This is a genomic window from Sphingobacterium sp. (assembly GCF_032065005.1).
Classification (GTDB): Bacteria; Bacteroidota; Bacteroidia; order Sphingobacteriales; family Sphingobacteriaceae; genus Sphingobacterium.
In genome coordinates this window covers 115,343-230,685 of record NZ_DAMBMM010000002.1, presented here as the reverse complement: position 1 = coordinate 230,685, position 115,343 = coordinate 115,343, and the positions used below count along the sequence as shown (strand labels likewise).

The window sequence follows — 115,343 nt, the reverse complement described above, 5'->3', positions numbered from 1 at the left end:
ACAGGTTGTTCTTTTGTGCCTATATTGGTTACCATCCTTGCATCCGGATCAGGAATGGTTTTCAAACGCTCATCCATCATGCTTCCAGGTTGGAAGGCATTGAAATAAAGGTGAAAATAGACCTTGCTCAATTCTTGTCCAGAATTATTGCTGTATTTCAGGTTCATCTTACCATCGTATTGGAATGTCTTTTCGTTGACATCAATGTCCATGGTATAATCGACTTTCTGATCCCAATACGTTTTGCGCTGTGCAAAAGATGTTAGGGAACAAAGAGCCAAGACTAGTAAGCCAAGAGTGTTTTTTAGATTCATAATGCCAAATATATAAAATTTAACATTTGAAAATGACAGGCTTATCCGATGACGATTTCTATTCCGAGTTCTTTGATTGTTTGGATCAATTGATCGAATTGATCATTGCTGGCAAAAATCTTGTTTCTCCAGATCCGTACCGTGCTCATTTTTCCCTTTTTATGAAAGGCTAATAGGTTTCCTCCGGAACGGATATGGTTCTTGAGGTAGGTGATTTCTGCAATGGGGATCTGGGTTTCCTTGCCAAACTTGGTAATGGTAATGTTACTGTTGTCAATTACCCAAGTGGAGTTCTGTTTGCTGAAACGGACCGCAGCCCACATGATGGCAGGGATACAGAACAATAGGATCAAGATCTTATAGATTTCCTGTAGGGTGCTAAGTGATAAAAAATACCCAACCACAAATAGGGAGCCTAGCAATATCCAGATAAATCTCCCTCGATGTAGGGTGTTGATTTGGTATGTCATCTATTAATTATTTTTTGTCATCAACCTGAAGGTTGATGGTTTGTTCTTGATCTTCGCCATTTTTCAAGACTGTGGCTACCCCATCAGAAACAGTGATGTAGCTATATTCAAATGGAAGGATAATTTCTCCTTTTGAATTCAACAAACCAAAGGTTTCAGCATCCTTGGATGCCACAAATATACCATCAATTTCAGTTATGAACAGGAATTTATATCCATCTAAAACCAATTTTTCCCCTTGGATTTCATAAATCTCCGATTGGACATCATTATCAACCACAAAGTATCGGTTATTATTTATGTAAAGGTTTTTATAGGTTATTGGTACGACAATCTTTCCCTTTTTATCAACTAAGCCTGATTTATCTTTTAGCGTTACGATTGTATAATCTGAAGAGAAAGGATTAACAGTATCAAATTCTGAGGTCCAGGTTGTATTGCCTTTATCATCCATTACGCTCATTTTTCCTTCTTTAGAATATATATAGGCATTTAGTTCTGAATCATAGGCTATCATATCGTAGATATATTCTGTAATATTCTTTCCTTTATTATCGATCAAAGCCGAAGTGCCGCTTTCATCGACCGCGACAGCGGTGCCATTGTTGAAGGCAGAGATGCTCAAGAAATTGGGTTTGCTGATGATGTTTCCATCTGTGGACTTTAAGCCATATAGAAAACTGGTTGAATCATAATATGCAATCAAATCTTCGCCTAGTTCTATATCTTCGAACTTATCATCCAATATGTGGTCAAAGTCCTCTACTAGACTGTAATTTTTTGGAACTTTAAAATATTGGTCAGGGACCTGAACAGTTGAGATGTCCTGTGCAATAAAAGCCACACCCAGCGTTGAAATCTTTAAAGCAGCCCCAGGGACCTGGGAAAGATACTGATATTCACCCCAGAATATTTGAGGGATCTTTTCCGTATACCATATCTCCACCTGGCCATTTTCTTCCGGACCGATTTCTATGACAGCTAATTTACATGGGTAACCGGCAATCGTGGTTGTTTCCTTGGAATCCAGATTAACAGGGTATTCGGGTGCATTTTGGGGGATATAGGGGATCCTAGAAAAGCGCAGTGTATTGGTGTCAATTCGGAAAAGTGTCTTTTCCTCCGTATTGCGTAAGTAAACCCATTGTTGGAATAAATTGGATTTTATTTTATTTTCCGTCTTTCCAACCCATGCCTCTAAGACTGTTTCACCTTCCATTGCTTCCAAGACAGCCCTAAACAAATCAGTAGTTTCAGGGTCATCAGGTTGTATTTCTTCAATATTCCCCTTAAATGCAGGATCAACAGCGATGCTGTAATCAATTTTATAAACTTCTTGTTGGGCAAGAGCAAACTGGAAAAGAAGAGTTGATACAATGAAGGAAAAAAGCTTTTTCATGTAATGAAATTATTACGCAAAAGTCCTCATTTTTCTTGATTCTGCAAATTACTGAAAGCAATATTTTACAGTATTTCTGGAATTATTTATATCAACAATATTTAACCTTGAATTTGTATATTTAATGTATGATTAGATTATCTACCTACCTACTGTTTTTCGTTTTCGGAATAAATGTGCTTTTGGCTCAAAAAGCTCCAAATATTGTGATCATCATATCCGATGACCATTCTTTCCAGACCATTTCTTCCTACGGCTCCAAGATTGGCAGTACGCCCAATATCGACCGTATTGCTCAGGAGGGATTACTTTTCAATCGTGCCTATGTGAACAATTCCCTATGTGGGCCCAGCCGTGCAAGTTTGTTGACGGGGAAATACAGTCATAAAAATGGTTATCGGGAAAATGAAAAGTCACATTTTGAGCATAGCCAGAATTCCTTTGTCAAAGAACTCAGAAAAGCTGGGTATACAACTTCATGGATCGGGAAACAGCATTTAGGGGATACCTTGGAAGGCTTTGATTATTTTGACGTACTGCTGAATCAAGGGCATTATTTCAATCCTGACTTCAAGAACCAAAAAGGTGAATTGACTAGGGAGAAGGGGTATGTGTCAGATATTGTAACCGAAAAGGCATTGAACTGGATGAGTTCCTTAGATGGAGAAAAGCCATTCTGTTTGATACTAGGTCATAAAGCAACCCATAGGGAGTGGGATCCAGACCCACAGGATTTTGGGAAAAATGACCATAAGAAATTCCCTTTACCAGATAATTTCTATGATGATTACAAAGGAAGAGAGGCAGCCAAGATCCAGGAAATGCAGATAAGCAAGGATATAAAGTTGGATTACGACCTAAAGCTATTTAAAACCGAAGAGGATTGGATGAAGGAATCCAATTTCAGGAGAATGGATGAGTCCGATCGTGAGAAATACAGACAATATTATGCAAAGGTAAAAGCAGACTATGCGAGTCAGGATTTTTCGGATCCAAAGAAATTGGCAGAATGGAAATTTCAACGGTATATGACCGATTACCTGAATACTGCTGAATCAATGGACAGAAATATTGGAAAGGTATTGGATTATTTGGATGAACATCAACTGACCGAGAATACGATTGTGATCTATATGTCCGATCAAGGTTTTTACATGGGCGAACACGGTTGGTTTGACAAGCGCTTTATGTATGAGGAGTCGTTCCGTACACCGATGATGATGCGTTTCCCTAAGGAAATCAAAAAGTCCAGGAAGGTAGACGATCTTTTGATGACCGTGGATATTGCACCTACAATGTTGGATTTGGCAGGGGTGCCGATTCCAGAAGATATTCAAGGGGAATCCTTTAGTTCGATCGTGCATGGTAAAAAGGGAGACCGAAAACAATTATACTACCATTATTATGAGGATGGAATCCATAATGTTTCTCCGCATTTTGGAGTGAGTGACGGACAATATAAACTAATCCGTTTCTATAATAAAGTCAATTCTTGGGAGCTCTATGATTTGGGCAAGGATCCAAAAGAAATGGAGAATCTCTTCAATAATCCTAAGTATGCTGAGCAACAAGCAGAAATGATGAAAAAGTTAAAAGATGAAATCCAGAAACAGGATGATTCGGAAGCAATGCTTATATTTGAAGCTTCCTAAACTTTTAGAATACATGCGCATACTAACTTTTATCTGTTTTTGCCTATTCAGCTTGGCAACTTTCGCTCAGCGTAAGCCCAATATTGTAGTTATTATTTCTGATGACCATTCCTACCAGACTATTGGAGCCTATGGTTCCAAGATTGGCCATACGCCAAATTTGGACCGGATTGCAAATGAGGGGGCTGTTTTTACGCGTGGGTATGTCACTAATTCCATCTGTGGGCCGAGCCGCGCCAGCTTATTGACCGGAAAATATAGCAACAAAAACGGATTTAAGGATAATGAGACCTCTAATTTCAACCATGGTCAGAACTCCTTCGTTAAAGAACTTCATAACAATGGTTACCAAACAGCTTGGATCGGTAAGATCCATCTTGGCAGAAAACTGGAAGGCTTCGACTATTATAGTATCCTAACCGGACAGGGACATTATTTCAATCCCGATTTTATCAGCAGTAAAGAAGGGGAAAAGGAAGTCGTAGCAAGAGAGGATGGCTATGTTGCGGATTTGGTAACTGATAAAGCTTTGGATTGGTTAAAAGAACAGGATAAGCAAGAGCCTTTTTGCTTGATCATAGGCCATAAAAATACACATAGGACCTGGATGCCGGCCATTGAAGACTTCGGTAAAAATGATCATAAGGAAATCCCATTGCCTGAAACCTTCTATGATGATTATGCAGGCAGGAAGGCCGCTGCGCAGCAAGAGATGAGTATCGATAAGGATATGCAGATGGGCTATGACCTGAAGATGTTTGAAAATATCGAGAAAATGCGCGCTGATGGAAATTTCAGCCGGATGAGTGATGAACAATTCCAAGCCTATGTAGATTATTATAAACCGATATACGAAGAATTAAAAAAATCAAACCTCAGTGGAAAAGCCTTGGCAGAGTGGAAATATCATCGTTATATGGTTGATTATTTAAATACAGCCGAGTCGATGGACCGCAATATTGGCCGCGTTCTGGATTACTTAAAGGAGCAGAACCTAGAAGACAATACCTTGGTGCTTTATCTTTCGGATCAAGGGTTTTATATGGGAGAGCATGGCTGGTTTGACAAAAGATTTATGTATGAGGAATCCTTCCGTACCCCGATGTTGATGAAGTTGCCCGGCATGATCAAGCCAAACTCCAAAATAACGGGAATGGTCTCCAATGTTGATATTGGTCCGACCTTCTTGGAATTGAGTGGAACGGCCGTGCCTGCGGATATGCAAGGTAGGTCATTCTTGAGCTTATTGAACGGTAAGAGGAAAGATATTCAGGATCAGATCTATTATCATTATTATGAAAATGGGGAACATGCGGTTTCACCACATTTTGGTGTAAGCGATGGACGATATAAATTGATCCGTTTCTATAAAAGAGTGGATGCTTGGGAATTATATGACATGAAATCAGATCCGCGTGAGATGAAGAATGTCTATGGGCAGACAAAATTCAGGAAAGTACAGACTCGATTAGAGAAATTATTGAAGCAAGAGATTGATAGGTTAGAGGATGAGGAAGCGAAGATGATATTATCTAAAAATTAGATTAATGTAAAATTTTAATTTAATCGGACGCTTTTTTTAGACTTTAAGTAAATAATTTTCACTTTTTTGTATATTTATTACGAATCACGTATTATATACTAAAAAGTATTGGAAATATTATTAGTCGAAGATGAGAGTTCAGTAATATCCCTAATTCAACGAGGCTTGAAATATGAGGGTTTCCAGATTTCTGTAGCAAATGATGGCATAAGTGGCTTGAAGTTAGCGAGCTCGAAGAAATTTGATCTGATAATTTTAGATGTCATGTTACCGCAAATGAATGGGTTAGATGTCTGCAGACAGATCCGAAGCTTTGACAAGGATGTTCCTATTTTAATCCTGACAGCCTTAGACCAAACTGAAGACGTTGTTGAGGCCTTCAATAGGGATGCAGATGACTATATGACCAAGCCATTCCAGCTTGAAGAACTCAAAGCTAGAATCCATAGGCAATTACGGAAATCGAACAGTAACAATTCCAGCAATCAGCTTATACAGATTGATGACCTGATATTAGATCGGTCCAGCAAATATGTTTCACGTGACGGGAAGGCCATTACCCTGACTGCTACAGAATTCCGCTTATTGGAATATCTGATGGTCAATAAAAACAAGGTGATTTCAAGGATGGATATCCTGGAGGAAGTTTGGGAGATGGATATCAATATGAGTACCAATGTGGTTGATGTCTATGTCAACTATCTACGCAAAAAGGTCGATAAACAATACGAGAACAAGTTAATCCATACCGTGATTGGAATGGGATACGTGATGCGGAATGAAAATTAAGGTCAAGATCATACTGTCCTTTTCCTTAATTGCAATTAGTTTGATCGTACTATTTGCCTACTATGTCTCGTATTTTACCAGAGACAGCTTACAAACCAAATTTTTCCATCGTTTAGAAGAAAATGCCCGGATTGTGGGAGAGCATATCATCCAAAATGATGAGTATAACAATCAAATCTATTATGAGGTAAAGCGGAAGTACCTGAAGCAGCTTTCGGAAGGCAATGATTATTACCTCAGGATTGTAAAAGGAAGCAACCAATTGCGGATCAGGCCTGATCTGCCAATGCCATCTGAGTTTTATAAAACAGCGATCGAAGAGGGGAAAGCCACCTTTCTTCATAATAATGTTTCTTATCTAGCCCTGTTTTTTGAGGATAAGCAGCATGCCGAAAACTTATTGGTGATTTCTGAGGGGATTGATGACTATGGACATGGAGAGCAAAAAGACCTTGATCAGACTTTGCTAACGGGGGGCTTGATTTCCTTCGTATTTATCATTGGCCTGGCCTTTTATTTTGCCAATAGGATCCTGAATCCATTGAAAGTCCTGAATGATGAACTGGAAAAGGTCAACATTGCCACCCTAGATCATCGACTCAGCAATAAATTCAGTAGTGAAGGCGATGAAATTGACCAATTATATACCAACTATAATTCCATGCTCGACCGCTTGGATATTGCGGTCCAATTGCAAAAAAGCTTTATTGGGAATGCATCCCATTCCCTACGAACTCCATTGACCATTATCGGCGGGGAAGCAGAACTTGCACAGCAACAGATTGATCGATCGCATGAAGCCTATCAGTCGATAGATACGATCATACATCATACCAATCGGATGAAGTTTATGATCAAGGACCTTTTGGTGATGTCCAGTTTGGGTAGCCAAAGGAAAATTAGAGATGTGCTTCCCGTGCGAATCGATGAATTATTATTTGAAGCGATAAAAACAGAAACGGAATTAAATGCACGTAGCAAAATACATTTTGACCTCAGTAATATCCCAGAGGATAGTGATGATCTATTGGTGAAGGCAAATCCTGATCTTTTTTATATTGCTTTTAGCAATATTTTGTCCAATGCCATAAAATATGGAGCCGACAAACCTGTAAAAGTTCTCTTGGAATTTGATCAGGAGTTTATCATTATTAAAATTATTGATCAAGGGATCGGTATCCCAGAAAAAGATCTTTCCAATATCTATTACTCCTTTTTTAGAGCTTCCAATGTCGGCGAGATCTATGGAAATGGGCTTGGATTAGTGTTAGCTCGCAATATTTTCATTCTACATGATGTTCAATTAGAGCTAGAAACTGTGGAGAACAAAGGGACTACCGTACGTGTTAAAATTCCTAAACCTTCTTTCTAATCCCGTTCTAATTTCAGGCTAATTTCATTTTTATATGTTGAAACTATATTTGGTGAGTACCGAATAATTCGACATGAAAAAACATCTACTGATTCTCATTTTTCCCATTCTATTTTTACAGCTTTCCCAGGCTGAAGAATTGACCGATTCTTTATTGAACGAACAATCCGAACAAGACAGCATTAGCCAAAAAGAACCCAAGGCTTCCAAGCTGATCAATTTAGACGTACTGCTGCGGGCCGGATTAAATGCCAATAACTTGGGGAATGATGACAGTAAAGTAAATGCCAATCTTGATGAAGCGCGTATTTTGTTAGGAGGGGATTACAATGATCAACTTTCTTATAAGGTTAGGTTTAGGCTTAACCGATCCTTCGCACCTACTAGTCAAGACAATGGATCCGCTGCATTAGATTTTGCTTTTTTGAAATATAAATTCGGCAAAGACAATAAATGGTCGGTTACCTTAGGTAAGCAAAGTGCAATTGTGGGTAGTTATGAATTCGAGAATAACCCCATTTATGAGTATAAATTTACGGACTATGTGGACCGTATCTTAAACCTATTTGTTGTCGGAGGAATGCTGAGTTATGAGGTGGATTCCAATCACTCTTTAAATCTTCAGGTCTATAATACCAGCAACTACAGTTTTGAAAGACTATTGGCAGACAATAACCTTTCAGCGACTGGATTGGAAGCATCAAAAGCACCATTAGGGGCATACTTTACCTGGATAGGAGCATTTGCTGAGAAAAAATTCAATACAAAATGGTCTTATAATATATCTCAATTTGCAAAAGGCAATACCAACCATGCCGTTTCTTTGGCAAATAAGTATAAGACCGATCGCCAAATGATCTATCTAGACCTTCAATATTCATATTATGCGGTTGATCATGCCTTAATCGGTTCCAATGTTATCAATGATTTCTATGCGAGGACAGGGGCAGAAAGAACCCTTTCGAAGGATATCGTTTATAAATCTGCCATTTTGCGATTTGACCAGTTCTTGGCAGACAAATGGGAGATTGCCTTAAAAGGAGGGGTGGAGACCGCCGGGTCAAATGCTGATGATGAGCTAGGAAATGATTTCAGGACAAACTATACCTATTTCGCTGCCTTACAACATAAGCCTTTCTTAACGAAAGACCTCCGGTTCTATTTGGGTTACATGGGGAATACGGTGTCATACAAAGATGTAGTAAACATGGATAGGCAACAATTTAACAGGTTGTCCCTGGGGGCTTACTTTACCATTCCAGTTTTGTAAAAGAGGATAAGAAAAAAATATATACAAAAAAACATATGCGATTAACACCGAGAGAGACTGAAAAGTTGATGTTGTATCTAGCCGGAGAGCTAGCTGCAAAAAGACTCCAGAAGGGGGTCAAGTTAAATTACCCAGAAAGCATAGCGTATATCAGTTCACAGATTGTGGAAGAGGCCCGAGTGGGAAAGAAATCTGTTGCAGATTTAATGGAGTTCGGCACTAAGTTGTTGACAAAAGGCCAAGTGATGGAAGGTGTCCCAGAAATGATCTATGATATTCAGGTGGAGGTAACATTTCCCGATGGGACAAAGTTAGTTACCGTCAATAATCCAATTCGTTAACCTTTAAAAAAACATAAGATGGTTCCAGGAGAATACATATTGAAAAAGGAGGAGATTATAGCCAATGACGGTCATAAGACCGTTGATATCTCAGTAAAGAATGAAGGTGATCGACCTATACAGATCGGGTCGCATTATCATTTTTTTGAAGTCAACAAGTTTTTGTCTTTCGATAGGGAGAAGGCCTTTGGCATGCGTTTGAACATTCCAGCAAGTACCGCTATCCGATTTGAACCGGGAGAGGAGAAGAAGGTCATTTTAGTGGAGATTGGAGGCAATAAAGAAGTTTATGGTTTCAATGGATTGACCAATGGCAAGGTGACAGATGCCAAAGTGAAATCTGCTGCCATGGCAAAGGTTAAAGAACTAAAATATAGGAATTCCAAATAACATAAAACACAGTAAAAATGGGAACATGGAATAGAAGAGAGTGGATCAAAGTTGTTGGATTGACAACAGCTGGAACTGCAGCAATGCGTTTGGATGCCCTCGGATTAGAAAAATTAGGAATCGATAAATCATCGGTTAAATACATAGATGGCGTTTTACATATCCCTAGGGATAAGTATGCATCCCTTTTTGGCCCGACCACCGGGGATAAGGTAAGATTGGCCGATACAGAGCTGTTCATTGAAATCGAAAAAGATTTCAATGTATATGGTGAGGAAAACAAGTTCGGTGGTGGAAAGACCATTCGTGATGGAATGGGGCAGTCTGCTCGTGCCTTACGAGATGAAGGGGTATTGGATTTTGTAATCACCAATGCCATTATCATTGACCATTGGGGCATTGTAAAAGGTGATGTGGGTATTAAGGACGGAAAAATCGTTGCTGTTGGAAAGGCTGGAAATCCTGATATACAAGCCGGTGTCACAGAAGGAATGGTAATTGGTGCATCCACAGAGGTACATAGTGGTGCTGGCATGATCCTGACTGCCGGGGGAATCGATACGCATATTCACTTTATCAGTCCCCAACAGGTTGAAACGGCACTATATAGTGGTGTTACCACTTTTATTGGTGGAGGTACAGGACCTGCAGATGGATCAAATGCAACTACGGTAACTCCGGGTAAATGGTATATAGAAAAAATGTTTGAGGCATTTGAAAACATCCCTGTCAATGTAGGATTTTTTGGAAAAGGAAATGTTTCCACCATGAAGCCCATTGAGGAGCAGATTGAAGCCGGTGCCTTGGGCGTAAAGATCCATGAGGATTGGGGTGCTACACCAACAACCATTGACGCTTCGCTGAAAGTGGCCGATAAATATGATGTTCAAGTTGCCATCCATACCGATACCTTAAATGAAGCGGGTTTCCTAGAGGATTCTGTTGCTGCCATTAATGGTCGTGTGATCCATACCTTCCATACCGAAGGTGCCGGTGGAGGGCATGCTCCAGATATTATCAAGATCGCCATGTATCCTAATATCCTTCCTGCATCGACGAATCCGACCAAACCATTTACCGTAAATACGGTAGATGAGCATTTGGACATGTTAATGGCGGTGCATCACTTGGACAAAAAGATTAAGGAAGACGTAGCGTTTGCCGATTCCAGGATCCGTCCACAGACGATGGCCGCTGAGGATATCTTCCAAGATATGGGCGTATTCTCGATTATGAGTTCGGATAGTCAGGCAATGGGTCGAGTTGGAGAGGTTATTTCAAGGACTTTCCAGACGGCACACAAAATGAAAGTTCAACGTGGTCCATTAGCTGAGGATAAAGGGAAGGACAATGATAACTTCCGTGTAAAACGCTATATCGCTAAATACACTATTAACCCGGCTAAAGCCCATGGTATTGATGAATACATAGGATCCATCGAAAAGGGCAAATATGCGGACTTGGTATTGTGGAAAACCAGCATGTTTGGTGTTAAACCCGAGTTGATCATTAAAGGAGGCATGATCCTGAGTTCAAAAATGGGAGATGCCAACGGTTCCATCCCAACACCACAACCAGTGATGTATAAGCCAATGTTTGGTAGTTACGGTCGTGCGCTGCCATCAGTCTGTTATAATTTCGTTTCCAAAGTTTCCATTGATAATGGGAATATGGAAAAGTTGAAGTTGAGCAGAAAGAACCTTCCCGTGAAAAACTGCAGGACAGTTATGAAAAAAGATATGGTTCATAACAGTGCCACACCAAATATTGTGGTTAATCCATATACGTATGAAGTTACTGTGGACGGTGTTTTAGCGACCTGTGAACCGGTTAGCGAAATTCCTATGGCACAAAGATATTTCTTGTTTTAAGTAATCATGCTGGTATCAAGAGCAATAAAAGGCAACATCCACCATTCAGGCTCTGGAGTTTTCATAAATCCCATAGAATATTTAGAACTGGAATGGTTTGATACAACGAAAAGAATAATCCGGGCATATAGTACAGGCGGGAAGGAGTTAGGCTTCAGGAACCTAGACTCTGTGGCACTTGAGGATGGAGATGTGCTATATGATGCGGATGGAATTTGCATTGTTGTACGGGTATTGCCTTGCTCTTGTATTGTTTTTGAGCCACAATCGATCAAGGAAATGGCGATTGCCTGTTTTGAGATTGGGAATAAGCATATCCCAATATTTATCAATGACCAAAATGAGGTCATTACAGCATTCGAAAAACCTTTGTTTGATCAGTTACAAAGAGCAGGATTCCAGCCCATGATCGAAGAACGAGTTATTGAAAGGACTGATGTGCTAAAGATGCATCAGGTAACAAATTTTAAGAATAAAATAATATTAGTAAAGGAAGATTAAGATGAATCCACTGTTGACCCTTATGCAAATTAACGATTCGGTATTTCCGATCGGAGGATTTACGCATTCTTATGGATTGGAAACCTACATATTTAAGGGGATTGTCAAAGATAGCAAGACCGCCCGTGAATATGCAAGTTCCATGCTGGAGTATAGTTTTTACTATAATGATGCCGCATTTTTCCATAAAACCTGGGAGATCTGTGAATCTAGGGCAACCAAGAAGCGGATTGCGGAATTAGACTCCTTAATAACGGCTTATAAGGCCCCCTTTGAGATCAGGGATGCGAGCAAGAAACTTGGGATTAGGTTCCTGAAATTAACGGAGAAATTACATCCGGTAGCTCGGTGCAGCAGTTATCTGAAAGGCATTCAAGCCAATGAGTACCATGGGCATTATGCCATGGCATTTGCGATGTATGCACATGCGCAAAAGATTGATTATAAGGATGCCTTGAGTGCATTCTATTACAACTCTTTAAATGGCATTGTTACCAACTGTGCCAAACTGGTGCCTATTAGTCAAATGGATGCGCAACAGATTTTATTTAAACTTCAGCCACTCATTAATGAATTGGTCGAGAAACAAGCCGATTTGAAGGAAGACCTAGTCGGCAATTGTTGTGTAGCTCAGGATATACGTTGCATGCAACATGAAAAACTATATACACGGATCTACATATCATAAAACATAAAAATATGCCAGCAAGAAATTACGTAAAAATAGGTGTTGCAGGGCCTGTGGGTTCTGGGAAAACAGCATTGATTGAAAGATTGACAAGGTCTATGTCTGAGGATTACAGCATTTGTGTTGTTACCAACGATATCTATACCAAGGAGGACGCTATGTATCTTCAACAAAATTCAGCATTACCTGCCGAACGCATCATGGGAGTGGAAACGGGGGGATGTCCTCATACAGCAATTCGCGAGGATGCTTCAATGAATATTGAAGCTGTGGAGGATCTTGCCTCCCGATTTCCTGATGCTGAGATCATATTTGTGGAAAGTGGTGGGGACAACCTAACAGCAACCTTCAGTCCTGACTTGGCCGATGTAACCATCTTTGTATTAGATGTAGCAGAAGGTGAGAAGATGCCAAGAAAAGGTGGTCCTGGGATCACACGATCGGATCTTTTGTTAATCAATAAAATAGATTTGGCTCCTTATGTAAATGCTGATCTTGAGGTCATGAGAAAGGATACCCTAAAGATGAGAGGGGATAGGCCATTTATCTTTACCAATATGATGACTTTGGATGGATTGGAAGATGTAAAAAAATGGATTAAGAAGTATGCTCTTTTAGAGAATTAAAGACAGTTTATGGATAGTGCGATTAAGATAAATGCGGAGAAAGAAAACCTAAAAACTGTTTTAAAGGAGAGTTATCACAGTGCTCCTTATAAACTGACTTATTACGGTTCACCTACCTTCCATGAACATCTGGAAATGATCATCATAAGTGCATCTCCAGGTGTAATGGATGAAGATAAATTGACCATAGATGTCCATGTGAAAGAGTCTGCTGAACTTAAGTTGTTCACTCAATCTTTTAACAAGGTTCATCCCATGAAAATAGGAGCGGTACAGGAAACCCAGATCCAATTGGATAGAAATGCAATATTTCACTATATCCCACATCCTATCACGCCCTTTAGGGATTCCATTTTTCTGGCCAAAAATGAAATCCATATGGACAAGGATTCTGTGTTGATTTGGGGTGATATTATCTGTTCAGGCCGGGTGCATATGAAAGAATCTTTCGTGTTTAGCCAGCTTCACTCCTTGACAAAAATCTATAAGGATAATAAACTCATTTTTATTGATAATCAGTTTTTAAGTCCAGCTAAGCAACCGATTCAGAAGATGTTGTTTTTTGAGGGCTATACCCATCAGGCAACCTTACTGTTTTCAAGCTCCTTTGCCAAGGACCTGAAGGTTGAACTGGATGAGATTCTGCAGCAAGATTATGAGGATATAACATATGGATTCACGCAAGCAGCTAATGATGTGGTCATCTTTAGGGCATTGGGGAATAATGGAGAACTGTTGTATGATTTTCTATTGATGTTGGGGCAGTTATGTTGGGAGTTTTCACAGTATAAAATTGAGGAACTTAATCCTAAGCTGGAGGCCATTGAAGAGGAGACAGTTGATGGGGTTCCATTAGAAGTTCCGGTAAAAAAGAAGGCTGCAAAAAAAGCCTTCAAAAAAGCAGAAACTATCAAGAAATTAGAAGTAATAGCCGAATAACATGCATGAATTATCGATTGTCAAAGATATTTTCCAAACCCTAGAAGATGCATATCCAAAAAACTTTAAGGATATAGTTGGGGTAGAGATACAAGCTGGCTTATTGAGTAATATTCAGCCGGTATTGATACATAATGCCTTTGAAGCCTATAAGGAGGAGTTTTCGGAATATGCTGACGTTGAGTTGGATGTAGAGATTTTACCCATTATAGCCTATTGCAAAGATTGCAGGGAGGAATTTGAGGTGAAGTACCATCGTTTTGTTTGTGCATGTGGAAAAGGTTCGGACAAAATAGTGCAGGGTGAAGAATTGAAAATTAGTAAAGTGACATTTAAAAAGAAAGACCATGAGTAATCGTACCGCAAAAAGTAATCAGATGCCTGTAGGCTCTGTGCAATGTGATAATACATCTTTGAATCTATTGAAGGCGAATGATTTTGTTGCCAAAGCCATTCGCGACAGGATTCCAAATATCTGCGTGATCAATATCTGTTCCTCTCCGGGAAGTGGAAAGACGACCTTGATGCAAGAAACAGGAAAGCGATTAGGCAAGGAATTAAATATTGCCGTATTGGTTGGTGATCCAGAAACGGAGCGTGATGCGGTCCGTATGCGAGAAGTTGGCATCAATGCCCTTCAGATCGTGACCGGAGGGATGTGCCATATTGAAGCGCAGATGATATTGCAGGCATTAGACCATATCGATCTAACAGATGTAGACCTTTTGTTCATTGAGAACGTCGGGAATTTGGTTTGTCCGGCAGCCTTCGATCTAGGTGAAGATTATAGGGTAACGGTATTGGCAGCTACTGAAGGTGATGACAAGCCCAAGAAATATCCAAGGATGTTTTTGACCAGTGAATTGATGTTAGTTTCAAAGGCAGATTTGTTGCCATATGTTCCATTTTCAGTGGAAGCAGCAGCTAAGGATGCCAGGGAAGTCAATCCTAATCTAGAAGTTATTTCCATCAGCAGTTTGAAGGGTGAGGGTTTGGATGAATGGTGTGATTGGTTAAAGAATAAAGTTGCTGAGAAGAAAGCAATCTCCCAAGTAGTCTAATGATCATCATTGAAAAATTGGTCAGTAAGTCAATCCCTACGCATGATAAGGATGATTTCCTGGAATTAGAATGGTATGAAGTCAATAGGACATATCTGAACAGGATTACGGTATCAGGGATACCCGTTAAGATTCAGCTGGCTGAAAAGGTGACCTTTCAAGATGGGCAGTTAATCTATCAAGATGCGGAAATTTCCATTCGAATCCGGATCAGAGCCTGTCTTTGTATTCTATTGACTTCAACCTCCATCCATACCATTGGGAAGTTCTGTTATGACGTTGGAAATCGACATCTGCCGATATTTCAAGTAGCTGACGATAGGATTGCAGTTTCTTATGATGGACGCTTATTTCAGGCGTTGAAGGAGAAATATGCTGGCCAAGTGGTCTTAGAGGAAATGACCTTGTTACCGAGTGCAGCCTTGAAAGCTTTCGGAAACTTTATTTAAGGAGGGTTAAGGCTTTTGAAAACAAAAAATGGAATGATTAAGCGATTGAAAATCATCTTACTTTTTTTGGTTCCAATATTTCTGGTTCTTTTTTCATTGGCATGGGGAAGTACGGGAGTATTAGGAATTGATGAGCTATACGACCATATTGTCGCAGCTCTTCATCCAACTGGCGACAGTGGCTCTGTAAATGAGAATATGGCCACAATTTTATGGCAAGTAAGATTACCGAGGATTTTGTTGACCTTTTTGGTAGGGGCAGCACTTGCGGTTTCAGGAGCGGTATTGCAAGCGATTTTTAGGAACCCTATCGTGGATCCTTTTTCATTGGGGATTTCCTCAGGAGCAGCATTTGGAGCTGCACTTTCCATGTTGGTTTCCTTCTTTTCCATTACTTTTTCTGCTTTTTTATTTGGAGTCTTGGCCGTGGGGATCACTTATTTGGTATCCTATTCAAAGACCAGGACGACTTTGATCACCATGGTCTTATCGGGAATGATAATTTCCGGGGTATTTACCGCTTTTTTAACGGTCTTGCAATATATGAGCGACCCCTATAAATTACAGGCTATTGTGCAATGGACCATGGGGAATCTACATACAGCTTCATGGGCAAAATTGAACAGTTCAGTGCTACCTATCGTTGGGGGGATATTGATGATTATCATCTTCCGGTGGAGATTAAATTTACTGGCATTAGGGGATGAAGAGTCCATGGCAGTGGGCGTAAATCCCAAGGGGATGAAACTATTGATGATTGGTTTGGCAACCATGATAACTGCTGCTTCGGTTTCTGCTGTGGGCATGATCAGTCTGTTTGGATTGATCGTTCCTCATCTTACCCGAATTATTTTTGGACCCAATAATCAAATCGGTGTCTTTGCAAATATTAGTATCGGAGGGTCATTTTTATTGTTGATCGACGATCTATCTAGGACCTTAATGCCATTTGAAATACCGATCGGTGTATTTACGATGTTGCTAGGGGCACCATTATTTATTTACCTGATGCGAAAGAACGCTGTAAACTGGAACTAATGGAAGAGTTGATTAGCATAAAAGGTTTGAATTTTGGGTTTTCGGGCAATCAGGTCCTGAAGGAGTTGAATGCTGAGTTCCGTTCAGCAGAGTTTAGTGTGATATTGGGAAGGAATGGCAGTGGGAAATCTACTCTTTTTAATATTCTTTCAGGGATGGAAAGGGAGTATAGAGGCGAGGTTGTTTTTGCCGGTATGGAGAGGAGGAAAATCAAGCCCCATCAAAATGCCAAGGTTAGGATTGGATTTATGCCACAGTTCCATCATAGTACCTTTCCCTTCAAGGTATTGGATGTCCTGTTGACAGGTAGGGCTGCATTCTCCAAATTTTCGCCAACCGTTCAAGACAAAGCTTTGGTAGATTCTGCTCTGGAGTCATTCGGTCTGTTGCACCTTAGGGACAAACCTTATACTTCGCTTTCAGGGGGAGAGCGGCAACTGATATTATTGTGCAGGGTACTTTTGCAGGAACCCTCGGTATTATTATTAGATGAACCAACCAATCACTTGGACTTACATTATCAAGTGGCAGTTTTAGACCATTTAAAGCGACTAGTGAGTAATGGTACTACCGTGATCTGTATTATGCATGATCCGAATTTGGCCTTGCTCTATGGAGACCGGCATTTTTTGATGAACGAAGGGCGGTTGAATGAATTGTCAAGCGATAATCCAAAAGATAGGATTTCAGCACTAGAGGCCACCTATCAAGTTAAGTTGGATGGGGTGGATTATTTGGGTGGACAACTTATCGTTCCAAGGATTGTGTGATAATAAATCAATTAAATCCAATAAAGCTATTATTTTTGAGGTGAATTCTTTTGCTAATTAGTATGCCTCGATTTCTTTTATTGTTATTAAGTATATTTTTCCTATCTGCTGCTGTCCATTCCCAAGAGAATGATTCTGTCCTATATATAGAATTCCTAAAAGATAAAGCGAAGTTTCAAGCCTTTGAATCTAAACACAGGAAATCTGTTCAAACTAAAAATCACCGGATTTCATATTTGAAATGGGGTGAAAATAAAGGCAAAGTCTTTGTTTGGTTACCGGGCAGTCTGCTGTCGGCTTATGATTTTTATCCATTTGCTGAAGATTTGGTAAACCAAGGTTACTGTGTCCTGTCAATAGATCATTATGGGCATGGGTTGACTGAAATTCCTAAGGAGGATCTTGATTTCTGGGATTTTGCTGACGATCTTGCTCAATTGTTAAAGCATGAAAAAGTCAATCAAACGGTAATTGCTGGATTTTCAAGAGGAGCCTATTTTGCTACGGCATTTTATCAGAAATATCCAGAAATGGTTCGTGCCATCATCTTAGAAGAAGGTGGTTCAGTCTCTTTCAAGGGTATGTTTGATGAAATGGAGCAAGATAGATTGGAAGAATTCCTAATGACGGTTGAATTCCCAGATGATTTGAAGGAGTTGTTATTTGCTGCGTATGGTTCAGACTTTGAGATATACAAGAATATAAAGTCTTTTGAAGATTCGGATTCACTTTGGCAATCCTTTGGTTTTATGAAGCAGGAAGAAAACAAATGGATACTTTATAAAGGATTAAATGAGTATATGCATATGCAGGACAGCCTTCATTATTTACAGGTTTTAAACTCGCCAGGATCTATAAGTAAATATGCGGCATCCATGGTGAAAATTGATCCCTTGAGAATTTATGCTGAACTGGATGTTCCCCTCTTAATCATTGAAGCCAAGGGGCCGGATGATTTGTTTGATACCAGCAAAGGGAATATTGACCTGAAAAACCTACATCGCGATCTAATCCAGCTAAAGGTTTATGATTGCGATAGCCATAATTTACACTATGCTTGTCCGGATCAATTTAAGGAGACCTTGAAAATCTTTTTGGAAGAATAATAAAGGGCATAAAAAAGGGCTTTCTTGGTTAAAAGAAAGCCCTTTTTTATGTTTTATGATCTTTTAGTTGAAGATCAGTGTTTTTTCAGGATTGATTTTTCTTCCGAAACTCAATAGTTCATAATGAAGATGAGGTCCAGTTGACCTTCCGGTGCTGCCAAGTCTTCCAATTTGTTGACCGGCCTCTACCTTTTGACCTTTCCTTACTTTGGTGCTTGAAAGATGTGCATATCTTGTTTCCCAACCATTGGTATGTTCAACGATTACCACTTTTCCATATTGCCCTTTATAGCCTGCATAAACTACTTTACCAGCAGCTGTAGCCGTAATTGGCTCACCTGTTCTTCCGCTGATGTCAATACCAGAATGCATTTCAAGACCACGGTTTGTAAAAGGGTTTCTACGGTATCCGAATCTAGAGGTAATCCTTCCATTGTGGGGAGTTCCCAAAGGAACGCCTTCCAATTTTTTGTCCAGTTTCTTAACCGTTGCTTCGTAGTACTTGATAAGTTCAGGTAGATTAACTTCTTCTTCTACGGGTCCACCAGCGTTTTTAAGCTTCGGTGCAAACTCTTTTAAACCTCTTCTGCGCATTTTGGCATTAATTTGGTTTACTGCACTATCAATAGCATCGAAGGATTTTTGGATTTGAACTGTGCTAAGCTGGTTGGTTGCTTCTTCCAGAGCCAAGGATTGCTTTGCTTTTTCGAGCGCTTCAATCTTCTTAGTCAATTGTTCTTCGTAATGGTCACTTGTTGATTTTGTGGCAACATATACAATCGTTGCACATATCAAGCAGATACAGAAGATTCCTCCAGCTAGGATATATTTCCAATTTTTTAAAACAATAGTTGGAATCTGAATCTTCAAATTCGAATCGCCGTTTGAGTCTAGAATTTCAACGGCAGTCTTCTTTTTTGTCATAGTATTTTACTCTCCCACTTTATGTTAGCCGGGCGTAAAAATAGAGGATGTTAAAATAATTGCAAGAAATTTTAACATTTTATAACTTTTTAAGGAATAGGGAGGGTTAAAATTATCATCTTTGTATTATGTCATTTTCGGAACGAATCTTAACCTGGTATGCTCAGCATAAAAGAGCTCTACCATGGCGTGAGACCAAGAATCCCTATATCATTTGGTTATCAGAAATCATCCTTCAACAGACAAGGGTTGAGCAAGGGATGCCGTATTTTTTCAAATTTTTAGAGAACTATCCTAATGTAACAAAGTTTGCGGAAGCTGAGGAGTCTGAGATTTTGAGATTATGGCAGGGCTTGGGCTATTATTCTAGGGCGAGGAACATGCATAAGGCGAGTAAGCAGGTTTTGGATAGGCATAATGGTGAGTTTCCAACTGATTATCAGATGCTTTTGGCGTTGCCCGGTGTTGGGGATTATACAGCCGCAGCCATTTCCTCTTTTTCCAGCAACCAAGCGCATGCTGTTTTGGATGGAAATGTCTTTAGGGTTTTAGCTCGATATTTTGGAATAGATGAGGCGATCAACAGCAGTTCCGGGAAAAAGCTTTTTTCCAAATTGGCGGAGGAGATGTTAGATCGGGAGCATCCAGCAGAATACAATCAGGCAATAATGGACTTTGGTGCCCTGCAATGCAAACCTAAGAATCCAAATTGTGAAGATTGCATCTTGAGGCTAGATTGTAGAGCCTATGAGGAGGGTTTGGTTGATAGATTGCCGGTTAAACTAAAAGGTAAAAAAAGTAGAGATAGGTATTTTCATTACTTTATAATTGAAAAAGAAGGGTCGGTTTTGATGTCACAGCGATCCGAAGGAGATGTTTGGGCCAATTTGTATGAGTTTCCGATGATAGAGAGTGAAGGGGATTTGAATGTAGCAGAATTGGTACAATTAGAAGAGTACAGGAATAATTTTGGGGAAACTGTCCCTAAAATGATAAAAGGGCAAGTGAAGCATATTTTAAGCCATCAGAATATTTTTGCCCGATTTTATAGCCTTGATATGGATAATCGGGAATTGGTCAAAAAAAGCTTTTGGAATTATTTTTTATTAGAAAAATTAGATACATTAGCTAAACATAAACTGATTAGTTCCTTTGTGGAACATTATTTTTAGTGCTCACTAAATCCTAAATTATTGTATGTCGGGAGTAAATAAAGTTATTTTAGTTGGTCATCTTGGAAAAGACCCAGAAATCCGCTATTTAGAAGGAAATGTAAGTGTTGCTAGTTTTCCTTTGGCAACTTCGGAGACTTTCAACAAAGATGGCCGTCGTGTAGAGCAGACTGAATGGCACAATATCGTATTGTGGCGCGGTCTGGCAGATGTTGCGGTAAAGTACCTGAGTAAAGGGAAATTGGTCTACATAGAAGGGAAATTGAGGACGCGTTCTTATGAAGATAAAGAAGGTATCCGTCGCTATACGACAGAGATCGTAGCAGAGAGTTTTAATTTATTGGGTAGACGTTCTGATTTTGAGCCTCAAAGCCCACAACAGAGTGCCACGAGTGGAGCCTCCACTAGCAGTGAACCAAAGGAACAAGCCGTCGACTTTACAGAGAATGACGACGATAGTGATGGTCTACCATTTTAATCTACCTAATTAAATATTGTACCATTTCATTTATTTTTTAAAATTGCTGTATCTTTGACACATGTTGCAAGATAAGATAACGCAGTATACTGAAGAGATAAAGGCATTTGCGCCAAGTTCAGCCCAAGATGTTGAAGCATTTAGATTAAAGTTTTTGGTGTCCAAAGGCATCGTAAAAAACCTGTTTGAAGAGTTCAAGACTGTATCCTCAGATGAAAAGAGGGTTTTAGGAAAAGTATTGAATGAATTCAAGCAATTAGCTGAAAACACATTTAAAGAGGCATCGGAACAATTTGCTGATCAATCTGAAGGTCAATCGGCAAATCCTGAAGGAGATTTGACTTTACCAGGTCCAGGCTTCACCTTGGGATCTAGACACCCACTTTCCTTAGTAAGAAAAGAGATTGTTGAGATTTTCAAGAAGTTGGGATTTGTTGTTGCTGAAGGAAATGAGATTGAGGATGATTGGCATAACTTCTCGGCGTTAAATTTTGCTCCAGAGCATCCAGCTAGGGATATGCAGGATACATTCTTTATCAAGAAACAAGATGGAAATGATGTTGTGCTGCGTACGCATACTTCGTCGGTTCAGGTTCGATTGATGGAAGCAGGGAAACCTCCTTTCCGCGCTTTGATGCCAGGAAGGGTATACCGTAATGAAGCAATATCTGCGAGAGCGCATTGTTTCTTCCACCAAATCGAAGGATTATATGTGGATGAGAATGTGTCGTTCGCTGATTTGAAACAGACATTATATCACTTTGTGAAAGAATTGTACGGAGAAGACACGAAAGTAAGATTCCGTCCCTCCTATTTCCCTTTTACTGAACCTTCAGCTGAAATGGATATTTCCTGTACTATCTGTAAAGGTGCAGGTTGCCAGATGTGTAAATATTCAGGCTGGGTAGAGATCCTTGGTTGTGGTATGGTAGATCCGAACGTGTTGGATAATTGCGGAATTGACAGTAAGAAATATTCAGGCTTTGCCTTCGGTATGGGTATCGAAAGGATTACGAACCTGAAATATGAGATCCGCGATCTGCGTTTGTTCTCAGAAAACGATGTTCGTTTCTTATCTCAATTTGAGACAGAGATTATTTAAACCAATTGGTTAGTATTCTACCCGAGATTTTTATGGTCTTGGGTAGAATCATATAAAAAATTGAATCCCAAATTCAAAAAAACAGCTTCATGGAAGACAAAGTAGTTATAGCAATAAAGAAATCTGCAAGAGATCTATTTAGGAAATATGGCTATAATAAAACCAGCGTTAATGAGCTGGCCAAGAATGCTTCCATTGCTAAAGCAACCTTCTATAAATATTTCGCAAGTAAAGAGTTGATTCTACATGAGGTTCTGATGGATTATATACAGGACAATGTCTATGATATCCTGAACAAGAACGTGAATGAGAAAGACCTGGCTCTTTTCCTTGCCAATACCATTTTGAGGGTTAGCCGTGTTACCTATACGGTCTGTAATGAATTTGTAGGTTGGGAATTTATCCGTGAGTCGGTCAATGCCCAGGAGTACCTTAAACTCCTTTCGGATGACCTGGAGTTTCTATTGCTGCGTTCCTTTATGCAGAATGAAACCATTGCCAACATGATTCCCGAAGAACGATTAACCTTCCTTATCAAAACTTCCAAAAACATTGTATTTTCTTTCGCATTTACCGCTGTATCGGAGGCTGATGTGCGCAAGAATTTTATTTCCTTCCAGAAAGAAATCCTTCCCTATTTAGTTGAAGCTACGCTTTTGGAGTCTAAGAAAGAGGCAGTGGACATAAGGCAATAGACAATAGACATCGTTCGTTCGCTCTGCTAGCAATGACAAAATTTTCTTAAAAAAAACAAGATATAAATCAGAAGGTGATATAAATTTATGTTTGTATGGGCGGGCTTATGCAATAAGCCCCTACAGTATTGGGAACTTTCCGGCGAGATGTTGATCAAAATCAAAAATCATTCTGCTATTAAATTTTTGCGTATTTTTGCGCCAATATGGGAAGAAGAATACCTCAGGAAAAGAAATTTATTACGGATGTTGAGATTATTGACATTGCAGAAGAGGGCAAGGGAGTTGCCAAGCATGATAATTTAGTTTTATTTATTGAGCGGGCAGTGCCTGGAGATGTGGTGGATGTTGAATTGATCCGCAAGAAGAAGAATTTTGCAGAAGGTAAGATTTCTGAGGTAAAGAAGGCTTCTGAATATAGGATAGATCCTTTCTGTTCACATTTTGGTGTGTGTGGAGGCTGTAAATGGCAACACATGACCTATGAATCTCAGCTGAAATTTAAGGAGCAATATGTAGGGAATGCCTTGTCGCGTATTGGAAAAGTGGATGTTGCTGGTATGGAGCCGATCTTAGGTTCTGCGCAGACAGAATATTACAGGAATAAGCTGGAATATACTTTTTCGAACAAGCGCTGGTTAACCAGCCTCGATGAGGTTGAGCCTGGAGATTCCATGGACGCTTTGGGTTTCCATGTTCCCGGTAGGTTTGATAAGATCTTGACCATTGATCATTGCTATTTGCAACAAGAGCCTTCTAACGATATCAGGAACAGCATTTTTGAATTTGCTAAAGAAAACTTTTTTTCATTCTATGATCTTAGGGACCATGAAGGTTCCCTTCGGAATTTAATCATCAGAACTTCTTCCACTGGTGAATTAATGGTGATCGTGGTTTTTGCATATCCTGAAGAAGGACAGGTAGATTTATTGATGTCCTTTATTAAAGACAAGTTTCCAGAAATTACTTCCTTATTATATATCATCAACCAAAAAAGGAATGACACCATTTTTGATCAAGATATACATGTTTATTCAGGACGTGATTTTATCTATGAGGAAATGGAAGGTCTCAAATTCAAGGTTGGACCTAAATCTTTCTATCAAACAAATTCCAGACAAGCATACGAACTTTATAAGATCACCAGAGACTTTGCTGATCTAAAAGGGGATGAGCTAGTCTATGACTTATATACCGGTGCTGGAACTATCGCGAATTTTGTTGCGCGATCTGCTCGCGAGGTTGTTGGTGTGGAATATGTTCCCTCAGCAATTGAGGATGCCAAAATCAATTCTGAAACCAATGGTATCCATAACACGAAATTTTATGCAGGTGATATGAAGGATGTGTTGACGGCTGATTTTATCAAAGAACATGGGAAGCCAGACGTTGTGATCACCGATCCACCGAGGGCAGGTATGCATGCCGATGTTGTAGATAGGATTTTGGAGATGGAAAGTGAGAAAGTAGTGTATGTGAGTTGTAATGCTGCAACTCAGGCACGTGATTTGGAAAGCTTAACCAGTAAGTATGAGGTTGTGCGGATAAAACCGGTAGATATGTTCCCCCATACGCAACATGTTGAGAATGTAGTATTGTTAAAATTGAAGAAATAAATGGATTTACAGGATCTATTAAATAAAGGACCCGAAGAAGAAGGAAAAGCAGGAAAAGGGCAGAGTCCGTTAGTAAGCTTGAAGAAAGACCTCGATTTTTATAAGGAATCTATTCAAGAAGTTTCTGCTGAAATGATGGCAGAAGGCTATACCCTGTATCCTATTTTTGTCGCTCACCAATTGAAAGTTGATTTGGGAGAAATGATCTTGGACAGGGATGAACTGAATACACAATGGAGCATTCAAGCGAGTTCCCTGGAAGAGTTTGTCGATAGAGGAATCATAAAGGAAGATAGGAAAGAATATTTCGAAAGGAATTTCAAATCAGCGAATGATTTTATGTGTTTGTTCGTTGTGGTTCCTGAGGGCGCAAACTTTGTTTTCTATCCATATAATACATAGTGATTTAAAACTTTTTAACATTTCCTAGTCAAAAGTATTATTACCTTTAAAATTGGATGTATAATAAAGTAAAATATATTGCCCTGTTATGTACATTGTTTTTCTTGGCGCTTGCTGCACATGCCCAAGATCAGGATAACATAATTTCTGGATTGGTTCTGGAAAAAGGGACAAGCACTAGGATTAGTGATGCGAACGTGGTCAACCAGAGGACCAAACAAACCGTGAGGAGTAACTCTTACGGTGTCTTTAATATTGAAGTTAATGTAGGTGATACCATTACCATCAGTAAAGTTGGATATGGGCCTATCAAAACTAGGATTAACACATTAGAAGATATTTTGGTGGATTTGCAGGCGGGTAATCGGATCGAGACCGTTGTTGTAACCCGTAGTACAAAGGAGATGGAGATGAAGGAGATGTTGGATGACTACGAGAGTAAAGGAGTCTACAATGGGGGGCAGAATAAATTTGGTACCTATGTCTCCAGCCCAGCAACAGCCTTGTATAATCTTTTTGGAAAGGAAGCCAAAAATGCGAAACGTTTTGAAAAGTTCATGAATCAAGAGCTTGAAGAAACTAAGGTAGACCGTATTTTCAATAAAACCATTGTTACCAAACTGACCCATCTGGAAGGAGAGGAATTACAATCTTTTATGGATATCTATAGACCATCATATGCCACTGCTTCACGTTGGGGACAATACGATTTGATGAACTATATCAATTCATCATTTAAGACCTGGAATTCTCAGGGACGCCCTAAATCACAACGTTTACCGAAGTTAGATATTCCAGTTCAGGAAAAATAAGATACTGATAATTAATATGTTGCAACTGGCAAAGGTGATAAAAACGCTTTTGGCATTGGCTTTGCAAATAAGTTGACTATAAATTGACAATAAATTATTTAGTATAAAAGATAAACAATTTGATTATGAAAATGAATAAAAGACTAGCGGTTTATGGATTGACAGTAGCTACATCAGCTATGTTATTTGCTAGCTGTTCAACCATTCAAAATAGTAGTAACACTACAAAAGGAGCAGTAATCGGTACTGCATCAGGTGGTGCTCTTGGAGCATTGATCGGAAGTAAAGCAGGTAACACGGCAGTTGGAGCAATCGCTGGAGCTGTAATCGGTGGTGCTGCAGGTACATTGATCGGTAAGAAGATGGACAAACAGGCCAAAGAAATCGAAAATACAGTAGCTGGTGCTGAAGTAGAGCAAGCAGGTGAGGGTATTTTGGTGAAATTTGACTCAGGTATTTTGTTTGACTTCAACAGTACAGCGTTGAAACCATCCGCAAAGGAAAACATTGCTAAATTAGTTGAGACCTTGAATAAAGAACCAGATACTGAAATCTTGGTGTTAGGTCACACAGATAATGTAGGTACATTACAAGCAAACCAAAAAGTTTCTAACGGTCGTGCTGCATCTGTAAAATCATTCGCAGTATCTCAAGGTTTAGCAGGTAGCCGTATCAAAACTGAAGGTAAAAACTATTCTGAGCCGATTGCATCAAACGATACTGATGCAGGAAGAGCAGAAAACCGTCGTGTTGAGATCATCATTACTGCAAGTAAGAAAATGCAGGAAGAAGCTAAAAGAGAAGCAGGTCAATAAGACCGTGAAAAATAATTTGAAAGGGGTGTCAAGTAAATTGACACCCCTTTTTTTTATGGATTTTGCTGATTACTGTATTGAACTTGTTATAAAACCGAGGAAGGGTGGGTAAGAATTGGGAGGGGATTTTTGTTAAATTTTCCTCAACTGCTGACAAACTGTCATTTGTTTAATAGATAATTACTAACTTTGTAGTCTTTGAAAATTGACTATGTTAGAGTTATCGCATACAACAAAAACGCATGATGAATCTCGTCAAGGCGAGGCTTTAGATATGCTGCCTACAGGGAAATCCACTGGGCGTAAGTTATATATAGAGAGTTACGGGTGTCAGATGAATTTTTCTGACAGTGAGATTGTGGCATCTATCCTAATGGATAAGGGTTTTGAGACTACTAAGGACTATAAAGATGCCGATGTAGTGTTTATCAATACCTGTTCGATCCGTGAGAATGCTGAACAACGTGTTAGGAACAGGCTGAAGGAGTTTGAATCTGCGAAGGCTAAGAACCCTGGGATGGTTGTAGGCGTTTTAGGCTGTATGGCAGAGCGATTGAAGGCAAAATTCTTGGAAGAGGAGAAGTTGGTGGATGTTGTGGTTGGGCCAGATGCTTACCGTGATCTTCCTAATTTGATAGAAAAAGTTGATGAAGGTGGTCGTGCTGTAAATGTATTGCTGTCTAGGGAGGAAACTTATGCTGATATAAGTCCGGTGCGATTAAATTCGAATGGTATTTCAGCGTTCATTTCCATTATGCGTGGTTGTGACAATATGTGTTCATTCTGTGTTGTTCCATTTACCAGAGGTAGAGAAAGAAGTCGTGATGTGGAATCTATTGTGAAAGAAGCGCAGGACCTATTCAATGCGGGGTACAAGGAAGTAACCTTATTGGGACAGAATGTAGATTCGTATAAATATACGCCAGCGGTGGCAGAGGGAGAAGAGGCTAAGCCTACAGTGAACTTTGCGCAATTGTTGGCCTTGGTTGCAGAAGTGAGTCCAGAATTAAGGATCAGGTTTTCTACTTCACATCCTAAGGACATTACAGATGAGGTATTGCATACCATGGCAAAATATGAGAACATCTGTAAATACATCCATTTACCAGTACAGTCTGGAAACAGCCGTGTATTGGAGTTGATGAATAGGACCTATGACCGAGAATGGTATATCAACAGGGTTGATGCCATTCGCCGTATTATTCCAGAATGTGGAATTTCAACAGATGTCATCACCGGTTTCTGTACGGAAACTGAGGAAGAACATCAGGAAACTCTTTCCATGATGGATTATGTAAAATATGATTACGCCTATATGTTTGCTTATTCAGAACGTCCAGGAACTTTGGCTGCCAAACGTTATGAGGACGATATTCCTGAAGAGGTTAAAAAACGCAGGTTGACTGAGATTGTAGATCTTCAACGTGAGCATAGCTTATATAGAATCGAAAAATTTGTAGGTCAGGTTCAAAAAGTATTGATCGAAGGGACTTCAAAGCGTTCTGACAAGGATTTCTGTGGAAGGAACGATCAAAACACTATGGTTGTATTTCCCGTAGATGAACGCTATAAAGTAGGAGATTATGTTAATGTGTTAGGCGAAAGCTGTACATCTGCAACATTGATTGGGAAAATAGTTGATTAATATCAAACACTAAATATTAATAATGGATCATCAAGATATTAAGAGCAGGTTTGGGATTATTGGGAATTCTCCATTACTAAATCGTGCGATCGATATTGCACGTCAGGTAGCACCTACCGATATCTCGGTTTTGATTCAAGGTGAAAGTGGTTCTGGTAAGGAAGTGTTTTCACATATCATCCATCAATTAAGTGGTCGCAAGCATGGTCCGTTTATCGCGGTAAACTGTGGTGCGATTCCTGAGGGAACGATTGATTCTGAGTTGTTTGGTCATGAGAAAGGTTCTTTTACGGGAGCCCATGAAGCAAGGAAAGGGTATTTTGAAGTCGTTGATGGAGGGACCATTTTCCTGGATGAAGTTGGTGAATTACCTTTAGGTACGCAGGCACGATTGTTAAGGGTCCTGGAGTCGGGTGAATATATCCGTGTTGGATCGTCTAAGGTTCAGAAAACAAATGTTCGCGTAGTTGCTGCGACGAATGTTGATGTTTATGAAGCAGTTAAGAAAGGGAAATTCAGGGAAGATCTATATTATAGATTGAATACTGTTCCATTGCGTATTCCAGCTTTGCGAGAGCGTAAGGAAGATATTGTGCTTTTATTTAGAAAATTCGTTGTGGATTTCTCTGATAAATATCGTTCACCAGGTATTCAACTTACAGAAGATGCGCAAGAAATGTTGCGTAACTATAGCTGGCCGGGAAATGTGAGGCAATTGAAAAATATTGCAGAGCAGATTGCCGTTCTAGAGAAGGAAAGGTTGGTCAATGCACAGATTTTAAGCCATTATCTGCCAGTTGAGACCCAAAGTACTACTCTTCCGATGCCATTAAAGGATCAGTCGAAGGAGAATTTCTCGGAAAGAGATTTGTTGTACAAGGTTCTGTTCGACATGAAGAAGGATATGGTCGACTTGAAGAAATTAGTCGTTGAATTGATGCAGAAGGGTTTCAATCAAGGAACCATGGATCAAAATTCTCCTTATATCAATCAATTGTATCAGGAGATCAGGCCAAGTTCTGCGGCCATTGGTTCAGAAGATTACCCTGTTAATCCAAATCCAACGATTACCATCCATAATCCAAATCAGCCGAATGGGAATGCAAATGATTATTTGTATGATACCCAGGATGTGGAAGAGGTAGAAGAATCATTATCTTTACTTGATAAGGAGTCTGATTTGATCAAGAAAGCCCTCAAGAAGCATAAAGGCAAGCGTAAAGCAGCAGCGCAGGAATTAGGGATTTCTGAGCGTACGCTTTATAGAAAGATTAAGGATTTGAACTTAGATTAATATGTCCAATTTTAAGAATAAAGGCAATTTCATTACATTTATTATTGCTGCTTTAGTAATACTTACATTTAATGGTTGCGGTGTAAAATATAGTTTGAGTGGAGGGTCGATTCCCGAAAACATGAAAACCTATTCGGTGGAGATATTTGAGAATATTTCGCCTTTTGTATCTGCGACCTTGAGCCAGACCTTTACGGAGGGCTTGAAGGAGCGTATCAGGACCCAATCTAAGTTGAGCCAAGTAAATCAGGATGGAGATGCTATCTTCTCAGGAGTGATCACCAACTATGCGATTACGCCTGCAGCGGTGGAAGCTGGGACAGATATGGCAGCATTAAACCGACTATCCATTACGGTTAAGGTAAAATACGTGAATAGGAAAGATGAGACCGGGGAAAGTGACTTTGAGGAGTCTTTTACGCAGTTTAAGGAATTTAGAGGACAGGTAAATAGCCAAGAAATGACCTTAAACCAAGAGATTGTCAAGATGTTGACTGAAGATGTATTTAACCGCGCATTTAATAACTGGTAAAAAAAGAGCCTTTGAATCACATGGATCAAGTATATATTTTTAGAAAAGCACTGGAAAACCCCATGGAAGTTAGTGTTGCTGATTTTGAGCAACTCCTGACCAAGTATCCATATTCCCAGCCTATAATATATGCCTATGAACGCAAGAAATTTTTAGAAGGACAAAGCATTGATAAGCAGCGGACTTTGATCTATGCCAATAATCCTTTTTGGCTACGTGATTATCTACAGAAGCCAATTGAGGTTATCCCTGAGATAGAGGTGGATTCTGATGATTATATTTCCTATGAGGAGCTTGATGGTGAGGGGCAGATAGAGGAAACGGAAGTTGAGGCTGTAGATGTGGAGAGTATCCCAGATGTTGAAGAGACTATAGCAGAGCCCGCCAATGATCTTGACGAAGTAGAAGAAGTAGAAGATGAGGTTGTTGAGCGTCAGGAAGAGGAAATAGAGGAGAAAGAGCCTGCATTTGAATTTGCTGCTGGGTATGATATTGAAAGGGAATATGCTGGGGAAGAGGAACTTGATATAGAGTCGGAAGAATTGGTTCCTGTGGAATCAGAAGAAGAAGTACCTGCTCAGGAAGAAGAAAATAAAAGAAGTCCGGAAGAGGATATCAGTCTGTACAATGATGAATTGATGCCATACAGTTTTAGATGGTGGTTGTATAAGACTAGGATGGAGCATGCCGATACCTATCAGCCTTTTTCTTCGCCTGTGTTGCCGAAACAACAAAAAGGGCAGTTTGATCCTAAAAAATTAGATGAGGCGATATTGGATCAGCAAATCAGGGAGAATATCTTTCATTTGCAAGATCCATCTGACAAGCTTAGTGATAAGCATAAAAAAGAGACGGTAGAGTTTAAGTCTACGGAGATGATGGATGAGGTGATTGAGAAGTTCATTCGCGAGGAGCCTCAGATCCAGCCTCCAAAGGCAGAGACCATCAATACTGAAAATAAGGCCCGTAGCAGTTCTGAGGACCAATTACAGGTAGTAACTGAGACCTTGGCGAACATTTACGAGACCCAGGGGATGTATGAAAAAGCGATCATGGTATTTAGAAAATTAATTTCGGATAATCCAGAAAAAAAATCGTACTTTGCGACCCGAATTAAAGAGATTGAACAAAAGTTATAATTGAAATATAGAAATGGACGTATTATTTATTATCCTAATTATTCTAGCAAGCTTATTATTAGCGTTTTTTGTATTGATTCAGAACCCTAAAGGTGGAGGTTTATCCTCAGGATTTTCTGGTGGCGCTAATTTAATTGGTGTGCAACGCACAGGTGATATTTTAGAAAAAGGAACATGGATTTTTGCGATTGCCTTAATGGTATTTTGTATTGCAATAAATATTATTGGTCCATCATCATCCAACACAGGTGGTTTGGGAGATCAAATTGAGGCGCCAGTTACGGCTCCTAACTTGAACCTTAATCCTTCGGCGACTCCTGCAACAGGAACTCCAACAGGAACTACTCAAACTCCGGCAACAGAAACTCCAGCTGCTACCGATACGACAAAGTAATCAGGCTTAATAGCTAAAGAAATAGAACCCTGTCTAGATTTAGGCAGGGTTTCTTGTTTTTTATGATTTAGAGGGATACGGAATTGGTGTCATGATGACATTAAGATGATGGTTAACTGACATGAAAAATGACAGTTAATGCAAAAATGGCAAAATATTTTGCTTAATTTCAATTGGCATAGTTAGTGATGCTTTTGAGTTACGTAATCGAAAAAAATAAAAATTGATATACAATTATGGCATTAAGTATTAAACCTATCGGAGACAGAATAGTAGTTGAGCCTGCTCCAGCAGAAGAAAAAACAGCATCAGGTATCTATATTCCTGACACAGCGAAAGAAAAACCATCCCAAGGAACAGTTGTAGCAGTTGGTGCTGGTAAACCTGAAGAACCATTGACTGTAAAAGTAGGTGACAAAGTGTTGTACGGCAAATATTCAGGTACAGAGATTACCTATGAAGGAAAAGAATATTTAATTATGCGCGAAGCTGATATCTACGCGGTTCTGTAATTAAAAAATCAACGATAAAAAATTAAAACACAGTAGGTTTTGGGTTTGAGATCTATTGAAAAAACCTAACACCTAAGATTCAATTTCATATAACAATGGCAAAACAAGTAAAATATAATGTAGAAGCGCGCGACGCCCTGAAAAAAGGTGTTGACACACTTGCAAACGCAGTAAAAGTTACCTTAGGTCCAAAAGGTCGTAACGTAATCATTGAGAAAAAATTTGGTTCTCCAGCAATCACTAAAGATGGTGTTTCAGTTGCGAAGGAAATCGAATTGAAAGATGCTCTAGAAAACATGGGCGCACAAATGGTTAAGGAAGTTGCATCTAAGACTGCTGACCAAGCGGGTGACGGAACAACTACTGCTACTGTTTTAGCTCAAGCAATCGTAGCTCCAGGTATTAAGTCGGTAGCTGCTGGTGCAAATCCAATGGATTTAAAACGTGGTATTGACAAAGCTGTTGCTGCTGTAGTAGAGAACTTAAGATCTCAATCACAAGTAGTAGGTGCTGACAACAATAAAATCAAGCAAGTTGCTTCAATTTCTGCAAACAATGACGAAGTTATCGGTTCATTGATCGCTGAAGCAATGGAAAAAGTTGGAAACGACGGAGTAATCACTGTTGAAGAAGCAAAAGGTACTGAAACTGAAGTGAAAACAGTAGAAGGTATGCAATTTGACAGAGGATACTTATCTCCATATTTCGTAACTAACTCGGATAAGATGGAAGCGGAATTAGAAAGCCCTTACATTTTGATCTATGACAAGAAAATCAGCAACATGAAAGAGTTGTTGCCAATCTTGGAAAAACAAGTTCAAACTGGAAAACCTTTATTGATCATTGCAGAAGATTTAGACGGAGAAGCATTAGCTACTTTGGTAGTAAATAAAATCCGTGGTTCACTGAAAGTTGCTGCTGTTAAAGCTCCTGGATTCGGTGACCGTCGTAAAGCAATGTTGGAAGATATCGCTATCTTAACTGGAGGTACAGTAATTTCTGAAGAGAGAGGTTTCAAATTAGAGAATGCTGAATTATCTTATTTAGGACAAGCAGAGAAAGTTGTTGTTGACAAAGATAACACAACTATCATTAACGGGGCTGGAAACGTGGAAGACATTAAGGCACGTGTTGCCCAAATCCGTTCACAAATTGAAACTACAACTTCTGACTATGATCGTGAGAAATTGCAAGAGCGTTTGGCTAAATTGTCAGGTGGTGTTGCAGTTCTTTACGTTGGTGCTGCATCAGAAGTAGAGATGAAAGAGAAAAAAGACCGCGTTGATGATGCTCTTCACGCTACGCGTGCTGCAGTAGAAGAAGGTATTGTTGCTGGTGGTGGAGTTGCTTTCATCCGTTCAACAGAAGCTTTGGTTAACTTAAAAGGCGAAAACGAAGATGAGCAAATCGGTATCGATATCATCAAACGTGCTATTGAAGAGCCATTGCGTCAGATCTGTGCAAATGCCGGTATTGAAGGTGCAGTAATCGTTCAAAAAGTTAAAGAAGGAACTGCAGATTATGGATACAATGCTCGTACAGACAAGTTTGAGAACTTGATTTCTGCTGGAGTTATCGATCCTACTAAAGTATCACGTGTAGCATTAGAGAATGCTGCTTCAGTAGCTTCCATGTTATTGACTACAGAGTGTGTACTTGCTGATGAACCAGAAGACAACCCAGTAGGTGCTGGCGGTCCTCCAATGGGCGGTGGCATGGGTGGAATGATGTAATCATCATCCCTTAATAGATATAAAAGAGCTTTCCAATTGGGAAGCTCTTTTTTTGTTTGTTCCAAAGCGTTTATTACCGACTTCAACGCATCATTATTTGTATATTAGAATTTGTGCTACCTCAATTTAATTTATATGGAAACTTATAATATCATTGCTCTTCTTGTTGTCTTTTCAATTGGTATTGGATTAGCAGTCTACATCTGGAAAAAAGTGGGCAATAAAAAGGTGGTCAACAAGGTAATTCCTGACGAAAGTGAAATAGAAAATGTGCTTCGAGAAAAAGTGAACTTCTTCAAGCAATTGAATGAAACTGAACAGGGTAAATTCATCAAGAGGGTTTCCTATTTTTTGGCTACCACAAAGATCTCTCCGGAAAAAGGTGCCGTGATCAATGATGAACATAGGATTCTGATAGCTGCCAGTGCCACCATTCCCCTCTTTCATTTTGAAAATTGGTCGTATGAAAACTTAGATGAAGTCCTCGTCTATCCAGGAACATTCAGTGAAAAGTATGATATTGAAGATGAAAAAAGAAATATCCTGGGGATGGTAGGAGATGGTGCCATGCACAGAAAGATGATCCTATCGCTTTCAGCATTGATGGCCGGATTCAACCAAAATGGGGAAAGCAATACTGCTATACATGAATTTGTCCACCTTATTGACAAGGCAGATGGAGAGGTGGATGGAATTCCGGAATATTTAATCCCCAAAAGTTTGATCCACCCATGGTTGGAAGAGATGCAAGCTACCATTTCAGCCATCAGAAGGGACAAGTCAGATATTCGAGATTATGCTGCAACAAATCCAGCGGAATTTTTGGCGGTCGTTTCGGAATATTTCTTTCAGAAACCTAAAATGTTGAAATCAGATCATCCGGAACTATATTCCATGTTGAATGAAATATACAATGGAAATAAAGAAGAATAATACTAAACATTTTTAATTAATGTGCTGTTGTTTAATTGAATAGGTCAAAACAAAAAATTAAAATATTATGGAATACAGGTATATAGGAGACAGTGAGATCAATGCTTCAGTAATCACATTTGGGGCTTGGGCCGCAGGTGGATGGATGTGGGGGTCGACCGATCGTAAAGAAGCCATTGAGGCTATTGTGGCAGCCTACGAGGTGGGAGTGACCACTATTGATACAGCTCCTATTTATGGACAAGGAACTAGCGAAGAGATTGTTGGAGAAGCCCTGAAGGATATCCCAAGGGATAAAACCCAAATCCTGACTAAGTTTGGGATGCGCTGGGATTTAGCGGAAGGTGATTTCGCCTTTCACAGTAAGAAAAATAATGGTGAGGATATTGAAATCTATAAATATGCTGGAAAGGATAGCATTATTTATGAATGTGAACAGAGCCTAAAAAGGCTTGGGACAGATTATATCGATCTATATCAGATCCATTGGCCGGATTCAACGACCCCTTTGGATGAAACCTTTGAAGCGGTCGCCCAATTGATCGAACAGGGAAAAATCAGATATGCTGGGGTTTGTAACTATAATGCCCAATTGATGGCTGAAGCGGAAAAGACCTTGCCACTGGTTTCTAACCAGATCCCTTTTAGCATGGTGAACAGGGCGGTGGAGGAAGAGACCATTCCATACTGTATTAAGCAGAATAAAGCCGTTCTTGCCTATAGCCCATTGGAAAGAGGTCTTTTGACCGGTAAGATCCATGTTGTTCATCAGTTCCAAGAGGGCGACCATAGAGCTAAACATCCGCACTTCCAACCTGATTTTATCGAGAAGACTAACATCTTATTGGAGCGAATAAAGCCACTGGCAGATGATAAGGGAGTTACCTTGGCGCAATTAGTCCTCCGCTGGACGGTTGAACGTCCTGGTATTACGATAGCCTTAGCTGGCGCAAGAAATGCCCAACAGTCTGTTCAAAATGCGAAGGCCATGGATTTCAATCTAACCCAAGAGGAATTGGATTTCATGAATGCTGTTGTTGATGCCTTTTAATCTTAAAAAGAATAATATTGAACGTTATTGATCTACTTAATAACGTTCAATTTAACTGATATCCTTTAACACAGTAATCTTATTTTCTGGGCTGAATTCAAAGATGGATTTTCCGTCGAGTTTGATGCTGTCTCCAATATTCAATTCTGGTGAAAGGTCCTTAGACAATTTAGCAGTGTACTCAATAGTGATTTCGGAATAGTTTTCGAAGTGTTCCATGGCGGTAATCTTTTGATGTCGCTCAGAGAAAAATGATTTTGCCTGTTCCGCCTGATTCATAAATTCTTGTTACCCCACAAGTGAATCAGTTACATTTCCATTTGCTATATTTTCGAACAGAAGGTTTTCATCTAAATCTCTAGACATCATTTCTGTGTTGAAACTATTATAGCCGTTAATATAGTTCTTGATTATTTCTTCCCTGCTATTCATGTTGAACTTTCGAATTAGTGATCGAATTAAAGATAAGAGAATTCTCTTTTAATATAGCTCATTTTTGGGCTCGTTTTTATTGAATTGGCTTTCAGATAGTTGAAAAAAGAGGTATATTATGAATATGTTAACCTTTAAAAACTTTGAAAATAGCTATAATAAATGAGGCTTAACTTTCGTATTTTGCTTTAGGAATCAAATTTGATTGAAGCTTAACATGCTTTTAGCATTAAAATTTAATAGATGAGTTACGAAGAATTAGAGCAGTTGTTTTATGCTGGGGAACTGGAGATGTGTATCGAAAAGGGGGAGGAATTTTTATTGGATAATCCCAAGGATACGGATGTACTTTACCTGATGTCGATTGCCCATCATGATTTAGGTTTAGAAGCGGGGCCTGAACAAGCATATAAAGCGATAAAAAAGCAGGTAATTCCATACCTCAAGCGTGTACTGAACTATGAACCTAACAATCCAAAGGTTTTATATAATCTATTAAATTATCAGCTAGGCAATCAATATGTGTTGGAGCAAATTGCTAGACCCAATGTAGACCTCAGGCAGAGTAATAAAGCTGAACTTCTAGGATATGCCGAAAAACTCAAGCAAGACCCGCTCAACAAAGTTTTTGGATTTGAATTCGAAATCAAGATATATGAGATCTTAAAAGAAGATGATGCTCTTCTGAAGTCCTTAGAAGAGGCAATTGCATTCTTCGAGATCGAGTTTGCAGATTTCCGGGAGCTAAAGGACCGTAATATCTCGATCTGCTGGATAAAGAAGGTTTATCTTTTGGACAGGGATGGAGTAACAGAGAAAGCTGAGTTGCTGGAAATGATCGATAAGGGAATTTTTCACTTTGTTAGTCCTCAGGATCTTGAATATCTAGATTTAGCAGAGATTGCTTACCAAGCAAATGGAATGGACGTTGCTTTAAAAGTAATGTTGAAATTGATTAAAGGAGACAATCATGAACCCGAGGTTCTCGAAGGTTTTGTGAAATGGCATCAACGATTTAAGGAGCAAATTGAACTCGGTTATAACAATCCGGATGTTTTCTATTATCAGTTGATTATTGAAAGGAACTATTATGAGTCATTGAGTGTTCCAGAGGATTATTACTATCAACATGGATTGGAACTCTTAGGGAAATATCCGAATAACTTTGCTGCTAATCATTTCGTTGGAACTTATTTATATGAGATGGGCAATTTTGATGATGCCTATTCTATTTTGAAGAAAGGGGTTAGCATTCATCCTGATGTGACCACCTGGAGGAGGATGGTAGAATCTCAATTGTTGTCCACCGGCTTGGTTGAACAGGATGTTCCTTTGTTTTCAAGTTTACCTAGGGATATCTATAACGAAGGGGTTAATTTGGATGACTTTCTGAGAAATATGGCTGAAGATGCAATAAAAGAAGGTTTGAGGCTGTTGGATGTAAAGCTTTATCAGCAGTCCTTTGATGCATTTAGAAAGTATTTTGAAGATTTTGCATTCGAAAGTGACTTTTATGGTGATGAACATTGCTGGGCCATGTGCTGTAACAACCTGGCAATCGTGTATACTGCATTAGGCAACTATCCTGCTGCTGTTTCGGTAGCAGAGGAAGGGTTAAAACATTCTGAATTCCCAGAATTAAATCATACCCTAATTGATGCCCTTTTGAAACAAGAAGATTATCCCAAAGCCCAGAAAGCCCTAGAAAACTATTTCAGTATTTACGATGAGCAGAGTGCATCGTATTATAGGCACTTACAGCATAAAGCGGATTGGGTGATTGTAAACCATAAATTAGAAATGTCCTCCGATATTAAAGCTGAGGCAGAGGAACTCCTGTTCCAGATTTACGAACATTATTTGGAGAACCCAGATATTTCCGATTTTGATTTCAGGGATTTTGAAGCAGCCAAAAATACCGTTGAATCCATCTTGTACCATGAATTTGAACATAAATCTGCATTGGAAAGACGTGATTACTACTTAGCCATAGCTGAGAAGTATCCCGATGAAGCGAATCCCCAATTTAATTTGATGCAGGCCTATAATGAACTGGGGGATTATGAACATGTGAATAAATCGGCAAGACTTTATCTGGAGAATAAACAATCCTTTCTGTTGAATGACTTTGACAAGGCCAAAACCATCTATTTAATTGTCAAAAGTCATTATCTAGTTGGCCAATACAGGGAAGGGGCGGCGATGTTCAGTGATTATGATGCCTTTTGCCTAGAAGCAATGGAATGTAATGAATATGTACTATGGTTGAGCTATGGTATCAAGCTATATGACAAACAAAATGACCTCGGCCAAGTGAATGTAATGGTCGATCGTTTTCAAGAGATCTATAAGGTGGAACAATGGGCTTATGATAGTCTTTCTGAGGAGGTTTTATTGGCAAAAGCCCATGTAAATTATCAACAAGGATATCTTAAGGAAGCCCATAAAATATTGGATTATATTTTATCATATGATGACCATGATGCCATTGCAGAACATTTTAAACAAACTTGGAAAAAACCAGGCTTGTTATCCAAATTAGGGTTTTAGTAAACTCCTAAAAATCACTATGTTTTTTCGGTAATGACCTATTATGCAACATGTTTTTATGTGTAATATTGCATTACTTTTGGAATGAATTAAAATCACACAGAGGGGTTTATCCTTTATGCGCCCTTATTAATACGCCAAAATTAACTATTAAAGAATTTTTCTTTTAATGTACATCGTTAATTATTCAATATGAATAGTGAAAAGCTGTCGAAAGTTATCGACACGATGAGAATGCCCTTGATATTTCTGGTGGTAATTGCTCATTTGGCTCCTTTTGCATATCCTACCATAAAGTTCAATATTTCCGCCAATGATACCTATGTCTTGGTCTCGGAAATGTTTTCCCATCATATTGCGAAGTTTTCAGTTAGATGCTATTTTTTGGTTTCTGGCTTTTACTTCTTCAAGAACTTTTCTGGAGATGTACTTCCTTTCTATAAAAAACAGGTTAGAAGCAGGTTTAGGACGATAATTAGCCCTTATATTATTTGGAATATCATTACTGGAATCGCGATATTCTCTAAGAATTTTATTTTCATCAAGCTAGGCAGACCTGTTGATGATGATTTTAGGATCCTCATGAATGCTGGTTTCTACCATAATATCTGGGAAGTACCGATAAATTTTCCATTATGGTACCTGCGAGATCTAATAGTTATGGTATTGATTTCCCCGCTGATAGTTTATTTTATCAAGTATTTCAGGGCTTATGGAATCATGGGTCTGGCCATTCTGTATTTAGCATTTATCGAGATCCCAGTTCCGGGATTTAGCATGACCGCCATATTTTTCTTTAGTTTAGGAGCCTACTTTTCTTTGGAAAAAAGAGATATGCTCAAGCTCTTTAATAAGGTTAAATATCCAGCAATGATTTTGACATTTCTTTTCCTTTATTTGGCCTTAAGAGCCAGTGGGACTGATTATCATGAATATTTTTTAAGAGTATTTATTTTAGCTGGCGTTATTTCCATATTCAATTTATTCGCCTATCTCAACAACAATTATGAGGTCATGAACAAACTGACAGGCTTCAGTTCGCTTTCCTTTTTTATTTATGTGTTCCATGAAATTTATATCATAGAATGGTTGAAAGGCTTTTTCTTCAATCATCATTTATTTGTTGAAGGCTGGGAGCGGTTTTATGCCTACTTAATCATTCCGATTTTGTGTGTTGCCATTTGTAGCTTCATCTACTATATGTTGATGAAAATGATACCTAAAGTTTTTGTATTCCTATTAGGAGGAAGAGTTCCAAGTTATCAAAGAATAGTTTCAAATAACTCAAACAATCTTTTTAAGCTAGGATAGCAAATACTAGAAAATAAAAAAAGCGACATAACCATGTCGCTTCCTATCGAATCAATTCTTTTCTTTGAGCTGGGATTACCAATCAATATTACGATTGTCATCATCTTCTTGGATCCATTGGTCTTCCATAAATCCATTTTGATTCATTGGATAAACCTTTGCCGATCCTGCCGCAATTCCTTCTTCAGTATATATCAAAGTAACCTCAATCTTAGGTTGCTTATATTCCTTTTTCATTTTTATTCTTTTAATAGCTGTGTGTGTTCTATTATCACTAACAAATAGTTGGGTGACTATTGTTGAGAGTACAAATTTAATGCTATTGAACTTTCCTCAAGGTTTATTCTAGCTATTAAGTTTTAATTGTAGTGTATGGTCTACACTAATGAAGCGCTATTTTATCTCTCGAATAAATAAATAATTAAGAATTTGAAAAAACTACCTAGCGATAAAATATATTTTGAATAAATAAGTGTTAAAATGACGTTAATTAAATATTTTTAATATATTGCATTGCGAAATGTGAAAATTTCATGATTCAACCCGCTGGTTTGAACAATTATAAACTATCAACTTCAACATCAACAGAATTACAAAATGCGAGGAAATTATGTCATAGGGATAGATTTTGGTACAGATTCCGTACGCTCTATTTTGGTAAATGCTAATAATGGGGAGGAAGTATCTTCCGATGTGTTTTACTACCCTCGATGGGCCAAAGGTCTTTACAATGATCCTGAAAAGAATCAGTTTCGACAACATCCGTTAGATTATATCGAGGGAATTACTGCGACGATAAAGAGATGTTTAGAACTGGCGGGACCTGAGAGAGCTTCTCAAGTAGTTGCTATTTCAGTTGATACCACGGGATCCACTCCGATTGCCATCAATAAAGAGGGAGTTCCTCTTTCCTTACTGCCAGAATTTGCTGAGAATCCAAATGCAATGTTTATCCTTTGGAAAGACCATACCGCAGTTGCAGAGGCAAAAGAAATAAATACACATGCAGAAAAGTATGATAATAACTACCTAAAATATGTTGGCGGCGTTTATTCTTCGGAATGGTTCTGGTCTAAGATATTGCATATTTCCCGTGTTGATGAAAGAATTCGCGAACACGCCTATACATGGATAGAACATTGTGATTGGGTGCCTTTTTTATTGACCGGAGGAAATTCTGCGGATGAGGTAAAGCGTGGAGTCTGTGCAGCGGGTCATAAGGGTTTATGGGCAGAAGAATATCAAGGGTATCCTCCAAGTGAATTTTTCGAGGAATTAGACCCCATTCTCAAGGGACATGTCGAGAAGTTAGGAACAGGAACGTATTGTTCGTCGGAGTCTGTTGGGAAACTATCAGCAGAATGGGCAAAAAAGCTTGGTTTGAGTACCAATGTCAGTGTTGGAGCTGGTGCTTTTGATTGCCATATGGGTGCCGTGGGTGGAGAAATAGAGCCTTATTTCCTAAGTAAGGTAATGGGAACTTCAACCTGTGATATCTTGGTTGTCCCTGGCGAGCTCGATTTTACCTTAGAAGGCATTTGTGGACAGGTTAATGGTTCTGTTATTCCTAAAATGACAGGTCTTGAGGCTGGACAATCTGCATTTGGAGATGCGTATGCCTGGTTTAAGGATCTTTTGATGTGGCCATTGATAGAATTGCTGGGCAAGGATCATGAACAGGTTAAGCAAGCTGAAAAAAAGATTATCCCTATGTTGAGTGAGAAAGCAAGTGCCATTAAGCCCAAACTTTCTCAGCCAATGGCAATAGATTGGCTGAATGGCAGAAGAACACCATATGCGAATCAAAACCTAAAATCAGCTTTTTTTGATCTGAACCTATCAACTGATGTAATCTTATTGTTCCGTGCTGTCGTAGAGTCGACCTGTTTTGGAGCCAAGAAAATTGTTGAATGCTTTATAGACCAGCAAATTCCTGTTAAGGGGATTATTGCTTTAGGGGGAGTGGCGAAAAAGTCTCCTTTTGTGATGCAAATGATGGCTGACATCATCAATATGCCGATTAAAGTCCACAAATCTGAGCAAACCTGTGCCTTAGGAGCTGCCATGTTTGCAGCAGTCGTAGGTGGTATTTATGAAACAGTTGAAGAGACTATGGAGAAAATGGGTCAAGGGTTTGATGTGGAATACCAGCCTAATCCAGAACTTGCTCCTATCTATGCCGAACGATATAAGAAATACAGCCAATTATCGGATTTACTAGAAAACAACCTTTACCATGTATAACAGAATTAAACAGGAAGCATACGATGCCAACATGGAATTACCCAAGCTAGGCTTAGTTCTATTCACATTTGGAAATGTGAGTGTCGTAGATCGGGAAAATAAGGTTTTTGCGATCAAACCAAGTGGGGTGCCTTATGAAGACCTAAAACCATCCGACATGGTTATAGTAGACTTTGATGCGAACATTATCGAAGGCAATCTTAGGCCTTCTTCCGATACGAAAACCCATGCTGTGCTTTATAAAGAATGGGATGAGATAGGGGCCATTGTTCACACGCATTCCACCTATGGGACAGCCTGGGCACAGAGCAACAGAGATATCCCTATCTATGGTACAACCCATGCAGACCACCTGACCAAGGACATCCCTTGTGCTCCTCCAATGCAGGATGAGGTGATCAAAGGGAATTATGAACATCAGACAGGATATCAGATTATCGATCATTTTAGGGACAGCCGTTTAGATTATAAGGAAGTTGAAATGATGTTGGTTGGCAACCATGCCCCTTTTTGTTGGGGGAAGGACGGTAAAAAGGCAGTTTACAATGCAGCCGTACTGGAGTATGTGGCAAAGATGGCTTTCCTGACCGAACAGATTAACCCTGATGTACATCGAATGAAGGATTCCTTAATCAACAAGCACTATGAAAGAAAGCATGGAAAAGATGCTTACTATGGACAATAAATCATCAATAAACCTCAAAAAATAAATACATGCCTACCTTAAAAAACCTAGAAGTTTGGTTCATCACTGGAAGTCAAGATCTGTACGGAGAAGAAACATTAAAACAAGCCGCAGATCACTCTAAGGAAATCTCAGCCTACTTTAATGATCATTCCAATATACCGGTAAAAGTAATTTTCAAGCCTATCGTCAGAAATTCAGAAGAAATATTCGCTACAATTTCAGCAGCAAATGCAGCTGAAAACTGTATTGGGCTAATCACCTGGATGCATACGTTTTCTCCTGCCAAAATGTGGATAAGAGGCCTGCAGGCCATGCAAAAGCCTCTTTTGCATCTTCATACCCAATTTAACCGCGATATCCCTTGGGATGCCATAGACATGGACTTTATGAACCTAAATCAAAGTGCACATGGCGACCGGGAATTTGGCTTTATAGTGTCAAGAATGCGAATCGGAAGAAAGGTCGTGACAGGCCATTGGCAGGATGAAGAAGTCATTTCGCAGATCAATGTCTGGTGCAGGGCAGCTGCAGCGTGGCATGATTGGCAAGGAGCTAAATTTGTTCGTTTTGGAGATAATATGCGATATGTAGCAGTTACTGAAGGTGATAAGGTTGAAGCAGAGATTAAATTCGGATTCTCGGTTAATACCCATGGCATCGGAGATTTGGTCGCTGAAATAGATCAGGTTTCGGAAGCCGCGGTAAATAAGCTTGTGAGGGAATACGAGCAAGCCTATGTACTTGCAGAGGATGTCCAAGAAAACGGTAAAAACAGAAAACAAGTTGTTGAAGCTGCAAGAATTGAACTTGGCTTAAGATCATTCTTGGAAAAGGGAAATTATAAAGGTTTCACCGATACTTTTGAGGACCTGCATGGTATGTTGCAATTGCCTGGGTTGGCAGTACAGCGTTTGATGCAGGACGGGTATGGGTTCGCTGGTGAAGGAGATTGGAAAACTCCAGCCATAGTAAGAGCGTGCAAGGTAATGGCAACAGGTTATGATGGGGCAAATGCTTTTATGGAAGATTATACTTACCACTTCGACCCTAAGAATGAAATGGTCCTTGGTTCCCATATGTTAGAAGTAGATGCTTCATTAGCTGCAGAAAAGCCAAGATTAGAAGTTCATCCGCTAGGGATAGGCGGCAAATCAGATCCAGCAAGGTTAGTATTTAACTCCAAAGGAGGAAAGGCCTTGAATGCTGCTTTAGTGGATATGGGCGACCGTTTTAGATTAGTGGTGAATACCGTAAAAGGGGTTGAAGTCAAGGAAAAGCTTCCAAAGCTGCCTGTAGCTCGGGTACTTTGGCAACCAGAACCAGATATGAAAACTGCCTGTACAGCCTGGATATATGCGGGTGGGGCGCATCATACCGTTTACAGCCAGAATTTAACCACGGAATACTTGGCTGATTTTGCCAGAATCGCTGGATTAGAATTAATCGTCATAGATGAATCCACAAATCTTAAAGATTTTGAGAATAACCTAAAATGGAGTGAAGCTTTCTTCAAACTTCAATAAGCAACAATAACCAATAATAAACCCTACAATCATGGAAAAATTCGCAACAATTGACTACGTCATATTCTTGATTTACTTTATCGTAGTCTCAGGTTATGGATATTGGATTTATAGAAGGCAGAAATCAGCAAGTGAGAGCAGTAAGGATTATTTCTTGGCAGAAGGATCCTTGACCTGGTGGGCGATTGGAGCCAGCTTGATTGCCTCCAATATCTCTGCTGAGCAATTTATTGGAATGAGTGGCAACGGCTTTACCGTAGGTATCGCGGTTGCCGCCTATGAATGGATTGCGGCCATAGCTCTGATTATCGTTGCGGTATGGTTTATTCCCGTCTATCTCAAGAACAAAATATTTACCATGCCTCAGTTCCTGAAGCAGCGGTATAATGAAACAACGGCCCTCATCATGGCCATTTTTTGGTTGTTCCTTTATGTTTTCGTCAATCTTACCTCCATTCTATACTTAGGAGCGTTGGCCATCAGTAATTTAGGTGCTGGTGAGAACTTCCATATTATCATGCTCGCCCTTGCGGTATTCTCCGTGATTATTACCCTTGGAGGAATGAAGGTTATTGGATTTACGGATGTAATACAAGTTGTGGTACTGATTATTGGAGGATTGGCAACCACTTATGTGGCATTGACCCTCGTTTCTGATCATTTCGGATTAGGAAAGGACGCCTTAGCGGGCTTTAAACAATTGATGGTGGATTCTCCCAAGCATTTTAACCTGATAGTGGATAAACCAACAGAACAGAGTACACAGGAAGAGATCAATAAATACCTCATGCTTCCCGGCATAGGCATGTACCTTGCGGGAATCTGGATTGTCAATTTAAATTATTGGGGTTGTAACCAATATATCACCCAGCGTGCTTTAGGAGCCGATTTGAAGACCGCTAGAACAGGTATCCTATTTGCCGGATTCTTGAAATTATTGATGCCTATCATCGTTATGCTTCCGGGGATTGCTGCTTATGTGCTCTATAAAAACGGAGCATTGCAGGAAGAAATGGCTCCAGGAGGAAATTTCAATCCTGATAATGCCTACTCCGCAATCTTAGGATTCCTTCCAAACGGCATGAAGGGGCTTTCCTTAGCCGCCCTCACTGCAGCCATAGTGGCTTCTTTAGCAGGAAAGGCAAATAGTATAGCGACCATCTTTACCATGGATATTTACAATAAATACATGGATAAGAATGCCTCAGAGAAGAAATTGATTCGAGTGGGTAAGATTACCATTGTGCTGTCCATTATAGTTTCACTGTTATTTACCTGGGATGATCTATTGGGAATTGGCGGAGCCGGCGGTTTTACCTTTATCCAGAAATATACCGGTTTTATCTCTCCAGGAGTCTTCGCTATGTTCTTATTGGGTATGTTCTGGAAAAGAACTACCGGCGCTGCAGCCATTGCAGGTTTGATTACCGGATTTGTTCTGTCGGTCGTTTTCAACAACTATGCACCTACTTGGTTTGGACATGAAACCTTCCTGTATACGGCATATCCTAACGCTCAAGGCAACTATGAAATTCCTTTTCAGATTTGTATGGGTCTTGCATTTTTATTTACCATGATCGTGATGGTTTCCATCAGTTTATTGGGACCTAAAATTAATCCTAAAGGATTGGAACTGGACAGGAAGATGTTCAAGCTGGAGCCTTCAGTTACTGTTATGGTGGTTATTACGATTCTCCTTGTAGGAGCATTGTATGTTAAGTTTTGGTAATAAATTAAAAGAATCATGATATTGACCTTATTCTCAAATTCCACATCCTGTATGCATGGATTCTTTATGTTCCTTGTTGTATTAAGTGTTGGCCAAGCACATGCCCAGCTCGAAAGCCCAAACGGAAAGATCAAGGTCGATATACAATTGAATGAAAAGGGTGAACCTTCCTATGCAGTGAAATTTGAGGATGCGGTCGTTTTAGAAAGATCTAAATTGGGATTGATGGTAGGTGATGAATCATTTTCTTCTGATTTATCCCTTTTAAATAAATCCAAAGTAAATACAATAAATAAATCTTATGAAAGCTTAAATGCCAAACGAAGAATAAATAAGTATCGAGCAAACGAACAAGTTATCAGTTTTGTAAATAAAAAAAACCATCAGCTAAATATCCGATTTCAAGTTTCCGATGATGGTTTGGTATTTCGTTACGAAATCCCCCAAATAGATCATGAAAAAAGGTTGCTGAAAACAGAAACAAGTTCCTTTAAGTTTCCTGAGACTGCCATTGCATGGTTGCAACCTATGGCTATTGCAAAGTCTGGATGGGAACAGACGAATCCTTCCTATGAGGAACATTATTATCAAGAGATTAAAGCCGGTACAGTTGAGCCAACCCAGACAGGATGGGTTTACCCTGCACTTTTTAAGGTTGGAGATATTTATGCCCTAATTTCTGAATCTGGTTTGGAGGCAAATCATGCTGCCAGCAGGTTGGATCCTGATTCTGAAAATGCAGAATACAAGATAGCCTATGCAGGGATTAAGGAAACCATCATGAATAAAGAATTGGAAACTGTGCTTGAGGGCGATTTCCGGAGTCCTTGGCGTGTAATCGCAATAGGAGCCTTAAGTACCCTAGTAGAATCCACCTTGGGCCTGGATATCCTTGACCCAGCCATACAGATAGACCAAAGCTTTATAAAACCTGGAAAGGCTTCATGGAGTTGGATCAACAGCAAAGACGAGTACATCATATTTGATGAGCAGAAGAAATATATTGATTTTGCTGCCGACATGAATTGGCAATATTGTTTGATCGATGTGAATTGGGATAGGAACATAGGTTATGAAAAGATCCAAGAACTAGCCGATTATGCGAAAGAGAAGAAAGTGAGTTTGATCCTATGGTATAATTCTGCAGGAGATTGGAATACTGTCGGCTATACCCCTAAAAACAAACTGTTAACCTCAGAGTCGCGAAGAAAGGAGTTTTCCAAACTTCAGGAAATGGGCATCAAAGGTGTGAAAATTGATTTTTTCGGGGGTGATGGTAAGTCTGTGATTGCCTATTACCATGAAATCCTTCGTGATGCCGCAGACTATAAACTACTGGTGAATTTCCATGGAGCTACCTTGCCACGAGGATGGTCTAAAATGTATCCCCATCTAATGACAGTTGAGGCTGTGCGGGGATTTGAAACCGTAACATTTACCCAGGAAGATGCCGATAGACAAGCCGAGATTTGTGCCACATTGCCCTTTACCAGGAATGTATTCGACCCCATGGATTATACCCCTATGAACCTGTATAAGGTGAATGCAAATGTCCAGAGAAAAACTACCTCAGCTTTCGAACTGGCAACCTCTATTTTATTTTTGTCAGGAATCCAGCATTATGCAGAATCTCCCGAAGGTATGGCTCATATCCCAGAATTTATTAAGCAGTTCCTACGTGATCTGCCTTCAAATTGGGACGATGTCAAATTTATCCAGGGTTATCCTGGTAAAGAAGCCGTGATTGCTAGGAAGTCTGGAAATAGGTGGTATGTGGCCGGAATAAACGGAGAAAACATGGAGAAAAAGATGACTATAAACCTTTCTGGCTTGGCAACAAAGGGGAAGGTAAAACTTATTACGGATGGCAATAGCATTGCCGAATTTAGCACACAGGATTTTGATGTAAAAGATCAAAAATCTATAACGGTCAAGCCTAATGGCGGGTTTGTAATGATATTAGATTAAACGATATTAGCACTATATCCCCATATCTTGCGCCGACCAGCTTGGCAGGTACCTTAGGAATGACATGATCTGATCCTTATAGATATCCTTATTCAACACATAATAAAAGGCTCCTTTTTTAGAATTTTCCTTATCCTTTTCATTCAATTTTATCAACAGGTTTGATGAAAGCAACTTTCTGTTGAAATTCCTTTTATCGATCACAATATCATAAACAGCTTCATAGAGACTGGAAATCTGTGGTAAGGTGAATTTTTCAGGTAAAAGTTCAAACAGGATAGGGTATAGGGCTGCCTTGCTCCGCAATAAGCGTTTTGCAGTATTGATCATTTCCACATGGTCAAAGATCAGTGTTGGATAATCGTCGATAGGGAACCATTTCGCTTTGAATTCTTCAGAGAGGATATGTTGGTACTCCTTACTATCTATTAGTGCAAAGTAGGTAATACTCACCACACGGCCATGTTTTTCTCGATTGGGTTTTCCAAAAACGGCTGATTGTTCCATGTATACATCTTCCAATCCTGTCAATTTGTACAAAATCCTTGATGCAGCCTCATCAGGACTCTCATCAGGCTGAACAAATCCACCCATTAAACTCCAATTGTTGATTTCAGGTTCAAAGCCTCTCTTGATCAATAGGATTTGTAAAGATTCACCATCAAACCCAAAAATGATACAATCTACTGCCAGGAGCGTGCTTGGTTCATCCTTATAAAATTCCATATACTTTTTTTCCACTAATCTAAATTTGGCATTTTCGTCTTGTGAACCAAATTGCTGTCTAGCCAAAATACAAAATTTAATTAAAAATATTAAAATTCAATTGATGTGGTATTTTCTTGCTTATGTTTAAAACTTTCCTGTTTGATCAAAATACGCCTTTTCTGCCCCTCAATTATTAAAATCCTGTTATAATTGGTTAAATTAAGGTAAGCGACTTTCTTTTCTATTTTCCTTTAAATTATTTATTAAATTAGGTAACCTAAACCACGCTCAAGTCAGCATAAAAGTAATGTAAAATGGAGATGCTTATGTAGCCTTCGCTTTACCTGATAAAAAATGAATGGTTCACTTAAAAATATCATCCATGTTCTGGTCTTTTCGATCCTTTGCTGTTCTTGTCAGGAAAGGATCGAAAAGAATAAGCAGGATAAGCGTGTTGATTCTATCAATCTGCGTTCGCAATACATTCGTGCCATTGCTGGGGAAGATGAGAGGGTAGATTCTGCCACTGTTCAAAAAGGGGAGGTGTTGCTGTCCTATTCAGATTGTTATACCTGCCATAAAGAAAATAAAAAAGTGTTAGGCCCCTCTTTTCAGGATATTAATCTCCGTTATCCACGGCAACAGGTTTTCATTAAAATATTGGCCCAACGGATCATACATGGAGGCTCAGGTGCTTGGGGGCATGTAGCGATGAAAGCACATCCTAAATTATCCGTTCCAGATGCTGAAGCTATGGCTACTTATATACTTTCAGCTCCTTCAAGCAGCAAATAAGCCTCTCCAATCATTCTGCTTGTAACGTAATAATTACCGGAATTTTTCCCTCAATCCATTTTAACCTTCCTTTTATTAAAAATTAATACTAACTTAAATGCTATAACCAGTTGATTCTGAGTAAATGGGAATTATCCATATCGCTCAGAAGAAACTTAAACCTTATACTACACCCTCAACGGGAGCTTTGGCTCCAAAACAAAAACTATCATCATATGCAATCATTTGATTGTGTTTGATTCGGACAATAGAACATCTTTTTCCATAATGAAGTGGAATAGAGAATGGGCTAATGGTTTTTGGTAATAATTTGACTTAACATAAATTATGATGTGTAGAAAAAATCCTGTTTCAAAGAAATCACTTAGCATTGCAGCTGTTTTTTCAGTATTTGGATTGCTAATCTTTCTGCTGTCCATGTGCCGTCCAGGTGCTGAATCAGGAAGTTCAGATGCCGGAAACTTTGTGCTGCCAAAATATGTCGACTATAACTATGATATAAAACCGATCCTATCCGATAAATGCTTTGCTTGCCACGGCCCGGACAATAATACCCGAGAAGCTGGCTTAAGATTGGATACAGAAGAAGGGGCCTATAAAGCTTTGGCTGAAAGCCCTGATAAGCATGCGGTGGTTCCAGGAAAACCCCATATCAGTGAAGCTTTTCTGCGAATCACATCGGATGACGAGTCCATCAAGATGCCACCTACTGCATCAAATCTACCCTTAAGCAATTTTGAAATTGACCTGATCGAACGTTGGATTGAACAAGGTGCAGTTTATAAACCACATTGGGCATTTACGGCACCTAAAAAACCTGAAGTGCCCCAGCAGGAAAAAATTAAATGGGGGAATAATGAGATTGACAATTTTGTTCTTGACAAAATGACCAAAGTTGGGTTCAAACCCAACCCTGAAGCCGATAAAAATAGGCTCCTGCGCAGGGTAAGCCTGGATTTAACAGGATTGCCGCCAGATGAGAAAGTCATGGAACGGTTCTTAAATGACGATTCCCCCCGAGCCTATGAAAAATTAGTGGACGAACTCATGGCAAGTCCCGCATTTGGTGAACAAATGGCCTTGCACTGGATGGATGTCGCTCGTTACGCTGATTCCTATGGCTACCAAGATGATGATATCAGGACCCAATGGCCTTGGCGGGATTGGGTTATCCATGCCTTTAATGAAAACATGCCTTATGATCAGTTTGTCACTTGGCAATTGGCTGGAGATTTACTCCCCAATCCGAATAAAGAGCAGATTTTAGCGACAGCTTTCAATAGAAACCATAAAATAACCGAAGAAGGTGGAGTGGTGGAGGAAGAATATCGCGTTGCCTATGGACTGGATAAAACCAATACCTATGCTAAAGGTATCCTGGGCATTACCATGGAGTGTGCACAGTGCCACGACCATAAATACGACCCATTTACCCAAAAGAACTATTATGGCATGTACGCCTTCTTCAATAATTCTTTGGAAAAAGGTTTAGAAGGATTGGTGAATTCAGGGCCATCAAAAACTCCAAGGTTGACCGTAACCCAAGAAGATATCAAGGGTATCCTGAGTTTCATCAATCAAAATGCTGATGATGGGGAGGTCACAGTTTCGGTCATGGGCGAAAGGGATAGCATCCGACCTACCTTTATTCTGGATAGAGGGGTTTATGATGCCCCGACAGTACGTGTCTATCCGCAGACGCCTGAAGCTGTTTTGCCTTTTGATAGCACGAAGTACGCATCCAATAGAATGGGATTGGCCCAATGGACTTTCAGCGATAAAAATCCATTGACCTCTAGGGTGTTTGTCAACCAAATGTGGGCACTCATTTTCGGACGTGGACTGGTCGCTTCCGTTGCTGATTTTGGCAATCAAGGTGACCTTCCTAGCCACCCTGAACTTTTGGACTGGTTGGCAGTTGACTTCCAGCAAAATGGCTGGAACATCAAACGGCTCATCAAGCAACTGGTCAGCACGGCCACCTATAAGCAGTCTTCTGTCATGGAACAAAAACATTTGGAAAGAGATCCCGATAATATCTTCCTGGCTCGGGCGAAAAGGTTGCGTTTGCCGGCACAGATGATTCGGGATCAGGTCTTGGCGACCAGCGGATTATTGAACCGGAAAATTGGCGGGCCTAGTATCAAACCTTATCAACCCGAAGGAATTTGGGAAGTCAGCAGTTCTGGCCGCGGTGCTTTGGCGCAATATGTACAGGACCATGGACAGGACTTATACCGTCGAGGAATGTATGTCTTCTTTAAATTGACGCTACCTCCACCCAATATGTTGATTTTTGATGCCAGTAACCGAGATGCCTGTGAAGTCCAAAGACAAAGGACCAATACACCATTGCAAGCCTTGGTCATGATGAACGATCCGGCTATACTGGAGGCGTCTAGGATCTACTCGACAAACCTAATGGCCGATCAACCAAATCTTAAACAGAACGACTATATCAATAAAGTTTTTAAACGGGTACTCTGTCGAGAACCCACCGATAAAGAATTGGAGTTGTTAGGTTCCTATTATCAAGATGAACTTACTCGCTTTACTCAAAACAAAAAAGATGCTGCCTCCTTCTTAAATGTGGGTGAGGCACCGCAGGACAACTCACTTCCAAAGGAGAAATTGGCCGCTTTGATGTCGGTGGTGCATGCCATTTACAATCTGGAAGAAACATTGAATAAAGGATAGGGTCTAGGGAAATACAATATGGATAATCATGAGAAAAAAGATAGATAATAACTTAGATAAAGAAGTAAAAGAAGCTCAGCTGTTCCAAAACCGCAGGCAATTTTTATCTAGTTTAAGCATAGGGATTGGAAGTATAGCCTTAGGGTCTTTATTGATTCCAGACTTGTTTTCGGGCAAACCTGGTAGCCAAGAAGCTTTTGAAAGAGCCTTGCCTCATTTTGCTCCTAAAGCAAAACGGGTCATTTACCTTTTTCAATCTGGTGGTGTATCCCAATTGGAGTCCTTTGACCATAAACCAAAGCTTAGGGAGATGATCGGTCAAGACTTGCCTGAATCAATCCGTGGGGGACAAAGATTGACCGGTATGACAGCAGGTCAAGCTACTTTTCCACTGGTGGGTTCATATTTTGATTTTGCTCAATATGGACAAAGTCGAGCCTGGGTAAGCAGTTTGTTTCCGCACATGGCCAAGATTGTGGATGATCTCTGTATCATTAAATCCATGCATACGGATGCCATTAACCATGACCCCGCAATCACTTTCTTCCAAACGGGATCTCAACAGGGTAGCCGTGCGAGTATGGGTGCTTGGTTAAGTTATGGCCTAGGAAGTGAAAACCAAAATTTACCGGGCTTCTGCGTCCTTGTTTCCAAGGGAAAAGGAAATGGTCAAGGAGTCTATTCTAAACTTTGGACCAACGGTTTCTTGGATTCTGTCCATCAGGGGGTGCAATTTATGGGTGGTCCTGATCCAGTTCTCTATCTGAATAACCCTGAAGGAACCGATAAGATGAGCCGTAGGAAACTTTTGGATAAGCTCGCCGAATTGAACAGCATGCAATATGAAACGTTCAAGGACCCCGAGATCACGGCAAAAGTCCAACAATATGAAATGGCATATAGAATGCAGACCTCCGTACCGGAAGTAACTGACCTGTCCAAAGAACCTGACCATATCATAAAAATGTATGGTCCTGAATGCTTGGTCCCTGGTACCTATGCGGCAAATTGTCTCCTAGCCAGAAAGCTTTCAGAAAATGGAGTGCGTTTCGTGCAACTCTACCACCAAGGCTGGGACCAACATGGTGGTCTCCCAAATGAAATGGCCATGCAGGCAAAAGATGTGGATCAGGCTTCTGCAGCATTGGTTTCCGATCTTAAACAAAGAGGTCTGTTGGATGAAACCCTAGTGATATGGGGCGGAGAATTTGGTAGAACAAACTATTGCCAAGGTGGATTGACCGTGGATAATTATGGCCGTGACCATCACCCGCGTTGCTTCAGCGTTTGGATGGCAGGTGGCGGTATCAAACCGGGCATGGTCTATGGCGAAACGGATGAACTGGGCTATAATATTGTCAAAAACCCTGTTCATGTCCATGATTTCCATGCTACCATTCTGCATACACTGGGTTTAGATCATGAAAAACTGACCTATAAGCATTTGGGAAGGAGATACCGATTGACCGATGTCGCAGGAAATGTGGTCAAAGATATTTTAGCATAAACGGGGAAGCTAAATGACAATCAAAAATTTGCACTTCAATATACTGATAGGCCTCAACAGCTTTATCGTTTTTTTCTTACTGTTTGAAAATAGCATTCAGATTCCCGCTTATTTACAGGTTGTAGGCAGAATGCATCCCTTGTTGCTGCATTTTCCTATTGTACTCTTGGTCATCTGCTGGATCCTCTATCTGTTTAGGTCTCGCCTAGAAAAGGAAGTTCCTACACTTCAATCGATCCTCAACTCCCTGTTGTTCATCAGTTCCTTACTGACTGCTATCACGGTCATCATGGGGCTGTTACTATCTAAGGAAGGGGGATTTGAAGGAACGACCTATGAAATCCATAAATATACCGGAGTTGGCCTATCCCTATTGACACTTGCATTACTGGCTTTTATCCGATTCAACGCTAGTGGCAAATACCAGAAAGTCTTTGCCCTTGGCATGAATGTTTCCATCATTCTGTTGCTTCTGGTTGGGCATTTTGGTGCATCCCTTACCCATGGTGAGGATTTTATCATGTCGCCCATCAGGGAAAAGAAATCAAAGGAACTGGATGCTGAAACCGCTATTGTTTTTGAGGATGCGGTTATGCCTATCCTTCAGGCAAAATGCGTAGGCTGCCATAATTCAAGTAAACCTAAGGGCGGACTGGTACTATCTGATAGTACATCAATCTTGAAAGGTGGCGAGAATGGAAAGGTTTTTACTGCAGGTAATGCCTTGACCAGTTTGATGATCGAACGTATCCTTTTGGATATTGAACATAAACATAAGATGCCTCCTAAAGGGAAACCTCAATTGAGTATCGATGAGGTATCTCTTTTACGGGCATGGATACAGAGCGGTGGCAAATTTGATGTTCCCCTTTCTGCATTCGCCGTTCAGGATACCCTTTTTCAGGCTGTCAAGTCTGTCTATGGTTTTGCTGGAGCAGAGACCTATGATTTCGCTGCAGCAGATGAAGCAGAGGTAAAAAATCTAAACACACCCTACAGGATCATCAACCCTTTGGATGCTGGCTCCCCAGCCTTGGATGTCAACTTTTATGGCAAGGACTTTTTTACGGATAAATCGCTTTCTGACCTATCCTCCATTGCCGAGCAAGTGGTCTCCATAAACTTGAGTTCCATGCCGATTAAAAAGGCCGACATCCAAACACTCAATAAATTTAAGAACCTGAGAATCCTGAACCTGAACAACAGTAAAGTAAGCAACGAAGACCTGGCATTGCTTAAGGACCATGAAAACCTTAAAAGTATCAGCCTCATCGGGACAGGAGTTGGCATAGAAGGAATCAAATCTTTGGCAAAACTGCCAAATATGAGGAAGATTTTCGTTTGGAACACAGCTTTAAAACCTACGGACCTGGATGCAATAAGGAAGGATTTTCCAACCCTGAAAATAGATGTAGGATCGAAATCTGATGATTCCCAAAAATTGGCCCTGACGCCGGTAAGGATAAATCCTAATCGGAGCTTTTTCCAGAAAGAGATGACAGTTTCACTTAGTCATCCTATTACTGGCGTGCAATTGAGATATACCTTGGATGGGACGGATCCGGATTCTTCAACGGCCAAGATCTATAAGGAACCCATCCTGCTGAACAAGGATGCTAATTTACGTGTCAAAGCCGTGAAAGACGGTTGGTTGCCTAGCAATGAAACCCAGCAACGCTTCTATGCAACTTCGTTTAGTCCTAAGACCATCGTGTTGGAAAGCAAACCTAGTCAACAATATAAAGCAAGAAAGGAACAAAGCTTCTTTGATCTGGAAAGTGGCGGCAATAACAATGCCGATGGTAAGTGGTTGGGATTTCAAGGGAATGACCTTTCAACGACGATGAGCTTCGGTCAAGCAATTTCACTTGATACCCTTGCTCTCAGTATTAAACAGTCCTATAATGAACATATCTATCCCCCTGAATATATTGAAATCTGGGGTGGAACTGACTCCCTGAACCTGAAACTGCTGAACAAAGTCAAATTGGACCTGGATAAAGTGGATAAAATGCGAAATAAACGAATGATTGCCTGTGCAATTCCTAATCAGAAAATCAGTTTTATTCGATTGAAAACAAAACACTATCCTAAAATTCCGCAAGGCTTTCCCGGAGATGGTAATCCACCTTGGTTATTTGTGGATGAAATCATATTAAAATAACTGGTATTTAACCTTTAAATCTATATCATGAATAGAAAAGCATTTATCCAAAAATCTACTGTCCTAACTGGGAGTCTGTTTATCATGAAAGACCTATTTTCCAAACCGAAAAATATCGTTTATGGTCATAATAGCATGAAGTATAGTCTGGATACGGCTTGGGCGACTAAACATAACCCGAAATTAACGGTTAATGATTGCCATGAAATGGTACAGGATAAAAAAGGTAGGATCATCTTGCTGACCAATGAAACAAAGAATAACATCATTGTCTTCAATAAGGATGGTAAAGTACTGGAAAGTTGGGGGAATGACTTCCCCGGAGGTCATGGCCTGACCTTGCATAATGAAAATGGAACAGATTACCTATATATCACCGATACCGATAGACATCAGGTCTATAAAACTACTCTTTCAGGAAAAGTACTCCTCACCATCGATGCCCCTCTAGGAATTGGACTTTACTATAAAAAAGAGGAATTTGTGCCAACGGAAACTGCAATCGATGATAATGGCGATATCTTTATTGCCGATGGCTATGGCGCTCAACATATCCTTCACTATGATAGTAAAGGTAAATTGATCAATCATTTTGGCGGTAGAGGAGAAGGAGATCAATTCCTAGATAATGCACATGGAATTGCCTTTGATAAAAGAAATGGAAAGAAAAGTCTATTGATTACTGACCGAACAAGAAACTGCTTTAAAAGATTTGATACAGCGGGGAAATTGTTGGAGATTATCCAGCTGCCGGGTGAATGCGTGTGTAGACCGGTGGTTAAAGGAAACCATGTTTATGCGGCAGTTTTAAGGTCCCCTAATATGGATGTTGCAGATTCTGGCTTTGTTACCATCTTGGACAAAAACAATAAAGTAGTCAGCAATATAGGTGGTACAGAACCTGTTTACCAAGATGGAACCTTAAAGACCATGCAGCAACAAGACAAGATATTTGTTCATCCCCATGATGTCTGTGTGGATGATGATGATAATCTATATGTGGCGCAATGGGCATCTGGAAAGGTTTTCCCATATAAGTTGAATAGGGTATAACCTCATCTTTTCTTATACATTTCCCTATACTTGATTTTTTCAGCTTCGCGCTCGATCAATAGTCGGGCAAGGGTATGTCCGGGGGATCTAATGCCGGCTTCTTCTGCCAGTGCCCGTCTAGCTTTTTCTTCGGAGACATCGATTCGATAAAGGATACTGATCAGTTTGTTGAAATTGCTGGAAACCAGTTCATCTAAATGATTGGCTAATTGTTCGAATTGTTCTTTCTCGGTCTTATATTTTGAGACATCTTCCAATTGAAGCTTGTCGGCAACCAAAAGCACAGGATAATTCTTGTTTTCCATATCATTTTCTCATTTCTACTGGTAAATTTAATTTTATTTTATCCATTTCCATTAAGTAAAATGACCTTTTGTAGCTGACTATTTTAGCTCCAAATTCTTTCAAATTCGAGTGTTTCATTCGAGTATGGCTTTGGTCTTATTCGAGGCATATTCGGAAAATTCGGAATGTGTCTCGAATGAGAGTGAACTTAGGTTCCGAAAAGCCACTTGATTGGAATAGCTAAAATATTATCTTGAAATGAGGTGCTTTGGCTATTATTCAGATTTCTCCACTGATTCTGTTTTTGGAGAACAGAAAATCTGCTTATGTATAATCAGGCAGATGCTGATGACTATAATGATTGCTGCAATCCCTAGGGTTTCGTGGGTTCTTTGGAAGCTATGCCGCATAAGACCTCCGATTCCTTGGATCATTAGCACAAATTCATTGAGGAATATCCCTAGCAATAGACCATAGACCCCAACTCCAATACCCTTATTCATTTTTAGTGCTTGGCTATTGAATGCGTAGCCCAATAAAAATAAAGAAATAATTACTAATAATACCAAATGTAGGTAGGCAATGACGATCGGTCTAAAGCCATAGACCAATTGGCTTAAGGCCGGAATAATGGAGATGGCCTGCAGGATCAATTTGATACAGACCGCTAAGGCCACACAGGACCACAGGATAAAGACAACTTTATTTAATTGTAATGCATCCGTTTTCTTTTTGGCTGCAAAGAATTTGATAAGGAATTTTGCCCATAGGAAGATCTGTACCAGAACGGTTAGCAGCAATAATCCATAAAGCCAATTAGGGAATCCTTTCCACCAGAGTACAGACAGAAAATAAGCAGGAACAACTGTTGAAATGTACAGCCAAGAGAACCTCGGGCTAATGATACTCTGTCCAAATTTTTTGAAAATCCAATGGTTCAACAAACCAAAACAGCTAAAGAAAAACCAGCCATTGTATTGGAAATGCAGATAGAAGTAAACAGAGGCCAATTGTTTCAATGGATCCAGTTGATGGGTTACCTTCAGGTAAACCAAGGCAAATGTGCCAATCGATGAGAGTACATTATAGATTACTGCGGCTTTGATCAAGATCAATATCGCTTTTGGAACAGAGGATTTATTGAGGTCCTGCCAGAGAACGATCGCAAACCAATAAGAGACCAACACGACTAAAGACGAGAATGTAATAGATAGAAAGGCATAGCCTGTAATGGTAAATGAGATCAGCATGCCCAAGGATGCCAGAAAATTAGCTAATAGGATATTCCTATAGGCTTTGGGAAGGCTCTTTTCCATGTTGTTTCCAGTAACGATCAAGATCAAGAAAATCATGATCGCTTGAGAAACCCATCCCGAAAAGGCAAAGTGTGAATGCGCATGCATCAGGTTTTTTTGATCCAGAAAGGGTAGGGGAAAGAGAAATTTAAGGCGCATCAATAGACCATAGATTCCCACGATCAGAAAACTGAACATGGTTAGTAGAGTCCAATCTTTTGCAGAATTAAATTTGAGTGTTGCTGACATTCCTTTTTTCTAAGCTTATTAACCTTCGACCTTTCCAGTGCAATACGTCGGGATAAAAACCTTTCCTTTTATTATGGATAGTTTTTCCTCTTTTTCAAGGTTTTTCATGGCTCGGATTATGGTTTCCACCCGTAATCCGGTCATATTTGCCAATTGTTGCCTGGTCAACATCAATCGATGGCATTCTCCACAGATGAGTTTGTTTTCATCGTTTAATTTATTGAGCAGATGGATCAGGATTTCCTCAGGCGAATAGCTGCAGATCATTTTCGTCATGAAGAGCTTGAACCGAAGTTCCCTAGCTATTCGTTGGGTTACCAAGAGCATAATGCTATGGTAATCGCTCAATATCTCCATAAATGCGCTAGAGGATAACTTTAGCATGGTACAAGGTTTGTCTGCAATGGCAGTCGCCACATGGAAACCATTATCAAGTATGGCAACCTCCCCAAATCCCTCGCCTGCACAGACGACCTTATGCAATACTTCTTTACCGTCAGCAAGGAAGTTGCATATTATTACTCGTCCACTGATCACTTGATAATAGAAATTTGAAGGACTATTCTCATGGAATATCACTTCTGCGCTTTCCACTTTTTTAACGGTTGCGCCTTTTTCAATAAGTAACTCGGATGGGATCATATCCTTGTTTTTTTTATGTCTTCCTATTTAAGACAAATTTATCTAGAAAGACGATTTTCATAGTTGATGGTAGTCACTCAAAATAGTGATTAGAATCAAAATTAGACTTAATTCTCTAATAGTCAATAGGATGTAAGGTTGATTACCATATATCAATACTGTTATTCAATAAATTATGATTTACCTCATAAAATTAGCCTCAAGCTTGCCGGTACCTTTGTAATAAACGTAATACACAATCATTGATTGAATTCAAAAAAATCTAAGAAACTATGAAAAAATTAACCGTACTCTTATTGATGGCCATGTTCATATACGCCTGTTCATCAAACAATAGTGAGCAAAAATCAGAGCGTTCCTTCCCAGAGGAAACAGCAGCCGCATCTAGCGATGCTGGTACTGATGCGAGCTCCTATGACCCTAACCGTGGAGAAGGAAAATTTACAACAGTTGACCTAGGCGACAAGCTGGATGTAGCGATGGCTGAAGCAGGTAAGACCATTGTAGATTTAAAATGTGCATCATGCCACAAGATGACCGATGAGAAGTTGGTAGGACCAGGATGGAAAGGCGTTTCAGAACGTAGAAAACCAGAATGGATCATGAACTTTATTACCAACCCAGATGCGATGTTGGATAAAGACCCTGAGTTGCAAGCGCAATTGGAATTGTGTTTAGTGCGTATGCCTAACCAAAACTTATCAGACGATGATGCCCGCAAAATCTTGGAATTTATGCGTCAAAATGATGGTGTGAAATAATTCGAAAGCAAGTTATTATATCTAAATCATACTATAATGGAATTTAAAAAATATTTTCTATCAGGGATTGCTGTGGCCACGCTGCTCACTTCATTCCAAGCTTGTAAGCCCAAAGGGGCCGGCGAAGCCGTCAGTGGTAATGCCGCAGAAAAGACCTATGTCGCTCCAGGAAAATACGATGAGTTTTACAACTTCGTATCAGGAGGTTTCAGTGGACAGATGTCTGTATACGGACTACCTTCTGGACGTTTGTTAAGAGTAATCCCGGTATTTTCCGTGGATCCTGAAAAAGGATGGGGATTCAGTGAAGAAACGAAACCTATGCTGGAAACTTCCCATGGGAATGTGCCTTGGGATGATTTGCACCACGTTCAATTATCAAAAACCGACGGTAACTATGATGGTCGTTGGGTATTTGCCAATGCCAACAATACTCCACGTATTGCCCGTATTGACTTGACTACCTTCCGTACAGCTGAGATCCTTGAACTACCGAACAGTGGGGGTAACCACTCATCACCTTATATCACCGAAAATACAGAGTATGTGGTGGCGGGAACTCGTTTTTCGGTTCCTTTAGATGGTGAAGGTGGCGACGTGCCTATCAATACCTTTAAGCAGAACTTCCGTGGTTCATTGAGCTTTGTCAGTGTAGACAAACAGAGTGGAAACATGGAATTGTCCTTCCAGATTGAAACTCCTGGTGTCAACTACGATTTAAGTCGTGCTGGTAAAGGTGTATCTCATGGTTGGTTCTTCTTCTCTACCTATAACACTGAACAAGCAAACACCTTGTTAGAGGTAAATGCGTCCAAAAATGACAAAGACTTTGTTTTGGCGGTAAACTGGAAAAAAGCAGAGGAATATTTAAAAGCTGGTAAAGGTAAAAAGGTTACTGGTCTGAAATATGCCCACAACAAGTATGATGAAAAATCACATACTTCATCTACTGAATTCAAAACGGAAACTATCGTCTTGAAGGCAGAAGAATTGGAAGGATTGTGTTACTATATCCCTTGTCCTAAATCACCTCACGGTGTAGACGTTGACCCTACAGGTGAATATATTGTGGGTTCAGGTAAACTTGCCGCTTTAATTCCTGTATTCTCATTCGATAAAATCCAGAAAGCGATTGCTGGAAAACAATTCGAAGGTGAATTCGGAGGTATTCCAATCATTAAATATGAAGCAGCATTACATGGCGAGGTTGAAAAACCAGGTTTAGGTCCTTTGCACACTGAGTTTGATGAAAAAGGAAATGCGATCACTTCATTCTTCGTATCCTCAGAATTGGTAAAATGGAATGTGAAGACTTTGAAAGTTCTAGACCGTGTTCCTACCTATTACTCAACAGGTCACTTGATGATCCCTGGTGGTGATACCAAAAATCCTTATGGAAAATATGTGGTTGCTTATAACAAGATTACAAAAGACCGTTTCCTTCCTACAGGACCTGAATTGTCACAAAGTGCGCAGATCTTTGATATTTCTGGAGACAAGATGCAGTTGATCTTGGACTTCCCTACAATCGGTGAGCCGCACTATGCCCAAGCGATCAAGGCAGACAAGGTTGTGGACAAGAGCGTCAAGATCTTCAAAATCGAGGAAAATACGAACCCACATGCCACTAAAGGAGAGAGTGAAGCTCGCGTAGAACGTAAGGGTAACCAAATCCATGTTTACCTAACTTCTATCCGTTCCCATTTTGCACCTGACAATATTGAGGGTGTTCAATTAGGCGATGAGGTTTATTTCCACGTAACCAATATTGAGCAAGACTGGGATATGCCACATGGATTTGCCGTAAAAGGCGCCAAAAATGGTGAGCTTTTGGTTATGCCAGGCGAAACCCAGACCTTAAAATGGGTACCAGACCGTGTTGGTGTGTTCCCATTCTATTGTACGGACTTCTGTAGTGCATTGCACCAAGAAATGCAAGGTTATATCCGTATTTCTAAAAAAGGAAATAATGTTCCGTTGACCTACAGTGTAGGCACAAACATGCCTAAAGAGAGTACTAACTAAAGCTACATAGAGATGAAATCTACAAATAACTTGTCAGTCTTGCACCGTGTCTTATTGGTACTATGCGGCCTGGCTTTAGTAGCAGTCATCTTCCTTCCGATTTGGCGTATTGAGCTGGATGCAGCTCAATACCCAGAAGGGTTGGAACTGCAGATATTCAGCCATAAATTGTCTGGCCAGGTGGATATCATCAACGGATTGAACCATTATATCGGCATGAAAACCCTACATAAGGAGGATTTCAAGGAATTCACAGTCCTTCCTTATATCATTGGATTCTTTGCATTGGCCTTTACCGTTGTCGGTCTTGCCAACAAAAGAAAGTGGGTATACTACTTATTTGGAGCATTCCTGCTATTTGGAATCGTAGCCATGGTTGACTTCTATGTTTGGGAGTACAACTATGGACATAACCTAGACCCGAATGCACCGATCAAAGTACCTGGCATGTCCTATACTCCTCCATTGATCGGCTATAAAAAGCTGTTGAATTTCGGAGCTTATTCCGTTCCCGATATAGGTGGTTGGATTTTTATCCTTTGCGGAATTATTTTGGCTTTTTGTGTCATTCAGGAATGGCGCAAAACGAAAACTTCTAAAAAACTTAAAAATGAACAGAACTAAGATATTTCTTATCTGCTTGAGCAGTGTCCTTCTGATCATGTTTGGATTGCAAGCATGTCAAGGCAATAGTGAACCAAAGCCAATAAAATATGGCTCTGACCAATGTGCTTATTGCAAAATGACCATTAGCGATGCTCGATTTGGCACACAGTTGCAGACTAAAAAAGGGCGTGTTTACAATTTCGACGATGTACAATGCATGATTTCCTTTGTGAAGGAAAGCAGCGTGAAGAAGGAAGAGGTTGCAGCCTATTTTTTACCTGACTATAGCAGTAATAAATTGTTGCCGGCAGACAAGATGTTCTATTTGAAAAGTGAAGAGCTGAAAAGCCCTATGCGCGGAAATATTGCAGCCTTTGAAAAGACAGAGGACCTGGAAAAGACAAAAGCTGAATTAGGAGGTACAACCCTTAGTTGGGACGACCTTTGGAAATAAAACCTGCATCATGGGAAGATCAGTTTGGAAGATATTTAGTGCGTTGATTTGTTTATTTATGGTAGTTGGCATGTCTCATGCCACTACCATTAAAGTAGGCAAAAATGAGTCGGTGAAATCCATAAAACAAGGGATTGCCCTGGCAAAACAAGGCGATACCGTGCTGGTTCAATCTGGAACCTATAAGGAGGGAAATATTATCATCGATAAAGCTATCAGCCTGATCGGTGAGGGCATGCCGACCTTGGATGGAGAGAAAAAACATGAGCCAATCTCCGTAAAATCATCCTATGTAAATATTCAAGGATTTAAGATCAAAGGCTCAGGACATTCCTCCATTAACGATGTAGCGGGAATAAAAATCTACAATACCCATCATGTCAACATCATCAACAATGTATTGGATGATAATTTCTTTGGGGTCTATTCGCAAAACTCCAAACATCTAGAAATCAAGGGTAACAAGATCCAGGCTTATGGAACAGCTGAACAATTGATTGGCAACGGTATCCATGGTTGGAAATCAGACAGCCTACTCATTGAAAACAATGAGATCTTAGGACATCGGGATGGCATCTACCTAGAATTTGTAACCCATACCCATGTCAACAAAAACCGCTCAGAGGGCAACCTGAGATATGGCCTACATTTCATGTTTTCACATGACAACAGCTATATAGAAAATGTATTCCGGGCAAATGGTGCCGGAGTGGCCGTGATGTACACCAAGAATGTACATATGGAGAACAATAAATTTGAAGAGAACTGGGGGGATTCCGCTTATGGTCTGCTCCTAAAAGATATATCAGACAGTAAAATAATCAACAATACATTTGATCGCAATACCGCTGGAATTTTTATGGAAGGTTCCAACAGGATCCAAATCGAGAACAACCTTTTTCAAGGAAATGGTTGGAGCGTAAAAATCCAGGCGAGTTGTATGGACAATGATTTTAAGAATAATAATTTCTTGCAAAACACATTTGATGTGGCGACCAATGGAACGTTGACCCTTAACAATTTTGAAAATAATTATTGGGATAAATATGAAGGCTATGACCTGGATAAGGATGGGATTGGGGATATTCCATTCCGCCCTGTAAGTTTATTTTCCATGTTGGTCGAACGCTATCCATCAGCCATGTTGCTTTTTAGAAGTTTTATGGTGACGTTGTTTGATCGTACCGAGAAACTGTTGCCAAGTTTGACCCCAGAAGGGTTAAAAGATGAGAAACCACGTATGAAATCAGTTTAATTATGATCGAAATCCAACATATTTTCAAAGACTTTGGCAAGTTTAAGGTGCTGAAAGACATTAACCTTAGCTTGAATGGAGGGGAGTGTGTCGCCTTGATCGGTCCAAACGGAAGTGGAAAAACCACGCTAATCAAATCTGTTTTGGGGATGGTGGTGCCGAGTGCTGGGATCATCAAATTTGACGGCGAGAATATCCAAAACAAATATTCTTACCGAAAAGAGATCGGCTATATGCCACAGATTGGACAATATCCAGAGAATATGAGCATAGGTCAGGTATTGGATATGATGAAAGATATTCGAAAGATGCCAGAAGATCAGTTAGATCTAGACTTATACCACGCGTTTAACTTACCAGCATTGTTGGATAAACGTATGGGCACGCTGTCTGGAGGGACTAGGCAAAAGGTCAGTGCATGTCTGGCATTTCTGTTTAATCCAAAGGCCTTAATCTTAGACGAACCAACGGCCGGCCTAGATCCACTTTCTTCGGAAATATTGAAAAGTAAGATCCAGAAGGTCATGAATGAAAACAAACTGATCATTATCAGTTCACATGTGCTCAGTGACCTGGACGATCTGGTTTCCCAAATCATTTATCTGCAAGAAGGGAAACTGATGTTCCATAAATCACTTCAACAGTTAAAGATAGATACAGGTACAGATAAATTGTCTAAAGCAATTGCGCAGGTCATGTCTGTTCCAAATCAAACTAAATAGGCTATCCATGAATAAAATTATACGCTACGTTTTTGTTGATTTACTGAGAAATAAAACCATTATTTTCTATACCGTTTTACTCTTTGCACTTTCAGTAAGTGTGTTCAGTATGGAAGATAATTATGAAAAAGGATTGGTGAGTTTATTGAACATTGTGCTTTTCGTAGTTCCTCTGGTAAGTATCGTGTTTTCAAGCATATACCTCTATAATAGTGCTGAATTTATTTGTTTATTAGTGAGTCAACCCCTGAAGCGGGGGAATATTTGGCTGAGCATCTTTGCGGGTCTGGCAGGTACCTTATGTCTATCCTTTTTTATAGGTGTAGGGATACCAACCCTCATTTATGCTTTCAGCAGTTCTGGATTGATTTTGGTCGGTTGCGGGTTATTGCTTTCTGTGATCTTTGTGTCAATAGCCTTGTGGACCTCTGTATTGATTCGGGACAAATCCAAAGGTATCGGACTTGCAATCCTCTTGTGGTTGTATTTCGGATTGCTGTTCGATGCCTTGGTCTTATTTATGTTGTTCCAATTTTCGGACTACCCAATCGAGAACTTTATGGTTGGCTTGTCCATGTTCAACCCCATCGATGTCTGTCGGATCTTGATCCTCTTACAACTCGACCTTTCTGCCATGATGGGTTATACCGGAGCAATTTTTAGAGACTTCTTTGGAAATGCACTAGGCATGGGCCTAACCATCGGCGTCCTGTTTTTGTGGGCGAGCATTCCGCTATGGCTATCGGTCAGGTATTTTAAAAAGAAAGATCTATAGGAGCGAGTACGGCAATTGGTACTATGCCAAGCAAATGACAGGTCCGATTGACGGTTTTATACATTGTCATAAAATTCATTTTTGCCATGATAATCAATCAATTCACAAAAATCTCAGAGCTTATCAAAGCTAATGAGTTGTGCATTGATGCCATTGCATCAATAGCGAAACCCTTACGGAAAATCAAAATCCCAATATTGCGTAAGGTCCTGACTCCTCGTGTCAATATCATGGAAGCTGCAAAAATTGCAAACTGTTCTGTAGATGACTTTAGACGTGTTCTGGAGCCACTAGGCTTTACTTGGGAAGAACAAACAGCAGCCTTGGATGCTACGGAAGAAAAGGAAAATACAAAACCAGGATGGTTACTGGAAAGTGAGCACATAGTGCCATTGGATGTCCGTCCCATTTTGGATGCAGGACGAGACCCCCTTAAGGAAATCATGTCTGCATACAAATCTCTCCCTGAAAAGGCAGTACTGGAAATCATCAATACCTTTTTGCCATTCCCACTGATAAGCAGATTGGAAGATAAAGGCGCATTCAGTTATACCGACGAGGTTTCAAAAACTGAGTTCCATACTTATTTCTATAAGCCAATGGCAGAGAAATCGGTGACCAAAATAGAGTCCATGATATCGTTTGTATCCTATGATGTGATCGAAGGGATTCTGAATAAGAAAAGTTTCGATATGTTGGAGTTGGATGTCAGGAGTTTGCCTATGCCACAACCAATGGAGCGTATCTTGGAAACCTTGGCCCAATTAAAAGCGAATGAAGGCCTTTTTGTCCAACACAAGAAAGTGCCACTTTACCTGTTGGAAGAATTGGGCAATCTACCTTATCGGGTATTTGTCAGTGAGATTGCTGAAGGAGATGTGAGAATATTAATTCATCCATAAGTAAAGAGATATGACTTTAAGTTCGATGGATAATGCCACTAAAGGATATGTAGTCGTGCCATTTTTTGCTACGGCGGCTATCTTTTTCCTAGTTTTCAGCATCCTGTTGGTTATGACGGGTAGCCAAATCCTAGGGCATTATTTTCAACCTAAGGTTCTAGCCATAGTCCATACCCTGGCCTTGGGCTGGGGGACCATGATCATATTTGGTGCAGCCTATCAATTAGTGCCGGTCATATTTGAGCAAACTCTATTCTCCCCTAAATTAGCTTTGTTCAGCTATTTCCCGTTAACCGTAGGTAGCTGTCTCTTGATCCATAGCTTTTGGAATTTCCGGACTGATTGGGTCCTGATTTTAGGTGGGGCCTTAGTTTGCTTGGCTTCTTATATCTATTTCCTGATCATTTGGATGACCAGTAAGAACCATGAAAAATCGTTTGAATTCAACCTGTTTTTCATGGTTTCCGCTTTCTGGTTATGTTTCACCACAACTGTTGGTTTATTGCTGGCCATCAATTTAGGGCATCACTATATTTCCAAGAATCATTTAGACATTTTGAAGCTGCATGCACACGCCGGTTTAGCTGGATGGTTTCTACAACTGATCCTTGGGGCGGGGGCAAAGATGATCCCTATGTTCGTCATGGGTAAATCGATCAAGAGAAAAGCATTGTTTATTTCTGTTACCCTGATCAATACAGGATTGATCATGTTCCTGCTGCACGGATACAGAAATCAAGTGGATTACAAACTTCTGCTATGCGGAACATTGATCCTAGCGGGTGTCATTAGTTGGGGCGTATTTATTCAAGACTGTTTAAAGAACAGACTTCGAAAAAAAATAGAAATCCCTATCAAACATAGCTTACTATCCATAGGGAGCCTATTTGCTGCTTTTGCAAGTTTGCCACTTGTAATTAATCAAGAGTCGGGGAATTGGATTACCCTCTATATGGTTTGGATTTTCTTGGGTTGGATAACAGGAATAATCTTGGGAATGACCTTTAAGACCCTGCCATTTATAATATGGAACATTAAGTATAAAAACTTGAACGGAATGGCCAATGTGCCTATGCCGAAAGACCTATATAGCCATCAATTATTAAAGGTCCAATATATCCTGTTCCTTGCCGGATTATCTCTTACCGTGCTGGCCGTTGGGTACAAAATCAAATGGTTGATCACTGTCAGTTCTATCCTATGGGTCCTGCTTTCCGTTTCGTACTTAATGAATGTTTTAAAGGTGCTGACTCATAAGAGGAAGGAGGAATATGGAAGTTGATTTTACATCTCCGTTTGCTTCGGAGCAATTGAAGGCGATACAATCGCTGATGTTGGTCATGGATCCAGAACTTGGGATAAACGTCATTGATATGGGCTTGGTCTATGGATTTGATTTTACAAAGAGTGACAAGCTCCAGATTCAAATGACCTTAACGACGCCCTACTGTCCGATGGCAGGGTCCATCACGCAAGCGGTGCAAAAAAGTATGGAAAACACCTTTCCTGACCGAGAAATCATATTAGAATTGGTCTGGCAACCGGAATGGTCGCCCGATCGGATGACCGAGGCGGGAAGGGAACAATTGAATAGACAATAGAACTAAATTAATACTACTATGAAAAATGTAATCTATGTGATCTGTTGGAGTTTATTTGCTCTGACGATGGCGTCTTGCCAAAAGGACGATGGTTTGGAGAATCCTTTGGAAGATAAAATGATCATTGCTGAAAAAACGATAAATGCTTCGACGCAAGTCCAGCTTTTGGCTGATAAGGATCTGGTTGTAGGTTATCAACAAGTTTATATCAGAGTTTTGAAAGATGGAAAAGCTAATGCTACAGATAAGATAGAATTTTCTCCAGTGATGGATATGGGTACCATGAAACATGGCGCTCCTACCGGTAAATTTGCTTTCAATTCTGCCGTTGATGCTTACCAAGGTTTTGTGGTTTTTACCATGCCTACTGCGGATAATGGAACTTGGGCAATTGACCTGAAAATCAATAATGAAACGCTGAACTTTCCGGTCGTAATTAAACCTGCAGCAACAGGGAATGTTCCTGTCAAGTCTTTCACTGCACCCGATAATAAACGCTACATCTTGGCATTGGTACAGCCTTCTTCCCCAAAGATTGGAATCAATGATTTGGAAGTGATGGTATTCTGGAGAGAAAACATGTTTTCATTTCCTGTTCAGGATGGATTGACCTTAGATTTTCATCCCGAAATGACCTCCATGAACCATGGCTCTAGCAATAATGTTAACCCACAGGGGTCAGGTGCAGGGATATATAAAGGGAAAGTGAATTTCAGCATGTCTGGAGATTGGAGATTGTTCTTCAATATCAATAAGGGTGAAACCCAATTAGGGAAAGATGTCTTTCTAGATGTTCTTTTTTAGATAATAAGGATCAATAAAATTGTTAGGACTCGTTAAAATTTAGGGCTTATGAAAAGGGTTTCTTTTATTTTAAGTTTTTGCTTCCTTGCGGCTGGACAATATGTTCAAGCCCAGCATCATCATCATGACACCTTGAAGAATGTTGCCATTGAGGAAGTGGTGGTAAGTACTCAGGTTTCTGTAAATAAGCAGCTTGAAAATGAACAACGAGCTTCGAAACAAGCAAATATTGACCAGATCTTGGACAGGATAGCTGGAGTTCAGATGGTTCGCCGGGGCAATTATGCCTGGGAACCAACCATCCGTAGCCTAAATGCTGCGCAGATCAATTTGACGATTGATGGAATGGCGATCTTCGGAGCATGTACCGATCGTATGGATCCAATCAGCTCTTACATTGAGCCCAGTAACTTGAAGCAGATCAATGTGAATATTGGCCCATCATTCAACAGCTATGCTGGGGGTATGGCCGGAGGAATGAACTTCAAACTGGCCAATCCAGAACTTTCCAAAGTCCCTCAATTGAATGGAATGCTGGGGACAGGTTATGAATCGAACTCACAAGCGGTTCAGACCTTGGCATCCCTGCAATATAGCTCGGATAAATTTGCATTCCTCGTGAATGGAATCTTTAGAAAAGCACAGAACTATAAAGCGGCGGGCAAGGCAATCGTTCCCAATTCGCAGTTCCAGAAATGGAATGGATCTATTGCTGCGACCTATAAGTTGAATTCCAAGAATCAAATACTTGCCCAATATCTTGCCGATTATGGTCAGGATATTGGGTATCCTGCATTGACCATGGATGTTGCCTTTGCCAATGCAAATATTGTTTCCCTGACCCATGTCTATAATGCCGGCAAAGATGGGCTGAATGAAATCCGATCCAAGGTTTATTTCAACCATATCGACCATGCAATGGATGATAGCAAAAGGCCTGCGGAAACTGTTCCGATGCACATGGATATGCCTGGCCTATCATGGACTGCTGGTTTTTATTCCGAGTCGGGCTATCAGTTTGCCAAGCATCATCTGCAAGCAAGGCTAAATGGATACATCAATAGGTTGACAGCCAATATGACCATGTATCCAAAAGAAGGTAATCCCATGTTTATGTTTACCCTGCCTGATGCACAGCGGGATTTACTGAGCTTGGACCTATCAGATAGATACTATCTGAATGAAAAATGGATGCTGGATTTTATGGGCACCTATAGCTTGGCAAACTCCAGTATCTATAGCCAGAAAGGGGAGGAACAGCTATCTAGTTTAACGGATGCTCGTCTCGATCGATCTAATCACCTTGGAAACATCAACCTGACCGGCCATTATCATCCATCTGCCCATTTGCATTGGATGGCGAAGATTGGATATGCTAACCGCAGTGCCAGTCTTCAGGAGTATTATGGGTTCTATCTGTTCAATCGGTTGGATAACTATGATTACCTAGGGAATGTGGATTTGAAAACCGAGAAGTCAATACAGGCAAGCTTTGGTCTCAGCTATCAGCTTCCTTGGCTTAGATTGGAGGCAAATCTGTATAACTACTATTTTAGGGACTACATTGCCGGAAGGATTAATCCCGACTTTCATGTGATGACCATTGGTGCCACTGGGGTGAAACAACATCAGAATTTGGAACATGCCAATCTGATGGGGGCTGAAATGGCCATGAAGATCAAGTTCCTAAAGAATCTGGAGTGGTTAAGCACCATTGCCTATTCTGAAGGAAAGGATTTTGATGGCAATTACCTGCCGTTGATTTCGCCTTTTACCAATAATAATACTTTCCTCTTTAACCATAAGGGCTATGTGGCGCAATTTGAAGTAAGTTATTTTGCTAAACAAAATAAAGTGAGTTCCGCCATTTATGGAGATACCGCTACACCCGAAGCAACCTTGTTCAATGTTGCGGTGCGGAAAGCCTTTCAAATAAAGCAGCAAAAACTAACCGCCAACTTGAGGATGGAAAATATCTTTGATAGATATTATTTTCGCCATCAAGATATCATGAAGATTGCTAGACCTGGCCGTAATTTAATCGCCCAGATCAACCTTTCTTTCTAATTTTTTGCACAAAATAGGCCTTTATGTTTCGCCTCATAAAATATTGGGGCTTTTGTGGTTAGCTTTATGTAATTCTTGAAATCTATCTCTCATTCTAAAACCATGCCTATGAAAAACGTGATCAAACGTGATGGTTCTCTTGAACTTTTTCATTCCTATAAAATTGAAGATGCCATAAAAAAGGCATTCGAAAGTGTGTCTGTTCCTTATGATGAACAGATCATAGAAACTATTCTGGACGAACAACAAAATGCGGACCTCTTGGATGTTGAAGACATTCAGGACGTCATTGAAAGAAAGCTCTATGCAGCTGGTTATTTTCAGGTGATGCGCTCATTTATGTTGTTTCGCCATACCCGAAAATTACAACGTGAGCATATCGATCGTTTTGTAGATTCCAGTACCTATGTGGATAGCAGTCATGCCGTCGAGGAATATATTTACCAAAACGATTGGCGTATCCAAGCGAATGCCAATAACTCATTTTCCAATGCAGGTTTGGTGAACAATACTGCTGGAAAGATCATTGCCAACTACTGGTTGGATAAGGTTTATAATAGGATTGAAGGTCATGCCCATCGTAACGCTGATATCCATATACATGACTTGGATTGTCTAACCGGTTATTGTGCCGGTTGGAGTCTAAGGGTGTTATTGGACGAAGGTTTCAATGGTGTCAGGGGTCGGGTTGATAGTAATCCACCTTCGCATTTCAGGGAATCCTTGGGCCAGATGGCTAATTTCTTGGGGATTCTGCAGAGTGAATGGGCAGGAGCTCAGGCCTTCAGTTCGTTTGATACCTATCTTGCACCTTATGTCTTTAAGGATTGCCTAAGCCAGATTGACGTCAAGAAAGCTATCCGTAGCTTTGTCTATAACCTGAATGTTCCTGCTCGTTGGGGGCAGTCTCCATTTACCAATATTACCCTCGATTGGAATGTCCCACAGGACTTAAGGGACCAAATCCCAACCAAGGCAGGAAAACATCTTTTCAGGGGCATCAATAATGAAGCCTTGAAAACATTGGCGCTTGAAAGAGGCGTTCAAGATTTGGAAGATTTGACCTATAAACATTTCCAGCCGGAAATGAACATGATCAATCGGGCCTATTATGAAGTCATGACCGAGGGCGATGCAAATGGACAGCCCTTTACATTTCCTATCCCTACCGTGAACATCACGGAGGACTTTGATTGGAACGGAGAAAATGTGGATGTCCTGTTTGAGAATACGGCCAAGATCGGTTCATCTTATTTCCAAAACTTTATCGGTAGCCAATATTTTATTGATGAAAATGGAGATCGGCAGGAAAATCCGGATGCCTATAAACCGAATGCCGTCCGGAGTATGTGCTGCCGTTTGCAACTTGATCTTCGGGAATTGCTGAAACGTGGAAATGGTCTCTTTGGAAGTGCGGAGATGACCGGCAGTATCGGTGTGGTAACCATTAATATGGCCAGATTGGGTTACCTGTACCAAGGAAATAGGGAAGGCCTGTTTGCCCGACTGGATGAACTGATGGAAATCGGACGTTCTACCCTCGAAAAGAAAAGGAAATTTATACAGGAAATGTACGACAATGGTTTATATCCTTATACCAAGAGATACCTTTCCCATTTCAGGAATCACTTTTCGACCATCGGTGTCAATGGGATGAATGAAATGATCCGGAATTATACCGGCAATCAGGAGAATATTGTTTCGGATTGGGGGATTGAATTCGCCAGTGAGATCCTGGATTATATCCGCGAGCGCTTGAAAAAATTCCAAGAGGAAACCGGCAATCTATACAACCTGGAAGCTACTCCTGCTGAAGGTACAACCTATCGTTTTGCTAAAGAGGATAAAAAACGCTTCCCTGATATTCTGCAGGCTGGGCAAGATCAACAGATATACTATACCAATAGTTCCCAAATTCCGGTAAATCATACGGACGATCCATTTGAAGCATTGTTGCTGCAGGATCAACTGCAATGTAAGTATACCGGCGGGACGGTACTGCACCTGTACATGCGGGAAAAGATCAGTACTCCTGAAGCCTGTAAGCTGTTTGTAAGGACCGTATTGAGCAATTTCAGATTGCCTTATATCACGGTAACTCCTGTATTTAGTATTTGCCCTGTGCATGGATACCTGAATGGGGAACATGAATATTGCCCAAAATGTGACGATGAAATCGTGAATCAATATAATTTAAATAGTGAATATGGAAACCATGAAGAATGAAAGATTGCTATTGTTGCAGCAACATCAGCAAGAACGCAGTAAATGTTTGGTCTATACTCGTGTAATGGGGTATCATAGACCTGTTGAAAGTTTCAATATCGGTAAACAAGGAGAGCATAAACAGCGGACCCTGTTCCAAGAAGGATATGGCAAATGCTCTATATGATATAACTCCTTTTACCTTATTGGATTACCCTAATAAAGCAGCCTGCATCCTTTGGTTTGTGGGCTGCAATATGCGGTGCCAATATTGTTATAATCCTGATATCGTATTTGGTAAGGGAAAGATAGGGATCGATCAAGCTGAAGCTTTTTTGAAATCTCGAAAAGGCCTATTGCAAGCGGTTGTCTTCAGCGGTGGGGAATGTACCATGCATCCAGATATGATGCCCTTGGTGAAGATTGCCAAATCTTTGGGATACCTCATTAAAGTCGATACCAATGGCGCGAGACCAAAGCTGATCAAAAACCTTATTGACAATGATCTTTTGGATTATGTAGCGCTTGATTTCAAGGGCTTGGGACAGCGTTTCCATGAAATTACTGTTACTGGTTCCTTCGAAGCTTTTGAAGAAACATTGGATATCTTGTTGAATGCCAACATTCAATTTGAAGTTAGAACAACTGCGCATTCCCAATTGCTATCTGCTGCTGATCTGCAGGAAATGTTGAAATTCTTGGAAGATCGCGGTTACAGAAATAATTACTATCTGCAGAAGGCTTTAAACAATGTCAAGATGATTGCCGAATTGGGTGATTCGAATTATGGGGATGAAGAATTGAGATTCGGGGACAATGGGTTGAGGGTTGTTGTACGAGGCTAGAACAAAAAAACCAGACCAGGAATTGATCCTGATCTGGTCTACTATTACTATAAACAAATTTTATTTCTTTTCAATAAAGGCTGCTGCCTGAATTTCATTGGCATCTTTGACAACCAATCCTTTTTTAGCATTTCCTGTTTGAGGATCGATAGCATAGAATTGTGGGAATTTATCGAGTTCCGTTAGTCCGACATACGCTTTGCCTTCAAATACATATGGCCAGCTAAGCCCTGATGGCATATTGTTGTAAGTTGGAATCCCTTTTACCCAATTGAATTTTTTCTCCTTCATATGTACCACGGCATATTGGGTGGAAGCATCCATTCCAGGTTGTTTTCCAGCTTCATATTTCTTGTTGTAGAATTCAATCAAGAATATATCATCCAATAATGGCCACACCTTACTGAACCTATAACCAGCAGATGCTGCTTCTAAATCCCAGAAGTACCCTTTGTCGAAAGTAGTGGCGCCTTTTCTGATAACCAAAGCACCTGCTTTTTTAGTTCCGAAGTTATTGCCCGAGAAAACATAGACATCACCATTAGAAGCTACACCGATTTGGGAATATCTGGCTGAACGATAAAAACCTCCAGAAATAGATAGACGTGGATCGGTATATACCGCTTCGGTCTTTAATGTCTTAGCGTTTATTTTTGCGACCACAACTTTATCAATATCGGTGTTTTCGTGGAAGTGGAGACTGGTATAGAATGCATCGTCTTTACCATCTGCTAATCCAATCAAGGCAGCATTTTTACCTTCGAATCCATTAAATTGATTGACTTTAAATGTTTGGAATTGGGGTTCTCCCGCTGCAAGTCCAATACGGTTCATGGTCCCAACGGTTTTATCAGCAGCTCTAAATCCACTCATGATGGTATAGGCATAATCTCCGACAGCTCCAGCCGTTACGAATCCGTTTTGGATTTCGAATTGATTTCCTACCGTCATGGGTGCTCCTGATGGATTTATGGTGAAACGTTGGCCAACGTGTGCATCCCCACGACCGTATTTGATTCCCACTAGGCCTGCATGTCCATATGACATATATTGTGTGAAGGTATTGGTAAATTCCAAACCGGTACCTTTTGGTGAAATACTGTCTTTTTCGTTTTCCAAAGAGTTTGCAGAAAGGAAGTAAGTTGCGGTAGTTGAACCAGGGACCGATACAGCAACCAGAAATTTACCTTCTTTGTTCTCCTTTACAGGTGTAGGAGGCACTGGGCTTTCTTCTGTACAGGCAACTAGGGTTAATATTGCCATTGCGTAAATCCATGATTGTTTGATTAATTGATTTTTCATTTTTATGAAATTATTGATGTTAATTTATTGATGAGTTATTGCGTTTTATAAAGTAATACCTAAGTTTTACAGCGAAACTTCTTCCCGGTTTTTGTAAGCTGTAATTATCATAGAGCATGGCGTCTGCTAGGTTTCTAGCCTCCACACTGATATTGTATTTACCGTTTTTAAGCATGTAGCTTGCGGAGAAGTCGCTATATAACTGCTGAGGCACAATCGCTTTGGATGCCCTATCGGCATAGGCATAGGAATGCAGATAGATTTTGTCCACAAAGTTTAGGGTGTAATTGATGTTTAGGGTATTTCCTTTACCGAAAAGGTTGTGGAAGTAATAGGTGGCATCAACATTCCAGAAGAAGTAGGGCAGATTGGGCATTCGATAACCATAGTTGCCGTTGAGCTGTGTTTGGGCAAGGTTGGAGAAAGGGGCCTTGTCCCTGATATCCATGTAGGTAAATGTACCACCAATAGAAGCCTTGTTTTTATAGTACAGACGTGCTTCGAAATCAGTTCCCCATCTGGTTACACGACCATGATTTCTGTTCTGAAAAACAGTTTCACCATTTAGAGCATCCCCTTTTCTGCCTGGCAACCGTTGGATGAAGTTATAGGTGTCCCTATGGTATCCAGCCCAGTCAAGAAATAAGTTGTATGAAGGACTGATTTCCTTATTGAAAGTAATACCCAGGTTATAATTGTTGGATTCTTCCGGTTGTAACGTGATGTTTCCTTCATCTAAGAGCTCATCGCCAAATAATTCGCGATCATTCGGCAATCGGTATGCTTTTTCTGCAGAGGCTTTAAATTGGAAGTCTTTGTAGAAATAATTGCTCGCAATACCGTAACCTGTTTTAGAGGCGTTTTCCTGTCTTTTAGAAGTTATTGATTCCTCGTTGGTTTGCGGGCCGGTCGCTCTGTTTAAGTAATGCTTTCCAAACACGATGGTGTTCCATTTTTTTCTGTAGGTAAACCTGTACTCCAAACCCAAGGAGTTCTTTAGACTTGTTCTGGTCATACTATCTGCTGCATTCGGAAGTTCGGGATACAGGTCATTTGCAATGCTTTCCAGATTAGGTTTTCTGGCATAAAAGGAAAGATTGTTATTGATGTTAACAGAATGGCTCTTGTTGATGCGGTAACCGATACCTAGGGATGCAGATTGGTTGCTGTTAGAATATTCCGCCATTCCTAGACTTGCTTCACCATAGGCTGCATTAACCCCTCTTAGGTCCGCCATTTTCTTTTTAGAGCCATCCCAACTGTACTTATAAGCAGAAGTGTCTATACTTCCAGCTTTTTCGTAGTTGAAATTCCCTGTTGCTCGGACGCTTAATCCTTCAATTAATAGGTTCCTTTTGTCATATACGAAGGAGGGAAGGATGGATTTGCTGAATGCGGTCCTTTCACCAAATACATACCTCATTTCAGACCCATGTTGGATGTCTCGATGGACTTGTCCCATCGTAAACCCAAATAACATTCTGTCAGCCCATTTCTTACCGACTACTCCAACCTTGGCGATTAAGGTTTCATTCCTGTAATGATCATGAAAGCGTCTGAACCAAGAAGAGTCTGCAGACCATGCAGAACCGGTTTGCCAATTATCTCCTTCGGATTCAGGTGAATTGTCCTTAGCAAAAATCCGGTATGATGTCTTTACATTATAATTGTTGTCAGAATAATTTTGAAAAGCATTCAGTTGTAGTGATACTCCCGAGTTAAAAGTGTGGTTCAAACTGAGGTTGCTTCTCTGGGTATTAAAAGATCCATAGGAATAGGACGCATCCAGGGAGGTATTGGCAGACTGGTTGGTGACTATATTGATTACTCCACCTAATGCGTCTGAGCCAAATTCAATAGGCACAACTCCTTTGTATATTTCAATGCGGTCAGCGGCATTCACAGGGATATTGTTCAATTGAAAGGCAGATCCCATACCCTCCATAGGCACTCCATCGATGAAGACACGGATGTTTCTCCCAGTAAAGCCATTCAGGGTAATGTTCATATCGGAACCAACACCTCCTGTTTCGCGAATTTTTACCCCTGAAGCCCTATCTAATAAATGCGCTAAATCTAATGTGGAATTGTACTGAGATTTTGCATCTATGGCCACCACATTGAAAGGGGTTTCTCGGACTTTCTGTACAGCACTTTTGCCGTGAACTACAACTTGGTCTATATTGGTGCTTGGATCAATCTCAAGATAGAATACCTGATTGATGTTTTCATTGTCAAGAACCTTGATCCGCCGAAGTTGACTTTTGTAACCTATGGCCGAAGCCAATAGTTCATATTCTCCTGCAGAAGTCGACAAGATAAACCTGCCGTTTTTATCAACTTCTGAATGGTGGTTTGTTTTACATATTCGCACAGAAGCATGTTCGATGACTTGGCCTGTCTGATTGAATATATGTCCAGTTATTTTAGAAGATTGCGGGAAAGCTTGGAGGACTGATAATCCTATAAAAATTATCAGGAATAATACTTTTTTCATTGTTGGGTAAAATATTGAAATAACTATTAAAACTTTTAGCTATAAATAACCTATTGCTATTTAGATTAATTATAAATAACTTTGCAAAGTTATAGTTACAATAGAAAATATTTAGCGAAATCCGGGACAAAAAGTAATGAAAAAAGGGATGGTAGTGCGTTCAGAAATTACTGAATTAAGACGAGTTTTATACGACAATTTTATAGAGGACAATCCAACAAATAATGATAAGTCAGTACATGATAATCAATTTGACTATGTGCAGAATGGGATAACGGTTTGCTGCAAAACTCAGCTTGCTAAAGGATTGCATATCGCCGAGGTAAACCTGGATACCTGCTGTTCACTGACCAATACATGGTCGACAGAGAAACCCCATGTGCGCTTCTTCTTTTATCTCAAAGGAAACTCACATGTGAACAATGGCGCTGGAAATGAAAGCTATTCACATCGGATAGGGATGCTACAGCGGAACTTTTTAGATACCCAAGGGGGAGGGGGTGAGATCGTTATAGAGAAAAATGATCAGGTACATTATATCATCATAAAAATGACCTATTCTTTCTATTTGGAATTACTAAAAGATGAGGAATGGATAGAAAACGATCCATTTCATCAATATATCCTGCGTGGAAGACCTGAGAACCGACCGAATGAAACGCTATTTATGGATTTAGGGATCTTGAAAATCTTGCAGGAAATCATGAATAATGAAAGTGTTGTCCATCATCGCTATCATTACCTGAAACTTAAGTTGAAAGAATTGCTGTTTGTGATATATCAGAAAACCAATACGGGAGAGGTTGTTCCGGAGAAGGGGTCCAATTCTAACAATAGACTTGAAGAAATTAGGTCTTACCTTGTTCAAAATTTAGAGAACCCTCCATCAAGCGCAGATTTAGCAAAGCGGTTTATGCTGAATGAAAGAAAACTAAAAGCAGATTTCCAGAAAAAATTTGGAAAGACCATTTACGGTCTTGTCATTCATATGCGTATGGAGAAGGCTATACAGCTTCTGTATGAAAACTTAAATGTTAATGAGATAGCTTGTATTTTGGGGTATAGCAGTGTTCCACATTTTATCAAAGTGTTCAGGACTTACTATGGCGACACCCCAAAACAGTTCATGCTGGATATTCATAATAAGAGTACGACTATTCCTCAATCCAAGCTTTTATGTAATCATATTCAATGAGGGTAACTGCATCGTTATTGTCTGTGTAATTAGCAGCTCCAAGTCCAATTTGGTCTAAACTAGATATGCCACTGTTGTTCCAGGTATAGAGCCGGGTATTGTTTACAAAGAAATCAACTTTACCATTTTCAAATTCAATTCGTAGAATATTAGTTTTGCCAATTCCTTGAATGGCAGATGATTTAGTCCAATCCTGTATTAGGTTAAATTCATCTTTGACATGTTTGAAAACGGTGTAGCCTATGTCAGCATTTAAAACTATCCAGGATAGGGTGCCCTTTTCCAATCGACTATAAAATATCGCAGGATCTCCTAATCCTGCGGTTTGTTTATATCCTATCTCGAGAATTTGTTTTTTAGCTTGTCCAAATATGCTTTTTGGTGCAGTATTCCCATTGACATGATTTGAATTAATCCTATAACTTACCACATAATGGCCATCTTTCTCTTCAGAATTGAACCCCAGGTTTTCATTTCCAGTTACCCAGCCGCTATTCCCATCAAAATTTTCCTCAAAGACTAAGGTCCCATGTTTACTTCCATCCTCATCCTTACTACAGGAAGCAAATAGGATTAAACAACAAAAAGGGATGATTGCGCTCCATTTAATTGATTTATTTTTCATGATCTTCTAATATTACAATGTGACTTATTTCATTCGAATTTCTTAGGCATCATAGGCAGCATTCGATTTTATAAAATTAGAAGAGAGCCAAAAGGCAAACAATACTTAAAAACCATTAATTTTTCCAGTAGGAGAGTTTATGGAAATTTGGAATAGGTTAGGGTTTATTGATTTTATTCAAAGAAGAAGTTCAGAATTAAATTATTAATGTTTTTTGCTGATGAAAAACCTTAATATCATTGCTATCTGGCATCAATAGAAAATTCCATCAAGTTAAAGTAATACTCTATTTATGTAAAAAAACGGTTTTAGGCAAAGGAAATATCATTTCTCGTAAATTTTCTTTTTTGTATTATCTACTGTTTTTGTTGATAAATATTAATTATTAATATTGTTAATAAATTTAATTTATTATATTTATTGTTATTAATAAAATATATAAACCGAAACCTAAACAATGTTGACCTGTTATTTTAATTAGAGGTAGTTGTAAAAGTGCCAATAAAGTTCCTAGTAACGCAATTCATCCGCTTAACCATTTTGATTTTTTTGATACTGATTTGGTGGGAATGAAAATGAAATGGCTAGCCTATTAAATGCGACTTTAAATTAAAGGTAAGTTTCTTTTGCCAGCATCAATGATTAGAAATCTGATATAAACTTGAGCTTGTTTCTAATTATATATAAATAAAAATTTTAAAATTATTCATCCATGAAAACTATATTTCGATACCTATTGTACTCATGTGTCCTGTTTATTATTTCTTGTAAAGATTTTCAAAAATTAGCGGAGAGGCAAAACGGCTTTGTCTCCTTATTTAATGGAAGGAACTTAGATGGATGGGAAGGAGATCCAACTTATTGGCGAGTAGAAAATGGAACTATCATAGGAGAGGTTACTCCAGAAACTCTATTAGAGAGAAATTCATTCTTAATTTGGAGAAAGGGAATGGTCAGTGATTTTGAATTAAAGGTGGTTTTTAAAGTTTCTAGTGAGGGTAATAGTGGGATTAATTATAGAAGTGAGGAAGTTGAAGGTTTGGATTATGCTCTAAAAGGCTATCAGGCAGATATCGATGGAAAACTTCAATATATGGGAATGAACTATGAAGAAAGAATCCGAACTACCATTGCCAAACCTGGAGACCAGGTTAAATTAAGTGCTAGTCAAGGATCATTACAGGATAACATATCAAATAATGTATGGCTACCAACTACGGTCGTTAATTCTGAGCCTGATCTTGAAAAGCTGAAGACATTAGTTAAGAAGAATGATTGGAATGAAATGAGGATTTTAGCAAAAGGCAATGTTTTAGAACATTATGTAAATGGTAAGCTTTTTAGCAGTGTTACTGATGAAGATGAGAAATATCTGAAAAAAGAAGGGTTATTAGGGGTTCAAGTTCACGTTGGTCCACCAATGAAAATTGAATATAAAACCATATTACTTAAAAGATTATGATCGTTTTCAAAATTTGGAAGTATATCGATTATGACTTAAATAATCTTGGATATAAAATATTTCAACTCCCTTTTGTTGTTCTTGTCTCATTCATGTCCTTGGTTTGCACTGTGTCATGTGATGATACCAGAGAAAATGAAAATCAGAAACCTGAGGAAAATAGGTTTGTCATCGAAACTCTAGCTGTAAATTTAGATGAACCGATTCAGATGGATATTTTGAAAAATGGGGATATTCTCTTTGTCGAAAGAAAAGGTAGGATAAGTTTATTTCAGTCGAAAACAAATAAGGTGATACCTATCGGACATATTCCAGTAAGTGTTGGTTACTATGATGAAGATGGAAAGGTGTTAAGTGAATCAGGTGAGGACGGTATGCTGGGAGGGGTTGTAGATCCAAATTTTGAAAGAAATGGTTGGATATACCTCTACTATTCTCCAAAAGGATTAAAACATTACAGTATTCTTGCTCGGTTTGAAGTGAAGAATAACCAATTAGTAATGGCCAGTAAGAAGGTTCTTCTTGAGATTCCTAACCAGAGGATTTCCTGCTGTCATTTAGGGGGGGGATGTTGTTCGATAAAGATGCTAATTTATATTTATCGACAGGAGATAATACTCCCAATGATCCTAGAGGCTATTCTCCTTTGGACGAAAGGTCGGGCAGATCCTTGTATGATTCCCAAAGGACTGCAGCAAACTCAAATGATTTAAGAGGCAAAATATTGAGGATACATCCTAATGAAGATGGTACATACTCCATACCTAAAGGAAATTTATTTCCAATTGGAACAGCAGATACACGTCCTGAAATATATACGATGGGCAATCGTAATCCATGGAGATTAAGTATAGATTCTGAAACAGGTTGGTTGTTCTGGGGAGAGGTTGGTCCAACAGGAATCCAGGATTCCATTGGATATGGTCCAAAATCTTACGATGAATTCAATATTGCTAGAGGACCTGGAAATTTTGGATGGCCATATATTGTTGCTAATCAGCAGCCCTATTGGAGATTTGATTATGCGAATAATAAGCCTTTAGAAAAATTCATACCTGAAAAACTGAAAAATTTATCTCCTAATAATACAGGAATCATTGACTTGCCAGAAGCTCAACCTGCCTTCATCTGGTATCCTCAAATGGCATCTGAAGATTTTCCGCTCTTGGGAAGTGGAAGTAATAGTGCGGTTGGTGGACCAGTTTATAGAACGAATGATTTTCAAGGACGTGAAAATAGCTTTCCTTTTTATTACGAGGGGAAATGGTTTATTACAGATTGGACCAGAGGTTGGATTTTTGCAGTAACTTTTGATAAAAAAGGAAAATTCCTTAACATGGAGCCCTTTTTAGAAAAATTGAAACTAAATGGTCCCATCGATATGAAATTTGGTCCAAATGGCGATTTGTTTGTACTAGAATACGGAAGAGGTACCTATAAAAAAAATGCGGATGCAAGATTGTTGAAAATTACATACCAAAAAGGAAATAGAAATCCTATTGCAAGAATTACAACCTCAAAAGTAGCCGGTGAAGTACCTCTTAATCTTACCTTGTCTGCAGAGAAGTCGGAGGATTATGATCATGATCAGCTTGAGTATCAATGGGAATTATTGGTTTCAGGAAAAGTGGTAAGGAAATATAAAGGGGAAAAAATAGATGTGAAATTAGACCAAAAAGGGATATGGGTAGCAAAACTTACAGTAATTGATGAACGAGGAAATACAGGAACCGAAAAAGTTCAAATTCAAGTGGGTAATGCCCCTCCTTCCATTAATTTAAGCTTGGGAGAATCTAATGAAACCTTCTTTTTCCCTAATTCTACTGTTAATTATGAAGTTTCAGTTATGGATAAGGAAGATGAGAGAAGCAGTGGGATTGATTATTCAAACTTAAATGTTAATGCAGAATATATTGATTATATGAATTTTGAATTAATTAAGGATAAGCTAGATGCAACAAATGTAAATTCTCCAATTAAAAAAATCATTGCTAATGATCTTATCTTAAAAAGTGACTGTAAATCCTGCCATGCTGAAAATGAAAAATTAATGGGGCCATCCTATGTAGAGATTTCTAAAAGATATAAAGGCAACAGTGATTCAAAAGAGAAGTTGACAAATAGCGTCCTGAAGGGGAGTGCAGGCAAATGGGGAGGAAAGGAAATGATGCCTCCGCATCCCTCATTGTCAAAAGAAGACGTTGGAGATATAGTAGCTTATATATTGAGTTCTCAAAATGGTTTAGGCAAAAATACCCCTAAAGGAAACTTGAATGATTTGTTGGGCAGGAATAATACAACAAATGATGGTGTACTGGTTCGGAGTTCTTATACTGATAAAGGAAGTGGGGAAATTCCATCCTTAACTGATTATAAATCATTGTACCTTAGGAATCCCTATATACCAGCTTATCAAATTGATGGGGGACAGGGTTTAGAAATTAACCATCAGATTGATCAAAATGCAACTACCATTTATCCAAAGGAACAAAATTCTGTGGTGAACCTAGGAGTAATTGATTTATCCAATATAAAAGCAATTCAAATAAAATTACAATTAAAGAGTCCTATTCAGCTTCCAAATGGGACATTTAAAATCAGAGCAGGAGATTCAAAGAAACAACTCATTGGTCAAAACAAAAATATTGAAAGGCTTGAACCAGGGACAGTATGGGTAGATATCCCCATTGAATCGTCAAGTATAAAAACAGAAATTTATTTAGATATTAATAAAGCAAAAAACATATCCATTGAAATAAATGGAATAATGTTTCAGATTTGACATACTGTTAAACAAGGGGCTTGAAAGGTAAATTAAAGTAATACCATGCCCAACCACTATTAAACCAAAAAAGCGACTTTTTCAAGTCGCTTTTTTCTGTAGCCCGTAGGGGAATCGAACCCCTGTTTCAAGAATGAAAATCTTGCGTCCTAACCCCTAGACGAACGGGCCGTTTTGTTTTCCGGTGTGCAAATATAGAATTTACTTTTATTAACACAAAATATTTTTCATAAAAATTGCTGATTCCCTTTTAAGGTGCTATTTTTAAGCTGTAAACTACATCATATGAAACTAATTAAAACCCTAAGTCTCTGCGGAGTTCTTCTGTTGGCAGGCCAAGTGCAGGCCCAAAAGAATAATCTGGAAGTAAAATGGGATTTCAATGAAAATTATAACCCCAAAGATAATCTAGCACTAAAGATCATTGTAAAAAACAACGACGCGCACAACTTGAATCTCAAAGGATACAACCTTTGGTTCAATTCCATGTATCCCATTGAAGAGAAAAGTGTGGACGGTTATTCGATACACAACCGCAATGGAAACTTATATTCCATCGATTTTACAGATCAATCCTTCATCAAAGCGAAAGACTCCTTGGTGATCGATTATAAATCGCCCTATCCGATTACCCATACATCCCTGACTCCAAATGGTTTTTACCTTCAAAACCGGGATAATCCACAGGAAATCATCAATATAGGACATCCGCAGGTGATTCCATTGCATCTCAGTTCCGAGGAACAGAACAAATTTTTAAACGACCTATTTGAAAAGAATGCATCCAGGATCTCTTCGGGTGAGCAGTTGATTCTTCCTACCCCTGCCCATATCAAAGTAGGGAAGGGGAATTATAAGTTCAATGCAGATGTCAGCTACTATGTGCATGAGCATTTTAATTTTGCACTCAAGCCTTTCCAGGAGCTAGCTCAGCAACTGAGCCAATTCAATTTTGTCAATGGGAATGAAGAGAATGCCAACATCAAGATTCTTTACAAAAAAGGTTTAGGAAACGAAGAGTACAATCTAAAAATTGACAACAAAGGCATTGCTATTGAAGCGAGCGAGCCAGCTGGAGCATTCTATGCCTTGCAGTCCATCAAGTCCCTTCTTACGGCAGAGCAACTGAAAGGAAAGGCAGATGTAAGCTTTCCGTATTTGGAAGTCAACGACAAACCAAGGTTCGAATACCGTGGTTTTATGATGGATATAGCACGTAATTATAAGGGAATCGAAACCATCAAAAAATACATCGATGTATTGGCTCAATTGAAGGTCAACAAACTCCACCTGCACTTCATTGATGATGAAGGTTGGCGATTAGAGATCCCATCCTTACCGGAATTGACAGAAATTGGCTCCCAACGATCCCCTTTCTATCAGGAAGGGACGAGTATTCAACCTGCCTATGGGTCTGGAACGAATGTGACTGAAGGCCATTTCTTGACCAAAGCCCAATTTCAAGAAATATTGAAATATGCATCGGCGAACTATATCTCTGTCATTCCTGAGATAGAAACGCCAGGTCATGCGCGAGCTGCAATCAAATCAATGGAAACCCGGTACAACAGGTTGATGAAAGCTGGTAAAACCCAAGAAGCTGAAGAATTCCTTCTTTACGAAGCCGAAGACAAATCCGAATACAGTTCGGCTCAATACTGGGACGATAATGTCATGAACCCTGCCTTGCCTTCCGTTTACCGCTTTTTAGACGTTGTATTGGACGATATCAAGAAGATGTATGATGAGGTCGGCTTGAAGTTAGAGGTGGTTTCCTTGGGCGGAGACGAGGTTCCAGCAGGTTCATGGGAAAAGTCCCCGGCCATCCAGGCTCTGATGAAAAAAGAAGGCTTTAAAACTGTTTATGAAGTTTGGCCTTATTATGTCAAGAAGATCAATGAAATCTGTGCCTCCAAGGGATTGATCATGGCCGGATGGGAAGAGTTCGGAATGGTCAATAAAGGATCCGGAATGGTAGTCAATGAGGAGTTGGCTCATCTCAATATGCATCTTGATGTATGGAACAACGTAATCGGCGGAGGCCATGAGGATTTAGTCTATAAATTGGCCAATGCTGGATATAAGACCATCTTCATCAGTGCTGCAAACCTCTACCTGGATATGGTCTGGGACCGTGATTTCAGGGAGCCCGGATTAAAATGGGCCGCTATATCCGATCTTTATCATTCCTTTTCATTGTTGCCTGAAAACTTTTTCTCCAATATGGCCATTACGGAACCTGGCAAGAAATTGGAACCAAAATACCTGGCATCCAAAGTTAGGCTGACCGAAAAAGGTAAATCTAATCTCCTAGGTATCAAAGCCGCACTTTGGGCAGAAACCGTATTGACCCCAGAACGCATGGACTATATGTTGTTCCCAAGGTTATATGCTTTGTCTGAGCGCGCTTGGGCACCTAAAAGAGCTTGGGAAGAAGATTCCAAATTTGACAATAAAGCTTTTGCTCAAAGCTATTCCGACTTTGTCAATAAAGTAGGGAAGAAGGAGCTTCCGAAACTGGACCTGATCGCTGATGGATTCAACTATAGATTACCATCCGTAGGTGTAATCCAAAAAGGGAACAAAATCCAAGCAAATATTGAATATCCAGGGTTTGATATCTTCTATACCCTTGATGGCTCGGAGCCCAATAAAGGATCACAGCGATTCCCTAAAGAGGGAATCCAGGTCAAAAAAGGAGACAAGATCAATTTAGCCGTAGTAGACGATAAAGGTAGGGTTGGAAGAGTGTCAACCTACCTAGCCCAATAATATCACCCCCAAACAGAACATCCAAGGCAATTCATCCTATAACCTTGGATGTTCTCTTTTCTTATCTAAAAAAAGCCTTTCCATTGTCTCAAATCTCACATCTCCCCACCCTTAAACCCCAAAAACGAAGCAAAGCATAAATGTTTATGCAATATATCGACTTTCTTAAAACCTGCCTTCTCCAACAAATGCAATTGATAGAGTAGGGGCCTTGGCGAATCCTCTTTTTCTATATAGGCGAAAACATGTTCCTGATAGGCTTTATCTTTCAGTTTCACTAAAAACTCCCCATAACGGTCGTTATACATGAATTTTTGGATCTCAGCACTGTTTTGTTCCACGATGTCGAAAATCCAGATACTTCCACTCTCATTCAGCAATCCATGGAGCTTCATAAATGCCTTTTCCCAATCTTCATCATCCCTTAAATGATGTAAGACCATGGTTGCAATGATCACATCATATTTGCCTTTGGGTAAATCAATGGACCTGAAATCGCCCTTGAAAATTTGAACCTCGCCTCCGGTATGTTCTTGAATCCTTTGCTTTGCCCTGTCCAGCATAGGTTGACTTAAGTCTACCAAATCCACATTCACCTTATTATTGCTTTTCATTAGGGTCTTTATAGCATAATTTCCAGCACCACAGCCTATGTCCAGGATATTTTTGAGGTTCGGATACATATCCCTGATCCCATCAGTAATCAATTCCATGTTCAATACTGCATCGATGGTATTCGCCTGACTGGTTTCCAGATTAGCAAAACGCTCCACATCGGCATCAAAGCGCTGTTCTATTTCTACTAATGTTGATTTTTCCATAGTCTATTTTTTACTATATCCAAATTTATCGGATTCAGTTATACCTAAAAAATACTATTTTTATCATAGTACAATACTTAATAGGTATCATGGAACTCAGGCATTTACTCTATTTCAAGACCTTGGCAGAAGAACTTCATTTTGGAAATGCAGCCAAAAGGCTCTTTATTTCCCAGCCACCGCTGAGCAGGCAGATTAAGGAACTCGAGAATGAACTGCAGGTCGATCTTTTTCACAGAAACAATAAAAAAGTAGCACTTACAGAGGCAGGGCAGTACTTCTATGCGCAAATCAATGAGCTGATCGATCATTTGGAACAGGTGAAGAATACAACCAGATTGATCCATGAGCAGGTGTCGGGGGAACTACGTTTAGGTTATATCAGCTCCACGCCAAAGGGACTTATTGCGAGAATATTGGAAGAGCTCAAACAGGGTTTTCCAAATTTGCAGGTCAATCTCATAGAGGCTTCCAGCCAATCGCAAATCGCATCCTTGGAAAGTGGGAAGTTAGATCTTTCAATTATCCGTAGCCACAGCCCAAATGAGGTTGTGGTCAAAAAATTATTGTTCAAGGATGAACTGTGTATCGTGGGGAATTCCAATAATTTAAGACAAACATCCATTGATCAGTTAAGCAAAATGGATTATATCTCTTTTAACCAAGATTACGCTCCAGAGTATTTTAGGCTCAGCGAAGAATTTTGCAATAAATTAGGGTTTGAACCCAAGATAAAACATCAATGCAACAATATGAACGCTATCCTGGAACTGGTGAAGCTTAATATTGGTTATGCCATTGCACCATTGAGTATGGTTAAGGGCATGTCAGACCTTTCTGTTTTAAGTTCATCTAATCTGAAACATAAGCTGGAGAGCAATGTTTATCTAGCCTACCATCAGGATAACTCCAGGACAGGCTTGATGCAGATCATAGAAAAGATCTTAAAGATTCAAAAATAAAGGCCATTCAAGTAATTGAATGGCCTTATGATATCCTTTAGATAGAGTTTTAAATCCTTAAAAGGATTTGAACTTCTCTGGTTCCATTTCTGTAAAAGAAGCTACCTTTTGATAGGTAATGCTATCCGAAGTCGCTTTGAAAGTTGTAGGTAAGATCAATCCATTGCCAATATCCTTATACCCGTTCACCAAATAGCTCTTATTGTCATAGTCCAAACGTTTCACCAACCCAGATTCTTCACTTACATAAAAACTACCCGAGTTACCTAAGAAATTCGAGAAATCCAATTTCTGAAGCTTCTCTGCATTGATGATCTTGCTGCTGCTCTGCGAACTGATATTTGACGACATAATGGTGATCGGTAATGAAAGCACCTTCAAGTCAATGTTGTACTGAGCGATCAAATCCGGCAATAATTCCTTATAGGTATGTACGGCCATTTCAGCACCATTTTCATCATATACATGATTTAATTTCTGGTTCTGTACATTTAACAAAGCCACTACATTTTCATTGTTCAGCGTACCTTCAAAACGGACATTCCCAGTTTGTTTATCCAATAAGAACTTTCTGTTTCCGCTGATAGCAGGGTATTTGCTATTCCCCGATACGGTAAACATAATATATTTTGTGGTTTCCCATTTGTTTTTACCACCTACTGCATTCCAGATTTTATCGACAATGCCATTGGACTGCGCCAATAGTACTGCTGGAGAAATAGTGATGGCAGCAAATATTAAATAGATATAGAAAACTATATTCTTCTTTTGTTTCATAATACTGAATTTTGTGATAGTATGAGAGGAATTCACTACGTGCATAAAGCTGCAACCCCAAAATCAAATTGGGAATGATTGAGTTGCCTGTTCCGTATGTGTATTTTGTTTCATAACCTCCTAGATATCAAAAACAATACCATTAATGGTTTTTATGGATTAGGCCCATTTGGATTGCCGTAATGGCAGCTTCTTCACCTTTATTTCCGTGCTTGCCACCTGCTCTGTCCAAGGCCTGTTCTTGGTTATCTGTTGTTAATACGCCAAAAATTACCGGTTTATTATATTTGATCCCCACCTGCGCGATGCCATTGGCTACTGCATCACAGATAAAGTCAAAATGTCTTGTTTCACCTTGGATTACACAGCCTAAGGTAATCACGGCGTCCAATTCTTGATTGCGCAAGGCAATGTCGCTCCCTGAAATCAATTCATAGCTCCCAGGTACTTCAATTAATTCAATGTTCTCTTCTTTTGCTCCGTTTTCTAATAATCCTTTGTATGCTCCATTCAATAAAGCTCCAGTGATTTGGGCATTCCATTGAGAAACTACAATCGCAAATTTCAGATTCTCAGCATTGCCCACCTGTAAATGGGAAAAATCAGATAGATTTTTTAATGTACTCGACATAGATATAAATTAAAATAAAAAGGCTACCAAAGGTAGCCCTCAAAGTTAATTAAAATATTTTTGGTATCCAGCCAATGGTTATTGACCTTCAAGTATTAATTCCTTTACCAAACTAGTAATCTAACATCTAAATACTAACTACTAAATACTTAGTACTTAGAGCTATTACTGTTGTTTAGCCTGTACGCGAGCGATAAAGCTATCCACAGTTGTAGATTCAGCGCTTTCAGGATACTCATCTCTGATCCTTTGGTAAGCAATCTCAGCATTTTTGTAATCCTGTAATTCTTCATATACCAAGCCTAATTTCTTTAAGAAGATTGGGGTAGTATAAGCATTCGCACTTTTATCAGCTGCTTTTTTGTAATAGTTTGCAGCCTTATCATAGATTTTCTCTTCTGAATATGCATCACCTAAAAGACCGATAACCAATGGGTCCAATACTTGACTTCCAGTCTCTGTATATTGTTCTAGGTATTTGATCGCTTCTTTAAAGTTCTTTTGACGTAAGTATAGTCCACCTAGATATGCATTCGCTACGTTTGCAGATTTAGTGTTGGAATACTCGTCGGCAATTTCTTTGAAACCTGGGAATGAACCATCACCATCGATAGCTTTTTTCTGAAGCGAATCAATTGTAGCGTAATATTCCGCTTGGTACATTTGGTTAGCAGCTTTCTCTGCTCTTGGTGCCAGATATAGTTTTTGGTATCCAAAATATAGAAGGATCAATACTACGATACCTGCTACAATAAAGATGATACTCTTTTCATTTTCTTGGAAAAATGATTTCTTCGGCCCTGTTTTTACCGCTGAAGAACCGTTTTGATTATTTTGTGACATTCTTAGTTTTAATAGATTACGGAACGCAAAAATACACTTTTAAAGAATACTTGCAATAATTTAGGAAAAATATTTAACAGCCTTATGGGTTGACATTGACCATGGTTTCCTGATCCAATTGTTCATAAATGGAGTTCTGGCTTTTGAATTCCGGAACCATCACTTTCATTTGTCGCACTATATTAAGGTTGTTGTTGCTGTCCAGCTGTTTGGATAGAACGTGTATTTCATTTTTTACTAACTCAAAATCGTTTTCACGCACCTTGGCGATCATGATTTTCTCATGATGCGTAGGCATCGTGTTTTCAAGATCATTCAATAGCTCCTCATAGAGCTTTTCCCCTGGCCTTAATCCCGTAAATTTGATGTCTATGTCCTTGAAAGGGGTAAAGCCTGATAGACGGATCATCTTTTTAGCTAAATCGACGATCTTTACAGATTTGCCCATATCAAATACAAAGATCTCACCGCCATTACCCATATTTCCAGCTTCAATCACTAATTGACAAGCCTCAGGAATGGTCATAAAATATCGCGTGATATCAGGATGGGTCACCGTTACTGGACCACCTTTTTCAATTTGATCCTTAAATCTTGGTATTACCGAGCCATTAGAACCCAATACATTTCCAAAACGCGTAGTGATGAATCTTGTCGATTTGATACCATTGACAGACGTCAGGAAGTTGTTCAGGGATTGAACATACTTTTCGGCGATTCTCTTGGTTGCTCCCATGACATTGGTGGGGTTAACCGCCTTGTCAGTGGAAACAAAGACAAATTTCTGAACATCAAACTCAACCGCCAAATTGGACAGTAGATATGTGCCAAAAACATTGGTTTTCACTCCTTCACTAGGGTGGTTTTCCATCATTGGAACATGTTTATAAGCTGCGGCATGATAAACATAATGCGGTTTAAAAGTCTCGAAGAGCAGTCGCATCCGTTCCTCACTTCTGATATCTGCTATATACGAATGATAGATCTGATTCTTGAATTGATCTTGAAGATCTAACTGTAAATTGTGCAAAGGGGATTCCGCTTGGTCGCAAAGAATGATCATTTGCGGTTCGTATTTTCCAAGCTGTTTAGAGATCTCACTTCCGATTGAACCTGCAGCCCCTGTAACCAAAACGCGTTTTCCGCGTAATTGATCCATCAATTTTTCATTGGAAATCTGGATTGGCGCTCGCTCCAATAGATCCTCAATTTTTATCTGCTTGATCTGTGCCGGGGAAAGATCACCATTGATGATCTTGCTTACCGGAGGCAAGGTCAAAACCGTGATATTATGCTCCAATGCTTGATCAATAATGTTGTTCTTGATGTCGATATCGATATTGGAAGAAGCAATGATCAATTCATCAACGCCAAATTTATGGACGGCCCTTGTGAAATCCTTAGAACCATAGATCTTCAACCCATCGATGGATTTTCCTATTTTCTCTTCATTATCGTCTATATAGGCTACGATAGTCTTTTCAGAACGGAAGTCATGCTCAAATGTCCTTTTTACCGCAATACCTAAATCGCCAGCACCATAAACGATGGCATTTTTACGGCCATTTCTTGTAGATTTCGTGTACTGAAAGAAGATTTTGATACAGGTACGATAGGTGGTCAATCCCGTAAAGGCGAATAGTGCATATATGATGATCAGGTTCGTCGGGATGTTGATGTGTATTTGTAACGCGATAAAGATCAACTTAGCGATAAACATAATGATCGAAGTGAATACGATCGTCGATAAAATACGGATAGAATCTACTGCAGAAGTATACCTGACAATTCCACTATATAACTTAAATACCATAAAGGAAATGGCAGTTAAAGTCATGCAAAATAAGAACTCAATTGAGAAGTCCGTTTTTGAGAAAGAATCTACGTTGAAGTTGTTGTAAAGGGTAAATGCAAGTAGGAAGGCACAGGCTGATACGGCTATGTCAAACATAAAAATAATCCATCTAGGAACTATCTTGATGTGATTCAACGGCTTAATTATTCTCATCGTAACGGGTTAGTTTGTAAACTTACGATTATTAAAGTTTATTATTTTAATTTTAACCAAATATAATCGTTTAAGCTTTATTAGTTGAAATATTATTGCGTATTTTTAACTTGCATTATATTTACGTAAATGATAAATGTATCAAAATTAGCTCAAGAAGGAGTACTACAACCTAAGGAAGCTATGCTTTCGAAAGACAGAAAAAAAGGCAGTCTAACTATCGGTATCCCTAAAGAAAATACCTTCCAAGAAAACAGAATTGCACTGACCCCTCTATCTGTGGGATTGTTGGTTGAAAATGGTCATGAAATCATTATTGAAACGGGAGCGGGTGATGCTTCCAACTTTCAGGACCATCACTATAGTGAGCAAGGAGCTCGTATCGTATATGACAAAAAAGAAGTTTATAAAGCCGACCTGATCATAAAGATTTCCAGCCCAACCTTGAAAGAGGTGGAGCTCATGAAAAATAGACAGGTGCTGTTCAGTTCCCAGCAACCCTCATTGATGAAGCTTGAAGTCCTGAAAGCATTGATGAAAAAACAGATTACCGCACTTTCTTTTGAATATCTACAAGATGAAGGCGGGCATCTTTCCGTTGTCCGGGCAATGAGTGAAATCGTTGGAGCGACCTCCGTTCTGATTGCTGCAGAATACCTATCCAATGTCTTTGACGGCAAAGGTTTGATGTTGGGCGGGGTCACTGGTGTTCCCCCAACGGAAATGGTTATCATTGGTGCTGGCACGGTGGGTGAATTTGCAGCAAGGACTGCTATTGCCCTGGGTGCACAGGTCAAGGTCTTTGATAGCTCAGTATATAGGCTGAGACGGTTACAGAGTAATGTAGGCAGCCGCGTCTTCACTTCCGTGGTCCAACCTATTGTTCTCAATAAAGCAGTACGTACTTGTGACGTTGTCATTGGTGCGGTCAGGGCGAGAAACGGTCGAACCCCTTGTTTGATCTCAGAGGACACGGTCTCCAAAATGAAACCTAATTCGGTTTTGATTGATGTCAGTATAGACCAAGGTGGTGTATTCGAAACATCCGAAGTGACCAACCATGATAAACCTACCTTCAGAAAATATGATGTCATCCATTATTGTGTGCCTAATATTGCTTCAAGGGTGGCCAGAACCGCAACCTATGCCTTAACGAATATCTTTACCCCAATATTGATCGAAATTGGCGAAGCCGGCGGAATGAATAATATGATCTGGGCCAACCAAGGCATTCGCAGTGCAATCTATTTATATCACGGAAACCTAACTAACAAAGACATGAGCGAGAAGTTCCAGTTGCCTTGCAAAGACCTGAACCTAATCGTCATGGCGAATTTATAAACGATGAGAAAATATTTAATCCTATTTATTTTAAGCATGATTGCATGGCATACGAAAGCCCAAGATACAGGGCAAATGAGGTATTTGTATGGAAACGAGGAAATCCCCAAATCTAAATTACCGGTAGATTCCCTCGAAGAATTGGATAAACCGAAATTATATGTCCACAAAGCCAATCAAGAAAAAGAAGATCTTGTATTCTTGGTGATCCCAGGTGGCGGTTATGCTGGGGTGGCGATCAACCACGAGGGTCATGATGTAGCCAAGAGGCTAAATGACCTAGGCTATTCAGCCTATGTGCTTTTTTATAGGCTTCCTAAAGTTGCCACAATGGAGGATAAACGTTTTGGACCGCTTCAAGATGCACAGTATGCCATAGCACAGATCAGATCTGAAAACCCAAATAAAAAAGTAGTCGTTATTGGCTTCTCCGCAGGAGGGCATTTGGCAGCAACATTGTCTAATCTATACGATCGCCCGCAGACTGCGTTTTTGGAGCAGGCAAACCTGAAGCCCGATTTCTCCGTTCTGTGCTACCCCGTTATTTCCATGGACGCTAGCATTACCCATCAAGGTTCCAAAAACAACCTGATAGGCCCTGAATTCACTGCAGAAGATGTTGAATTGTTCTCTATGGAAAAACAAGTGGACAAAAACAATCAGCCTACTTTCCTAATGAGTGCCAAAGATGATAAGGTTGTACCGATTGAAAATAGTTATAAGTATCAGGATTCTCTGGGCATGTATAATATTCCGAACCCAATCTTCACCTACGAAGAAGGTGGTCATGGATTTGGCCTGATCAATAAAACGGATAACAGGGATTGGTTTGCTGCGATGATGGAATGGCTGCAGAACGTAAGTAGATAAACAATGTTTCTATTGAAATTGATGATATGAAGATACGAGGATATTGATTCTCGTATTTTTTTTGATCTCATCCTTTGGAAACTGCACCATATGTAGGGTCAACTCATCATTTCCAAGGACTAGCTCGTTATAGAAACCTCTAAATTTAATATCCTTGATCCAGAACTTTCCATCCGCATTGATTTCATAGCTGACGTTTTCCTGAAGGATAGAAATCAAGGAATTGGTTTCAATTTCCAGGATTTTGGCTGCAGCAACGGTCAGTACATTGCTTTTCGCCAATAATCTAGCTGTATATGGTGTATTCGGGGTGGCATACAATTCTTTTGGATTTCCATAGTCCGCTATTTCTCCTGCTTTCATCACCAAGAGATAGTCTGCCATGGCCAATACCTCTGCTGGATCATGTGAAACCAATATCACGGTCAATCCAGTGTTCTTGACAATGTTCTGTATATCCTGTTGCAGTTCATCCCTGAAGGCAGCATCAACTTGGTTAAAGGGCTCATCCATCAATAGGACCTCAGGATCATTGATCAACGCCCTGGAAATAGCAACACGTTGCTTTTCACCTCCACTGAGATCGGCAACCCTTTTTTGCGCAAGATGATCGATGCGCAATTGTTCCAAAACCTCTTGCGTCCTTCTTGCCTTCAGCTCCAGGTTGGTGTTGGAGAGTTGAGAAGCTACATTATCCCAAACCTTGGCATATAGGTTCAAATCATCAAATCCTTGAGAAACCAGTTTCATGGCATCATGTCCCGGAATCAATTTGTCTTTTCGGGTTGGCACCAACCAACCTCTGTACCTTATTTCGCCTGTATTAGGCTCTAAAAGTCCATAGATCAACTTCAACAAGGTGCTTTTTCCACTACCTGATTCGCCGATGATGGCTGTGATCTTACCCTCTTCAATGCCAAAATTCACCTGACTTACCGCAGTAACGATAAGGTTTCCTTCAAAAACAGCAGAAACATTCTCCCCATGGATTAAGGGAAGATTAGGTTTTTGAACATCAGAAAAAATATATTGACAAGAGTTAGATTGTTGAGCCATAAAAAGTGTCGGATCTTTTGAACCCGACACAAAAATACAGTTTACGAATCGTTTTTACTATTAAAAACCTAGAGTCAATCCAAAAGCGATGTTTTTGACACCCTCTTGAGCTGGGCTTTTTTCAAATAGATTGTTCATATAGTACTTGGCAAACAAGCCAAAATCGTCATAGCCTATGCGCACAAATGGGCCATATTGAAAAGTCTGCAAGTTATAGGTATCCTTAAATTTCTGCTTTCCATTGTCATCGCTCTTCAAGCGTTGTGTTCCCTTCAATAATATGCCTGTCATCGCTCCGAACGCAAGTTTTACTCTTTTTCCGTTGCTCAGCTGCCTACTTCTCAGTTCAAATGAAAGGGGAAGGCGCAAATACGTGGAAGTGAAAACATTTTTTGAATAATTTGCGTCGCTATCCAGAGGCTCGTAGGTTAATGGGGAGACATTTTCCAAAAGTAGAACATTCTGTTTGAGACGCCAGTAATTCCATTCAAAACCAGCCGACAGGTAAACCTTGAAGTTATCGTTGAACCTTATCCCAAACTGTGCAATATCAAATCCAAAGTTGGAAGCCTTTTTATAGCTCAAGAATTGGTTTTGCTCTGACAGCGTGAAACTACCATCATCAGAAAGCCTTGAGAATCCCCAATCAACTCGGGTGAAGGTCAATCCTCCATAAGTCCTTGGATATTTGATCTCTTTTTTACTTGAATCGCCCTTCTCTTTGTCTTCTTTTCCTAGGGTAAAAGAGAAATCATAGCTACTACTATGGGTATTTCCCGTACTGTCTTTCTTATCTTTTTCATTGTTTTCTTGGGCAGATGCAGAAAAGTTAATCAAGCCTAATGCAAAGATGAGTGTTGAAAAAATTCTAAATTTCATGTTATCTTCTGGTTTTTGCGATGCTGTTGAATAAATCTACACTAATGGTTCCTTCTTCGTCAGAACTGAATCTTACCGCCTTAGAAGAAGGGTTAAGGTTGTCTGACAAGGTATTCAAGATATTGGTGAAGATGGTCTGTTTTTTCTTATGTTCCTTTTTTACCTCGGCATACATCACTTCTTCATGCTCAATGATGTTGACCAAAGGTTGGATCGGAGCCACCTCAACTGTAGCTAATTCGTTTGGTTCTTGCTCCATATCATCAATTTCAACTGCCGTTACAAGCTTTAATTCCTGCGAGGGGACAATCATGTCTTCTCGTTCCGTGTCTTTAGCCTGAATTATTGGTTTAGTTTCAGTTTGTTTCTTTTGAACCTCCTTAAATTTGCTAGGTTGATTCGTAGTTAACAAAACTGGTACTTCCTTACTTTCTTTTTCTACAGGAATTAAATCCTCTGAAATTGATGTCTCCTTATCGTTTATCAGTTTGTCCTCAAGTTGTGCTATTTGAGTAGGTTTTTTTTCTGCTGAGTTATCTTGGAAAAGGAACATTTTTAAGGATATTCCTAAGGCTAAAGTCAGACAAGCTGCAATCATCCAGACATAAAGATTGTTTTTCCTTTTGAAAGGAATGGTTTTTTCTTCGTCAAGTTTTGACTCTATCCCTTGCCAGATCGATGCCGGTGGGTTAGTTTCCTGATCTCGAAGACCATCTGAAAACAATTTATCTATTTCTTGATCTTTCATATTCCTAATTCCTCCATTTTTTGAATGCGCTCTTTCAGCCAAAGCCTAGCCCTTGAAAGTTGAGATTTTGAACTGCCTTCACTGATGTCCAGCATTTCTGCAATCTCTTTATGGTTGTAGCCTTCTATGGCATACAGGTTGAATACGGTACGGTATCCCAATGGGAGTTTTTTGATCAATGCCAACAAATCTTTGTAGTCCAAATGATTTAACGAAAAGGACCCTGCTTTTTCCAATTCCTTTCCGCTGAGTTCATCCGTTGACAGAAAGCGCACCTTATTCTTGCGGTGACTTTCAATGGCTGTATTGACCATAACGCGACGTATCCATCCTTCCAAAGAACCTTTGCCCTCATAGAGCTCACACTTGTTGAATACCTTGATGAAACCGTTCTGTAATATGTCAGCTGCCTCATCTTGATCCTTTGCATACCTTAAACATAAAGCATACATTTTAGCTGAAAAGTATTGGTACAGTTCCGATTGAGCTTGTCGCTCCCTGGACTTGCACCGCTCCCATATATGTATAACTTTATTAGGCTCCAATGTGTGATCTGGTTTATTGTAAAGACGCCCTTCAGCCTAAAATGGTTGCATCGGAAATAAAATTTATTTCATAATAATAGTTCGACTCTGATCTTCAGTAACTTCTATTTTTACGGCGGCAGCATCTTCCGGAATTAGATTCGGGATTTTCTCCGGCCATTCAATAAAACAATAATCCCCAGAATAGAAATATTCTTCATATCCAAGATCAAAAGCCTCTTGTTCGCTTTTCAATCGATAGAAATCGAAATGATAGATTGGCCCGTTCTCCGAATGGTATTCATTCACTATGGAGAATGTAGGGCTTGATGTACTGTCTTCTACCTGTAGATAGGCACAGATAGCCTTAATAAAGGTTGTTTTTCCTGCTCCCATTGGCGCTTGAAAAACAAACACTCTTTTATCACCTGCGTTTTCAATTAGCCATGCTGCAGCTGCAGGTAGGCTTTCTGTATTCGCAACTCTATATTCCATTTTACTGCTATGTTATTTTGGACTGTACGTGATGAATGGTATGATCATTTCTTCCAAGGATATCCCTCCATGCTGGAAGGTGCCATTGAAATAATGGACAAACTGATTGTAATTGTTTGGATAGACAAAATAGGTGTCTTCTTTAGCAAAAACATAGGTGGAACTCATGTGGACCCGTGGTAACTGCGCTTCCAATGGGTTTTTGATCACAAAGACATCTTTGTCGATATAGTTCAGGTTTTTCCCTTGCTTATATCTTAAGTTAGTGTTGGTATTTCTATCGCCAATGATCTTGCTAGGTTTCTTGACACGGATGGTCCCATGGTCCGTAGTGATGATCACCCGGACATTCTTTTGCGAAAGCCATTTTAGAACATCCAATAATGGGGAATGTTCAAACCAAGATAAAGTCAATGATCGGTATGCTGCCTCATCATTGGCCAATTCCCTGATCATGGCCATGTCCGTACGGGCATGGGATAGCATATCCACGAAATTGTAGACCAAAACATTCAGGTCATTCAACATATATTTGTTGATGTTTTCCAGTACGTCCTTGCCTTGATCCATGGTAATGACCTTGGTGTAGCTATGTCGGATATCTTTACGATAGACTCTTTTAATCTGATCCGCTAAAAATACATCCTCATATAGGTTTTTACCGCCCTCATCATCATCGTTCTGCCATTCTTTCGGAAAACGTTTTTCCATTTCCAAAGGGGTCAATCCACTAAAGATGGCATTTCTGGCATATTGCGTTGCGGTAGGTAGGATGCTATAATAGCTATCTTCTTCTTCCACCCGATAATAATCGGTCATCACCTCATTGATTACCTTCCATTGATCGTACCTTAGGTTGTCGATCAGGAAGAAAAATGTTGGCTTTTCAGCTTCCATTTTCGGGAATACCTTTTTCTTGAAGAGTTGATGGGATAAGATCGGTCCGTTTTCTGGATTTTTTATCCAACTGAGGTATTCTTTCTCAATGAATTTCGAGAAGAGCAGGTTTGCCTCCGATTTCTGCATGGTCAAGATTTCATGCATACCTGCATCTTCCAATTTTTCTAAGGAAAGTTCCCAATAGAGTAGTTTTTTATAAGCATCTACCCACTGTTGGAAGTTGAGGTTATCGTTCATGCGCATGCCCAACTCTCGGAAATCCTGTTGATAGGCCATGGAAGTGCGTTCAGAAACCAAGCGTTTGTTTTCTGTGAACTTCTTAATGGTCAATAGGATCTGTTTTGGATTAACGGGTTTGATCAGGTAGTCGTCGATTTTGGCACCTATGGCATCTTCCATCAAATGCTCTTCTTCATTTTTGGTGACCAAAACCGTCGGTATGGAGGGATTGATAGCTTTTAGCTTGTCCAACGTTTCAAGACCTGTTAATCCAGGCATGTTTTCATCGAGGAAAACCAAGTCAAAGGGTTCGTTTTGAAAAGCCTCAACAGCATCAGAACCATTATTAACGGTCTTTACCTTATAATCTTTCTGTTCTAACAACAAGATATGTGGTTTCAAGAACTCAATCTCGTCATCAGCCCAAAGTATATGTATTTTCTGCATGTATCAATCCTTAGAAAAGCTAATTTACAGCTTTTAAAGGGATTTGCCGTTGTCTTTTCGTTATTAATCTTAGCGAATCGCTCTAACGAGAAGAAATAATGTCAGGTTTTATCCGCAGAAGTAGGGCTCTCAAATCGGCTTTAAATTTTGGATTATATTTTGACCTCATTCGAGACACATTCCGAATTTTCCGAATGTGTCTCGAATGAGGTCAAAGCCAGGTCCGAAGGCCGTGGTCAGGAAAATCTCTGAACCCAATTGGATTTTGGGCCAATCAAGAGGATTAAACCCTTTGCAAAGGGGAAAAACTTAAGTCTTGTGACAAAGTGATCTATTGGATTGATTGGAAATGAAAAGAAGTTTTTAAATTCCAGGATTTAGGCTGCTATATCGATTGTTAAGCTTTGATAATCTTGGGATTGGGGGAGGAAAGAGCAGGATATTTAGGGATTATTTTTTGGAATTTTTACAGGAAAGTCCGCTAAAAATTAGGATCGTTGTAATGGATTCTAGGTATTTACTGACAAATTGCCTCTTTTTGGATTTTTTTTAACATTTATTAAGTACCATGTATGTATCTTTGCCCGTATCTTAGCCATAATATACAGTATAGTACATGTGGATGAGGCTAGATTTTAATCACTATTTAGGCATTTGAACAAGAAGAAAATAATAAATGATCCTGTTTACGGTTTTGTTACGATCCCGTCAGGGTTTATTTATGACCTGATTCAACATCCATACTTACAAAGGCTGCGTTATATCAAACAGGTGAGCATGACCCATTTGGTTTATCCAGGAGCATTGCACACTCGTTTTCAACATGTTGTAGGCGCCATGCACCTGATGAGCTTGGCCATCGAAACCTTGCGAGGAAAGGATGTGATGATTTCGGAAGAGGAAGAAGAAGCTGCACTTGCTGCCATTCTTCTGCACGATGTAGGGCACGGCCCTTTTTCACATTCGCTAGAACATACCTTGGTTGAAGGCGTGTCGCATGAATTGATTTCGGCGCTGCTGATGGACAAGTTGAATGAGGAATTTTCGGGCCGTCTAGATTTAGCCATTACCATTTTCAACGATCAATACCACCGTAAATTCTTGCACCAATTAGTGTCAAGTCAGCTTGATACCGATAGAATGGACTACCTAAACAGAGATAGTTTCTTTACAGGTGTTTCTGAAGGTGTGATATCATTTGATAGGATCATCAAAATGCTGAACGTAAAAGATGATGAGCTGGTGGTCGAGGCAAAAGGGATCTATTCGGTTGAGAAGTTTCTGATAGCAAGGAGATTGATGTACTGGCAGGTTTATCTGCACAAAACAGTGATCACCGCTGAGCAGATGTTGATCAAAGCGCTCGCAAGGGCAAAGGAATTGAGCAACAAAGGGGTGAAATTGTTTGCAACACCGGCATTGGACCATTTCCTGAACAACAAAATCGATAGGGAAACATTTCTGGCGAATGAGTCGCATTTAGAATGGTTTACTCGTTTAGATGACACGGATATTTTATCAGCGATCAAGATTTGGGCTGATCACGACGACCAGATACTGAGTATGTTGTGTTCAAAACTTGTTCGACGAGAACTGTTCCGCACGGAATTAAGCAATACGCCATTTTCTGAAGAATATGTTTCGGAACTGAAGGGAAGACTGAAAGAGCGGTTTGATGTGAGTGAAGGCGATCTAGATTATTTGTTGTATCAACAGGTTATTGGAAATAATGCTTATGATTCATCGGAGAGCAAAATATGTGTGATGATGAAAGATGGGCAATTATTGGATATAGCTGAAGCTTCAGATCTATCAAATATTGAGTCATTATCTAGAAGAGTGGAGAAATATGCCATTACCTACCCCAAGGAGGTAGGACAGGTTTCTTCGGATCAACAAATGATAGTTAACATATAATTAAAATACAAGTATTACTTAATGCAATTTACCGCGGAACAAATAGCGACCTTATTGAAAGGACAGGTAGAAGGGAATCCTGACACCTTAGTCGATCAGTTATCCAAAATTGAGGAGGCTGGTCCTAAGAGCTTGACTTTTTTGGCGAATCCGAAGTACGAACACTTTATATACGATACAGAGGCAGGGATTATCGTGATCAATGAGGATCTAGCCTTGCAGAAAACAGTGAAGGCCACCCTTATCCGAGTTAAGAATGCATATACTGCTTTTACGGAATTGTTGAAGCTGTATGATGAGATGAGGAATGAAAGAAGTGGAATCGATGAACAGGTTTTTATCCATGAAAGTTCAAGCATCGGCCAAAATCCTTATATAGGAGCTTTCAGCTATATCGGAAAGAATGTAGTCATTGGTAACCAAGTGAAGATCTATCCTCAAGTGTATATTGCTGATGATGTAAAGATCGGAGATCATAGTGTTTTATTGCCGGGGGTAAAGGTTTATAAAGATTGCATCATTGGAAATCGGGTCATCATCCATGCTGGATCAGTCATAGGAAGTGATGGTTTTGGATTTGCTCCCAAGGAGGACGGTTCTTATGAAAAGATCCCTCAGATTGGGAATGTCATTATAGAGGATGATGTAGAGATTGGGGCGAATACCGTTATCGATAGAGCAACCTTAGGTTCTACCCGCATATTGAAAGGTGTGAAATTGGACAACTTGATTCAGATTGCCCATAATGTAGAGGTAGGGTCAAATACGGTTATCGCTGCGCAGACAGGGATATCCGGAAGTACAAAGATTGGTGAGAATGTGGTTTTAGGGGGTCAGGTAGGTGTGGTTGGTCATATCAGCATTGCCAAGGGCAGTCAAGTTCAGGCCCAATCTGGAATCAACCGGTCGATATTGGAAGAGAATAAGAAATGGGGTGGGAGCCCAGCATTTCCATACAGCAATGAGCTGCGTTCGCAGGTGCTTTATTCCAAGCTTCCAGAGCTTGAAAAACGCATTGCGGAGTTAGAAAAGCAATTAAATGAAAAAAATAATAGCTAACTTTACAAGATAATTTTTTTGCAAAATACTAATGTTAGATATGAATGTAAAACAGAGAACCATTAAATCTGACGTCCATTTTTCGGGCGTGGGTCTTCATACTGGTAAACAAGTGAATGTGACCTTGAAACCAGCTGCAGAAAACCACTGGTACAAATTCAAACGAGTAGATTTAGAGGGTCAACCAATTGTAAGTGTAGATGTTGATAATGTGAGCAACACTGCGCGGGGAACTACAATTTCTCAAAACGGCGCTTCTGTAAGTACCATCGAACATTTGATGGCAGCATTGGTAGGCTTGCAATTAGATAATGTATTGATTGAGATCGACGCTCCTGAGGTGCCGATCTTGGACGGAAGTTCGGCCATCTTTATCGAGAAGATCCAAGAGGTTGGATTTCAAGACCAGGATGCAGACCGTGATTTCTTTGAAGTAACTGATAATATTCACTATACCGATCCAGAGAACAAGGTAGAGATTGTTGCGATGCCAGTTGATGGTTACCGCATCACCTGTATGATTGACTTTAATTCCCCGGTATTGGGCAGTCAACATGCTTCTATCAGTGACTTGGATGAATTCAGCAAGGAGATTGCTGGATCCCGTACTTTTTGTTTCTTACATGAATTAGAGGCATTGGTAAGCCAAAACTTGATTAAAGGTGGCGATTTGTCCAATGCGATCGTTATTGTAGATAAGGAAGTATCGGAAGGTGAATTGGATAAATTACAGGATCTATTCCATAAACGCGTTGAGGTGGCACAAGAGGGTATCTTGAACAATATATCCTTGCGATACCAAAATGAGCCAGCAAGACATAAGCTGTTGGACATGATCGGTGATTTGGCTTTAGTAGGGAAACCTATCAAAGGACATATTATGGCAGCGCGTCCTGGACATGCAGCCAACGTAGCATTTGCCAAACGTATAAAAGGGCAGATCAAGCGTGAAAAGAACAAAAAGAATGTAAAAGTTTATGACCCGAATACGCCTCCGGTTTACGATACGGTTCAAATCATGAATATTTTACCACATCGTCAGCCATTCTTGATGATCGACAAGATCTTGGAACTGTCGCAGACTCATGTGGTAGGATTGAAGAACGTAACGATGAACGAGGATCTTTTCATGGGTCATTTTCCAGGCGCACCATTATTCCCTGGGGTATTGCAAATTGAAGCAATGGCCCAAACAGGAGGGATCTTGGTGTTGAATACTGTCCCAGACCCAGAAAACTGGTTGACCTTGTTCCTGAAGATCGAGAATGCGAGATTCAAGAACCAAGTAGTGCCAGGGGATACCGTAATTTTCACTTGTGAGTTATTGGAGCCAATCCGTAGAGGAATTGCGAGGATGAAAGGAGTTGGTATGGTAGGTGACAAGGTGGTAAGTGAAGCAGAATTAATGGCCCAGATAGTAAAGGTCAAAGGATAATTAAATAAGAATGATTCAACCATTATCATATATACATCCTGAGGCAAAGATTGCACAGAATGTGGTTATTGAGCCGTTCTCTACCATCCATAAGGATGTGGAGATTGGCGAGGGAACTTGGATAGGCTCGAATGTAACCATTATGAATGGTGCACGAATTGGGAAAAATTGCAGGATTTTTCCTGGAGCTGTTATATCTGGGGAACCTCAGGATTTAAAGTTTGAAGGTGAGATCACGACGGCTGAGATTGGCGACAATACGACCATCCGTGAGTGTGTGACCATCAATAGAGGAACAAAGGACCGATACCGTACCGTAATCGGAAAGAACTGTTTGATTCAAGCATATAGCCATATCGCCCATGATTGTTTTGTAGGCGATAACTGTATCTTTTCAAATTCAAGTACCTTGGCTGGACACATAACCGTAGGAGATTATGTTGTTTTGGCGGGTATGGTTGCCGTACATCAGTTCTGTAAGATCGGTTCGCATGCCTTTGTGACTGGAGGTACCTTGGTCAGAAAGGATGTCCCACCTTATATAAAAGCTGCTAGGGAACCTATTTCCTATGCAGGTATCAATTCTGTGGGATTGAGAAGAAGAGGCTATACCAACGAGCAGATCAATGAGATCCAAGGTATCTATAGGGTACTTTTTGTACAGCACAGTAATTTAGGTAAGGCATTGGATATTGTGGAGGCAGAATTTAAGGCTACCGAAATACGGGATGAGATCCTTGGCTTTGTACGAGCATCCAACCGAGGAGTTGTCAAAGGATTTGGTCAAGGACGATCTGGAATATAAATTTAAACAATACGACTATTTGAATATAATTTTACAAGATATTGGTAGGAGGTATAATAGGGAATGGATTTTTAGACATCTCGATTATACCTTTTCTTTTGGAAAGAGCTATGCTATCCTAGGTCCGAATGGATCAGGGAAATCCACCCTCATCAAAGTGATCACCGGCGCGCTAACGGCAAGCGAAGGGACACTAAAGTTTGAAGAAGGAGGTCAGGAACAGCAAATAGAGCAGATTTTTCAAAAGATAAGCCTTGCTGCGCCCTATGTAGAGTTGATCGAGGAATTCTCGTTGAATGAGATGTTGGAATTCCATTTCAAGTTCAAGGATTACCTACCCGGCTTTAATATGGCACGAATCAAGGATACCTTAGGCTTTGCGAAAAATACCTTTGAAAAGGACATCCGCCATTTTTCATCGGGAATGAAACAGAGGGTTAAATTGATTTTGGCTTGTTGTTCTCAAAGTAAATTGCTATTCTTGGATGAACCTACAAGCAATCTAGATAAAGAGGGTGAACAATGGTACCTGAACTTGATCGAAAAGACCAAGTCCGATCGTATCCTTGTAATCGGATCCAATCAAGAGCATGAATATAACTTCTGTGATGAGCAATTGCAGATCATGAGCTATAAGTAGGGAAGGACTGGTCTTTCATTGGAAACATGGAAGAGATTTTATATTTTTGCGAAAGAAATTATTAAAAATATGGCAAAAGCTTCAGACGTTAAGAGTGGAAATATACTTCGTTTCAATGGGGAATTAGTATCGGTAGAGGAATACATTCACCGTACCCCGGGAAACTTGCGTGCATTCTATCAAGCAAGAATGCGTAATGTTAAGACTGGAAAATTAGTAGAATACAGATTTAGAACAGATGAAGAGGTAGAAATTGCTCGTGTAGAGACCAATGACTACCAATATTTATATGAGGACGGGGAATTTTTCGTGGTGATGGATAACGAGACCTACGAGCAATTCAATATTCCAAAAGTTCTTTTTGGTGATTCAGCTCGTTTCTTAAAAGAAGGAATGAACGTTATCGTGGCATTTGAGAGTGAAGAGGCTATTATGGCCCAAACTCCTGCGAGTGTGGAATTGGAGATCACGTATACAGAGCCTGCAGTGAAAGGTGATACCTCAACGAACGCATTGAAAAATGCTACTGTAGAGACTGGCGTAGAGATCCGTGTTCCTCTGTTCATTAATCAAGGTGATAGAGTAAAAGTGGATACACGTACCGGTGATTACATGGAACGTGTAAAATAAGATCTTAGGTTTAGGTTGATTATTCGGTCTTGTTAGCTCCCATGCTTCAAGGCCGTTTTTTTTATCCAAGCATGAAAAAAGCAGATTTAAGGGCAACATATAAACAAAAAAGGAATGAACTGACCGCGGCGGAAGTGGCCGAACTGGATCAGTTGATCTTCCAGGAATTGACCTCTTATGATTGGTCCAAGATTTCCTATTTACATTGCTATCTAGCCATCGCTAAATTCAAGGAATATGATACGATCAAGTTTATCCATTGGATTTGGGAGCATTATCCCCATACCCAGATCGTAATTTCAAAATCTGACTTTGAAACCCATCAATTAAAGCATTACATCTTTAATTCGGACACCCAGCTCGTCCATAATGCTTGGGGGATTCCAGAGCCAGAGGGGGCGATAGAAGTTGAAACCGGAAAAATTGAGGCTGTTTTGGCTCCACTGTTGGTTGTGGATCATTTTGGGAACCGGATAGGCTATGGTAAAGGCTTTTATGACCGTTTTTTTGCCAGCTGTAATGCTTCGGTGCTAAGGACAGGGATTTCCTACTTTCCTCCCGTGGATTTAATCGAAGATATCGGGGAATGGGATGTTCCTATCGAACTGGTTTTTACTCCGGGAAAAACTTATTGTTTTTAAGCAGTTTTTATTTTCTCTAATAGAAAAAATGGCAGCATAAATACAATTTTATAATACGCTACAACGTTAAAAATAATAATAGATAGCAAAAATTTATTTGAGCCTAGGCTTGAATGGAAAATATGGAGATGGAACTCCTAGGCATTTTCAGTCTGTTGTTTCCTGAAAATAAAAGAAAGTTTGTCTAAAAAGCTAAATAAACAATTTTCGTTATTTACTCCCTGTAATGCTATTGTCGGCATTCGGTTTTGGCAAACCCAAAACATTAGTTTATCCATGCTTTTTAGACAAAAACTTTCTTTACTTATATAAAATCCTGAATTTTATCGTGTTATCGACCTGCTTCAATTGCCTTAACATTTGTTTATCGTAAGCAGCATCGATGTCAGTTACCGCATAACCTATTTCACCTCTCGTCATCAAGAATTGAGAAAAGATATTGATATTGTTCTCTGCGTAGATCTTGTTGATCTGTGCCATGATACCAGGGACGTTCTTATGGATGTGCAGTAGACGGTGCGCCCTTGTCAAACCCGGAAGGGTTAGGTTAGGGAAATTCCTGCTTTGATCTGTATCACCATTGTTGATGAAATCAGCCATACGTCGAGGGATAAATTCCGCATTTCTCTTTTTGTTCTTTTTGTCGTCAAAAACCACAATTCCTTTTTCCGTACAGATCGCTTTTGAGATATGTCCCTTTACATCGCCTAGATAACCGATAGTTTTTAATTTATCTGCTCTTGATAGTACATCATCAGCTATGGTTTCTCCGTTGCCCAATAACAGCATGCCAACATCCTTCACATATTTCTCTTCCAAGGTCTCCTTGACACGGATGGAGAATCCATCCCTTTTCAAGATATGCGCCGCTATTTCAGGAACATCCCCTACAATAAGACATAAGATCCTGTTCTTTGGGTAGGAGATAGCTCTAGGGAGATCATTTACATAAAGGAATTCATCAAAACTTGGTGCGATATGATCCGCTTTATCGGTTACCGACTGCCTGGAAATGTTCTCGGTAAAGGCATAGAACTTTTCGATCAAGCCTGATTCCTTTAATTGGAAGTCTGAATACCCATCACCGATTCCAAAGATCCGACCTTCGATATTGAGCTGTTTTAAGAGCTTTACCTTTCCTCCTTCATCCGATAGGGGGTTGGCTTCATCATAACCGATGATATTTCCATCAGCGTCAAATTTGAAGGTATTGGCGTAGATATTTTCTTTTTTGATATGGTACGGACTGACTACAGGGGTGATAAATTCCTTGAACCCACCGGAAACGATCCAAGCGGTATCCGAATTCTCTCTAAAGAAGTCCTTGTTTCTACTGAAAGATTTGGAAACTTTCTTTTTTAGGTGAGCGATCAGTTTGTCCAAATGTTGACGGTTAGCCTGCAATAAACTTACACGTCCTGCCAAGCTTTCACGGAAAGAGATCTTGCCTTCCATAGCCAAATTGGTGAAGCGCTCGATTTCGTTGTAAATTTTCTCTTGGTCAGGATGGTTTTCTAAGGATATCCTTGCTAATTCGTCTAGGGCTTCGACTTGGGTGAAAGTGCTATCGAAGTCTATGATGTAATAGTTTTTCACTGTATGTTACGTTTAGATTGTTGCTATATATAATAGGCTTCACATACTTCTCTTAGGGTTTGATCTAGAGGTTTAAATGTATAGCCCAATGTTTCCCTTATCTTGGAATTGTCGTATTGTAATTTACTGTTTGCTGCGCGTGCAGACTCTTTGGTCAAGGCAGGTTTCTTCCCGCTGATCACAGCCCCTAATTTTGCTAACCGCCAAGCCACGGAAAGCATCAGTGAGGTTGCCTTGATATGTGGTGCGGGCTTGTTCATCATTTCACTGATCTTGGTCAGCAAATCTTGGTTACTGATGTTCTCAGCATTGAGGATAAACCTTTCGCCGGAAATATCAGAATTCATCAGGAGGATCATGATCTTTGCCACATCGGTAACATCGACGATTCCGACAGAACCTAAAGGATAGATCTTGTTCCCTTTATTTACCATGTTGAAAATGGCACGCGATCCTTTTTCGCTCCAGCCAATACCCATGATAACGGATGGATTGACAATCACAGCGTCCAATCCCTCGGCGACCCCTCTCCAGACTTCCATTTCACTTTCGTACTTGGCCAATGAATATTTGGAGATCTTAGGGTTAAATTCCCATTTGTCATTTTCGGTTACCGGGAGTCCTTTTTTGCTGAATCCCAAAGCGGCAATCGAGCTGACATGGAGCAATCTTTTTTGATGTTCCAAGCAGAGATTGACAATGTGTTTGGTACCCTCAACGTTTGTGTCCATGATCTCAGCGGCATCTTCCTTTTGGTAAGAAACCTTAGCTGCACAGTGATAAACTTGATCGACTTTAGGGATGATGTCCTCGAGAGCGAAATAATCCGTTATCTCAGCATCCACCCATTGGATGAGTGATGAGGACTTTAAGGGGTCAGGAATAATGGAGGTCGATCTTTTCAAAGCAATCACACTATGCCCCTCATCAATGAGGTACTGCAATAATGTAGACCCTAAAAAACCTGTTCCGCCTGTTACTAATATCACTTCCTAACTTATTGTTGAAAAATTATGTAGTTCAAAAGTAAGTTAATAAATGCATATTTGCTAAATACAATAGGATAAACTCAATAAAATTTGAGGAATTAGACAATCAATATGACTTTAGCTGATTTTTTATCACCCATCTCCCTAAAAGAATTAGGTCTTCCAACAGAATATTACAACTCCCAATTCGGTCATTCCATCGAAAAATATACGGATGTATTTCCGCAATGGGATGAGGAAACGGGCTATCCGCAGATTGCTATTTTTGGTGTGGAAGAAGGACGGTCAGCAGTCAACAACAACGGAACGCAAAAAGCACCGGACATGGTCCGCAAGCATCTTTATGATCTCTATCAAGGGGATTATACGGTGAAGATCGCCGACCTAGGGAACATAAAAGCAGGAGCAACGGTAAAGGATACCTATGTGGCCGTAAAGTTGGTCATGGAAGAATTGATGAAAAAAGATATCCTTCCTATACTGATTGGCGGCGGACAGGATCTGACCTATGCGCAATATACTTCGTATGAGAATCTGGAGCAACGTGTAGATGTTGCTGTCATCGATTCTAGGTTTGACCTGGATCAGGAGAATGCCGAGGATATGCCTTTGAATTCGCAGACCTATCTTAACCATTTGATCTTACATCAGCCAGATTATTTGTTCAATCTTAGCAATATTGGTTTTCAGACTTATCTAGTGAGCAAAGAGTCGATCAATATGTATGATAAATTGTTTTTCAATGCCATGCGATTGGGAAGCTTTTCGGGCAAGCTGGACCAAGCAGAGCCTATTATCCGTTCGGCGGATATGGTCAGTTTTGACATTGGTGCCATTCGAGCTTCAGAAGCTTGCGGAAATGCAAATGCAGGGCCTAATGGATTATATGGTGATGAGGCCTGTCAATTGTCAAGATATGCTGGGATGTCCGATAAATGCAGCTCTTTTGGAATCTATGAATACAACCCGACCTTTGATCCGATGGGCCAGACAGGCATGCTGATCGCCCAGATGATCTGGTGTTTCATTGATGGGTTCTATAGCCGTAAAAAGGATGCTCCGATGTATCCGAAATCTAATTATATCATCTACAGAACCACTTTGGAAGCTGAGGACTATGAGTTGGTTTTTGTGAAGAGCAAAAAATCTGACCGTTGGTGGATGCAGGTTCCTTACTTTGGCTCAAAATCTGTCAATGAACGTTTTTACCTAGTGCCATGCCGTTATGAGGATTATCAAATGGCAGTTGCTGGTGAAATGCCGGATCTATGGTGGAAAACCCATCAGAAACTACAGTAATCATATAGTTTATCAATCTGAATAGCGTGGAAGTTGTCTATCTTGTTTCCCTTATCGTCCTTGTTGCTATCTGTGCCTTCCTTATTTGGCGCAATGCAAGGGCTGTGTCTCGGGAAGAGCATAATAGGATGCAGGATGCTGCCAAAGACCTCCAATTGGAATTTGCCAAAATTCAGGAGCGTGAAAAGATCTTGATTGCCGATCGAGACCGCCTGTCCAGTGAACTGCGGGAAGAAAGCATGGCAAGGCAAAGTGTAGAACGGAGTTTGGAAGGGACGAATGCCTACCTACAGGCACAACAAGAGAAATTTGCGGAGCAAAGGCAGGAAATGGAAAACATGAAAGTCCAATTCCACAATGAGTTTCAGGTCATGGCCAATAAGATTTTGGAAGAAAAATCTTTCAAATTTACGCAGTTGAACCAGCAGAATATTTCGCAAGTATTGGATCCCCTTAAAGAGAAGATCAAAACCTTTGAGGAGAAGGTGGAGAAGTCTTATCAGCAGGAATCGGCTGAGCGCAATGTTCTGAAGGGCGTAGTGGAACAATTGATGCAGCAGAGCATACAGATCAAGGATGAGGCAAATAACTTGGCCAGGGCGCTGAAAGGGGATAATAAGAAGCAAGGGAATTGGGGCGAGGTTATTTTAGAGCGTGTATTGGAGCGCTCGGGGCTGATCAAGGACCAAGAATATAAACTTCAGGCTTCCGTGCAGGAGGCGGATGGCAGAAGGTTTCAACCTGATGCCGTGATCTATTTACCCGATGAGAAGCATTTGATTGTCGATGCCAAATTATCATTGCTGGCCTACGAACGGGCTGTAAATGCAGATACCGAGGAGGATCGGCTGATTTTCGTTAAGCAGCATGTACAATCCGTCGAGAACCATGTTAGGGAACTATCTGCCAAGGATTACCATTCGCTATATGGCATACAATCGCCAGATTTCGTTTTACTGTTCATTCCCATTGAGTCTTCGCTAAGCCTAGCGGTAAACTTTAAACCTGAGCTCTTCAGTGAGGCATGGGATAGACGTGTGGTGATCGTGAGCCCTTCGACACTTTTGGCCACGTTGAGGACAATTGCCAGTGTTTGGAAACAGGAAAGGCAGAATAGGAATGTTCTGGAGATCGCGAAGGAAGCGGGATTGTTGTATGATAAGTTTGTCGGTTTCCTGAATGATATGGATCAGCTTCAGGGGATGATCCAAAAAGCCGCGGACAAGCATGATGAGGCCATGAAGAAGCTCAGTTCAGGATCTGGCAATGTGATTCGGAAAATAGAACAGTTAAAGACACTTGGCGCTAAGGCCAATAAACAGATAGGGGACAAATACCTCGAAGATTAACGTCAATGGAATCCTGTTGATGCATTCAGCTAAGAAATTTTCATCGAAAAGACTTAATTCAGGCAAATATGGTATTTTATTAATATTTGTTTGATTTGCAGTTGCAATGCCTTAATTTTAAGGAAAGTTCGACCACAAAACTGATTGTCTAATGGAAGATATGATCCTCTACAACCGCCTGCAATTCGCATTTACCATTACCTTTCACTACCTCTTTCCGCAATTGACCATGGGGCTTTCACTCATGATCGTTTATTTCAAATGGAGATTTCTAAGGACCAATAACATCATCTATAATGATGCTTCCAAGTTCTGGATGAAGATCTTTGCGCTGAATTTTGCGATGGGAGTGGTGACGGGGATTCCGATGGAGTTCCAGTTTGGGACAAATTGGGCGAAGTTTTCGGAATTGACGGGTGGGATAATTGGCCAGACCTTGGCGATGGAGGGGATGTTTTCCTTTTTCTTGGAGTCCTCCTTTCTAGGGATGTTTATTTTTGGGGAGAAACTCTTGGGACATAAGCTCCATTTCGTAGCAGGTCTGATGGTCTTTATCGGTTCGTGGGCATCAGGTTACCTGATATTGGCGACCCATTCCTGGATGCAGCATCCGGTCGGCTATGAGATTTTGGAAAACGGAAAGTTTGTGCTCAACAACTTTTCTGCACTGTTTACCAATCCTTGGTTGCTACCTTCTTACCTGCACAACCAAGCGGGGTCTTTGGTAACTGCAGCATTCTTTGTTTCGGCAGTAGGAGCATTCTACCTGTTGAGCAATCTGCATGCGGAATATGGAAAGATATTTTTAAAGACAGGCGTTGTTTTTGGTTTGATAGCTTCGATTGCTGTGGCTTTTCCAACGGGGGATATGTTGGCCAAGAATGTGGTAAAGCATCAGCCGGCTACCTTTGCTGCCATGGAAGGTATCTTTGAAACCGAAACTGGGGGCTCTGAGATTATATTAATCGGGCAGCCGGATATGGAGAACAAAAAACTTGATAATAAGATCGCTGTGCCGAAGGTTTTGAGTTTCTTGACCCATCAACGTTGGGATGCCACCATTCAAGGGCTCAATGAATTTGATGAAGATATCCACCCGACAAACGTTCCTGGCTTATACTATAGTTATCATATCATGGCAGGATTGGGCACCATCTTTATTGGGATCATGATGATTGCCGCATTTCTTTTGTGGAGGAAAAAGCTTTATGAAAATAAATGGATCCTGTGGGTTTTGATGTTTATGATTCCATTTCCCTATATCGCCAATACGGCAGGTTGGTACACGGCAGAACTGGGCAGACAGCCCTGGTTGGTCTTCAACCTGATGCGGATGGTCGATGGAGTCTCTCCTACGGTTTCTTCCGGTAATACCCTGTTTACTTTATTGGGGTTTGTAGGGCTGTATATTTTATTGGGTCTGCTGTTCCTGATGCTGGTATTGAAGATCATCAGAAAAGGTCCTGAAACTAATTTAGCACTAAAATCATAGCTTATGGAAATGTTTTGGTTTATCATTTTGGTCTTTATGTTGGGCATGTACGTGGTACTGGATGGATATGATTTTGGAGCTGGTATTGTTCATCTTTTATTTGCAAAAACTGATGAGGAGCGGGCAGCCATCCGCAATGCAATCGGTCCTTTTTGGGATGCCAATGAGGTTTGGTTGATTGCATCGGGAGGTGTTCTGTTTTTCGCATTTCCTACTTTATATGCATCGGCTTTCAGTGGGTTTTACTTGCCATTGATGCTGGTACTATGGTTTTTGATCTTTAGGGCGGTTGGCTTGGAGCTTCGTGGACAGATCCATAATAAATTGTGGGAAAGGTTTTGGGAGAAGGCATTTGGCATGGCGAGTCTGTTTCTGGCCCTTTTCTTTGGGGCTGCATTGGGAAATGTGGTGCGTGGAGTGAATCTAGGCATGGTAGAGAATGGTGTGTCTACACAAGAACCCCATTATTTCTTCCTGCAATTATGGAATCCCACCCTAGATCCTATGTCTGATGTTCATGGCATCATTGACTGGTTTACGATTTTATTGGGTATTGTTTCTGTATTTACGCTTACCATTCATGGTGCCAACTGGATCATCCTCAAAACCTCTACTGGCTTGAACCAAAGGTTGAA

The 115,343-nt window shown here is 40.0% G+C and carries 105 protein-coding genes, 1 tRNA gene and 2 pseudogenes (2 of these 108 running past the window's edge); 81 read left to right on the top strand and 27 right to left on the bottom strand.

The window, feature by feature from the left end; translation table 11 throughout:
• The 3 genes in view from RT138_RS03765 to RT138_RS03755 are tightly spaced (at most 41 nt apart) and all read right to left on the bottom strand, a layout consistent with a single transcriptional unit that may run on beyond the window.
• Positions 1 to 314 carry the 5' end (the start) of a M1 family metallopeptidase gene (locus RT138_RS03765; RefSeq protein WP_313189591.1) on the bottom strand. Its footprint begins 1,555 nt before the window's first position, so the window shows 314 of its 1,869 coding nt (coding positions 1-314); its start codon is at positions 312 to 314; its stop codon lies off the left edge, out of view.
• 41 nt (positions 315 to 355) lie between these two features.
• Entirely contained in the window at positions 356 to 784 is a 429-nt protein-coding gene (locus RT138_RS03760; protein WP_313189590.1) for a hypothetical protein, read from the bottom strand.
• 7 nt (positions 785 to 791) lie between these two features.
• Positions 792 to 2,183, bottom strand: coding sequence for a WG repeat-containing protein (locus tag RT138_RS03755; protein ID WP_313189589.1), 1,392 nt, complete (start codon positions 2,181 to 2,183; stop codon positions 792 to 794).
• Positions 2,184 to 2,311: 128 nt separating this feature from the next.
• Between RT138_RS03755 and RT138_RS03750 the strand changes: the two genes are divergently transcribed.
• The 18 genes and pseudogenes from RT138_RS03750 (at position 2,312) to RT138_RS03665 (ending at position 18,589) form a co-directional block, all read left to right on the top strand.
• Positions 2,312 to 3,835: a sulfatase gene (locus RT138_RS03750; RefSeq protein WP_313189588.1), complete on the top strand. Its 1,524-nt coding sequence runs from the start codon at positions 2,312 to 2,314 to the stop codon at positions 3,833 to 3,835.
• A 13-nt stretch (positions 3,836 to 3,848) separates the two neighbouring features.
• The gene (locus RT138_RS03745) at positions 3,849 to 5,378 is read left to right on the top strand and encodes a sulfatase (RefSeq protein WP_313189587.1); all 1,530 of its coding nucleotides are present in this window, start codon (positions 3,849 to 3,851) and stop codon (positions 5,376 to 5,378) included.
• Positions 5,379 to 5,486: 108 nt separating this feature from the next.
• Positions 5,487 to 6,167, top strand: a complete 681-nt coding sequence (locus RT138_RS03740; RefSeq protein ID WP_313189586.1) for a response regulator transcription factor — start codon at positions 5,487 to 5,489, stop codon at positions 6,165 to 6,167.
• Positions 6,157 to 7,539, top strand: a complete 1,383-nt coding sequence (locus RT138_RS03735; protein ID WP_313189585.1) for a HAMP domain-containing sensor histidine kinase — start codon at positions 6,157 to 6,159, stop codon at positions 7,537 to 7,539. Before RT138_RS03740 ends, RT138_RS03735 begins: the two co-directional genes overlap by 11 nt.
• A gap of 73 nt (positions 7,540 to 7,612) precedes the next feature.
• Positions 7,613 to 8,809 (top strand): porin, encoded by a 1,197-nt coding sequence (locus tag RT138_RS03730; protein ID WP_313189584.1) that lies wholly within the window; start codon positions 7,613 to 7,615, stop codon positions 8,807 to 8,809.
• A gap of 35 nt (positions 8,810 to 8,844) precedes the next feature.
• Entirely contained in the window at positions 8,845 to 9,150 is a 306-nt protein-coding gene (ureA, locus tag RT138_RS03725; RefSeq protein ID WP_313189583.1) for an urease subunit gamma, read from the top strand.
• A gap of 18 nt (positions 9,151 to 9,168) precedes the next feature.
• A pseudogene (gene ureB / locus RT138_RS03720) lies at positions 9,169 to 9,465 on the top strand (urease subunit beta); the annotation flags it as partial.
• 92 nt (positions 9,466 to 9,557) lie between these two features.
• The gene (gene ureC, locus RT138_RS03715) at positions 9,558 to 11,411 is read left to right on the top strand and encodes an urease subunit alpha (RefSeq protein ID WP_313189581.1); all 1,854 of its coding nucleotides are present in this window, start codon (positions 9,558 to 9,560) and stop codon (positions 11,409 to 11,411) included.
• A 6-nt stretch (positions 11,412 to 11,417) separates the two neighbouring features.
• Positions 11,418 to 11,912 carry an urease accessory protein UreE gene (locus RT138_RS03710; RefSeq protein ID WP_313189580.1) on the top strand — a complete coding sequence of 165 codons (495 nt, stop codon included), beginning with the start codon at positions 11,418 to 11,420 and terminating at the stop codon, positions 11,910 to 11,912.
• A gap of 22 nt (positions 11,913 to 11,934) precedes the next feature.
• Positions 11,935 to 12,600: an urease accessory protein UreF gene (locus RT138_RS03705; RefSeq protein ID WP_313189579.1), complete on the top strand. Its 666-nt coding sequence runs from the start codon at positions 11,935 to 11,937 to the stop codon at positions 12,598 to 12,600.
• 11 nt (positions 12,601 to 12,611) lie between these two features.
• A complete protein-coding gene (gene ureG, locus RT138_RS03700; protein WP_313189578.1) occupies positions 12,612 to 13,226 on the top strand; it encodes an urease accessory protein UreG in 615 nt (204 codons plus the stop codon).
• Positions 13,227 to 13,235: 9 nt separating this feature from the next.
• Positions 13,236 to 14,165, top strand: a complete 930-nt coding sequence (locus RT138_RS03695) for an urease accessory protein UreD (protein ID WP_313189577.1) — start codon at positions 13,236 to 13,238, stop codon at positions 14,163 to 14,165.
• 1 nt (position 14,166) lies between these two features.
• Entirely contained in the window at positions 14,167 to 14,520 is a 354-nt protein-coding gene (locus RT138_RS03690) for a hydrogenase maturation nickel metallochaperone HypA (protein ID WP_313189576.1), read from the top strand.
• The gene (gene hypB / locus RT138_RS03685) at positions 14,513 to 15,226 is read left to right on the top strand and encodes a hydrogenase nickel incorporation protein HypB (RefSeq protein ID WP_185213059.1); all 714 of its coding nucleotides are present in this window, start codon (positions 14,513 to 14,515) and stop codon (positions 15,224 to 15,226) included. The genes RT138_RS03690 and hypB overlap by 8 nt, the downstream gene beginning before the upstream one ends.
• Entirely contained in the window at positions 15,226 to 15,675 is a 450-nt protein-coding gene (locus RT138_RS03680; protein WP_313189575.1) for an urease accessory protein UreE, read from the top strand. The genes hypB and RT138_RS03680 overlap by 1 nt, the downstream gene beginning before the upstream one ends.
• A gap of 33 nt (positions 15,676 to 15,708) precedes the next feature.
• Complete coding sequence (locus tag RT138_RS03675) at positions 15,709 to 16,713, top strand: iron ABC transporter permease (protein WP_313189574.1); 1,005 nt, start codon at positions 15,709 to 15,711, stop codon at positions 16,711 to 16,713.
• Complete coding sequence (locus RT138_RS03670; RefSeq protein ID WP_313189573.1) at positions 16,713 to 17,483, top strand: ABC transporter ATP-binding protein; 771 nt, start codon at positions 16,713 to 16,715, stop codon at positions 17,481 to 17,483. The genes RT138_RS03675 and RT138_RS03670 overlap by 1 nt, the downstream gene beginning before the upstream one ends.
• A gap of 62 nt (positions 17,484 to 17,545) precedes the next feature.
• Positions 17,546 to 18,589: an alpha/beta hydrolase gene (locus RT138_RS03665; RefSeq protein WP_313189572.1), complete on the top strand. Its 1,044-nt coding sequence runs from the start codon at positions 17,546 to 17,548 to the stop codon at positions 18,587 to 18,589.
• A 63-nt stretch (positions 18,590 to 18,652) separates the two neighbouring features.
• On the opposite strand, the gene RT138_RS03660 is transcribed toward RT138_RS03665, so the two are convergent.
• Complete coding sequence (locus RT138_RS03660) at positions 18,653 to 19,513, bottom strand: M23 family metallopeptidase (RefSeq protein ID WP_313189571.1); 861 nt, start codon at positions 19,511 to 19,513, stop codon at positions 18,653 to 18,655.
• A gap of 128 nt (positions 19,514 to 19,641) precedes the next feature.
• On the opposite strand from RT138_RS03660, the gene mutY reads away from it, so the two are divergent.
• The 17 genes from mutY (at position 19,642) to RT138_RS03575 (ending at position 35,838) form a co-directional block, all read left to right on the top strand.
• On the top strand, positions 19,642 to 20,685 hold the full coding sequence (gene mutY / locus RT138_RS03655) for an A/G-specific adenine glycosylase (RefSeq protein ID WP_313189570.1): 1,044 nt from the start codon (positions 19,642 to 19,644) through the stop codon (positions 20,683 to 20,685).
• A 25-nt stretch (positions 20,686 to 20,710) separates the two neighbouring features.
• Positions 20,711 to 21,163, top strand: coding sequence for a single-stranded DNA-binding protein (locus tag RT138_RS03650; RefSeq protein ID WP_313189569.1), 453 nt, complete (start codon positions 20,711 to 20,713; stop codon positions 21,161 to 21,163).
• Between the two features lie 61 nt (positions 21,164 to 21,224).
• A complete protein-coding gene (gene pheS / locus RT138_RS03645; protein WP_313189568.1) occupies positions 21,225 to 22,265 on the top strand; it encodes a phenylalanine--tRNA ligase subunit alpha in 1,041 nt (346 codons plus the stop codon).
• Positions 22,266 to 22,354: 89 nt separating this feature from the next.
• Complete coding sequence (locus RT138_RS03640; protein ID WP_313189567.1) at positions 22,355 to 22,960, top strand: TetR/AcrR family transcriptional regulator; 606 nt, start codon at positions 22,355 to 22,357, stop codon at positions 22,958 to 22,960.
• A 206-nt stretch (positions 22,961 to 23,166) separates the two neighbouring features.
• Complete coding sequence (rlmD, locus tag RT138_RS03635) at positions 23,167 to 24,576, top strand: 23S rRNA (uracil(1939)-C(5))-methyltransferase RlmD (protein WP_313189566.1); 1,410 nt, start codon at positions 23,167 to 23,169, stop codon at positions 24,574 to 24,576.
• On the top strand, positions 24,577 to 24,978 hold the full coding sequence (locus RT138_RS03630) for a hypothetical protein (RefSeq protein ID WP_313189565.1): 402 nt from the start codon (positions 24,577 to 24,579) through the stop codon (positions 24,976 to 24,978). It begins immediately after the preceding gene.
• A gap of 56 nt (positions 24,979 to 25,034) precedes the next feature.
• Positions 25,035 to 25,790 carry a hypothetical protein gene (locus RT138_RS03625; protein ID WP_313189564.1) on the top strand — a complete coding sequence of 252 codons (756 nt, stop codon included), beginning with the start codon at positions 25,035 to 25,037 and terminating at the stop codon, positions 25,788 to 25,790.
• Between the two features lie 125 nt (positions 25,791 to 25,915).
• A complete protein-coding gene (locus RT138_RS03620) occupies positions 25,916 to 26,605 on the top strand; it encodes an OmpA family protein (RefSeq protein ID WP_254528936.1) in 690 nt (229 codons plus the stop codon).
• Positions 26,606 to 26,816: 211 nt separating this feature from the next.
• Entirely contained in the window at positions 26,817 to 28,250 is a 1,434-nt protein-coding gene (gene miaB / locus RT138_RS03615) for a tRNA (N6-isopentenyl adenosine(37)-C2)-methylthiotransferase MiaB (protein ID WP_313189563.1), read from the top strand.
• Positions 28,251 to 28,272: 22 nt separating this feature from the next.
• On the top strand, positions 28,273 to 29,544 hold the full coding sequence (locus RT138_RS03610) for a sigma 54-interacting transcriptional regulator (RefSeq protein ID WP_185213044.1): 1,272 nt from the start codon (positions 28,273 to 28,275) through the stop codon (positions 29,542 to 29,544).
• A gap of 121 nt (positions 29,545 to 29,665) precedes the next feature.
• The gene (locus RT138_RS03605) at positions 29,666 to 30,076 is read left to right on the top strand and encodes an LptE family protein (protein WP_313189562.1); all 411 of its coding nucleotides are present in this window, start codon (positions 29,666 to 29,668) and stop codon (positions 30,074 to 30,076) included.
• Between the two features lie 20 nt (positions 30,077 to 30,096).
• Complete coding sequence (locus tag RT138_RS03600) at positions 30,097 to 31,215, top strand: hypothetical protein (protein WP_313189561.1); 1,119 nt, start codon at positions 30,097 to 30,099, stop codon at positions 31,213 to 31,215.
• Positions 31,216 to 31,228: 13 nt separating this feature from the next.
• Positions 31,229 to 31,609, top strand: coding sequence for a preprotein translocase subunit SecG (gene secG, locus RT138_RS03595; RefSeq protein ID WP_313189560.1), 381 nt, complete (start codon positions 31,229 to 31,231; stop codon positions 31,607 to 31,609).
• A 236-nt stretch (positions 31,610 to 31,845) separates the two neighbouring features.
• Complete coding sequence (gene groES / locus RT138_RS03590) at positions 31,846 to 32,121, top strand: co-chaperone GroES (RefSeq protein ID WP_185213040.1); 276 nt, start codon at positions 31,846 to 31,848, stop codon at positions 32,119 to 32,121.
• Positions 32,122 to 32,216: 95 nt separating this feature from the next.
• A complete protein-coding gene (gene groL, locus RT138_RS03585) occupies positions 32,217 to 33,854 on the top strand; it encodes a chaperonin GroEL (RefSeq protein ID WP_185213039.1) in 1,638 nt (545 codons plus the stop codon).
• A gap of 135 nt (positions 33,855 to 33,989) precedes the next feature.
• Positions 33,990 to 34,787 carry a M90 family metallopeptidase gene (locus RT138_RS03580; RefSeq protein ID WP_313189559.1) on the top strand — a complete coding sequence of 266 codons (798 nt, stop codon included), beginning with the start codon at positions 33,990 to 33,992 and terminating at the stop codon, positions 34,785 to 34,787.
• Positions 34,788 to 34,854: 67 nt separating this feature from the next.
• On the top strand, positions 34,855 to 35,838 hold the full coding sequence (locus tag RT138_RS03575) for an aldo/keto reductase (protein ID WP_313189558.1): 984 nt from the start codon (positions 34,855 to 34,857) through the stop codon (positions 35,836 to 35,838).
• A 51-nt stretch (positions 35,839 to 35,889) separates the two neighbouring features.
• On the opposite strand, the gene RT138_RS03570 is transcribed toward RT138_RS03575, so the two are convergent.
• On the bottom strand, positions 35,890 to 36,117 hold the full coding sequence (locus RT138_RS03570) for a hypothetical protein (RefSeq protein WP_313189557.1): 228 nt from the start codon (positions 36,115 to 36,117) through the stop codon (positions 35,890 to 35,892).
• 396 nt (positions 36,118 to 36,513) lie between these two features.
• Between RT138_RS03570 and RT138_RS03565 the strand changes: the two genes are divergently transcribed.
• Together RT138_RS03565 and RT138_RS03560 are read left to right on the top strand one after the other, a co-directional pair.
• A complete protein-coding gene (locus tag RT138_RS03565) occupies positions 36,514 to 38,820 on the top strand; it encodes a tetratricopeptide repeat protein (RefSeq protein ID WP_313189556.1) in 2,307 nt (768 codons plus the stop codon).
• 192 nt (positions 38,821 to 39,012) lie between these two features.
• Positions 39,013 to 40,131: an acyltransferase gene (locus tag RT138_RS03560; protein ID WP_313189555.1), complete on the top strand. Its 1,119-nt coding sequence runs from the start codon at positions 39,013 to 39,015 to the stop codon at positions 40,129 to 40,131.
• A 75-nt stretch (positions 40,132 to 40,206) separates the two neighbouring features.
• Here RT138_RS03560 and RT138_RS03555 read toward each other — a convergent pair whose 3' ends face one another.
• Positions 40,207 to 40,368: a hypothetical protein gene (locus tag RT138_RS03555; RefSeq protein ID WP_185213033.1), complete on the bottom strand. Its 162-nt coding sequence runs from the start codon at positions 40,366 to 40,368 to the stop codon at positions 40,207 to 40,209.
• A 360-nt stretch (positions 40,369 to 40,728) separates the two neighbouring features.
• Between RT138_RS03555 and RT138_RS03550 the strand changes: the two genes are divergently transcribed.
• From RT138_RS03550 to RT138_RS03530, 5 genes are read left to right on the top strand one after another with little or no spacing between them, the layout of a single operon-like run.
• Positions 40,729 to 42,375, top strand: a complete 1,647-nt coding sequence (locus tag RT138_RS03550; RefSeq protein WP_313189554.1) for a ribulokinase — start codon at positions 40,729 to 40,731, stop codon at positions 42,373 to 42,375.
• Positions 42,368 to 43,060 (top strand): L-ribulose-5-phosphate 4-epimerase, encoded by a 693-nt coding sequence (locus RT138_RS03545; RefSeq protein WP_313189553.1) that lies wholly within the window; start codon positions 42,368 to 42,370, stop codon positions 43,058 to 43,060. Before RT138_RS03550 ends, RT138_RS03545 begins: the two co-directional genes overlap by 8 nt.
• A gap of 29 nt (positions 43,061 to 43,089) precedes the next feature.
• The gene (gene araA, locus RT138_RS03540; protein ID WP_313189552.1) at positions 43,090 to 44,586 is read left to right on the top strand and encodes an L-arabinose isomerase; all 1,497 of its coding nucleotides are present in this window, start codon (positions 43,090 to 43,092) and stop codon (positions 44,584 to 44,586) included.
• A 31-nt stretch (positions 44,587 to 44,617) separates the two neighbouring features.
• Entirely contained in the window at positions 44,618 to 46,315 is a 1,698-nt protein-coding gene (locus RT138_RS03535; RefSeq protein WP_313189551.1) for a sodium:solute symporter family transporter, read from the top strand.
• Positions 46,316 to 46,330: 15 nt separating this feature from the next.
• Positions 46,331 to 48,283 (top strand): glycoside hydrolase family 97 catalytic domain-containing protein, encoded by a 1,953-nt coding sequence (locus tag RT138_RS03530; protein ID WP_313189550.1) that lies wholly within the window; start codon positions 46,331 to 46,333, stop codon positions 48,281 to 48,283.
• Between the two features lie 12 nt (positions 48,284 to 48,295).
• Here RT138_RS03530 and RT138_RS03525 read toward each other — a convergent pair whose 3' ends face one another.
• Entirely contained in the window at positions 48,296 to 49,009 is a 714-nt protein-coding gene (locus RT138_RS03525) for an NrtR DNA-binding winged helix domain-containing protein (RefSeq protein ID WP_185217389.1), read from the bottom strand.
• Between the two features lie 336 nt (positions 49,010 to 49,345).
• Here RT138_RS03525 and RT138_RS03520 point away from each other — a divergent pair, with 336 nt between their 5' ends.
• The 5 genes from RT138_RS03520 to RT138_RS03500 all read left to right on the top strand — a co-directional run bounded on the left by RT138_RS03520 (position 49,346) and on the right by RT138_RS03500 (position 57,207).
• Positions 49,346 to 49,786: a c-type cytochrome gene (locus tag RT138_RS03520; RefSeq protein ID WP_313189549.1), complete on the top strand. Its 441-nt coding sequence runs from the start codon at positions 49,346 to 49,348 to the stop codon at positions 49,784 to 49,786.
• Between the two features lie 327 nt (positions 49,787 to 50,113).
• Complete coding sequence (locus RT138_RS03515) at positions 50,114 to 52,483, top strand: PSD1 and planctomycete cytochrome C domain-containing protein (RefSeq protein WP_313189548.1); 2,370 nt, start codon at positions 50,114 to 50,116, stop codon at positions 52,481 to 52,483.
• Between the two features lie 28 nt (positions 52,484 to 52,511).
• Entirely contained in the window at positions 52,512 to 53,990 is a 1,479-nt protein-coding gene (locus RT138_RS03510; RefSeq protein ID WP_313189547.1) for a DUF1501 domain-containing protein, read from the top strand.
• Between the two features lie 13 nt (positions 53,991 to 54,003).
• The gene (locus tag RT138_RS03505) at positions 54,004 to 56,154 is read left to right on the top strand and encodes a chitobiase/beta-hexosaminidase C-terminal domain-containing protein (protein ID WP_313189546.1); all 2,151 of its coding nucleotides are present in this window, start codon (positions 54,004 to 54,006) and stop codon (positions 56,152 to 56,154) included.
• A 27-nt stretch (positions 56,155 to 56,181) separates the two neighbouring features.
• Entirely contained in the window at positions 56,182 to 57,207 is a 1,026-nt protein-coding gene (locus RT138_RS03500) for a hypothetical protein (protein WP_313189545.1), read from the top strand.
• 2 nt (positions 57,208 to 57,209) lie between these two features.
• Here RT138_RS03500 and RT138_RS03495 read toward each other — a convergent pair whose 3' ends face one another.
• The 3 genes from RT138_RS03495 to RT138_RS03485 all read right to left on the bottom strand — a co-directional run bounded on the left by RT138_RS03495 (position 57,210) and on the right by RT138_RS03485 (position 59,678).
• A complete protein-coding gene (locus RT138_RS03495; RefSeq protein WP_313189544.1) occupies positions 57,210 to 57,512 on the bottom strand; it encodes a hypothetical protein in 303 nt (100 codons plus the stop codon).
• A 255-nt stretch (positions 57,513 to 57,767) separates the two neighbouring features.
• A complete protein-coding gene (locus RT138_RS03490) occupies positions 57,768 to 59,036 on the bottom strand; it encodes a hypothetical protein (protein ID WP_313189543.1) in 1,269 nt (422 codons plus the stop codon).
• A gap of 18 nt (positions 59,037 to 59,054) precedes the next feature.
• Positions 59,055 to 59,678, bottom strand: a complete 624-nt coding sequence (locus tag RT138_RS03485) for a Crp/Fnr family transcriptional regulator (protein ID WP_313189542.1) — start codon at positions 59,676 to 59,678, stop codon at positions 59,055 to 59,057.
• A gap of 272 nt (positions 59,679 to 59,950) precedes the next feature.
• Between RT138_RS03485 and RT138_RS03480 the strand changes: the two genes are divergently transcribed.
• The 15 genes from RT138_RS03480 (at position 59,951) to RT138_RS03410 (ending at position 74,700) form a co-directional block, all read left to right on the top strand.
• Entirely contained in the window at positions 59,951 to 60,439 is a 489-nt protein-coding gene (locus tag RT138_RS03480; RefSeq protein WP_313189541.1) for a cytochrome c, read from the top strand.
• Positions 60,440 to 60,475: 36 nt separating this feature from the next.
• The gene (gene nosZ / locus RT138_RS03475) at positions 60,476 to 62,464 is read left to right on the top strand and encodes a Sec-dependent nitrous-oxide reductase (protein WP_313189540.1); all 1,989 of its coding nucleotides are present in this window, start codon (positions 60,476 to 60,478) and stop codon (positions 62,462 to 62,464) included.
• Positions 62,465 to 62,476: 12 nt separating this feature from the next.
• Complete coding sequence (locus RT138_RS03470) at positions 62,477 to 63,088, top strand: hypothetical protein (protein ID WP_197700953.1); 612 nt, start codon at positions 62,477 to 62,479, stop codon at positions 63,086 to 63,088.
• On the top strand, positions 63,075 to 63,524 hold the full coding sequence (locus RT138_RS03465) for a nitrous oxide reductase accessory protein NosL (protein ID WP_313189539.1): 450 nt from the start codon (positions 63,075 to 63,077) through the stop codon (positions 63,522 to 63,524). Before RT138_RS03470 ends, RT138_RS03465 begins: the two co-directional genes overlap by 14 nt.
• 10 nt (positions 63,525 to 63,534) lie before the next feature.
• Positions 63,535 to 64,779, top strand: coding sequence for a nitrous oxide reductase family maturation protein NosD (locus RT138_RS03460; protein WP_313189538.1), 1,245 nt, complete (start codon positions 63,535 to 63,537; stop codon positions 64,777 to 64,779).
• Between the two features lie 2 nt (positions 64,780 to 64,781).
• Positions 64,782 to 65,501, top strand: a complete 720-nt coding sequence (locus tag RT138_RS03455) for an ABC transporter ATP-binding protein (RefSeq protein ID WP_313189537.1) — start codon at positions 64,782 to 64,784, stop codon at positions 65,499 to 65,501.
• Positions 65,502 to 65,508: 7 nt separating this feature from the next.
• The gene (locus RT138_RS03450) at positions 65,509 to 66,276 is read left to right on the top strand and encodes an ABC transporter permease subunit (RefSeq protein WP_313189536.1); all 768 of its coding nucleotides are present in this window, start codon (positions 65,509 to 65,511) and stop codon (positions 66,274 to 66,276) included.
• Between the two features lie 86 nt (positions 66,277 to 66,362).
• Positions 66,363 to 67,178, top strand: a complete 816-nt coding sequence (locus tag RT138_RS03445; protein WP_313189535.1) for a DUF2249 domain-containing protein — start codon at positions 66,363 to 66,365, stop codon at positions 67,176 to 67,178.
• A gap of 10 nt (positions 67,179 to 67,188) precedes the next feature.
• Positions 67,189 to 68,460, top strand: a complete 1,272-nt coding sequence (locus tag RT138_RS03440) for a hypothetical protein (RefSeq protein WP_313189534.1) — start codon at positions 67,189 to 67,191, stop codon at positions 68,458 to 68,460.
• Positions 68,450 to 68,779: a metal-sulfur cluster assembly factor gene (locus RT138_RS03435; protein WP_313189533.1), complete on the top strand. Its 330-nt coding sequence runs from the start codon at positions 68,450 to 68,452 to the stop codon at positions 68,777 to 68,779. Before RT138_RS03440 ends, RT138_RS03435 begins: the two co-directional genes overlap by 11 nt.
• A gap of 18 nt (positions 68,780 to 68,797) precedes the next feature.
• Positions 68,798 to 69,583 carry a FixH family protein gene (locus RT138_RS03430; RefSeq protein WP_313189532.1) on the top strand — a complete coding sequence of 262 codons (786 nt, stop codon included), beginning with the start codon at positions 68,798 to 68,800 and terminating at the stop codon, positions 69,581 to 69,583.
• 48 nt (positions 69,584 to 69,631) lie between these two features.
• Positions 69,632 to 71,650 carry a TonB-dependent receptor gene (locus tag RT138_RS03425; RefSeq protein WP_313189531.1) on the top strand — a complete coding sequence of 673 codons (2,019 nt, stop codon included), beginning with the start codon at positions 69,632 to 69,634 and terminating at the stop codon, positions 71,648 to 71,650.
• Positions 71,651 to 71,758: 108 nt separating this feature from the next.
• On the top strand, positions 71,759 to 73,876 hold the full coding sequence (locus RT138_RS03420; protein ID WP_313189530.1) for a ribonucleoside triphosphate reductase: 2,118 nt from the start codon (positions 71,759 to 71,761) through the stop codon (positions 73,874 to 73,876).
• Complete coding sequence (nrdD, locus tag RT138_RS03415; protein ID WP_095067913.1) at positions 73,857 to 74,042, top strand: anaerobic ribonucleoside-triphosphate reductase; 186 nt, start codon at positions 73,857 to 73,859, stop codon at positions 74,040 to 74,042. The genes RT138_RS03420 and nrdD overlap by 20 nt, the downstream gene beginning before the upstream one ends.
• The gene (locus RT138_RS03410; protein ID WP_313189529.1) at positions 74,023 to 74,700 is read left to right on the top strand and encodes an anaerobic ribonucleoside-triphosphate reductase activating protein; all 678 of its coding nucleotides are present in this window, start codon (positions 74,023 to 74,025) and stop codon (positions 74,698 to 74,700) included. Before nrdD ends, RT138_RS03410 begins: the two co-directional genes overlap by 20 nt.
• A 60-nt stretch (positions 74,701 to 74,760) precedes the next feature.
• Here the strand turns inward: RT138_RS03410 and RT138_RS03405 are convergent, their stop codons facing one another.
• Both RT138_RS03405 and RT138_RS03400 read right to left on the bottom strand, forming a co-directional pair.
• The gene (locus RT138_RS03405) at positions 74,761 to 76,002 is read right to left on the bottom strand and encodes a DUF4374 domain-containing protein (protein WP_313189528.1); all 1,242 of its coding nucleotides are present in this window, start codon (positions 76,000 to 76,002) and stop codon (positions 74,761 to 74,763) included.
• Positions 76,003 to 76,021: 19 nt separating this feature from the next.
• Complete coding sequence (locus RT138_RS03400; RefSeq protein WP_313189527.1) at positions 76,022 to 78,499, bottom strand: TonB-dependent receptor plug domain-containing protein; 2,478 nt, start codon at positions 78,497 to 78,499, stop codon at positions 76,022 to 76,024.
• A gap of 136 nt (positions 78,500 to 78,635) precedes the next feature.
• On the opposite strand from RT138_RS03400, the gene RT138_RS03395 reads away from it, so the two are divergent.
• The gene (locus tag RT138_RS03395) at positions 78,636 to 79,694 is read left to right on the top strand and encodes an AraC family transcriptional regulator (RefSeq protein WP_313189526.1); all 1,059 of its coding nucleotides are present in this window, start codon (positions 78,636 to 78,638) and stop codon (positions 79,692 to 79,694) included.
• Here RT138_RS03395 and RT138_RS03390 read toward each other — a convergent pair.
• Positions 79,654 to 80,319, bottom strand: a complete 666-nt coding sequence (locus tag RT138_RS03390) for a hypothetical protein (protein WP_313189525.1) — start codon at positions 80,317 to 80,319, stop codon at positions 79,654 to 79,656. The genes RT138_RS03395 and RT138_RS03390 overlap by 41 nt on opposite strands.
• A 712-nt stretch (positions 80,320 to 81,031) precedes the next feature.
• On the opposite strand from RT138_RS03390, the gene RT138_RS03385 reads away from it, so the two are divergent.
• The 3 genes and pseudogenes from RT138_RS03385 to RT138_RS03375 all read left to right on the top strand — a co-directional run bounded on the left by RT138_RS03385 (position 81,032) and on the right by RT138_RS03375 (position 84,563).
• Entirely contained in the window at positions 81,032 to 81,781 is a 750-nt protein-coding gene (locus RT138_RS03385; RefSeq protein WP_313189524.1) for a DUF1080 domain-containing protein, read from the top strand.
• Positions 81,778 to 82,721, top strand: a pseudogene (locus RT138_RS03380) (PQQ-dependent sugar dehydrogenase); the annotation flags it as partial. The gene RT138_RS03385 and the pseudogene RT138_RS03380, both read left to right, overlap by 4 nt.
• 201 nt (positions 82,722 to 82,922) lie before the next feature.
• The gene (locus RT138_RS03375; protein ID WP_313189851.1) at positions 82,923 to 84,563 is read left to right on the top strand and encodes a c-type cytochrome; all 1,641 of its coding nucleotides are present in this window, start codon (positions 82,923 to 82,925) and stop codon (positions 84,561 to 84,563) included.
• Positions 84,564 to 84,662: 99 nt separating this feature from the next.
• Here the strand turns inward: RT138_RS03375 and RT138_RS03370 are convergent.
• A tRNA-Glu gene (locus tag RT138_RS03370) sits at positions 84,663 to 84,734 on the bottom strand.
• Between the two features lie 114 nt (positions 84,735 to 84,848).
• On the opposite strand from RT138_RS03370, the gene RT138_RS03365 reads away from it, so the two are divergent.
• Complete coding sequence (locus RT138_RS03365) at positions 84,849 to 87,335, top strand: family 20 glycosylhydrolase (protein ID WP_313189523.1); 2,487 nt, start codon at positions 84,849 to 84,851, stop codon at positions 87,333 to 87,335.
• A gap of 95 nt (positions 87,336 to 87,430) precedes the next feature.
• Here the strand turns inward: RT138_RS03365 and RT138_RS03360 are convergent, their stop codons facing one another.
• The gene (locus RT138_RS03360) at positions 87,431 to 88,156 is read right to left on the bottom strand and encodes a class I SAM-dependent methyltransferase (protein WP_313189522.1); all 726 of its coding nucleotides are present in this window, start codon (positions 88,154 to 88,156) and stop codon (positions 87,431 to 87,433) included.
• Between the two features lie 89 nt (positions 88,157 to 88,245).
• On the opposite strand from RT138_RS03360, the gene RT138_RS03355 reads away from it, so the two are divergent.
• Positions 88,246 to 89,118 carry a LysR family transcriptional regulator gene (locus RT138_RS03355; protein WP_313189521.1) on the top strand — a complete coding sequence of 291 codons (873 nt, stop codon included), beginning with the start codon at positions 88,246 to 88,248 and terminating at the stop codon, positions 89,116 to 89,118.
• Positions 89,119 to 89,175: 57 nt separating this feature from the next.
• Here RT138_RS03355 and RT138_RS03350 read toward each other — a convergent pair whose 3' ends face one another.
• From RT138_RS03350 to RT138_RS03335, 4 genes are all read right to left on the bottom strand, one after another.
• Positions 89,176 to 89,895 (bottom strand): hypothetical protein, encoded by a 720-nt coding sequence (locus tag RT138_RS03350; RefSeq protein ID WP_313189520.1) that lies wholly within the window; start codon positions 89,893 to 89,895, stop codon positions 89,176 to 89,178.
• Between the two features lie 142 nt (positions 89,896 to 90,037).
• Positions 90,038 to 90,526, bottom strand: coding sequence for a 6,7-dimethyl-8-ribityllumazine synthase (gene ribH / locus RT138_RS03345; protein WP_185213885.1), 489 nt, complete (start codon positions 90,524 to 90,526; stop codon positions 90,038 to 90,040).
• Between the two features lie 165 nt (positions 90,527 to 90,691).
• Complete coding sequence (locus tag RT138_RS03340) at positions 90,692 to 91,369, bottom strand: tetratricopeptide repeat protein (protein WP_313189519.1); 678 nt, start codon at positions 91,367 to 91,369, stop codon at positions 90,692 to 90,694.
• Between the two features lie 82 nt (positions 91,370 to 91,451).
• The gene (locus RT138_RS03335; RefSeq protein ID WP_313189518.1) at positions 91,452 to 93,377 is read right to left on the bottom strand and encodes a nucleoside-diphosphate sugar epimerase/dehydratase; all 1,926 of its coding nucleotides are present in this window, start codon (positions 93,375 to 93,377) and stop codon (positions 91,452 to 91,454) included.
• A 129-nt stretch (positions 93,378 to 93,506) separates the two neighbouring features.
• Between RT138_RS03335 and RT138_RS03330 the strand changes: the two genes are divergently transcribed.
• Positions 93,507 to 94,718 carry an alanine dehydrogenase gene (locus RT138_RS03330; RefSeq protein WP_185213888.1) on the top strand — a complete coding sequence of 404 codons (1,212 nt, stop codon included), beginning with the start codon at positions 93,507 to 93,509 and terminating at the stop codon, positions 94,716 to 94,718.
• A gap of 3 nt (positions 94,719 to 94,721) precedes the next feature.
• Positions 94,722 to 95,588, top strand: coding sequence for an alpha/beta hydrolase (locus RT138_RS03325; protein WP_313189517.1), 867 nt, complete (start codon positions 94,722 to 94,724; stop codon positions 95,586 to 95,588).
• Between the two features lie 9 nt (positions 95,589 to 95,597).
• On the opposite strand, the gene RT138_RS03320 is transcribed toward RT138_RS03325, so the two are convergent.
• The 6 genes from RT138_RS03320 to RT138_RS03295 form a co-directional block, all read right to left on the bottom strand.
• Positions 95,598 to 96,644: an ABC transporter ATP-binding protein gene (locus RT138_RS03320; RefSeq protein WP_313189516.1), complete on the bottom strand. Its 1,047-nt coding sequence runs from the start codon at positions 96,642 to 96,644 to the stop codon at positions 95,598 to 95,600.
• Between the two features lie 60 nt (positions 96,645 to 96,704).
• Positions 96,705 to 97,523, bottom strand: coding sequence for an outer membrane beta-barrel protein (locus RT138_RS03315; protein ID WP_313189515.1), 819 nt, complete (start codon positions 97,521 to 97,523; stop codon positions 96,705 to 96,707).
• Position 97,524: 1 nt separating this feature from the next.
• Positions 97,525 to 98,271 carry a hypothetical protein gene (locus tag RT138_RS03310; RefSeq protein WP_313189514.1) on the bottom strand — a complete coding sequence of 249 codons (747 nt, stop codon included), beginning with the start codon at positions 98,269 to 98,271 and terminating at the stop codon, positions 97,525 to 97,527.
• Positions 98,268 to 98,816, bottom strand: a complete 549-nt coding sequence (locus RT138_RS03305) for an RNA polymerase sigma factor (RefSeq protein WP_313189513.1) — start codon at positions 98,814 to 98,816, stop codon at positions 98,268 to 98,270. Before RT138_RS03305 ends, RT138_RS03310 begins: the two co-directional genes overlap by 4 nt.
• Before the next feature lie 63 nt (positions 98,817 to 98,879).
• Positions 98,880 to 99,290: a tRNA (adenosine(37)-N6)-threonylcarbamoyltransferase complex ATPase subunit type 1 TsaE gene (gene tsaE / locus RT138_RS03300; RefSeq protein WP_313189512.1), complete on the bottom strand. Its 411-nt coding sequence runs from the start codon at positions 99,288 to 99,290 to the stop codon at positions 98,880 to 98,882.
• Between the two features lie 12 nt (positions 99,291 to 99,302).
• On the bottom strand, positions 99,303 to 100,856 hold the full coding sequence (locus RT138_RS03295) for a PglZ domain-containing protein (RefSeq protein ID WP_185213895.1): 1,554 nt from the start codon (positions 100,854 to 100,856) through the stop codon (positions 99,303 to 99,305).
• A gap of 654 nt (positions 100,857 to 101,510) precedes the next feature.
• On the opposite strand from RT138_RS03295, the gene RT138_RS03290 reads away from it, so the two are divergent.
• The 7 genes from RT138_RS03290 to RT138_RS03260 all read left to right on the top strand — a co-directional run bounded on the left by RT138_RS03290 (position 101,511) and on the right by RT138_RS03260 (position 107,983).
• Positions 101,511 to 102,773 carry an HD domain-containing protein gene (locus RT138_RS03290; RefSeq protein WP_313189511.1) on the top strand — a complete coding sequence of 421 codons (1,263 nt, stop codon included), beginning with the start codon at positions 101,511 to 101,513 and terminating at the stop codon, positions 102,771 to 102,773.
• Between the two features lie 21 nt (positions 102,774 to 102,794).
• Positions 102,795 to 103,832: a UDP-3-O-(3-hydroxymyristoyl)glucosamine N-acyltransferase gene (gene lpxD / locus RT138_RS03285; protein ID WP_313189510.1), complete on the top strand. Its 1,038-nt coding sequence runs from the start codon at positions 102,795 to 102,797 to the stop codon at positions 103,830 to 103,832.
• A gap of 40 nt (positions 103,833 to 103,872) precedes the next feature.
• The gene (locus tag RT138_RS03280; RefSeq protein WP_313189509.1) at positions 103,873 to 105,267 is read left to right on the top strand and encodes a bifunctional UDP-3-O-[3-hydroxymyristoyl] N-acetylglucosamine deacetylase/3-hydroxyacyl-ACP dehydratase; all 1,395 of its coding nucleotides are present in this window, start codon (positions 103,873 to 103,875) and stop codon (positions 105,265 to 105,267) included.
• Positions 105,268 to 105,277: 10 nt separating this feature from the next.
• The gene (lpxA, locus tag RT138_RS03275; RefSeq protein WP_185213899.1) at positions 105,278 to 106,072 is read left to right on the top strand and encodes an acyl-ACP--UDP-N-acetylglucosamine O-acyltransferase; all 795 of its coding nucleotides are present in this window, start codon (positions 105,278 to 105,280) and stop codon (positions 106,070 to 106,072) included.
• A gap of 19 nt (positions 106,073 to 106,091) precedes the next feature.
• The gene (locus RT138_RS03270) at positions 106,092 to 106,712 is read left to right on the top strand and encodes an ATP-binding cassette domain-containing protein (protein ID WP_313189508.1); all 621 of its coding nucleotides are present in this window, start codon (positions 106,092 to 106,094) and stop codon (positions 106,710 to 106,712) included.
• A gap of 69 nt (positions 106,713 to 106,781) precedes the next feature.
• Positions 106,782 to 107,342 (top strand): elongation factor P, encoded by a 561-nt coding sequence (efp, locus tag RT138_RS03265; protein WP_185213901.1) that lies wholly within the window; start codon positions 106,782 to 106,784, stop codon positions 107,340 to 107,342.
• Positions 107,343 to 107,413: 71 nt separating this feature from the next.
• A complete protein-coding gene (locus RT138_RS03260; protein ID WP_313189507.1) occupies positions 107,414 to 107,983 on the top strand; it encodes a 5-formyltetrahydrofolate cyclo-ligase in 570 nt (189 codons plus the stop codon).
• 300 nt (positions 107,984 to 108,283) lie between these two features.
• Here the strand turns inward: RT138_RS03260 and RT138_RS03255 are convergent, their stop codons facing one another.
• Together RT138_RS03255 and RT138_RS03250 are read right to left on the bottom strand one after the other, a co-directional pair.
• The gene (locus RT138_RS03255) at positions 108,284 to 109,579 is read right to left on the bottom strand and encodes an HAD-IB family phosphatase (protein ID WP_185213903.1); all 1,296 of its coding nucleotides are present in this window, start codon (positions 109,577 to 109,579) and stop codon (positions 108,284 to 108,286) included.
• Between the two features lie 23 nt (positions 109,580 to 109,602).
• On the bottom strand, positions 109,603 to 110,568 hold the full coding sequence (locus RT138_RS03250) for an NAD-dependent epimerase/dehydratase family protein (protein WP_313189506.1): 966 nt from the start codon (positions 110,566 to 110,568) through the stop codon (positions 109,603 to 109,605).
• 111 nt (positions 110,569 to 110,679) lie between these two features.
• On the opposite strand from RT138_RS03250, the gene RT138_RS03245 reads away from it, so the two are divergent.
• From RT138_RS03245 to cydB, 4 genes are all read left to right on the top strand, one after another.
• Complete coding sequence (locus tag RT138_RS03245; protein WP_313189505.1) at positions 110,680 to 111,867, top strand: formimidoylglutamase; 1,188 nt, start codon at positions 110,680 to 110,682, stop codon at positions 111,865 to 111,867.
• A 26-nt stretch (positions 111,868 to 111,893) separates the two neighbouring features.
• Positions 111,894 to 113,216: a DNA recombination protein RmuC gene (locus tag RT138_RS03240; protein ID WP_313189504.1), complete on the top strand. Its 1,323-nt coding sequence runs from the start codon at positions 111,894 to 111,896 to the stop codon at positions 113,214 to 113,216.
• A 151-nt stretch (positions 113,217 to 113,367) separates the two neighbouring features.
• Positions 113,368 to 114,708, top strand: coding sequence for a cytochrome ubiquinol oxidase subunit I (locus tag RT138_RS03235; RefSeq protein ID WP_313189503.1), 1,341 nt, complete (start codon positions 113,368 to 113,370; stop codon positions 114,706 to 114,708).
• Positions 114,709 to 114,711: 3 nt separating this feature from the next.
• On the top strand, positions 114,712 to 115,343 hold the 5' portion of the coding sequence (gene cydB / locus RT138_RS03230; RefSeq protein ID WP_313189502.1) for a cytochrome d ubiquinol oxidase subunit II. The gene runs 439 nt beyond the window's last position; the window shows 632 of its 1,071 coding nt (coding positions 1-632); it begins with the start codon at positions 114,712 to 114,714; its stop codon lies beyond the right edge, outside the window.

Bases quoted from the DNA above. Each gene is read 5' to 3' on its own strand.
- RT138_RS03760 (WP_313189590.1), bottom strand. From the start codon at position 784: ATGACATACCAAATCAACACCCTACATCGAGGGAGATTTATCTGGATA.
- RT138_RS03755 (WP_313189589.1), bottom strand. From the start codon at position 2,183: ATGAAAAAGCTTTTTTCCTTCATTGTATCAACTCTTCTTTTCCAGTTT.
- RT138_RS03750 (WP_313189588.1), top strand. From the start codon at position 2,312: ATGATTAGATTATCTACCTACCTACTGTTTTTCGTTTTCGGAATAAAT.
- RT138_RS03745 (WP_313189587.1), top strand. From the start codon at position 3,849: ATGCGCATACTAACTTTTATCTGTTTTTGCCTATTCAGCTTGGCAACT.
- RT138_RS03735 (WP_313189585.1), top strand. From the start codon at position 6,157: ATGAAAATTAAGGTCAAGATCATACTGTCCTTTTCCTTAATTGCAATT.
- RT138_RS03730 (WP_313189584.1), top strand. From the start codon at position 7,613: ATGAAAAAACATCTACTGATTCTCATTTTTCCCATTCTATTTTTACAG.
- ureA (WP_313189583.1), top strand. From the start codon at position 8,845: ATGCGATTAACACCGAGAGAGACTGAAAAGTTGATGTTGTATCTAGCC.
- ureC (WP_313189581.1), top strand. From the start codon at position 9,558: ATGGGAACATGGAATAGAAGAGAGTGGATCAAAGTTGTTGGATTGACA.
- RT138_RS03710 (WP_313189580.1), top strand. From the start codon at position 11,418: ATGCTGGTATCAAGAGCAATAAAAGGCAACATCCACCATTCAGGCTCT.
- RT138_RS03705 (WP_313189579.1), top strand. From the start codon at position 11,935: ATGCAAATTAACGATTCGGTATTTCCGATCGGAGGATTTACGCATTCT.
- ureG (WP_313189578.1), top strand. From the start codon at position 12,612: ATGCCAGCAAGAAATTACGTAAAAATAGGTGTTGCAGGGCCTGTGGGT.
- RT138_RS03695 (WP_313189577.1), top strand. From the start codon at position 13,236: ATGGATAGTGCGATTAAGATAAATGCGGAGAAAGAAAACCTAAAAACT.
- RT138_RS03690 (WP_313189576.1), top strand. From the start codon at position 14,167: ATGCATGAATTATCGATTGTCAAAGATATTTTCCAAACCCTAGAAGAT.
- hypB (WP_185213059.1), top strand. From the start codon at position 14,513: ATGAGTAATCGTACCGCAAAAAGTAATCAGATGCCTGTAGGCTCTGTG.
- RT138_RS03680 (WP_313189575.1), top strand. From the start codon at position 15,226: ATGATCATCATTGAAAAATTGGTCAGTAAGTCAATCCCTACGCATGAT.
- RT138_RS03675 (WP_313189574.1), top strand. From the start codon at position 15,709: ATGATTAAGCGATTGAAAATCATCTTACTTTTTTTGGTTCCAATATTT.
- RT138_RS03670 (WP_313189573.1), top strand. From the start codon at position 16,713: ATGGAAGAGTTGATTAGCATAAAAGGTTTGAATTTTGGGTTTTCGGGC.
- RT138_RS03665 (WP_313189572.1), top strand. From the start codon at position 17,546: ATGCCTCGATTTCTTTTATTGTTATTAAGTATATTTTTCCTATCTGCT.
- RT138_RS03660 (WP_313189571.1), bottom strand. From the start codon at position 19,513: ATGACAAAAAAGAAGACTGCCGTTGAAATTCTAGACTCAAACGGCGAT.
- mutY (WP_313189570.1), top strand. From the start codon at position 19,642: ATGTCATTTTCGGAACGAATCTTAACCTGGTATGCTCAGCATAAAAGA.
- RT138_RS03650 (WP_313189569.1), top strand. From the start codon at position 20,711: ATGTCGGGAGTAAATAAAGTTATTTTAGTTGGTCATCTTGGAAAAGAC.
- pheS (WP_313189568.1), top strand. From the start codon at position 21,225: ATGTTGCAAGATAAGATAACGCAGTATACTGAAGAGATAAAGGCATTT.
- RT138_RS03640 (WP_313189567.1), top strand. From the start codon at position 22,355: ATGGAAGACAAAGTAGTTATAGCAATAAAGAAATCTGCAAGAGATCTA.
- rlmD (WP_313189566.1), top strand. From the start codon at position 23,167: ATGGGAAGAAGAATACCTCAGGAAAAGAAATTTATTACGGATGTTGAG.
- RT138_RS03630 (WP_313189565.1), top strand. From the start codon at position 24,577: ATGGATTTACAGGATCTATTAAATAAAGGACCCGAAGAAGAAGGAAAA.
- RT138_RS03625 (WP_313189564.1), top strand. From the start codon at position 25,035: ATGTATAATAAAGTAAAATATATTGCCCTGTTATGTACATTGTTTTTC.
- RT138_RS03620 (WP_254528936.1), top strand. From the start codon at position 25,916: ATGAAAATGAATAAAAGACTAGCGGTTTATGGATTGACAGTAGCTACA.
- miaB (WP_313189563.1), top strand. From the start codon at position 26,817: ATGTTAGAGTTATCGCATACAACAAAAACGCATGATGAATCTCGTCAA.
- RT138_RS03610 (WP_185213044.1), top strand. From the start codon at position 28,273: ATGGATCATCAAGATATTAAGAGCAGGTTTGGGATTATTGGGAATTCT.
- RT138_RS03605 (WP_313189562.1), top strand. From the start codon at position 29,666: ATGAAAACCTATTCGGTGGAGATATTTGAGAATATTTCGCCTTTTGTA.
- RT138_RS03600 (WP_313189561.1), top strand. From the start codon at position 30,097: ATGGATCAAGTATATATTTTTAGAAAAGCACTGGAAAACCCCATGGAA.
- secG (WP_313189560.1), top strand. From the start codon at position 31,229: ATGGACGTATTATTTATTATCCTAATTATTCTAGCAAGCTTATTATTA.
- groES (WP_185213040.1), top strand. From the start codon at position 31,846: ATGGCATTAAGTATTAAACCTATCGGAGACAGAATAGTAGTTGAGCCT.
- groL (WP_185213039.1), top strand. From the start codon at position 32,217: ATGGCAAAACAAGTAAAATATAATGTAGAAGCGCGCGACGCCCTGAAA.
- RT138_RS03580 (WP_313189559.1), top strand. From the start codon at position 33,990: ATGGAAACTTATAATATCATTGCTCTTCTTGTTGTCTTTTCAATTGGT.
- RT138_RS03575 (WP_313189558.1), top strand. From the start codon at position 34,855: ATGGAATACAGGTATATAGGAGACAGTGAGATCAATGCTTCAGTAATC.
- RT138_RS03570 (WP_313189557.1), bottom strand. From the start codon at position 36,117: ATGAATCAGGCGGAACAGGCAAAATCATTTTTCTCTGAGCGACATCAA.
- RT138_RS03565 (WP_313189556.1), top strand. From the start codon at position 36,514: ATGAGTTACGAAGAATTAGAGCAGTTGTTTTATGCTGGGGAACTGGAG.
- RT138_RS03560 (WP_313189555.1), top strand. From the start codon at position 39,013: ATGAATAGTGAAAAGCTGTCGAAAGTTATCGACACGATGAGAATGCCC.
- RT138_RS03555 (WP_185213033.1), bottom strand. From the start codon at position 40,368: ATGAAAAAGGAATATAAGCAACCTAAGATTGAGGTTACTTTGATATAT.
- RT138_RS03550 (WP_313189554.1), top strand. From the start codon at position 40,729: ATGCGAGGAAATTATGTCATAGGGATAGATTTTGGTACAGATTCCGTA.
- RT138_RS03545 (WP_313189553.1), top strand. From the start codon at position 42,368: ATGTATAACAGAATTAAACAGGAAGCATACGATGCCAACATGGAATTA.
- araA (WP_313189552.1), top strand. From the start codon at position 43,090: ATGCCTACCTTAAAAAACCTAGAAGTTTGGTTCATCACTGGAAGTCAA.
- RT138_RS03535 (WP_313189551.1), top strand. From the start codon at position 44,618: ATGGAAAAATTCGCAACAATTGACTACGTCATATTCTTGATTTACTTT.
- RT138_RS03530 (WP_313189550.1), top strand. From the start codon at position 46,331: ATGATATTGACCTTATTCTCAAATTCCACATCCTGTATGCATGGATTC.
- RT138_RS03525 (WP_185217389.1), bottom strand. From the start codon at position 49,009: ATGGAATTTTATAAGGATGAACCAAGCACGCTCCTGGCAGTAGATTGT.
- RT138_RS03520 (WP_313189549.1), top strand. From the start codon at position 49,346: ATGAATGGTTCACTTAAAAATATCATCCATGTTCTGGTCTTTTCGATC.
- RT138_RS03515 (WP_313189548.1), top strand. From the start codon at position 50,114: ATGATGTGTAGAAAAAATCCTGTTTCAAAGAAATCACTTAGCATTGCA.
- RT138_RS03510 (WP_313189547.1), top strand. From the start codon at position 52,512: ATGAGAAAAAAGATAGATAATAACTTAGATAAAGAAGTAAAAGAAGCT.
- RT138_RS03505 (WP_313189546.1), top strand. From the start codon at position 54,004: ATGACAATCAAAAATTTGCACTTCAATATACTGATAGGCCTCAACAGC.
- RT138_RS03500 (WP_313189545.1), top strand. From the start codon at position 56,182: ATGAATAGAAAAGCATTTATCCAAAAATCTACTGTCCTAACTGGGAGT.
- RT138_RS03495 (WP_313189544.1), bottom strand. From the start codon at position 57,512: ATGGAAAACAAGAATTATCCTGTGCTTTTGGTTGCCGACAAGCTTCAA.
- RT138_RS03490 (WP_313189543.1), bottom strand. From the start codon at position 59,036: ATGTCAGCAACACTCAAATTTAATTCTGCAAAAGATTGGACTCTACTA.
- RT138_RS03485 (WP_313189542.1), bottom strand. From the start codon at position 59,678: ATGATCCCATCCGAGTTACTTATTGAAAAAGGCGCAACCGTTAAAAAA.
- RT138_RS03480 (WP_313189541.1), top strand. From the start codon at position 59,951: ATGAAAAAATTAACCGTACTCTTATTGATGGCCATGTTCATATACGCC.
- nosZ (WP_313189540.1), top strand. From the start codon at position 60,476: ATGGAATTTAAAAAATATTTTCTATCAGGGATTGCTGTGGCCACGCTG.
- RT138_RS03470 (WP_197700953.1), top strand. From the start codon at position 62,477: ATGAAATCTACAAATAACTTGTCAGTCTTGCACCGTGTCTTATTGGTA.
- RT138_RS03465 (WP_313189539.1), top strand. From the start codon at position 63,075: ATGAACAGAACTAAGATATTTCTTATCTGCTTGAGCAGTGTCCTTCTG.
- RT138_RS03460 (WP_313189538.1), top strand. From the start codon at position 63,535: ATGGGAAGATCAGTTTGGAAGATATTTAGTGCGTTGATTTGTTTATTT.
- RT138_RS03455 (WP_313189537.1), top strand. From the start codon at position 64,782: ATGATCGAAATCCAACATATTTTCAAAGACTTTGGCAAGTTTAAGGTG.
- RT138_RS03450 (WP_313189536.1), top strand. From the start codon at position 65,509: ATGAATAAAATTATACGCTACGTTTTTGTTGATTTACTGAGAAATAAA.
- RT138_RS03445 (WP_313189535.1), top strand. From the start codon at position 66,363: ATGATAATCAATCAATTCACAAAAATCTCAGAGCTTATCAAAGCTAAT.
- RT138_RS03440 (WP_313189534.1), top strand. From the start codon at position 67,189: ATGACTTTAAGTTCGATGGATAATGCCACTAAAGGATATGTAGTCGTG.
- RT138_RS03435 (WP_313189533.1), top strand. From the start codon at position 68,450: ATGGAAGTTGATTTTACATCTCCGTTTGCTTCGGAGCAATTGAAGGCG.
- RT138_RS03430 (WP_313189532.1), top strand. From the start codon at position 68,798: ATGAAAAATGTAATCTATGTGATCTGTTGGAGTTTATTTGCTCTGACG.
- RT138_RS03425 (WP_313189531.1), top strand. From the start codon at position 69,632: ATGAAAAGGGTTTCTTTTATTTTAAGTTTTTGCTTCCTTGCGGCTGGA.
- RT138_RS03420 (WP_313189530.1), top strand. From the start codon at position 71,759: ATGAAAAACGTGATCAAACGTGATGGTTCTCTTGAACTTTTTCATTCC.
- nrdD (WP_095067913.1), top strand. From the start codon at position 73,857: ATGGAAACCATGAAGAATGAAAGATTGCTATTGTTGCAGCAACATCAG.
- RT138_RS03410 (WP_313189529.1), top strand. From the start codon at position 74,023: ATGGCAAATGCTCTATATGATATAACTCCTTTTACCTTATTGGATTAC.
- RT138_RS03405 (WP_313189528.1), bottom strand. From the start codon at position 76,002: ATGAAAAATCAATTAATCAAACAATCATGGATTTACGCAATGGCAATA.
- RT138_RS03400 (WP_313189527.1), bottom strand. From the start codon at position 78,499: ATGAAAAAAGTATTATTCCTGATAATTTTTATAGGATTATCAGTCCTC.
- RT138_RS03395 (WP_313189526.1), top strand. From the start codon at position 78,636: ATGAAAAAAGGGATGGTAGTGCGTTCAGAAATTACTGAATTAAGACGA.
- RT138_RS03390 (WP_313189525.1), bottom strand. From the start codon at position 80,319: ATGAAAAATAAATCAATTAAATGGAGCGCAATCATCCCTTTTTGTTGT.
- RT138_RS03385 (WP_313189524.1), top strand. From the start codon at position 81,032: ATGAAAACTATATTTCGATACCTATTGTACTCATGTGTCCTGTTTATT.
- RT138_RS03375 (WP_313189851.1), top strand. From the start codon at position 82,923: ATGGCATCTGAAGATTTTCCGCTCTTGGGAAGTGGAAGTAATAGTGCG.
- RT138_RS03365 (WP_313189523.1), top strand. From the start codon at position 84,849: ATGAAACTAATTAAAACCCTAAGTCTCTGCGGAGTTCTTCTGTTGGCA.
- RT138_RS03360 (WP_313189522.1), bottom strand. From the start codon at position 88,156: ATGGAAAAATCAACATTAGTAGAAATAGAACAGCGCTTTGATGCCGAT.
- RT138_RS03355 (WP_313189521.1), top strand. From the start codon at position 88,246: ATGGAACTCAGGCATTTACTCTATTTCAAGACCTTGGCAGAAGAACTT.
- RT138_RS03350 (WP_313189520.1), bottom strand. From the start codon at position 89,895: ATGAAACAAAAGAAGAATATAGTTTTCTATATCTATTTAATATTTGCT.
- ribH (WP_185213885.1), bottom strand. From the start codon at position 90,526: ATGTCGAGTACATTAAAAAATCTATCTGATTTTTCCCATTTACAGGTG.
- RT138_RS03340 (WP_313189519.1), bottom strand. From the start codon at position 91,369: ATGTCACAAAATAATCAAAACGGTTCTTCAGCGGTAAAAACAGGGCCG.
- RT138_RS03335 (WP_313189518.1), bottom strand. From the start codon at position 93,377: ATGAGAATAATTAAGCCGTTGAATCACATCAAGATAGTTCCTAGATGG.
- RT138_RS03330 (WP_185213888.1), top strand. From the start codon at position 93,507: ATGATAAATGTATCAAAATTAGCTCAAGAAGGAGTACTACAACCTAAG.
- RT138_RS03325 (WP_313189517.1), top strand. From the start codon at position 94,722: ATGAGAAAATATTTAATCCTATTTATTTTAAGCATGATTGCATGGCAT.
- RT138_RS03320 (WP_313189516.1), bottom strand. From the start codon at position 96,644: ATGGCTCAACAATCTAACTCTTGTCAATATATTTTTTCTGATGTTCAA.
- RT138_RS03315 (WP_313189515.1), bottom strand. From the start codon at position 97,523: ATGAAATTTAGAATTTTTTCAACACTCATCTTTGCATTAGGCTTGATT.
- RT138_RS03310 (WP_313189514.1), bottom strand. From the start codon at position 98,271: ATGAAAGATCAAGAAATAGATAAATTGTTTTCAGATGGTCTTCGAGAT.
- tsaE (WP_313189512.1), bottom strand. From the start codon at position 99,290: ATGGAATATAGAGTTGCGAATACAGAAAGCCTACCTGCAGCTGCAGCA.
- RT138_RS03295 (WP_185213895.1), bottom strand. From the start codon at position 100,856: ATGCAGAAAATACATATACTTTGGGCTGATGACGAGATTGAGTTCTTG.
- lpxD (WP_313189510.1), top strand. From the start codon at position 102,795: ATGCAATTTACCGCGGAACAAATAGCGACCTTATTGAAAGGACAGGTA.
- RT138_RS03280 (WP_313189509.1), top strand. From the start codon at position 103,873: ATGAATGTAAAACAGAGAACCATTAAATCTGACGTCCATTTTTCGGGC.
- lpxA (WP_185213899.1), top strand. From the start codon at position 105,278: ATGATTCAACCATTATCATATATACATCCTGAGGCAAAGATTGCACAG.
- efp (WP_185213901.1), top strand. From the start codon at position 106,782: ATGGCAAAAGCTTCAGACGTTAAGAGTGGAAATATACTTCGTTTCAAT.
- RT138_RS03260 (WP_313189507.1), top strand. From the start codon at position 107,414: ATGAAAAAAGCAGATTTAAGGGCAACATATAAACAAAAAAGGAATGAA.
- RT138_RS03245 (WP_313189505.1), top strand. From the start codon at position 110,680: ATGACTTTAGCTGATTTTTTATCACCCATCTCCCTAAAAGAATTAGGT.
- RT138_RS03235 (WP_313189503.1), top strand. From the start codon at position 113,368: ATGGAAGATATGATCCTCTACAACCGCCTGCAATTCGCATTTACCATT.